This is a genomic window from Micromonospora sp. DT228 (assembly GCF_049841595.1).
GTDB lineage: Bacteria > Actinomycetota > Actinomycetes > Mycobacteriales > Micromonosporaceae > Micromonospora.
On the sequence record NZ_JBNCKO010000024.1, the window covers coordinates 1 to 92,785 of the forward strand.

At 70.7% G+C, this 92,785-nt stretch carries 88 protein-coding genes, 2 tRNA genes and 4 pseudogenes; 32 read left to right on the forward strand and 62 right to left on the reverse strand.

Going from position 1 to position 92,785, the window contains the following annotated elements; translation table 11 throughout:
- Positions 1-164 precede the first annotated feature (164 nt).
- Together ACLQ29_RS31865 and ACLQ29_RS31870 are read right to left on the reverse strand one after the other, a co-directional pair.
- Positions 165-1,448 (reverse strand): FAD-binding protein, encoded by a 1,284-nt coding sequence (locus ACLQ29_RS31865; RefSeq protein WP_425775083.1) that lies wholly within the window; start codon positions 1,446-1,448, stop codon positions 165-167.
- Complete coding sequence (locus ACLQ29_RS31870) at positions 1,445-2,137, reverse strand: hypothetical protein (RefSeq protein WP_425775084.1); 693 nt, start codon at positions 2,135-2,137, stop codon at positions 1,445-1,447. The genes ACLQ29_RS31865 and ACLQ29_RS31870 overlap by 4 nt, the downstream gene beginning before the upstream one ends.
- Before the next feature lie 179 nt (positions 2,138-2,316).
- On the opposite strand from ACLQ29_RS31870, the gene ACLQ29_RS31875 reads away from it, so the two are divergent.
- Entirely contained in the window at positions 2,317-2,754 is a 438-nt protein-coding gene (locus ACLQ29_RS31875; protein ID WP_425775085.1) for a hypothetical protein, read from the forward strand.
- A 31-nt stretch (positions 2,755-2,785) separates the two neighbouring features.
- On the opposite strand, the gene ACLQ29_RS31880 is transcribed toward ACLQ29_RS31875, so the two are convergent.
- The 5 genes from ACLQ29_RS31880 to ACLQ29_RS31900 all read right to left on the reverse strand — a co-directional run bounded on the left by ACLQ29_RS31880 (position 2,786) and on the right by ACLQ29_RS31900 (position 6,769).
- Positions 2,786-3,715, reverse strand: coding sequence for an LLM class F420-dependent oxidoreductase (locus ACLQ29_RS31880; RefSeq protein ID WP_425775086.1), 930 nt, complete (start codon positions 3,713-3,715; stop codon positions 2,786-2,788).
- 69 nt (positions 3,716-3,784) lie between these two features.
- Positions 3,785-4,822, reverse strand: a complete 1,038-nt coding sequence (locus tag ACLQ29_RS31885) for a hypothetical protein (protein ID WP_425775087.1) — start codon at positions 4,820-4,822, stop codon at positions 3,785-3,787.
- The gene (locus ACLQ29_RS31890) at positions 4,822-5,091 is read right to left on the reverse strand and encodes a hypothetical protein (protein WP_425775088.1); all 270 of its coding nucleotides are present in this window, start codon (positions 5,089-5,091) and stop codon (positions 4,822-4,824) included. Before ACLQ29_RS31890 ends, ACLQ29_RS31885 begins: the two co-directional genes overlap by 1 nt.
- Positions 5,092-5,378: 287 nt before the next feature.
- Positions 5,379-6,173, reverse strand: a complete 795-nt coding sequence (locus ACLQ29_RS31895) for a class I SAM-dependent methyltransferase (protein ID WP_425775089.1) — start codon at positions 6,171-6,173, stop codon at positions 5,379-5,381.
- Positions 6,174-6,214: 41 nt separating this feature from the next.
- The gene (locus tag ACLQ29_RS31900) at positions 6,215-6,769 is read right to left on the reverse strand and encodes a Uma2 family endonuclease (protein ID WP_425775090.1); all 555 of its coding nucleotides are present in this window, start codon (positions 6,767-6,769) and stop codon (positions 6,215-6,217) included.
- A 14-nt stretch (positions 6,770-6,783) separates the two neighbouring features.
- Between ACLQ29_RS31900 and ACLQ29_RS31905 the strand changes: the two genes are divergently transcribed.
- From ACLQ29_RS31905 to ACLQ29_RS31925, 5 genes are all read left to right on the forward strand, one after another.
- On the forward strand, positions 6,784-7,125 hold the full coding sequence (locus ACLQ29_RS31905) for a GNAT family N-acetyltransferase (RefSeq protein WP_425775091.1): 342 nt from the start codon (positions 6,784-6,786) through the stop codon (positions 7,123-7,125).
- Positions 7,126-7,128: 3 nt separating this feature from the next.
- On the forward strand, positions 7,129-7,608 hold the full coding sequence (locus tag ACLQ29_RS31910; protein WP_425775092.1) for a hypothetical protein: 480 nt from the start codon (positions 7,129-7,131) through the stop codon (positions 7,606-7,608).
- A 74-nt stretch (positions 7,609-7,682) separates the two neighbouring features.
- Positions 7,683-8,918: an MFS transporter gene (locus ACLQ29_RS31915; protein ID WP_425775093.1), complete on the forward strand. Its 1,236-nt coding sequence runs from the start codon at positions 7,683-7,685 to the stop codon at positions 8,916-8,918.
- A 10-nt stretch (positions 8,919-8,928) separates the two neighbouring features.
- A complete protein-coding gene (locus ACLQ29_RS31920; protein WP_425775094.1) occupies positions 8,929-9,873 on the forward strand; it encodes an RNA polymerase sigma-70 factor in 945 nt (314 codons plus the stop codon).
- Between the two features lie 82 nt (positions 9,874-9,955).
- Positions 9,956-11,143 carry an NAD(P)/FAD-dependent oxidoreductase gene (locus tag ACLQ29_RS31925; protein WP_425775095.1) on the forward strand — a complete coding sequence of 396 codons (1,188 nt, stop codon included), beginning with the start codon at positions 9,956-9,958 and terminating at the stop codon, positions 11,141-11,143.
- Here the strand turns inward: ACLQ29_RS31925 and ACLQ29_RS31930 are convergent.
- From ACLQ29_RS31930 to ACLQ29_RS31940, 3 genes are read right to left on the reverse strand one after another with little or no spacing between them, the layout of a single operon-like run.
- On the reverse strand, positions 11,026-11,457 hold the full coding sequence (locus ACLQ29_RS31930) for a hypothetical protein (RefSeq protein WP_425775096.1): 432 nt from the start codon (positions 11,455-11,457) through the stop codon (positions 11,026-11,028). The genes ACLQ29_RS31925 and ACLQ29_RS31930 overlap by 118 nt on opposite strands.
- 9 nt (positions 11,458-11,466) lie before the next feature.
- The gene (locus tag ACLQ29_RS31935; RefSeq protein ID WP_425775097.1) at positions 11,467-11,997 is read right to left on the reverse strand and encodes a DUF6036 family nucleotidyltransferase; all 531 of its coding nucleotides are present in this window, start codon (positions 11,995-11,997) and stop codon (positions 11,467-11,469) included.
- Entirely contained in the window at positions 11,994-12,293 is a 300-nt protein-coding gene (locus tag ACLQ29_RS31940) for a hypothetical protein (RefSeq protein WP_425775098.1), read from the reverse strand. The genes ACLQ29_RS31935 and ACLQ29_RS31940 overlap by 4 nt, the downstream gene beginning before the upstream one ends.
- A 398-nt stretch (positions 12,294-12,691) precedes the next feature.
- On the opposite strand from ACLQ29_RS31940, the pseudogene ACLQ29_RS31945 reads away from it, so the two are divergent.
- Positions 12,692-12,874 (forward strand): annotated as a pseudogene (locus ACLQ29_RS31945) (RNA polymerase subunit sigma); the annotation flags it as partial.
- Positions 12,861-14,777, forward strand: coding sequence for an EAL domain-containing protein (locus tag ACLQ29_RS31950; protein ID WP_425775099.1), 1,917 nt, complete (start codon positions 12,861-12,863; stop codon positions 14,775-14,777). The pseudogene ACLQ29_RS31945 and the gene ACLQ29_RS31950, both read left to right, overlap by 14 nt.
- A 117-nt stretch (positions 14,778-14,894) precedes the next feature.
- Here the strand turns inward: ACLQ29_RS31950 and ACLQ29_RS31955 are convergent.
- The 3 genes and pseudogenes from ACLQ29_RS31955 to ACLQ29_RS31965 form a co-directional block, all read right to left on the reverse strand.
- Positions 14,895-15,086, reverse strand: a pseudogene (locus ACLQ29_RS31955) (Imm21 family immunity protein); the annotation flags it as partial.
- Between the two features lie 106 nt (positions 15,087-15,192).
- Positions 15,193-15,786, reverse strand: coding sequence for a GNAT family N-acetyltransferase (locus ACLQ29_RS31960; protein ID WP_425775165.1), 594 nt, complete (start codon positions 15,784-15,786; stop codon positions 15,193-15,195).
- 12 nt (positions 15,787-15,798) lie between these two features.
- Complete coding sequence (locus ACLQ29_RS31965; RefSeq protein WP_425775100.1) at positions 15,799-16,386, reverse strand: DJ-1/PfpI family protein; 588 nt, start codon at positions 16,384-16,386, stop codon at positions 15,799-15,801.
- 53 nt (positions 16,387-16,439) lie between these two features.
- On the opposite strand from ACLQ29_RS31965, the gene ACLQ29_RS31970 reads away from it, so the two are divergent.
- Complete coding sequence (locus ACLQ29_RS31970; RefSeq protein WP_425775101.1) at positions 16,440-17,384, forward strand: GlxA family transcriptional regulator; 945 nt, start codon at positions 16,440-16,442, stop codon at positions 17,382-17,384.
- A gap of 36 nt (positions 17,385-17,420) precedes the next feature.
- On the opposite strand, the gene ACLQ29_RS31975 is transcribed toward ACLQ29_RS31970, so the two are convergent.
- Positions 17,421-17,912, reverse strand: a complete 492-nt coding sequence (locus ACLQ29_RS31975) for a YcxB family protein (protein WP_425775102.1) — start codon at positions 17,910-17,912, stop codon at positions 17,421-17,423.
- A gap of 33 nt (positions 17,913-17,945) precedes the next feature.
- On the opposite strand from ACLQ29_RS31975, the gene ACLQ29_RS31980 reads away from it, so the two are divergent.
- Positions 17,946-18,407: a GNAT family N-acetyltransferase gene (locus tag ACLQ29_RS31980; protein ID WP_425775103.1), complete on the forward strand. Its 462-nt coding sequence runs from the start codon at positions 17,946-17,948 to the stop codon at positions 18,405-18,407.
- Between the two features lie 8 nt (positions 18,408-18,415).
- Here the strand turns inward: ACLQ29_RS31980 and ACLQ29_RS31985 are convergent, their stop codons facing one another.
- The 3 genes from ACLQ29_RS31985 to ACLQ29_RS31995 all read right to left on the reverse strand — a co-directional run bounded on the left by ACLQ29_RS31985 (position 18,416) and on the right by ACLQ29_RS31995 (position 21,142).
- A complete protein-coding gene (locus ACLQ29_RS31985) occupies positions 18,416-19,342 on the reverse strand; it encodes a helix-turn-helix transcriptional regulator (protein ID WP_425775104.1) in 927 nt (308 codons plus the stop codon).
- Positions 19,343-19,928: 586 nt separating this feature from the next.
- Positions 19,929-20,327: a lasso peptide biosynthesis protein gene (locus ACLQ29_RS31990; RefSeq protein ID WP_425775105.1), complete on the reverse strand. Its 399-nt coding sequence runs from the start codon at positions 20,325-20,327 to the stop codon at positions 19,929-19,931.
- Complete coding sequence (locus tag ACLQ29_RS31995; RefSeq protein ID WP_425775106.1) at positions 20,324-21,142, reverse strand: hypothetical protein; 819 nt, start codon at positions 21,140-21,142, stop codon at positions 20,324-20,326. The genes ACLQ29_RS31990 and ACLQ29_RS31995 overlap by 4 nt, the downstream gene beginning before the upstream one ends.
- Positions 21,143-21,463: 321 nt before the next feature.
- Between ACLQ29_RS31995 and ACLQ29_RS32000 the strand changes: the two genes are divergently transcribed.
- Complete coding sequence (locus tag ACLQ29_RS32000; protein ID WP_425775107.1) at positions 21,464-22,450, forward strand: AraC family transcriptional regulator; 987 nt, start codon at positions 21,464-21,466, stop codon at positions 22,448-22,450.
- An 80-nt stretch (positions 22,451-22,530) separates the two neighbouring features.
- Here the strand turns inward: ACLQ29_RS32000 and ACLQ29_RS32005 are convergent, their stop codons facing one another.
- Together ACLQ29_RS32005 and ACLQ29_RS32010 are read right to left on the reverse strand one after the other, a co-directional pair.
- On the reverse strand, positions 22,531-25,311 hold the full coding sequence (locus ACLQ29_RS32005) for a BTAD domain-containing putative transcriptional regulator (protein ID WP_425775108.1): 2,781 nt from the start codon (positions 25,309-25,311) through the stop codon (positions 22,531-22,533).
- Positions 25,312-25,390: 79 nt separating this feature from the next.
- Positions 25,391-26,185, reverse strand: a complete 795-nt coding sequence (locus ACLQ29_RS32010) for a hypothetical protein (protein WP_425775109.1) — start codon at positions 26,183-26,185, stop codon at positions 25,391-25,393.
- Between the two features lie 214 nt (positions 26,186-26,399).
- Between ACLQ29_RS32010 and ACLQ29_RS32015 the strand changes: the two genes are divergently transcribed.
- Positions 26,400-29,471, forward strand: coding sequence for a BTAD domain-containing putative transcriptional regulator (locus ACLQ29_RS32015; protein ID WP_425775110.1), 3,072 nt, complete (start codon positions 26,400-26,402; stop codon positions 29,469-29,471).
- Between the two features lie 41 nt (positions 29,472-29,512).
- Here ACLQ29_RS32015 and ACLQ29_RS32020 read toward each other — a convergent pair whose 3' ends face one another.
- On the reverse strand, positions 29,513-30,076 hold the full coding sequence (locus tag ACLQ29_RS32020; protein ID WP_425775111.1) for a hypothetical protein: 564 nt from the start codon (positions 30,074-30,076) through the stop codon (positions 29,513-29,515).
- Between the two features lie 196 nt (positions 30,077-30,272).
- On the opposite strand from ACLQ29_RS32020, the gene ACLQ29_RS32025 reads away from it, so the two are divergent.
- Positions 30,273-30,977 (forward strand): TMEM175 family protein, encoded by a 705-nt coding sequence (locus tag ACLQ29_RS32025; protein ID WP_425775112.1) that lies wholly within the window; start codon positions 30,273-30,275, stop codon positions 30,975-30,977.
- Here ACLQ29_RS32025 and ACLQ29_RS32030 read toward each other — a convergent pair.
- The gene (locus ACLQ29_RS32030) at positions 30,940-31,644 is read right to left on the reverse strand and encodes a uridylate kinase (protein ID WP_425775113.1); all 705 of its coding nucleotides are present in this window, start codon (positions 31,642-31,644) and stop codon (positions 30,940-30,942) included. The genes ACLQ29_RS32025 and ACLQ29_RS32030 overlap by 38 nt on opposite strands.
- Positions 31,645-31,792: 148 nt before the next feature.
- A complete protein-coding gene (locus ACLQ29_RS32035; protein WP_425775114.1) occupies positions 31,793-32,974 on the reverse strand; it encodes a DUF418 domain-containing protein in 1,182 nt (393 codons plus the stop codon).
- 125 nt (positions 32,975-33,099) lie between these two features.
- Between ACLQ29_RS32035 and ACLQ29_RS32040 the strand changes: the two genes are divergently transcribed.
- Together ACLQ29_RS32040 and ACLQ29_RS32045 are read left to right on the forward strand one after the other, a co-directional pair.
- Complete coding sequence (locus ACLQ29_RS32040) at positions 33,100-33,858, forward strand: TetR/AcrR family transcriptional regulator (protein WP_425775115.1); 759 nt, start codon at positions 33,100-33,102, stop codon at positions 33,856-33,858.
- 92 nt (positions 33,859-33,950) lie between these two features.
- Positions 33,951-34,406: a hypothetical protein gene (locus ACLQ29_RS32045; RefSeq protein ID WP_425775116.1), complete on the forward strand. Its 456-nt coding sequence runs from the start codon at positions 33,951-33,953 to the stop codon at positions 34,404-34,406.
- 124 nt (positions 34,407-34,530) lie between these two features.
- Here ACLQ29_RS32045 and ACLQ29_RS32050 read toward each other — a convergent pair.
- Positions 34,531-34,845 (reverse strand): annotated as a pseudogene (locus ACLQ29_RS32050) (hypothetical protein); the annotation flags it as partial.
- Between ACLQ29_RS32050 and ACLQ29_RS32055 the strand changes: the two are divergent.
- The 3 genes from ACLQ29_RS32055 to ACLQ29_RS32065 all read left to right on the forward strand — a co-directional run bounded on the left by ACLQ29_RS32055 (position 34,806) and on the right by ACLQ29_RS32065 (position 36,343).
- Positions 34,806-35,057 (forward strand): zinc-binding dehydrogenase, encoded by a 252-nt coding sequence (locus ACLQ29_RS32055; protein ID WP_425775117.1) that lies wholly within the window; start codon positions 34,806-34,808, stop codon positions 35,055-35,057. The pseudogene ACLQ29_RS32050 and the gene ACLQ29_RS32055 sit on opposite strands and share 40 nt — an antisense overlap.
- A gap of 155 nt (positions 35,058-35,212) precedes the next feature.
- Entirely contained in the window at positions 35,213-35,383 is a 171-nt protein-coding gene (locus ACLQ29_RS32060; RefSeq protein WP_425775118.1) for a hypothetical protein, read from the forward strand.
- A 3-nt stretch (positions 35,384-35,386) separates the two neighbouring features.
- Positions 35,387-36,343, forward strand: a complete 957-nt coding sequence (locus ACLQ29_RS32065; protein ID WP_425775119.1) for an acyltransferase family protein — start codon at positions 35,387-35,389, stop codon at positions 36,341-36,343.
- Between the two features lie 61 nt (positions 36,344-36,404).
- Here ACLQ29_RS32065 and ACLQ29_RS32070 read toward each other — a convergent pair whose 3' ends face one another.
- The 5 genes from ACLQ29_RS32070 to ACLQ29_RS32090 all read right to left on the reverse strand — a co-directional run bounded on the left by ACLQ29_RS32070 (position 36,405) and on the right by ACLQ29_RS32090 (position 38,662).
- Complete coding sequence (locus ACLQ29_RS32070; RefSeq protein ID WP_425775120.1) at positions 36,405-37,043, reverse strand: LysE family translocator; 639 nt, start codon at positions 37,041-37,043, stop codon at positions 36,405-36,407.
- 34 nt (positions 37,044-37,077) lie between these two features.
- Positions 37,078-37,584: a GNAT family N-acetyltransferase gene (locus ACLQ29_RS32075; RefSeq protein WP_425775121.1), complete on the reverse strand. Its 507-nt coding sequence runs from the start codon at positions 37,582-37,584 to the stop codon at positions 37,078-37,080.
- An 83-nt stretch (positions 37,585-37,667) separates the two neighbouring features.
- Positions 37,668-37,856 carry a DUF397 domain-containing protein gene (locus tag ACLQ29_RS32080; RefSeq protein WP_425775122.1) on the reverse strand — a complete coding sequence of 63 codons (189 nt, stop codon included), beginning with the start codon at positions 37,854-37,856 and terminating at the stop codon, positions 37,668-37,670.
- The gene (locus ACLQ29_RS32085) at positions 37,846-38,049 is read right to left on the reverse strand and encodes a Scr1 family TA system antitoxin-like transcriptional regulator (protein ID WP_425775123.1); all 204 of its coding nucleotides are present in this window, start codon (positions 38,047-38,049) and stop codon (positions 37,846-37,848) included. The genes ACLQ29_RS32080 and ACLQ29_RS32085 overlap by 11 nt, the downstream gene beginning before the upstream one ends.
- 67 nt (positions 38,050-38,116) lie before the next feature.
- Positions 38,117-38,662, reverse strand: a complete 546-nt coding sequence (locus tag ACLQ29_RS32090) for an excalibur calcium-binding domain-containing protein (RefSeq protein WP_425775124.1) — start codon at positions 38,660-38,662, stop codon at positions 38,117-38,119.
- Between the two features lie 169 nt (positions 38,663-38,831).
- Here ACLQ29_RS32090 and ACLQ29_RS32095 point away from each other — a divergent pair, with 169 nt between their 5' ends.
- Positions 38,832-39,149 (forward strand): hypothetical protein, encoded by a 318-nt coding sequence (locus ACLQ29_RS32095; RefSeq protein ID WP_425775125.1) that lies wholly within the window; start codon positions 38,832-38,834, stop codon positions 39,147-39,149.
- 463 nt (positions 39,150-39,612) lie between these two features.
- Here the strand turns inward: ACLQ29_RS32095 and ACLQ29_RS32100 are convergent, their stop codons facing one another.
- Positions 39,613-39,981 (reverse strand): winged helix-turn-helix transcriptional regulator, encoded by a 369-nt coding sequence (locus ACLQ29_RS32100; protein ID WP_425775166.1) that lies wholly within the window; start codon positions 39,979-39,981, stop codon positions 39,613-39,615.
- 39 nt (positions 39,982-40,020) lie between these two features.
- Here ACLQ29_RS32100 and ACLQ29_RS32105 point away from each other — a divergent pair, with 39 nt between their 5' ends.
- The 4 genes from ACLQ29_RS32105 to ACLQ29_RS32120 all read left to right on the forward strand — a co-directional run bounded on the left by ACLQ29_RS32105 (position 40,021) and on the right by ACLQ29_RS32120 (position 42,263).
- A complete protein-coding gene (locus ACLQ29_RS32105) occupies positions 40,021-40,443 on the forward strand; it encodes a YybH family protein (RefSeq protein WP_425775126.1) in 423 nt (140 codons plus the stop codon).
- A gap of 35 nt (positions 40,444-40,478) precedes the next feature.
- The gene (locus ACLQ29_RS32110) at positions 40,479-40,751 is read left to right on the forward strand and encodes a hypothetical protein (RefSeq protein WP_425775127.1); all 273 of its coding nucleotides are present in this window, start codon (positions 40,479-40,481) and stop codon (positions 40,749-40,751) included.
- Between the two features lie 113 nt (positions 40,752-40,864).
- Positions 40,865-41,269 (forward strand): PH domain-containing protein, encoded by a 405-nt coding sequence (locus ACLQ29_RS32115; RefSeq protein WP_425775128.1) that lies wholly within the window; start codon positions 40,865-40,867, stop codon positions 41,267-41,269.
- Between the two features lie 256 nt (positions 41,270-41,525).
- Positions 41,526-42,263 (forward strand): hypothetical protein, encoded by a 738-nt coding sequence (locus ACLQ29_RS32120; protein WP_425775129.1) that lies wholly within the window; start codon positions 41,526-41,528, stop codon positions 42,261-42,263.
- A gap of 871 nt (positions 42,264-43,134) precedes the next feature.
- On the opposite strand, the gene ACLQ29_RS32125 is transcribed toward ACLQ29_RS32120, so the two are convergent.
- Entirely contained in the window at positions 43,135-43,308 is a 174-nt protein-coding gene (locus ACLQ29_RS32125) for a hypothetical protein (protein WP_425775130.1), read from the reverse strand.
- Between the two features lie 1,040 nt (positions 43,309-44,348).
- Here ACLQ29_RS32125 and ACLQ29_RS32130 point away from each other — a divergent pair.
- From ACLQ29_RS32130 to ACLQ29_RS32145, 4 genes and pseudogenes are all read left to right on the forward strand, one after another.
- Complete coding sequence (locus ACLQ29_RS32130; RefSeq protein WP_425775131.1) at positions 44,349-45,254, forward strand: hypothetical protein; 906 nt, start codon at positions 44,349-44,351, stop codon at positions 45,252-45,254.
- Between the two features lie 180 nt (positions 45,255-45,434).
- Positions 45,435-45,731: pseudogene (locus ACLQ29_RS32135) on the forward strand (transposase); the annotation flags it as partial.
- Between the two features lie 112 nt (positions 45,732-45,843).
- On the forward strand, positions 45,844-46,176 hold the full coding sequence (locus ACLQ29_RS32140; RefSeq protein ID WP_425775132.1) for a PadR family transcriptional regulator: 333 nt from the start codon (positions 45,844-45,846) through the stop codon (positions 46,174-46,176).
- Entirely contained in the window at positions 46,173-47,099 is a 927-nt protein-coding gene (locus ACLQ29_RS32145) for a hypothetical protein (RefSeq protein ID WP_425775133.1), read from the forward strand. Before ACLQ29_RS32140 ends, ACLQ29_RS32145 begins: the two co-directional genes overlap by 4 nt.
- A gap of 270 nt (positions 47,100-47,369) precedes the next feature.
- Here the strand turns inward: ACLQ29_RS32145 and ACLQ29_RS32150 are convergent.
- The 4 genes from ACLQ29_RS32150 to ACLQ29_RS32165 all read right to left on the reverse strand — a co-directional run bounded on the left by ACLQ29_RS32150 (position 47,370) and on the right by ACLQ29_RS32165 (position 51,265).
- Positions 47,370-47,446, reverse strand: a tRNA-Ile gene (locus ACLQ29_RS32150).
- Between the two features lie 122 nt (positions 47,447-47,568).
- Positions 47,569-48,807 carry an FAD-dependent oxidoreductase gene (locus ACLQ29_RS32155; protein WP_425775134.1) on the reverse strand — a complete coding sequence of 413 codons (1,239 nt, stop codon included), beginning with the start codon at positions 48,805-48,807 and terminating at the stop codon, positions 47,569-47,571.
- Positions 48,797-50,914, reverse strand: a complete 2,118-nt coding sequence (locus ACLQ29_RS32160; RefSeq protein ID WP_425775135.1) for an MMPL family transporter — start codon at positions 50,912-50,914, stop codon at positions 48,797-48,799. Before ACLQ29_RS32160 ends, ACLQ29_RS32155 begins: the two co-directional genes overlap by 11 nt.
- Before the next feature lie 278 nt (positions 50,915-51,192).
- Positions 51,193-51,265 (reverse strand) — tRNA-Asn (locus ACLQ29_RS32165).
- Between the two features lie 294 nt (positions 51,266-51,559).
- Between ACLQ29_RS32165 and ACLQ29_RS32170 the strand changes: the two genes are divergently transcribed.
- The gene (locus ACLQ29_RS32170) at positions 51,560-51,967 is read left to right on the forward strand and encodes a hypothetical protein (RefSeq protein ID WP_425775136.1); all 408 of its coding nucleotides are present in this window, start codon (positions 51,560-51,562) and stop codon (positions 51,965-51,967) included.
- Positions 51,968-52,031: 64 nt separating this feature from the next.
- Here ACLQ29_RS32170 and ACLQ29_RS32175 read toward each other — a convergent pair whose 3' ends face one another.
- The 22 genes from ACLQ29_RS32175 to ACLQ29_RS32280 all read right to left on the reverse strand — a co-directional run bounded on the left by ACLQ29_RS32175 (position 52,032) and on the right by ACLQ29_RS32280 (position 78,576).
- Positions 52,032-53,039 (reverse strand): sugar phosphate isomerase/epimerase family protein, encoded by a 1,008-nt coding sequence (locus ACLQ29_RS32175; RefSeq protein WP_425760877.1) that lies wholly within the window; start codon positions 53,037-53,039, stop codon positions 52,032-52,034.
- A gap of 211 nt (positions 53,040-53,250) precedes the next feature.
- Entirely contained in the window at positions 53,251-53,739 is a 489-nt protein-coding gene (locus ACLQ29_RS32180) for a sensor histidine kinase (RefSeq protein ID WP_425775137.1), read from the reverse strand.
- A 326-nt stretch (positions 53,740-54,065) separates the two neighbouring features.
- Positions 54,066-56,168, reverse strand: a complete 2,103-nt coding sequence (locus tag ACLQ29_RS32185) for a ThuA domain-containing protein (RefSeq protein WP_425775138.1) — start codon at positions 56,166-56,168, stop codon at positions 54,066-54,068.
- Positions 56,169-56,243: 75 nt separating this feature from the next.
- Positions 56,244-59,096 (reverse strand): PQQ-dependent sugar dehydrogenase, encoded by a 2,853-nt coding sequence (locus ACLQ29_RS32190; RefSeq protein WP_425775139.1) that lies wholly within the window; start codon positions 59,094-59,096, stop codon positions 56,244-56,246.
- A 216-nt stretch (positions 59,097-59,312) separates the two neighbouring features.
- Positions 59,313-60,380 carry a polyprenyl synthetase family protein gene (locus ACLQ29_RS32195; RefSeq protein ID WP_425775140.1) on the reverse strand — a complete coding sequence of 356 codons (1,068 nt, stop codon included), beginning with the start codon at positions 60,378-60,380 and terminating at the stop codon, positions 59,313-59,315.
- A complete protein-coding gene (locus ACLQ29_RS32200) occupies positions 60,377-61,792 on the reverse strand; it encodes an alkaline phosphatase family protein (protein ID WP_425775141.1) in 1,416 nt (471 codons plus the stop codon). Before ACLQ29_RS32200 ends, ACLQ29_RS32195 begins: the two co-directional genes overlap by 4 nt.
- Positions 61,789-62,988: a metabolite traffic protein EboE gene (gene eboE, locus ACLQ29_RS32205; RefSeq protein WP_425775142.1), complete on the reverse strand. Its 1,200-nt coding sequence runs from the start codon at positions 62,986-62,988 to the stop codon at positions 61,789-61,791. The genes ACLQ29_RS32200 and eboE overlap by 4 nt, the downstream gene beginning before the upstream one ends.
- Positions 62,988-63,845: a TatD family hydrolase gene (locus ACLQ29_RS32210; RefSeq protein WP_425775143.1), complete on the reverse strand. Its 858-nt coding sequence runs from the start codon at positions 63,843-63,845 to the stop codon at positions 62,988-62,990. Before ACLQ29_RS32210 ends, eboE begins: the two co-directional genes overlap by 1 nt.
- Before the next feature lies 1 nt (position 63,846).
- On the reverse strand, positions 63,847-64,455 hold the full coding sequence (locus ACLQ29_RS32215) for an EboA domain-containing protein (RefSeq protein WP_425775144.1): 609 nt from the start codon (positions 64,453-64,455) through the stop codon (positions 63,847-63,849).
- Positions 64,456-64,511: 56 nt separating this feature from the next.
- Positions 64,512-65,486: a sugar phosphate isomerase/epimerase family protein gene (locus ACLQ29_RS32220; RefSeq protein WP_425775145.1), complete on the reverse strand. Its 975-nt coding sequence runs from the start codon at positions 65,484-65,486 to the stop codon at positions 64,512-64,514.
- The gene (locus tag ACLQ29_RS32225; RefSeq protein ID WP_425775146.1) at positions 65,483-66,433 is read right to left on the reverse strand and encodes an SCO3242 family prenyltransferase; all 951 of its coding nucleotides are present in this window, start codon (positions 66,431-66,433) and stop codon (positions 65,483-65,485) included. The genes ACLQ29_RS32220 and ACLQ29_RS32225 overlap by 4 nt, the downstream gene beginning before the upstream one ends.
- The gene (locus ACLQ29_RS32230; protein WP_425775147.1) at positions 66,417-67,583 is read right to left on the reverse strand and encodes an inositol-3-phosphate synthase; all 1,167 of its coding nucleotides are present in this window, start codon (positions 67,581-67,583) and stop codon (positions 66,417-66,419) included. The genes ACLQ29_RS32225 and ACLQ29_RS32230 overlap by 17 nt, the downstream gene beginning before the upstream one ends.
- A gap of 480 nt (positions 67,584-68,063) precedes the next feature.
- On the reverse strand, positions 68,064-69,239 hold the full coding sequence (locus tag ACLQ29_RS32235; protein ID WP_425775167.1) for a Gfo/Idh/MocA family protein: 1,176 nt from the start codon (positions 69,237-69,239) through the stop codon (positions 68,064-68,066).
- 53 nt (positions 69,240-69,292) lie between these two features.
- Positions 69,293-70,345, reverse strand: a complete 1,053-nt coding sequence (locus ACLQ29_RS32240; protein WP_425775148.1) for a substrate-binding domain-containing protein — start codon at positions 70,343-70,345, stop codon at positions 69,293-69,295.
- 98 nt (positions 70,346-70,443) lie between these two features.
- The gene (locus tag ACLQ29_RS32245; RefSeq protein ID WP_425775149.1) at positions 70,444-71,571 is read right to left on the reverse strand and encodes an ABC transporter permease; all 1,128 of its coding nucleotides are present in this window, start codon (positions 71,569-71,571) and stop codon (positions 70,444-70,446) included.
- Complete coding sequence (locus tag ACLQ29_RS32250; RefSeq protein ID WP_425775168.1) at positions 71,568-73,076, reverse strand: sugar ABC transporter ATP-binding protein; 1,509 nt, start codon at positions 73,074-73,076, stop codon at positions 71,568-71,570. Before ACLQ29_RS32250 ends, ACLQ29_RS32245 begins: the two co-directional genes overlap by 4 nt.
- A gap of 133 nt (positions 73,077-73,209) precedes the next feature.
- Positions 73,210-74,388, reverse strand: coding sequence for an ROK family protein (locus tag ACLQ29_RS32255; RefSeq protein ID WP_425775150.1), 1,179 nt, complete (start codon positions 74,386-74,388; stop codon positions 73,210-73,212).
- Positions 74,389-74,660: 272 nt separating this feature from the next.
- The gene (locus ACLQ29_RS32260) at positions 74,661-75,680 is read right to left on the reverse strand and encodes a YihY/virulence factor BrkB family protein (protein WP_425775151.1); all 1,020 of its coding nucleotides are present in this window, start codon (positions 75,678-75,680) and stop codon (positions 74,661-74,663) included.
- Between the two features lie 63 nt (positions 75,681-75,743).
- Complete coding sequence (locus ACLQ29_RS32265) at positions 75,744-76,553, reverse strand: ABC transporter permease (RefSeq protein ID WP_425775152.1); 810 nt, start codon at positions 76,551-76,553, stop codon at positions 75,744-75,746.
- Positions 76,554-76,561: 8 nt separating this feature from the next.
- On the reverse strand, positions 76,562-77,359 hold the full coding sequence (locus tag ACLQ29_RS32270) for an ABC transporter permease (protein ID WP_425775169.1): 798 nt from the start codon (positions 77,357-77,359) through the stop codon (positions 76,562-76,564).
- Positions 77,360-77,590: 231 nt separating this feature from the next.
- On the reverse strand, positions 77,591-77,782 hold the full coding sequence (locus ACLQ29_RS32275; RefSeq protein WP_425775153.1) for a DUF397 domain-containing protein: 192 nt from the start codon (positions 77,780-77,782) through the stop codon (positions 77,591-77,593).
- On the reverse strand, positions 77,773-78,576 hold the full coding sequence (locus ACLQ29_RS32280; RefSeq protein ID WP_425775154.1) for a helix-turn-helix domain-containing protein: 804 nt from the start codon (positions 78,574-78,576) through the stop codon (positions 77,773-77,775). Before ACLQ29_RS32280 ends, ACLQ29_RS32275 begins: the two co-directional genes overlap by 10 nt.
- A gap of 285 nt (positions 78,577-78,861) precedes the next feature.
- On the opposite strand from ACLQ29_RS32280, the gene ACLQ29_RS32285 reads away from it, so the two are divergent.
- Positions 78,862-79,098: a flavin reductase gene (locus ACLQ29_RS32285; RefSeq protein ID WP_425775155.1), complete on the forward strand. Its 237-nt coding sequence runs from the start codon at positions 78,862-78,864 to the stop codon at positions 79,096-79,098.
- A gap of 82 nt (positions 79,099-79,180) precedes the next feature.
- Here ACLQ29_RS32285 and ACLQ29_RS32290 read toward each other — a convergent pair whose 3' ends face one another.
- Positions 79,181-79,720, reverse strand: a complete 540-nt coding sequence (locus ACLQ29_RS32290; RefSeq protein ID WP_425775156.1) for a hypothetical protein — start codon at positions 79,718-79,720, stop codon at positions 79,181-79,183.
- Positions 79,721-79,861: 141 nt separating this feature from the next.
- Positions 79,862-80,794, reverse strand: a complete 933-nt coding sequence (locus ACLQ29_RS32295; protein WP_425775157.1) for an ABC transporter ATP-binding protein — start codon at positions 80,792-80,794, stop codon at positions 79,862-79,864.
- A gap of 255 nt (positions 80,795-81,049) precedes the next feature.
- Between ACLQ29_RS32295 and ACLQ29_RS32300 the strand changes: the two genes are divergently transcribed.
- Both ACLQ29_RS32300 and ACLQ29_RS32305 read left to right on the forward strand, forming a co-directional pair.
- Positions 81,050-83,443 carry a TRAP transporter fused permease subunit gene (locus ACLQ29_RS32300; protein WP_425775158.1) on the forward strand — a complete coding sequence of 798 codons (2,394 nt, stop codon included), beginning with the start codon at positions 81,050-81,052 and terminating at the stop codon, positions 83,441-83,443.
- Entirely contained in the window at positions 83,440-84,459 is a 1,020-nt protein-coding gene (locus ACLQ29_RS32305; RefSeq protein WP_425775159.1) for a TAXI family TRAP transporter solute-binding subunit, read from the forward strand. Before ACLQ29_RS32300 ends, ACLQ29_RS32305 begins: the two co-directional genes overlap by 4 nt.
- Positions 84,460-84,468: 9 nt before the next feature.
- On the opposite strand, the gene ACLQ29_RS32310 is transcribed toward ACLQ29_RS32305, so the two are convergent.
- The 4 genes from ACLQ29_RS32310 to ACLQ29_RS32325 form a co-directional block, all read right to left on the reverse strand.
- The gene (locus tag ACLQ29_RS32310) at positions 84,469-85,005 is read right to left on the reverse strand and encodes a hypothetical protein (RefSeq protein WP_425775160.1); all 537 of its coding nucleotides are present in this window, start codon (positions 85,003-85,005) and stop codon (positions 84,469-84,471) included.
- Positions 85,006-86,886 carry a DNA primase gene (gene dnaG, locus ACLQ29_RS32315; RefSeq protein WP_425775161.1) on the reverse strand — a complete coding sequence of 627 codons (1,881 nt, stop codon included), beginning with the start codon at positions 86,884-86,886 and terminating at the stop codon, positions 85,006-85,008.
- Between the two features lie 123 nt (positions 86,887-87,009).
- Positions 87,010-87,588, reverse strand: coding sequence for a hypothetical protein (locus ACLQ29_RS32320; RefSeq protein WP_425775162.1), 579 nt, complete (start codon positions 87,586-87,588; stop codon positions 87,010-87,012).
- A 119-nt stretch (positions 87,589-87,707) separates the two neighbouring features.
- Positions 87,708-90,872, reverse strand: coding sequence for an AfsR/SARP family transcriptional regulator (locus ACLQ29_RS32325; RefSeq protein ID WP_425775163.1), 3,165 nt, complete (start codon positions 90,870-90,872; stop codon positions 87,708-87,710).
- Positions 90,873-91,229: 357 nt separating this feature from the next.
- On the opposite strand from ACLQ29_RS32325, the gene ACLQ29_RS32330 reads away from it, so the two are divergent.
- The coding region (locus tag ACLQ29_RS32330) for a hypothetical protein (protein ID WP_425775164.1) at positions 91,230-92,785 on the forward strand (1,556 nt) is incomplete at its 3' end.

The following is a 92,785-nucleotide window of genomic DNA, read 5'->3' on the forward strand; positions in this document are numbered from 1 at the left end:
ACGTCACCGCACCTGGACTCGCCACCAGCACCTCCACCACAACCAAGATCAGTTGCACTGAAGCCTAGAAACCACCCCGAGGTAGGCGACGATAACCTCATGATCAACGCAGGCCAGCGGGGGCCGGGGGCGGCCCGTGGGGGCAGCGCGGGGGGGGATCGGGGTTAGCGGGGGAAGTGGTGGTCCAGTAGGGCGGTGCGGAATTTGCCGGTGGGGTCCAGGTGGGGCAGCAGGGCGGCGAAGTCGCCGTGGCGCGGGTAGCGGTCGGCCAGCTCGGCCGGGTCGGTGACGAAGACCTTGCCCCAGTGCGGGCGCGGCGCGAACGGCGCCAGGCGTGCCTCCACGGCCGCCACCACCGGCAGCACGGCCGCGGTGTCGTCGATCCAGGTGAAGTGCACGACGAAGCTGTCCCGCCGGTAGTTCGGGCTGAGCCACAGCTCGTCCGCGGCCACCGTTCGCAGTTCGCACACCAGCAGCACCGGAGCGATCAGGTGCGCCACCTCGTCCAGCGCGGCGAGCACGTCGGCTGCCGCCGTCCGCGGCACGTGGTATTCGGACTGCAACTCGTCGCCGCTGCTCGGGGTGAAGCCGAGCTTGAAGTGCGGCAGCCGCTCGTGCCACGGACCCGGTTCGCCGAGCTGCGGGGTGCAGTTCTCCGGCGGCATCCCGAGCACCGGGTGCCGTGGCTGGTCGGCGGCGGTGGCGCCGAGCCAGTGCGCCGGCGGCGGCGGCTGGTCGGCCGCCTGCTTGCGCCACACCTCGCGCAGCCGGGGCGTACGCCAGTCGGTGAAGACACTCACGCTGTACGCCGAGCCGAGCGCCTCGTCCAACGCCTCCCGGTCGAGGTCGAGCGACACGTACTGGCGCAGCTCGAAGGCCGGCACCAAATCCAGGGTGACCCGGGTGACCAGGCCGAGTGCGCCGAGACCGACCACCATGCCGGCGAACGTGTCGGCGTCGGTCTCGCGGTCGACCCGCAGCAGGTCGCCGGCCGCGGTGACCAACTCCAGACCGGCGACCGCGGTGGCGAGGTTGCCGTGCGCCTGACCGGACCCGTGGGTGGCGGTGGCCACCGCGCCGGCCACCGAGATGTGGGGCAGCGAGGCGAGGTTGGCCAGCGCGTACCCCTGGGTGTGCAGGTGTCGGGCGAGGTCGCCGTAGCGCATCGCCCCGCTTACCGTGACCTGCCCGCGCTCGCGGTCCACCTCGACCACCGGGGGCAGCCCGGCGAGGGTGACCAGGTCACCGTCGGTGTCGCCGAGGCGGTTGAAGGAGTGCCCGCTGCCCACCGCCCGGATCCGGGTGCTGCCGGCGACCAGTCGGCGCAGGTCGTCGGTGGAGGTCGGTCGGTGGAACGCCCGAGCGGCGTACCGCACGTTGCCGGCCCAGTTGCGGCGCGGGACGTCGGCCGCGGTCATCGGAGTGGCGTGCGGTCCGTGCGCGATCATGTAGCGGTCTCCCGATCGGTGGACGGGTGGTCGGCCAACGCGGCGACGAGGGCGTCCAGAACCGTATCCGTCTGAAACGTGTTGTAGCCACGTTGGGCGATCGGCAGACCCGCAGCGCTGGCACGTTCGATCTCACCCCGGGCCGCCTGCCGGGTCGACGCGTCCCCGGACAGCAGGGCGTCCTGGCCGCGGCGGATCAACCTGTCGACCCGGTCCATCTGGTAGCCACGCAGACCTACCGGCAGGTCCGGGTCGGCGAAGGCGGCTCGGCGAAGCGCCAGCAGGTCGACGAAACGGTCACCGGCGTATGTCGTGAGCGCGGCGGACACCTGATCGGGCTGTTCGCGGACCTGGTCGAGGACGAGCAACTCGATGGCGGGGCGGCCGTCGAGCGGGTGGCGGGCGGTCACCGGCTCCAGCGGCACCCCCGGCACGGGCACCAACAGCAGTCGCGGCGGTCGCCGGTAGCCGTCGCGGCGGGGCGGCTCGTCGAGGACCAACGCGTCGACGTCGGCCCACCGGATGTCGCGACGCAGGCCGGGCCGTCGGATGGTGAGCCCTTCGGCGCCGATCCCGAACCGGAACGGTCGCAGCGCGCTGACCAGCGCCACCACGCCGAGCGCGACGGCGCCCCCCGCGATGATCATCCGTAGCGGTGCGCCGTGGCTGGGATAGACCAACAGGAGCATTCCACCGAGTACGCACACCAGAGCGAGCGCACGGGCCCCCCGATTCCGGCGCAATTCCACGCTCGGACCCCCGTTCATGACCGTCGCGTCGGTTCCAGCATCTTCCGCCAAACCGCCCACCGGGGACACCGGTCGATCGGGCACGGTTGTTCTCGTCATCGCCGGGGAACCCTACGCCCATGAGCAGCTACCGTGATCCGGCCCCGCGGGGCGACGTGTTCCCCTCCGAGGAGGAACTGGACCCGACCGGCAGCGGCGTCGAGCAGGCAATCGCGCCGTCGGCAAGCGGGTTGCCCAGCCATCCGGCACCCACTCCCGGTCCCCGACCCACCCCGGCGCCCGCGCCGGCCCCGACGCCGGTGCCGGCACCCGGCCCGGCGCCACGCGCGCCCGGCGCCGGGCCACAGTCGATCGTGACCCGGCACCTGGACGGCTCGGTGGAGGTGGTCACCGACCTCGACGGCGACGGCGTCGCCGACGTCGTCCAGATCGACGTCGACGGCGACGGGATACCCGACATCACCTATGTGGACAGTGATCGGGACGGGCGGCTGGACACCGTGCTGGGAGACCCGCACGCGTCCGGGACGGGCGTGGGCGCCCACCGCCGCGCCTGATCACGGGCAGCACCCACGGCGGCCCGTTGGCTCAGAGCTTCGCCATGACCTCGTTGGCGACGAGTTCGAGGTGCGCCAGGTCGCCGAGGTCCAGCACCTGGAGGTAGAGCCGCTCGCTGCCGATCTCCGCGTACCGGCCGATGGTGTCCACGACCTCGCTGGGCGTCCCGGCCAGGCCGTTGGCCCGCAGCTCGTCCGGATCGCGGCCGATCGCGGCGGCCCGACGCGCCACCTCGGCGTCGTCGCGCCCGCAGCAGAGCACCAGAGCGTTGGACCAGACCAGCTCGGCCGGGTCCCGGTCGATCTGCGCGCACGCGGCGCGGACCCGGTCGAACTGCGCCGCCGTGTCGGGCACCGAGGCGAACGGCAGGTTGAACTCGTCGGCGTAGCGGGCGGCCAGGGCGGGGGTGCGCTTCGGGCCCATCCCGCCGAGCAGGATCGGTGGGCGCGGCTGCTGCACGGGCTTCGGCAGCGCGGGTGAGTCCCGGACCGGGTAGTAGCGACCGGCGTACTCGTACCGCTCCCCCGGCGGCGTGGCCCACAGCCCGGTGATCACCGCGAGCTGCTCCTCCAACCTGTCGAACCGCTCGCCCAGTGGCGGGAACGGAATGCCGTACGCGCTGTGCTCCTCGGCGTACCAGCCGGTGCCGATGCCCAACTCCACGCGACCGCCGCTCATCTGGTCGACCTGCGCCACGGTGATCGCCAGCGGGCCGGGCAGCCGGAAGGTGGCCGCGGTCATCAACGTGCCAAGCCGGATCCGACTGGTGTCTCGGGCCAGGCCGGCAAGCGTGGTCCACGCGTCGGTGGGGCCGGGCACACCGGTCACGTCACCCATCTTGAGGTAGTGGTCGGACCGGAAGAACGCGCCGTAGCCGGCGTCCTCCGCGCAGCGGGCGACAGCGAGCAACTGGTCGTAGGTGGCGCCCTGCTGAGGTTCGGTGAAGATCCGCAGTTCCATGATCCGAGCATAGGGTTTCCCGGTGGGACCCGGTCGGTGGTCGCACCGACCGGGCCACCGGTCGTGGACTCAGGCGTACGGCGGGGTGGAGTAGGCCGATCGCAGCGCGGCCAGCCCGGTCTCCTTCGGCACCAGCGTTCCCCAACCGGAGTTGAAGTAGTTCGTCTGGGCGAACAGCGGTCCGCGCTCGGCGTTGAGCTGGGCGATGGCCGCCGGCACGGTGGCGATCCAGGCGGCCTGGTTGGGTATCTCGGCCACCCGCACCCCCCACTCGGCGACGAGCACCGGACGGGACAGCGCCACCGGGCCGAGGTCGGCCACCGCCCAGTCCTTGGTGCGGCGGAACCGGGCCAGCGCGGTGTGGCTGGCGTTGGTGCCGTAGACGTTCCACTGCAGGAAATCCAGCCGGGTCATCAGCGACTCCGGGTGGATGCGCTGGAAGCAGGCCCGGTCGAAACCGCCGATCCCGACCGAGAAGGTCGTGCCACCGGGCAGTGTCCGCGTCTTGAACCAGGTGAGCATGTAGTTGAGCGCCTGCAGCGCGCGGGCATCGGACTGCGCCCAGGTGTACCCGACACCGCCTTCGGTGGTGCCGAACTCGTGGTCGGTGTCCAGTTCGGACGCGAGTTGGATGTTCACGCCGAAGCCGAGCGTCCGGTACTGCGACAGAGCGCGGGCGAACAACCCGTCGCACTGACCGCTGACCACCTGGCTGTACCCGTACGCCTTCGGCCAGGTGGTGCCGGGGCGCTGCTGGATCGTCATCGACGGCGCGGGCACGGTGTAGGTGGTGCCGTCCACGGTGAAGGTCTGCGGGCCGTCCGGGGCGCCGTAGTGCTTCAGCTCCAGGACCATGTTCATCTGGATCCCCGCCCGGCCCAGGGTGATCAGCCAGGGCCGGTTGTAGCCGGGGAAGATGTAGCCGTCGGCGAAGCTGCGGTACTGGGTCAGCGAGCGGAAGTTGCCACCGGCCATGTCGGCGGTGGGGTCGGCGCCTCCGGAGAGGTAGTAGCCGCCGAGTATCGGCTGGCCACCGACTGTGTAGTCGACGCTCACCGTCGCGGTGTTACCGGCGGCGTCGCGCACCTGGACGGTGACGCGGGGCATCACGCCACCGCCCGGTAGACGGCCACCGAGCCGTTGTCGGAGACCCGGGTCCAGGTACGCCCGGAGTTGTCGGTGACGGTCAGGGTGAGCGGGTCGATGACCGCGGTGACCTTGACGGGCGCGCTGCTGTTGCCCTGCGCGTCGGTGACCACGATGGTGACGGTCAACGGCTTGGTGTCGGCGTCGGAGTAGGTGACGGTCAGCAGCATCTGGGCGCCGGGCGGGAAGGTCGACGCGTTCAGGCTTGCGGTTACGGTGGGAGCGGCCATGGAGGTGCCTCTCTGAAAATAGATCGCCGGGTCCGGGCGCACAGGGCGACGCCGGACCGACGGGACGCACACGGGTGCGAGAGGGAAGGCGGAACACCGGCCAAGCGACGCGGCCACGCGGCGGCGTCGGCGGTGATGACGTCCTTGTCCCGGTGAGGACGAACCCGCTGTGGGCGCCCCCAGCGGAGTCGGCACCTGCCCCAACAGTGCTCCGTCGAAGGCCCTACCGTCTTGTCCGGTGCACGACAGAGACCCCCACTGACCTGCGGAAACGTGAGTCGCGGTTGCTATTGCGCCGTGACACCCCGCACGGCCCAGGCTCGCGCGCCGAGGTGGATCGAACCGTCCGGCTCGACCGGAAGACGGGCCAGCAGCGCCTGCCGCAGCGCCTCCCGGGCCGGTTCGGTAAACGTCCTGACGTACCCCGGCGCCGTGCCCTGTCCACCGAGGAACGGCATCCAGTAGTCGGCGAAGTCGGCGAAGACCGTCGGCACGTCGACCGGCCGGACCGACACCTCGCCCAGCCCGGCGTCCTCCCAGAGCGCCCGCAACGCCTCGGGCCGCCACACGCTGCCACGGCTCTGCTCGTCGAGCGTCGCCGCGGCCGGATCGAGCTGCGCGGCGGCGGCCCAGAAGTGCCGCATCATCGCCATGCCGTCGGCGTAGTCCCAGATGTAGGCGGCCACCGTCCCCGCCGGCCGGACCACCCGGGCGAACTCCGCCACCGCCCGCGCCGGCTCCGGCACGAAGTTGAGCGTCAACCCGCTCACCACCACGTCCGCGGTGCGGTCACCCACCGGCAGCGCGCGGGCGTCGCCCACGTGGAAGGTGGCCCGCGCGTCGGCGATCCGGGTCCGCGCGGTCGCGACGAAACCCGCCGAGGGGTCGACGCCGGTGACCCGGGCGGGTGCGGTGTCGGCGAGGATCGTCGAGGTCAGCACGCCGGTGCCGCTGCCGACATCCAGCCACTGCCGCCCGGCCGCCACGTCCAGCCCGCGCAGGAACTCCGCCGCGACGAGGCGACTCCACCGACCGACGTACGCCTCGTACGCGTCACCGTCCGCCCACACCGGGTGCGTCATCCCGGAACGATACGACGAGCGCTGCCGGTGGGCGGCGAGTTTCAGTCGAGGTGGTCGGTGGGCGCCGTCTGCAGCAGCCACGCCAACGGCATCCGGGCCCGCTCCTCGTAGCTGCCGTCCCCGCCCAGCCGATGCAGGGTGACCGTCTGCGCGCCGTCCCGGTCCACCACCCAGTACCGCGGGATCCCCGCCGACGCGTACTCGCGGACCTTCGTCACCGAGTCCATCGCCTCCGACCCCGGCGAGACGATCTCCACGACGAGTACGACGTCGTCGACCGCGGCCCAGACGCTGCGGATCGGCGGCTTGCGCCACACACTGAGGTCAGGAATGCGACCGCCGTCGCCATCCGGGCCGGAGATGCGCAGACCGGCTGCCTGAAGCACCTGTTCGGCGGGCCAACCAGCCATGATCAGCCAGGCGAAGAGGCGACTGGCGATCATGGCGTGGTCCGAGTCGGGGGGCGGCATGACCGACAGGACCCCCTCGGGGCTGGTCTCGTAACGGTGGCCGTTCGGGTCGGCGGCGTTCATCGCCGCCACGTCGTCGAGCGTCACGATGGCGGGCATGTGCATGCCGACGGCCTCAGCGCTCATGAGCCTCATCCTAATTGACCGCCCTGCTCGGTTCCGCGACGTCGGCGTACACCTGGGTTGTCGAGGTGGGCGGCGCGTTCGCCGGCTGCGTGGCGCTGCGCCCGGCGGACGACGCCCGCTGGTTGGAGCACTTCTACCTGTCCCCGCAGGTGCAGGGCAGCGGCATCGGCACGGCCGTGCTGCGCGAGCTGCTGCGCCGGTGCGACCGCGACGGCACCCTGGTCCGGCTGAACGTGTTGCGGGGCAGTCCGGCCCGGCGGCTGTACGAGCGGCACGGATTCACGCTCGTGGCCGAGGAACCGGTGGACGTGTTCATGGTGCGCGCACCGCTGCCGCCGCTGTCAACGTATCGTTGACAGATGACGTCGGAGCTGGCGCAGTTGGCGGACGTCCAGGTCGCCCGTGCCCGCCTGGACGAGCGGGAGCTGGACCTGATCGACCGCGCGCGGCACGACGGCGCGACGTGGGCGCAGGTGGCGCGGGCGTTGGGTCTCGGCAGCCGGCAGGCCGCCGAGCAGCGCCGGCAGCGCCTGGTGGCGGCGCGCAGGTCCCGGCAGCAGCACCGCGACCTGCGCTACCCGGCACAGATCGCCGCGCTGCGGGCCGCCGTGGCCGATCTCGAGCGATGGATCGTCGCGGACCGACGGTGGAACGCACGCTTCCGTCGAGCGGCGCTCGTGCGCAGCACCGTGGACGCCGCCCTGGACGCCACTGCGGGGTCGCTGTACGCGCTGGCCCAGCCCCTCGTCGCCGACCTCGCCGAAGCGGGCGACCGGCTGCCGGCGCCCGCCCGAGCCGCCGCGGCGAAGATCGACGCCGCGTTGTCAATGCCACGTTGACGCAGGCCGCCACCATTGCGCGGACACGCCTCAAGGCAGAAAGATGAGTCGTCCCGGCTCAACCTGGAGGGCTCATGCGGCGCAACGCTGGACTGTTCGTGGCGATCTCCCTGCTGTCCGGCTTCGGCAGCAGCGCCATGTCCCTGGTGGCCGGCATCTGGACCCTGGACCTGACCGGCTCCACCGGCCTCGCCGCCCTCACCGGGCTGTGCGTGTACGCCCCGGTGCTCGCCGGCCCGTGGCTCGGCGGCCTGCTCGACACCGCACCCCGACGACCGCTCGTCATCGCGGTCAACCTCGTGTTGGCTGCCGCCCTGCTGGCCCTCTTCGCGGTGCGCGGGCCCGGCCAGACGTGGCTCATCTTCGCCGTCTCATCGGTCTACGGCGTCAGCTACGTGCTCATCGACGCGGGTGAGACGGCGCTGCTGCCGTCCGCGCTGCCCCCCACCCAGCTCGGCGACGTCAACGGGTGGCGCTCAAGCGCACAGGAGGGCATGAAGCTCGTCGCTCCCCTGGCCGGGGCGGGCCTCTACGCCTGGCACGGTGGCCACGCGGTCGTCGTCCTCAGCGCGGCCATGCCGGTCCTGGTCGCCATCCTGTACGCGACGGTGCGCCTCAACCGGACGCCACAGGTCCAGCCGACGCAGCGGCGCCCTGACCTGCGTACCGGCTTGTCGGTCCTGTTCGGACAGCGGGCGACGGGTGTGCCGGTCGTGCTCGCCGCCGTGTCGATCGCCATGGCCGGCTTCACGACCGCGGCGATCTACACGATCGTGACCACCGAACTCCGCCTCCCGACGACGTTCCTGGGCGTGCTGACCGGCGCCCAGGGCGCCGGTTCCATCATCGGCGGCCTGCTCGTCGGCAGGCTCCTGGCCGGCCGGGGTCCGGGTGCTGTCGGCGTCGCCGGGACCGTGCTGTTCGCTGTCGGTTGCCTGGCGCGTGGCCTGCCCTGGTGGCCGGTCACGGTCGCCGGGGCGGTGGTCGCCGGTGTCGGCCTGCCCTGGACCCTGGTCGCGGCGGTGACGGCCGTGCAGACGCACACACCGTCGGCGCTGCTGGGCCGGGTCTCCGCGACGGCGAACACCGCGATGTTCGGCCCACTCGTGCTGGCCATCCCCCTCGGCTCGGCGGCCGTGCACCTCGGCGGCCGTCCACCGCTCGTCGCCGCCGTCGTGATCTGCCTGACGGCGGTGGCGGCCACGCGCTACCGCCCGCTGACGACGTCTCGCCGGGCACCCGAGCGTGGTCACCCACACTGGTCGCGGTTTCCCGCCGGCGAGGTCGACCGGCCCCGCGGGCGTGGTTAACTATCGAGCCATGCCGCTCAGTCCGGACGAGGTCGAGCTCTTCGAACGCGCCAGGGCTCGCCTGGAGGCGATCGCCTATCGGCTGCTGGGCTCGGCGAGTGACGCCGAGGACGCGGTCCAGGACACGTTCCTGCGCTGGCAGGCCGCCGACCGGCAGCGGGTCGAGACGCCCGAGGCCTGGCTGACGAAGGCCCTCACGAACGTGTGTCTCAACCAACTCACTTCGGCGCGGGCCCGGCGCGAGACCTACGTGGGCACCTGGCTGCCCGAACCGGTGCTGGCCGGGGATCGGATGCTCGGCCCGCTCGACAGCGCCGAGCAGCGCGATTCGGTCTCGATGGCGGTGCTCACCCTGTTGGAGCGGCTGTCGGCCAAGGAGCGCGTGGCGTACGTGCTCCGCGAAGCCTTCGGCTACGCGCACGCGGAGATCGCCGACATCCTCGGCGTCAGCGAGTCGAACTGTCAGCAGATCTACCGACGGGCCAAGCAACACGTCGCCGGTGACCGCGCCCGCGCGGAGGTCGACAGCGCCACCGCGCGCAGGATCGTCGAGGAGTTCCTCGCCGCGGCCGCCAACGGCGAGACGCAGCGGCTGGTCACCCTCCTCACCGACGACGCGACGAGCATCGGCGACGGCGGCGGCAAGATCCCGGCGCGGACCACACCCGTCGTCGGCGCGCCTGCGGTGGCCAGGTTCCTGCGGGGCCTGTTCGCGCCCAGCACCGCCAAGCGGGACATCGTGGGCGGCAGCCCCGCCCTCTACGCCGAGGTCGTCAACGGCGCTCCGGCGCTTGTGGTCGTGCTCGACGAACAGGTCGTCGGGGTCATGTCGCTGAAGGTGACGTCCGACCGCGTCGCGGCCCTGCACATCCAGGTCAACCCCGACAAGCTCGTACGCGCCACCCGCCACTGGTCCACCTCCGCGCACGGGGAGCCACTGCTGCGCGTCTGGTGACCCAGCTCTCAGCCGACTCCTGTCAGGAATCGGGTCGCTGTCCGGTTCAGGAAGCGACCCTCACCGAGACAGGAGTGCCACCATGAAGCACCGGATCGTCGTCCTCGGGGCCGGATACGCCGGAGCCATCGCCGCCGGGCGTCTCGCGAAGCGGCTGCACCCCGACGACACGCAGATCACCATCGTCAACGCCGAGGACGACTTCGTCGAGCGGGTCCGCATGCACCAACTCGCCACCGGGCAGCACCTCAAGCGTCGACCGCTGGCCGACGTCTACGCGGGCACCGGAGTCGAGGTCCGGGTGGCCCGGGTCACCGCCGTCGACACCGACCGCAGGACCGTCGCACTCGCCGCCGAGGACGGCGCCGACGAGATCGCGTACGACACGCTCGTCTACGCCCTCGGCAGCACCAGCGCGGACCACGGCGTCCCCGGCGTCGCGGAGCACGCGTACGACATCGCCGGCAGGCCGTCGGCCCTGCGGTTGCGCGACCGCCTGGCCCACCTCACGGCCGGCGCGACGGTGCTCGTCGTCGGCGGCGGTCTCACCGGCCTCGAAGCGGTCACCGAGATCGCGGAGGTCCGCCCCGACCTTGACGTCGCGCTCGCCGCCCGGGGCGCCCTCGGCGACTGGCTCACCGAGAGGGCACGGCAGCACCTGCGCGGAGTCTGCGACCGGCTCGGCATCACCGTCCACGAGCACACCGACATCGCCCGGGTCGACGCCACCGGCGTGGTCACCGACGACGGCCGGGTGATCCCGGCCGACGTGACCGTCTGGACGGGCGGCTTCGCCGTGCACCCCGTCGCCGCCGCCACGACGTTGACGGTCGCGGACACCGGGCAGATCGTCGTCGACGCCACGATGCGTTCGGTGTCCCACCCCGACGTGTACGCCGTCGGCGACGCCGCGCTCGCCGAAGGACCGGGCGGGAAACCGCTGCGGATGTCCTGCGCGTCGGGGACCCCGATGGCCTGGCAGGCCGCCGACGCCATCGCCACCCGGCTGACCGGTCGGACGAAGATCCCGAAGGCCCCGCTGCGCTACTTCAACCAGTGCATCAGCCTCGGCCGCCGCGACGGCATCATCCAGTACGTGACCGCCGACGACCGGGCCCGGCCCGCCCTGCTCAGGGGCGCGTTGGCGGCCCGCTACAAGGAGGTCGTCTGCGCGGGCGCGGCGTGGAGCGTCTCCCGCCCGATCCTGTACCCGGTACGCCGCCACCGCATCGTCGCGACCCGATCGGAGGCCCTCGCGACGACGTCGTGACCGGGTGACTGTCCGGAGAACGTGCGCCGGGCCCAGGTGCGGAAATCGGTGGTGGGCAGGCCGAGCGCCCGGGCGATGTCCGGGCGGGCGGGGCTTCCGTTCTCGTTGATCCGCTCGACCGTGTTGACCATGGCCGGGAGCAGGCCGCGCTCGACCGCCTGTTGCGGGGTGAGCACGGGCGCGGCGATCTCCCGGCCGGTGACCTCGCTGAGGATCGCCGCGACCTCGGTCATGGTGAGCAGGTCGCCGGCGAGTTCGACGTCCAGGCCGTCGAACTCTCCCGGGTTCGCCGCCCGAACAGAGCAGGTACTCAACTGAGGTGGCTACCGGCCTTCGAAAACGTCATCGAGAACGAGTCTTGCCCGGCCTGGGACCTCCTCCTCGGGAAAGATCTCCGCGCACAGCTCGAGAACCTCCTCGGCGCTGGTCAACCTGAGATGATCGACCAAAAAGCGAATGTCCTCGGCGTCCCGACGACGGGCAGCAAGGACCTTCATAGCCAGTAGGTGCTCGGCCGACGCCGCCGCGACCCGCAGGCCCGGATGATCGAATACGCGAGGAGCTTTCGCGTCGCCGCCGGGGGCGACATAGGCACTCGCCTGTTCGTTGAGCCACCATTTCGGCAGGCCAAGTTCGTCGGCGACGGCTCGGGCCTCGTCGAGCACGACGCCGTGCGGCTGAAAGACGGCATCGATGTCACGAGTCGCGCGTCGCGCGTCGTATGCCAGAGCCATCGCTGCCCCACCAAAGATGTACAGATCCGCTACCACGCCCCGCTTCGCCAGCCGATCCCCGAGCCGTCGAAAGGCATCCTCGATGGTGGCACGGTCCAACAGTGGATCATCAAGGCTCATGCGACGTTCAACTCCTGCGCGGACACGTACACGCCACGACGGCGGAATGCCGCCGGCGCGTGAACCACCGCGTCAACACGGGCAGCACGGCTGTTGAAAGGAAACCAGAATCGTCGCAGTGACCTCGTCTCGACCCACGGCGGCGCACCGCGCCCGTCCTTGGCCGCCACATGCTCGGTCAGTGCTGCGAGGAATACATCCCAGTGCTCATCGCCGGTAGGCGGTGGTTCCTCCTCCAGGAGACCAGCGCGCATCTCGGGCGGTTCCCATCGGTACTCCTCCAGGAACTCCGCCACCAACCGCCACCGACGAGTCTCGTCGGCCCCGACGAGCAGGGCACCTAAGCGCTCCACCGTCAGTGGCTCATACCTCGCAGGACGCTCTCTCACACCGCTGACGCTAGTGCATCGGAAGGCCGATCCACGGCCAGCCAAGGGCTATGAAAACCGGGAATCCGTGAGCTGGCTCGGGCATGGCAGGAGAGCCGCCGCCTGCGGTGGCGGTGGCGTCCGGGCGGACGACGGCGCGGACGATCAGTTGGTCTGCCCAGTCGGCAGATGCCGGCCGATGTAGCCAACGTAGATGCTCCCGCTCTGCGCCGTGTCGTCGTAGTAGTGCACTCGAGGGCTGATCATCGCAAACTGGGCGATCTTGAAGTGCGGCAGCCGTACTCGGCGTCGAGAACCGTCGAGTCGAGGTGTTCGAGCTGGAGCGCGCAGGCTTCACCAATCACGACATCGCCCGCGTCCTCGGGTTGGCCGAGAGCAGCATCCGCTCGTACAAGCTCGCCGCGAAACGGCGGCTACGTGAGCTGGCCCAGGAAGCTGGTTACGACAGCCGCAGGCGCCCGGGAGGAGGCAGTCGTGGATCTCGATGACATTCTGAAGCTCGCGGCGACGAGACCACCCAGCCCGTTGGAACTCGCCCGCGCGCGTCGCGTCGCACGGGCGGTCCAGAGCCAGTACGACCTCTCCATCGCCGAGGGTTACGAAATCATCTCCGACACCGACGTCGTCGACCCGCTGACCACAGAGGTCGACGAGGCGACCAGGATCGCGCGCTCCGCGCAGTTGGCGAAGCTCGGGACGATCACCTGGTCGTGCGGCACCGGTAGGGGCGAGGCGTCCGCGCGGCTCGTCTGGTCCGACGAGATGTCGATGATGTGGGGACATCCGCCGGGAACGCTACGTCCCACTCCATGGATACTTGCCGACCTCGTGCACCCTGCGGACGTGGACTTCGTCCGCGACGTCGTCGAAAGGGCGTGGGAGCTGCGTAGCCCGGAAGAGGTCACGTTCCGAGTGTTACAGCCCGGAGGCAGTGTCCGTCACCTGCACTGCCACATCGAAATTCTCACCGCCGACGGCGAACCGACGGGGATCATCGCCACCGCGGAGGACGCCACGGCATTCGAGTTGGCCCGGCAGGAACGCAGTCGACTGTCCACCCGCAGCCGGATGCTCTGTGCGGACTTGGCGGCGGTCGACAGCACGACCCGCCTGCCGACCCGCAGTTACCTCATCGACGAGATCGACCAGGCGCGCCGTACCACCGGCGGAGCCCTTGTCGTCGTGGCGACCGAGCCCACCACCCGGCTTTCCGACGCGATCACCGACGAGAATCATGACCATCTGACCGGAGAGGTGGCAGGGCTCCTGCGCACGATGGTTGGCGACGAGGTGGTCTGCGGGCTGGTCGGCCCCGGTCTCTGGGCCGTGCTCGTGACACCGGCAGAGGAGGAGCACGCCTCTGATCCGGGGATCCTGGCTGCCAAGATCGTCGACACCTTCCGACGGCACCTGTTCAGCGTTCAGCAACGGACGGTGCGCCTGAGCACGTCCGCGGGACTGGTTCATTTCGCCAGTGACGCCGCTGCTACCGGGTTCGACCTGCTCCTCGACGGCGAGCACGCCGCCCGCGACGCGCGACGCAACGGCCAGCCCGTCTCGGTTCTCGACCAGCCTGTCACGGACGCGGATCGCGTGGACCGCTGCCGAGCCCGGGTACGGCAGGCCGTGTCGGCAAACAGGTTCGCCCTCTACGCTCAGCCCATCGTCGACCTCGGCCTCAACGAGGTCACTCGCCACGAGATCCTGCTGCGGGTTCGCAGCGACGCCGGTGAGCCCATGGCGCCGTGGGCCTTCCTCGAGATGGCCGAGCGCGTCGGCGAGATCCTCACAGTGGACAAGTGGGTCATCGACCACGCCCTCGAACTGATCGGCCGGGGGGCCCAGACCTCCCACTATCAAGTCAACATCTCTGGCAAGTCCCTCGCCGACCCCGGACTGCTCACGTACGTCACCGAGGCGATCCGTCGGCACAAGGTCAACCCCGAGTGTCTGACCTTCGAAATCACCGAGACCACCCTCATCGAGAATCGGAACGGCGCCCTGGCTTTCGCTACCGGCATCAGGCAGATTGGCTGTCAACTCGCACTGGACGACTTCGGTACGGGATACGGCGCCCTCGTTCACCTGAAGTTCCTGCCGGTCGACTTGGTCAAGATCGATGGGGTGTTCATAGTCGATCTTTGCCGTTCGCCGGCGGACCAGGCCGTCGTGTCGACGCTGGTAAACCTCTGCCACACGCTTGGCATCCGGGTCGCCGCCGAATACGTCCAAGACGAATCGACGCTGACTCTTCTGAAGAGCTGCGGAGTCGACTTCGCCCAGGGTTACCAGACCGGAAGGCCAGAGCCGATAGCGATGAACGCGGAGCAACAGGTGCGAACAATCGAACTCGAACTCCGACTCCCGCCGCACCAGACAGCCATCGGCTGAAGTCCTGGAACCGGCCAGGTGATTCGAGCCGCGGCCTCTACGCCGGCGGTGCCTGCTCAACCAACTGCACGAGCACCAGCGCCGTCCCCCGCTCGGGATCGACGTAGGCGGTACGGATCAGGTAGGTGCTGGCGGGCACGTCGACCGTGAGGTGTGGTCCGTGCGCCAGCTCTCACCGGCGTACGCGGCGTCGAACAACCGCGCCGGCCCGCTGGTCGTCCATGTACCGGCGTCCTTCCAGGCGGCGGTCTCGGCCGCGTGGGAAACGAGACGGAGGACGTCCGCCTCCGAACGGGCGTAGATCCACCGTACGAACCGGCGAGGTCGCTCACGTCCATGCCTCGATCGTCACCGTTTGCTCCGTAATCGTCGGCTGGCGGTCGACGACGAACATCTTTGCCGCCGACCGTGGATCCTAGGGACCGGCGTCGCCGCACCCGGTCGGTACCCAGAAGCGCAGCTTGCTGCCGCGTCGGTCCTCCAGCACGCCGCCGTTGCGCTGAATCACTCTGCGCGATGCCACGTTCTGGATGTCGCACGTCACCAGGGCGGACGTGATGCCCAGGCGGCGAGCGACCGGCAGCGCCAGACGCAACATCGCGGTGGCGTACCCACGGCGACGCGCTGACGGACGAACGTCGTAGCCGATGTGCCCACCCACCTCGCGAAGTTGCGGGGTCAACCGGTGCCGAACGGCGATGCGCCCGAGGTACTGGTCGTCCTCGACCCACCACAGGTTCGTGGCCGGCACGTGGCCCTCCGGTCGCGGCGCGTCCTCGCGGGTCTGGTCGCGCAGCCAACGTACGTAGGTGGCGAAGCCGTCAGCCGATGACCAGGACGCTCCGAAGGTACGAATCTCCCGGCCGATCTCGGTCGGGTCGGCGGGGCCTCCACGACCCTCCTCGCGCAGCTCAGCCATCGCGGCCAGGAAGGACTGCTGGACGCCTTCGAGCGGACTCCGCAGCTCGGCCACACCCGCATCGGTACCCGACGATCCGCTGCCGTACATCCCCATCCGCTTCTACCTCCCGTGCGCGAGCCAGGCGGGCGCGGGTCGCGCGTACTCGATGGTGGCCGCGACGCGGTCGGCGGTGGCCGCGTCGCGCTCTCGTTCCGTGATCCACAGGGCCAGATCCAGCCCGGCCGTGAGCGCACCCGCGGTGATGCGATCCCCGTCGTCGACGACCCGCTCGTCGACGACGTCGACGCCGTAGGAGCGCAACTCCTCGTACGCGTTGCGGTTGGTGGTCGCCTGCCGCTGGCCCAGCAGGCCGGCGGCCGCCAACAACAGACCGCCGGTGCAGACCGACGCCATCCACCGGGTCGAGGGGGCCAGCGCGGCCAGCCGGGCGGGGAGTACGCCGTGCTGCGCCTGCGCCCAGGCACCCGCAGCGGCCCGGTTCAGCCACCCTCCGCCCGGCACGATCACACCGTCGGGCCGACCGAGCACCGCGGGCACCTGGAGGTGGACCCCCCGCATGCTCACCACCGGGCCCGGCCGCTCGACCGCGACCAGCTCGACCTCGAAGCCGGCGATCGCCAGCACCTCGAAGGGACCGAACACGTCCAACTCGTCGAAGCCGTCGAAAACCACGATCTCTATCCGCATGCGACGAGGATCCCGCCCTGCCGTCGTGGACGGCGAGTGGCATCCTCGCCACTGTGCACAAGCAATCGGCCACGCACCGGGTCGCCGTGCTGGCCCTGCCACCCGTCGTCGCCTTCGACCTGACCATCGCGACACACGTCTTCGGCCACGAAGGCCAGGGCCGGTACGCGACCACCGTCTGCTCGCCGGACGGCGGCGCGGTCCCCACCACCACCGCCGGGCTGGGCCTGACCGTCGATGCCACGATCGACGCCCTCACCGACGCCGACACCGTGATCGTGCCCGGTTTCCGGCGAGGACCCGCGCCGGCTCAGGCGCTCGACGCCCTGCGGGACGCGTACCGGCGTGGCGCCCGCATCGCCTCGATCTGCACCGGCGCGTTCGCACTGGCCCAGTCCGGCCTGCTCGACGGTCGGCGGGCGACCACCCACTGGATGCACGCCGAGGCGCTGGCCCGCGAGCATCCCGAGGTCACGGTCGACGCCAATGCGCTGTACGTCGACGAGGGACAGGTGCTGACCAGCGCCGGCCTCGCCGCGGGCCTCGACCTGTGCCTCTATCTGGTCGGCCGGGACCACGGCCAGCACGTGGCCATCGAGCGCGCCCGTCTCATGGTCACACCGTTGCACCGGGCGGGCGGTCAAGCGCAGTTCGTCCCCGCCCACACGAGCGGGGACGACGTGGAGATGGCCGCCGTCACCGGCTGGGCGACCGCCAACCTGCACCTGCCGATCACCGTCGCGGACCTTGCCCGGCAGGGCCTTCAGTCCACCCGTACGTTGCACCGCAACTTTCGACACCGGTTCGGGCTGAGCCCGCAGGCATGGCTGACCGAGCAACGACTACGCGCGGCCTGCGGGCTGCTCGAAAGCGACGACATCACGATCGACGAGGTCGCCAGACGGACCGGGCTGGGCACCGCGACCAACCTGCGCGCCCATTTCCGGCGAGCCTTCGCCACCACTCCCACCGCCTACCGCCGCGCCTTCACTCCCTGACCCACCCGCGGGCTCCCTGGTGGCTCGGCCGGGCAGCTACTGGAGCAGGCCGCGGGTGCCCAGGTAGGCGCGCAGCGTCTCGTCGTCCTCGGCGGACATCAGGCGACGTGGGATGACCGTTGCCGGCATCCGACCGACGAACACGATCCAGAACTCGGGAGTGTCCTTCACCTCGTCGACTCCGTCCCAGGCGATGCCGCTGGACTGCGAGCCACTGCGCATCATGATGTTGTCGTCGGTGATGTCGTAGGCGCCCTCGACCGCGTAGCCGCTGGAGCGGCGCCGGGCGCGCCACCGCACCCACGGCGAATACAGCATCGACAGCAGGCCGGCCACGACCATCGCCACCCAGAGCGGCGAGAACTGGTCGGCCCGGTCGGACCCGCGCGAGACGGCGAGACCTATCGCCCCCACCGCCACCAGCACCGCGCCGATCAAGCCGTACCTGCGCAGGCGAACACGGCTGAGCGCGGCGGCCACCCGGCCCGGGTAGTCGGGATCGGCGGGGACGTCGAAGTGGATGCGCACGCCAGAACGATAGTACCCGACTAGCCTGTCCGGATGCGTGACCTTCGCTTCGAGGCGGTACGGCCCGACGGCGACGACGCCGTCTGCACGGACTGGCAGTACGTCCACAACCTGATCATCCCGACCAGCCCACTCTCGGGCGACGAGATCCGCGCACGTGCCGACCGCAACCGCCTGAACGTCACCTATCACGGCGACACCCTCGTGGGCTGCTCGACGGTCCGGCCGCCGATGGACGACCAGGCGACGGCGACGGTCATCGTCCGCGTGCTGCCGGAGCACCGCCGACGGGGTTTCGGTGGGCAGCTGTACGACGAGGCACTCACTGCGGCCTACGAGATCGGCGCCCGAGTCATCGAGACCGTCGTCCTGGCCTCCAACGAGGAGGGCCTACGGTTCGCCGAGCGGCATGGTTATGTAGAGATCGACAGGTACGTGCTCGACGGTGACACGATTCCGTTCGTCGATCTCCGGTTGGTCGAGCCCGCAGGATGATCTCATCGTCACTGGCCCGGCCTCGTCGGCACCGATGCTCCCGTCGCGCGGAGGGTGTCGTAGGGGTGGCAGCCGTACGCCTCGCGGTACGCCTGGGCGAAGCGCCCGGGATGGGTCCAGCCCCACCGCCGGGCCGTCTCCGCCACGGTCTGCCCCGGCTTGGCGTGTTGCAGGTCCCAGTGCGCCTGGCGTAATCGGACGGCACGCAGGAACGCCATCGGGGTCTGCCCGTGGTAACGCTGGAACGCCACCTGTAACGCGCGTTGGCTGACCTCGCAGGCTTCGGCTATCCGGCCCACGGTCAACGGCGCCGCGGCGTGGGCCTCGATGAACTCGGCGGCCCGGCGCACGATCGCGCGGCCGACACCTGCCTGTCCGGGCAGGTAGTTGATGGTCATCGTGGTGTTCGGGAACACCGCGACGGCGGTGGTCGCCACCATGTCCACCAGGCCGGCGCGGGCCAGCGGACTGGCGCCCACCGCGTTGACGGCGAGTTGTCGCCGGGCGAACGCCGTCACCGACTGCCAGAGCAGGGCCATCGCCGGGGACAGGGGCGCCATCGCGGTGAACCGGAAGTTCGCGATGGGCAGGCCGGTGCGGACCGAGGCGGCCGCCGCGACCCGTTGCATCGGCAGCCGGACGAAGACGGCCGTCAGATCGTCGATGAGGTGGACCGCACCCACCTCCGGGTACCGACCTGTCGTGCCGGGGCCGAGGCGCAACTCCTCGGCGTCGGTACGGGCGGCGTACCGGCCGTGCGCCACCGTCACCGCCGTGAAGTCGCGATAGGGCAACGACTCGGAACGGTTGCGCATCGTGTATCGAGTCTCACCGAATTCCAGGTCGTCGACGCAGAGCGTCGCCCTCCGGTAGTGGAATCGAGCGGGTGGACCGGAGATCCGCACGCGGTGTTCTCCGTACTTCAGTGCGATCACGTGGTGCGCTTCTTCTGGGTCGTCAGTCTCGACGATTTCTCGGGTTACAGGCTCGGGCCCGTCAGGATTCCCCGTCCACGGCATGGGCCGTCACCTCCGTCGGCCGTCGATCCGGCCCGATCTGTTTGAACGCGCCACTCGATGGTTCGCAACGGCTTCTCGGGGACTTCCGGACCACGGCCGCGACATCCACCGGGACTGCGACATGCCGAGTCGACGAGTCGATCCGGTTCCCGTATCTGGCTGGCCATTTCACGAATGACAGGTCGCGTGATGGTTCGCTGTCACGCAACAATCGAGTCCGATGCTGCGCATCCCGGGGCTGGACCGAGGCGGTCTGCGGAATGAGCAGCGTGATTGTGTCAATATGGTTACGCGTTTCTCGGGACAAAATTGTCGGGTTGCCGACTTTCACTCGGCAACGTCGATTCCTGTTCACACAGCCCTACCCTCTGCTGTCCGAGCCACTCACCCTGGATCGGCCCGATCGGCCGGCCGATCGGGGTCTGCGACGAAGCGACCCCGGTCGGCCGGTCTCCCTCGTTGGTCCGGCCTCTCGTTGCCGCCGGGCTGGCGTGGGCGACGGTCAGCGCAGCCAGGCCGCCGGCACCGGATGCCGCAGGATCTCGGCCAACCCGTCCCGGTGCGGGTCGGGGTCGCCGTCGAGCCAGGCGTGGGCGTGGAAACCGGCGGCCGGCGCGCTGACCCCGATCACCACGGTCCGTGGCACCCCCCGCTCGGCGAACCAGCGCTGCCGCACCAGCGCGCTCTCCAGACAGTTGCCACCGCTGCGGCACAACGCCTGCCGGACCAGCGTGTCGGTGCCGCCGGACGGGGGCGCGGTGAGGCGTACCGCGCTCAGCCCTCCTCGGGCGAGCTGGCGACGTACTCGCCGACAGCCCAGCATCGTCCACGCCGCCACTGCGAGACCACGTGGTCCGTGGCGGCGGAGCAGCCGGGCCAGCGCGCCGGGGCCGACCGTCACGGCAACGATCCGGTGAGCGCGGCGTCGAGGAGTCGGTGGGTGGCATCGAGGGCCGCCCAGTCGCGGGGGCGGGTCAGGTCCAGGCCCGGCCGGGCGGCGAGCGCGAGCAGCGCGCCCGGGTCGGAGGGCAGCTCGGGCAGGGAGCGACGGGCGACGAGGCGGGCCAGCAACTCGGCCGGACCGACCGGGGTCACCGCGGGCCGGTCACCCCAGTGCAGGAAGATCCAACCGCCGATCGGCAGGCGGGGCGTGACGGCGGGCAGGGTGAGTCGGAGCCGGCTGCCGTCGCGGACGACCCGGGTGGGCAACCCGAACCCGGGGACCGGCTCTCGCAGGTCGACACAGCGTGGGCCGGCGAGCACGTCGCCGCCGGCACAGACCACGATGTCGTCGGCCAGCACCGGCACGTCCCGGGCGGCGAGAGCCGCGAGCAGCGTGCTCTTGCCGGCGGTACGGCCACCGAGCACCACCCAGGCCCGTCCGGCGTGGACGAACGCCCCGGCGTGGAAGGTCTCCCGCTCGGCCCACCGGTTGACCACCACGGCCACCGGGGCGAGGTACGGGTGGGCGAGCAGGTCCGCGGCGAGCGGCGGCCCGTAGAAGGTGGCGCTGCCGCTGGCCCGGTCCACATCGAGGGTACGGCCGTCGGCGAGGATCCGGACCATCCGGTCGGCGTTCAACGGCGCGGGCGGCGGCGGGACGGCGTGCCGCTGTCGTACGGTCACCGGTCGGCTCCCCACGGGTGGGCAGGTGCCGGCGTCCAGGTCGACGACCTCGTCGAGTCCCTCGATGCGCAGCCCGTAGGCGGTTCTCATGGGTGGATCTCCTGGTGTCGCTTGAGCGCGTGGCCGACACCGGGTGCGGCTGCCCGCCCGGCGCCCTCTCTCGGAACTACCACGTCCGGCCCGCAGCGGCCCCCTTTTGTGGCCCCGGTCGGCGTTATCTGGCCCGCCTCGTGCGGATTGTGGACAGCGCGATTCCGGCCATCGGCGTGGCGGGTGCGGCCCTACCCATGTCGACGGAGGCTCGGCATCGTTGAGAACAGTGGAGTGTCTTCACATTTCAAGATCTCCGCCCACCGTGCGTCGCCAAGCAGACGCGTCTGACGGTCCTCGCTTGGCAACGAGGAGCCGGGCATGCACCATGACGTCGAGGCTGCGCATCCGCCCATCTGGCGCAGGTACGAGACCCGCGAGGTCTCGGGGGCGCACGACGTGATCAGCCAGGCGTGCGTGGGCATCGAGCTCCGGCCGCACAACGTCGCCGGGCAGTTCACCTACCAGCAGGAGTCGGCCGAGGCGGGGCCGGTCCTGGTGAGTCGGGTGCGGTGCGGCGCGGACATCGAGGCCCGTTTTCTCCAGCCACTGACCGACCTGATGTTCCTCTCGGTGCTGCACGGGCAGGTCGAGACAACCGATGGCCGGGACACGACGCGGACCGGTCCCGGCGAGGTGCTCCTGAACCCGACCGGCCGCCCGTTCACGAATATCTGCCGGGATTTCGATATCTACTGCGTCAACCTGGACCCGCTCGTCGTGACCGAGGCCGCCACCGAGCGGACCGGCATCGATCCGGTCGACTTCCGCTTCGAGGCGATCACGCCGATCTCCAGGGAGATGGGCCAGTTCTGGCACAGCACCACGGTTCATCTCTACGACCTCTTCAACGGGCCGTCGGAGCCGCTCCGCAGCCCGCTCGTGATCGGTGCCGCCATCGACCTGGTCGCCTCGGCCGCGCTCGCCGTCTTTCCGAACACCGCGATGACGATGTCGCACCGGGTCGAGGCCGTACCGTTGCCCGCCGGCCCGGTCCGCCGTGCCGTGTCGTTCATCGAGACGCACTCCGACGAAGCGATCACCGCCGCGCAGATCGCCGAGGCCGCCCGCGTCACACCCCGCGCCCTCCAGGCGGCGTTTCGCCGCCAACTGGGCACCACTCCGATGGCGTACCTGCGGCGCACCCGCCTGAACCGGGCCCACCAGGACCTGCTCGGGGCCGATCCGACCCAGGGGGCCACCGTGGCCGAGATCGCGCACCGCTGGGGCTACCCGCACACGGGCCGGTTCGCCGCCGACTACCGAGCGGCGCACGGCCAGTCGCCAAGTGACACCCTGCACACCTGATCCACCGGGACGATCACCGTCCGGACCTGGCGCGCCCGGCCCGGACGGCGGCTACCCGGCGGCCCGGCAACCGCGCCACGTCAGTGGAGTCGACTGGCGTCGAGCTGTGCCAGGTCGGCGCGGATCGAGTCGGCGTCGGCATCGCCCAGCTCGTCGAGGATGGTCAGGCCCCGCCTCCAGGCGGCACGTGTGGCGTCGAGGTCGGCGAGGGCCCGGTGGCTGCCGCCCAGGTTGACGTACGTGCTGGCCTCGGCGTACCTGTCGTTGACCTGTGTGAAGAGGTCGAGTGCGTGCCCGTAGCAGGCGATCGCGCGCCTGTCGTCTCCGAGCTGGTGGTGGGCATGGCCGAGGCTGTCCCATGTGTCGGCCTGTCCCTGGACGTCGCCCACCTCCTGCAACGTCCGCAGCGCCTCCCCGCACGACCGGAGGGCACCGTGGTGGTTGCCGAGCAGCCCTTCCTGCCAACCGACGGCGTTGAGGGTGTAGCCCTGCCCGGCCTGGTTGCCGGCCCGCCGGAACAGGGTCAACGCGCGCCGGGAATGGTGCAGCGCCTCGCGGTGCTGGCCGCGCCGCTCGGCCAACTGACCGAGGTTGAGGCAGGTGTGTGCCCGCCCGGCGTCGTCGCCGACCTCGGTGAAGAGGTCGAACGCGCGCCGCAGGTGGTCGTCGGCCTCGTCGTAGCGGCGCAGCCGGGAGCAGGCGAGACCGAGGCTGCGGTGTGCCTGGCCCTGCCCGGTCTGATCGCCGATCCGGGACGCGGCGGCGAGAGCGATGCGTTGCGTGCCGAGCCAGTCCTGCCAGTGCCCCTGCCGGTGCAGGAAGCCGGCCAGGGTCCAGGCGAGCCGCCAGGCGTGTCCCTCGAAACCGAGGCGGGCCGCGAGCGGCACCGCGGCGAGCAGGACGGGAAGTTCGGCGGTGAACCACGCCGTGGCGGCCGACCTGCTGCGCGGACTCTCCGGTGTCACGCCCAACCCCGCCGGCGCGAGGCTGATCTCGCTGAAGTGCGGGTGCAGGACGAGGTCGGCGGCGTGTGCGGTGTGCAGGCAGTGGTCGAGCAGCCGGTGCACGGCGGCACGCCGGTCGGCCGGCGGCTCGGTCTCGTCGGCGAGGTCCGCGGCGTACGCGCGCAGCAGGTCGTGGAACGCGTAGCGCCCGTACGTGTGCTCGGTGAGGAGGTTCGCCCGGATCAACTCGGTGAGTGCGGGACCGCTCGACCGGAGGGTGCCGCCGGCCAGGCTGGCCACGGCCGGGGCGGCAACGTCCGGCCCGGGATGCAGGCTCAGCAGCCGGAACAGCCGGAGCGCGGCGGGGCTGAGCGTCCGGCACGACCAGGAGAGGACCGCCCGCACGTCGGTGGCCTCGTCGCCGCCGTGGAAGGCGTCCAGATCGTCCAGTTCGTCGGCGATCACCCCGAGCGAGAAGTGCCTGTTGGTGGCGGCTCTGGCCGCGACGACGGCCAGGGCGATGGGCAGCCGCGCGCACCTGTCGGCGATGTGGTCGGCCGCCACGGGTTCGGCGGCGACCTGGCGCTCCCCCAGCCGGCGGACCAGCATGTCCCGGGCTTCGCCGGGGCTCAGCAGGTCGAGGAGCAGCGGTTGGGCGCTTTCGGTGACGACAAGCGGGTTGAGCTGGTCGCGACTGGTGACGATCGTGCGGCAGTCGGGTGAGCCGGGCAGCAGCGGCCGGACCTGTTCGGCGTCGCGCGCGTTGTCCAGCACGATCAGCAGACGCCGGCCGGCCACCGTCGTGCGGTACAGGCTCACCATCTGGTCCGGATCGCTCGGCATCCGCGCCGCCGGCACGCCGAGCGCCTCCAGGAACCCGTGCAGGGCTCGCGTCGGTTCGGTGGGTGTGGCCCCCGGGTCGAAGCCGCGCAGGTTGACGTAGAGCTGCCCGTCGGGGAAACGTTCGGCCGCCCGGTGCGCCCAGTGCACGGCAAGCGCCGTCTTGCCAACACCTGCGGTCCCGGACACCACCACGGCCCCGCCCCGGTCGACGAGCGCGTCCAGGGCGGCCAGCTCCGCCGCGCGCCCGACGAACGTCGGTACGCCGGGAGGCAGTTGCGCCGCCACCGACGGCGGCGCCGGCGCGGTCGGGGCGGGTGCGGCGATCGCGCTGTCCTGGCGCAGGATGGCGCACTCCAGATCCCGTAGCCGTGGGCTCGGGTCGATGCCGAGGTGCTCCCGGAGGGTGTCGCGCAGCCGCCGGTACGTGGCGACCGCCTCGACCGCTCGGCCGTCGCGGTACAGGGCGAGCATCAGTTGCGCGTGCAGGTGCTCGTCGAAGGGGTGCTGCCGGACGAGCCGTTCCAACCCGGGGACGAGCCGAGCGTGCTCGCCGACGGACAGCCGGGCCTCGGCGAGCGCCCGTTCGGCCTCCAACCGGAGGCGGGCCAGGTGTTCGGCCTGCTCCTTGAGCCAGGCGGACCCGGCCACGTCGGCGAGCGGCGGGCCGCGCCACAGCGCCACGGCGGCCGTCAGGTGGTCGACCCGCTCGTTGCGGTCCGACGACCGCCGGGCCAGTTCGAGGAGGCGCTCGGCGGCCTGGACGTCCGTGGACTCCGGCCCGGTGTCGAGCACGTAACCGGGCGGGCGCGCCACTATCGATCCGGGCTCGCCGAGCACTCCGCGCAGGTAGGAGACGTGACGTTGCAGCGTGTTCGCCACGGTGGCCGGTAGCTGCTCCCCCCAGACCACGTCGATGAGCCGGTCGACGCTGACCACCCGGCCCGCGTGCAGCGCCAACGTCGCGAGTATCGCCTTGCGGCGCCGACCGTTCACCGGCTGCGGACTGTCGGCGACGACCACCTCCACCGGCCCGAGCAGTCTGATCCGCACGCCCGTGCCAGCCGTCGAGATCACCAGGTCAGGCTAGTTCCGCGGCCCGGCGACCTCGCTCTGTTCGTCGCGCACTGGACACGATCGACGACAGAGCCCGCCGTCAGCCATAGTACTTGCCGTTGCGGGTGTCCCCCGAATTGCCGTCGTAGTGCACCTTGCGGTAGCGGTGCACCGAACCCTTCTTGACCGCCTGCCAGTGGGCGTACGCCACCGCGTAGTCGTGGTGCTTGTAGTAGGACCCGGCCGACTTGTAGTAGATCCGGTGCCGGGCGTCGCCGCCGCAGTTGGCGAGGTAGCTGTAGGAGTACATCTTCATTCCGCCGAAGTCCGACGAGTAGTACGTCTTCGCCGGGTGCCACACCGAGGCCGGATTCGGATACCCGGGCAGCTCGGCCCAGTTGTACGGGTCCCAGTACAGGTCCCAACAGGTCCGCACCGCCGTGGTGGACATCGCGCTCGACGTGGGCACGGCGAGATCGTCGGCGACGACCGGGGACGCCACGATGCTCCGGTACGCCAACTCCGGTGGGGTCGGCGTGCCGGCCGGCGGCTCCGACAGCAGCGCCCGCGGCACCGGCACGGACCGGGGCGTGATGGTCAGGTACGCCTGCAGCATGCTCTGTTTGTCGTCGTACGCCAGGGGTGCGTTGCGGCCCATCTCCCCGTCCTGCCGCAGACCCCAGTCGCCGGACAGCTCGTCGCGGGAGAACACCACCCGCACACCGTTGCGGTAGCCCAGCCGCGCCAACTCGACGTCGCGGTCCACCTGCTCGTCGTCGTACGCCACCGGTCCTGACCCGGCGGCGGCGCTGGCCGGCGCGGCATTCCACGCGGTAAGCGTCGGTAGGACGACAAGCACTGCGAGCAGTGCGCGTCCCGACAGCACTCGTGCCATCACAACTCCTCATCCGATCGATCGTGAGACGCGGACCGGGCTGATCGCCCTCCGCGTGCCTTGCCGGGACATCCTTCGAGGCGAGGCTCAGAGCGCCGTCAAGGTGGCGTCAAATACGCCGGGATTCGGTGTCGTAACGGCGACGCTCGCGTACGCACGGGCACCCGCGCAGCGCCCAATGAGACTCAGACCAGCGTCGACCGGAAGGCAACTGATGAACGCCACGACGGATCGAGGATGGAGCCGGCGCTGCACCGTCGTGGTCGCCGCGGCCGGGTACGGCAAGACCGTCGCCGTGCGCGGCTGGCTGGGCGACCGCCCGGTGCGGTGGTGCGACGGACCGGACGTCGCGGCGCTGGCGACGGCCGGGCCGGACTGGCTCGCCACCCTCGGTGCGGCGACCGACACGCGCGTCGACGAACCGAGCTGGCTCGTCCTCGACGGCGTTCCGCGCCTGTCCCGCCGCCGGCTACAGACCCTGCTGGACACGCTGGAACGCCTTCCCCCGCAGCTCCGGGTCGTCCTGGTGACGCGCCACCCGCCAACCCTGTCGCCGCGACAGTCGGCCCTGCTCACCGAGTACGGTCCGGCTGATCTACGGCTCTCCCCCGAGCAGGTGGCGTCCGTGCTCGCCGCCGACCACGGCCGGAGCGACCCGGCGCTCGCGACCCGGGTCCACGCCGAGACCGAGGGCTGGCCGGCGCTTGTCACACTGGCCGCGCCAACGGCCACCGCCACGGACTGGGACAACCCGGCCGCGCCCGGGACACCACTGGAGTCCTATCTGGTGCGGGAGGTGTTCGCGGAGCTGCCACCCGAAGTCCACCGACTGCTGCGCGACGCGGCGCGCCTCGACCCCATCCACCCCGAGCTGACCCGTTTTCTCGGCCACCGGCACGGGGGCCATCGGCTGGACCAACTGGCCCGTTGCGGCATCCTCGTCCCGGTGCCGGGGAGCGGGTCCGCGTACCGGATGGTGCCTGTCGTCGCCAGTGTCGCCCGCCGCCGCTTCCCGTTGGGCCCGGCGGCGGCGCGACGCCTGCACGCGCGAGCGGCAGCCTGGTACGCGGAGCACGGACACCTCGTCCCGGCCCTGGAGTCGTACGGGAAATCGGGTGTCCGGGACGCGACGGCGCCGATCCTCGCCGGCCACGGCGCGGAGCTGCTCGCCTCGGGCGGCGCCGAGGCCGTCGTGGACGCCTTCCAGGCCCTCCCCGGGCACGCCCGGTCCGACGGCCTGCGGCTGCTGTACGGGGAGGCGCTCCAGATGCGCGGCGACTTCGACGCGGCGCTCGCCGTCTACGCCGCGCTCGACGATCAGCGGGGGGCCCTCGCCGCCGGACTCGCCTGGCAGTACGGCCTCGTGCACTACCTGCGCGGCGAACCGCAGTCCGCCCTCGAGGTCTTCCGACGCGGTGTGCTCGACCCGCACCCGTCCACCGACAACGCCCGGCTGCTCGCCTGGACCGCTTCGGCCCAGTGGACGACCGGGGACACCGAGGCGTGCCGGCGCAACGCCGAACGGGCCCTCGCGGCAGCGGCAGCGGTCGGCAGCGAAGCGGCCCTCGCCGCCGCGCACACCGCGCTCGCTCTCGACGCCAAGCTGCGCGGTGATCGACCGGCGGCCGACGAACATCACGAGAAGGCGTTGCGGGCCGCCGAGGCGGCCCACGACACCATCCAGGTGACCCGCATCCGCGCCAACCGGGCATCCGCCCTGGTCGGCGAGGGCCGATACCTCGAAGCGCTCGCCGAGGTGCGACCGGCGGTGGAGTTGGCCCAGGCCAACGGGCACGCCGCCATGCTCGCGCTGGCACTCTGCAACGAGGGCGGTGCCCGCTTCCACCTCGGTCAGCTCGCCGAGGCAGCCGCCTGTTACGAGCGGGCCGTACCGCTGCTGCAACGCATGGGGTCCCGCAAGGTGGCGTACCCCTTGGTGGGTATCGGCGACGTCCACGCGCTGCGCGGCCGGACCAACCTGGCCCGCGCGGCGTACGAGGAGGCGCTGCGCGCCAGCGAACCCGTCAACGACAGTCAGATCCAGGTGCCGGCGCTCGCCGGACTGGCCCGCGTGCTGGCCGCCGAGGACGGCGCCACGGCGTTCGCCCTGGCCCAACGTGCGGTTGAACTGGAACGCGGCCCGGACTCGGCGACCGCCCGGCTCGCGCTCGGCTGGGTGGCCCTGGAGACCGGCGACCACGAGCGGGCCGCCGAGGTGGCGCTGCTGGCGTCCACCGCCGCCCGGCTGCACCGTGACCGGGCGGCCCTCGCCGAGGCGTTGGAGCTTCGCGGGGCCGCCGCCGTCGACTCCGACGACACCCGCCACGCCTGGCGGGAGGCGGCGGCGACCCTGCGCGACATCGGGTCGGCCGTGGCCGCGGACCGACTCGCGGTGCTGCTCAGCCGACTACCCGGGGCGGACCCGCAGGAACGGGTCGATGCCCGGCTGGCCGCCGAACGGTTGACGAGCGCCGGCGTGCCGATGCCGTCGCTCAGTCGGCAGCGCCCCCGCTGCGTCGCCCAGGTCACCGTCCGCACCCTCGGACGCTTCGAGGTGTTCGTGGACGGCGCGCAGGTGCAGGCCACCGCGTGGCAGTCCCGTAAGGCACGGGATCTGCTGCGCATCCTCGCCGCCCGGCGCGGTCGCGCGGTGCCCCGGGAGCAGCTCGGCGAGATGCTCTGGCCCGCCCAGGACCCGGACCGGGTCAGCCACCGGCTGTCCGTGGCCCTGTCCACCCTCCGCGGTGTGCTCGACCCGGAGCGCCGTACGTCGACCGACCACTTCGTCATCGCCGTACACCCCAGTCTGGCGCTCGACGTCGGTCACGTGGAGCTGGATGTCGAGGAGTTCCTCACCGAATCGGCTCACGGCCTACGCCTGGCCGAGCACGGTGCCACCGACGACGCGCGCGCCACGCTCCTCCTCGCCGAACAGCGCTATCGGGGTGACTTCCTGGAGGACGAGCCGTACGACGACTGGTCCCGACCGACCCGGGAGGAGGCACGCCGGGTCTACCTGCGCGTGGTACGCAAGCTGGCCGCGCTGGCGCACGCCCTCGGCGACACCGACGAGACCGTCCGGCACCTCGGCCGCGCGCTGGAGCTGGAACCCTACGACGAGGGCGTGCACGGCGAGTTCGTCCGGACGCTGACGGCGGCGGGCCGACACGGCGAGGCCGCCCAGGCGTACCGACGGTACGTGGAGGCGATGTCGGCCATCGGCGTACCGGCCCAGGCCCGCGGGGACCTCGCCCGACGGGTGGCGGAGGTCAGCGCGGCGGCGTGAGAGGCGCCTGGCGGGCGGTGGGCCCACCAGGCGGCGCTCCGCTACCTGCCGTTGAGTTTGATGGTCACACCCTGGTCGGCGCATGCCGTCTGGAGACCCGTGGTCGCGGCCTCCACCGAGGCGAGGAACGCCATCGCACCCATCTCCTGCCCCTTCGGCAGTTGCTCGATCTGCCAGGCGATGTCGACAAGCGCGGTGCCGTGTCGGCGGATGTCCTCGTGCCGGGAGTCCTCGAACAGCTCCCGCGTCTTGCGATACTGAGCCTCGGTGAACGTGCTGCCGCCGGAGCCCTTGACGCTGCCGTCCGGGTCCTTGCCCTCGGCCATCGCCCTGCACGCGGCAACCCCGGAGTCCTCCTTGAGGAACGCCTCGTACACGGTGAATCCGGTGGCCACGAGCATCAGCAGGGCGACGAAGGCGACGCCGGCGATCAGCAGTGGCCTACGGCTTGAGGCCCCCGCCGGCGGCGAGGACGGGTGTCCGGGTTGATCCGGCGCGGGATCCTGCGGCCCGACCGGGTGAGGCTGGTACTGCTGCGGCGGGTGTGCCGGGCCGCCCGGCTGGTAGGGCGACTGCGGCTGCTGGGCCTGGTAAGGGTCGGTCAAGGTGTGCTCCCCGCGTGTTCTCTGACGCCGGAATCCAGACAACCACGCGCCCGGCACACGTGTGCACCCCGGGGCCGGACGATTTTCGCGGCGGTTTGGTTCCTGTTACGGCGGGAACCCGCGGCACCGGAGAGGTCGGGCAACGGGTCCTGCTGTCCGGAAACGTCCCAGCGACACAACGGTAGGCGGGAGGCTCATGCGCTGGTTCCGCGCGGCCCGCGGCGCCTCGACGAAGGACGCGACCAGGTCCCGCCACCCGATCGGCGCGGAGCGAGATCCGAAGCGGGTAGTGACCTTCAGCGACGCGGTCATCGCCATCGCCGTCACCCTGCTCGTCCTGGAGATCAAGCCGCCGGAGGACACCGAGCACCTGCTCGGCGGCCTCGTCGAACTGTGGCCCTCCTACGTGGCCTACGCCATCACCTTCCTGCTGATCGGGCAGATGTGGGTGAACCACCACGTGATGTTCGACCACATCGGTTCCGCCGACCGCATGCTGCTCCTGCTCAACACCGTGCTGCTGATGGTGATCGCGTTCCTGCCGTTCGCCTCGTCCCTGCTGGCCCACGCGTTCGAGTCCGGCCACGGCAAGCGAACGGCGTTGATCTTCTACGGGGCCACCTACGAGGTGGCGGCCATCCTCTTCAACGTGATCTGGGAGTACGCCAGATCTGGCCGTCGCCTGCTGACCTCGACCACTGACAACGACACCGCCCGGGCGATCAGCAGGCGGTTTCGCCCCGCGCCCGTCTGGATCGCCGCCGGGACCGCGCTGGGCGCGCTTCATCCGGTCGTGGGCCTCGTCGTGGTCACCGCGTTCATCCCCTTCTACTGGCTGCCCATCAGGGGCGAGGTGGACAGCATCAGGCGCACCCGCGAGCAGAGTCACGGTGACGCGTAGCCATGGGCTCCCAGACCGGTGCGTCGGGCTCGTCGTTGTAGACGACGATGTCCGCGTGCCGGGTCGGGCGATCCCTGGCGGCGTAGAGCTGCTGGGAGGGGAGGTAACGCTCGCGCCAGCGTCGTTCGACGTCCGCCCGTGTGGACGCCCGGCGCTCCCGGATCACGGCACGATCCACTGTCTTCTCCGGCGCCGTCGACACGAAGATGCGCAGCTCCCACCTGTCGATCAGTTCCGGGCGCAGCAGGAAGACGCCGTCGAAGACGAGCACCGCGTCGGCTGCGGCAGTCGTGAGCGCCGGAGACAGCACGGCATCCGTGGCGCGGTCGTAGATCCTGTTTTGGAAGCGTCGATGTCCGCCCGGCCCGAGCGGATCGAGCAGGACCCGGTTCAGCGCGTGGTAGTCGTGGGTGTCGTAGTAGCAACCTTCGGCCGAGTATTCGCCGCGCGGATAGCGCTGTGCCCGGGGGTGGAGGAAATCGTCGATCGTGGCGCGGATGACGCTCCGGCCCTGGTCGCGAAGCACGACGGCCAGTTCGTCGGCGAGGGTGGTCTTACCGGCGGCGGGTGCTCCGTCGACGGCGACCCGCGTCGGGTGGGCGGCCGCGACGGATCCGACCGTCTCGGCCAGGCGCTCGAGCAACTCGACGCGGGTGCCGTGAACCATGTGAACGTCCCTGCTGGGTCAGGTCGACGTACTCGACAGGTGTTTCCGGGGTCGGGCTGGCCTGCGCGCGCGACCGCGCCGGCGTCCGGACATTGTCGTACGCCGCCGACAGCCGCGCCAGGTCACGGCTCGACGCACGATTCCTTGATCACGTCCGCGCCCGATAGGTCAGGCGGCGCAGGACGATCTCGGCGGGACCGGGTCGCCTGCGCCTGTCGAGCTGACCGGCCATCAACACGGTGGCGAGCCAGACGGTCACCGCGATGACCAGGCCGGTCACCGTGGGGCTGCCGAAACGGTCGCCGAGGGCGAGCGTGAAGGGTGCCAGGAGGACGAGCCAGGCCACGGACTGGAACAGATATCCCGACAGGGAGCGCTGACCCAGGGCGGAGAGTGCGCCGACGACACGGCCGGACCGCGTGGCCCGGATGGCGAGCAGGCCGAAGACGGCCACGTAACCGGGTCCGGCGAACATGCCGCTGGCGCCGTGGAGCAGCAACGTCAGGCCGGCAGCCGACTCGTCGACGTGCAGCCATCCGGCGCCGACCAGGGCGGCCGGGAGTCCTCCGGCGATGGCGACCCCGAGGCCGAGGACGGCGGTCCAGGTGAGCAGGGTCCGGTGGCGGGCCGGTTCTTCGAGGATGCGGTGGCGAGCGGCCCACATGCCCAGCCAGGCGATCATGATGAAGGGCAGGACGGTGAGTGTGTGCGTCGGCCATTCGACGAGGCGGTCCAGCGTCGCCGTGGCGTACCCGGGCGCGGCGAGGGAGTCGACGTGTGTCGACGGCAGCGGCGCCGAGCCGCCCGAACCGCCGAGGATGGTGCCGACCACGATCGCGCCGATGACCAGCACCTCGACTGTCGCCAACGCCCAGAGGACCAGCGCGACCCGGTGGAACCTGTCGCCGCGGCGCAGGAGCAGCAGGGTCATCACGATGCCGACGATCCCGTACGCGCCGAGGAAGTCGCCGTAGTACAGGAGTGCGGCGTGCACGAACCCGATCACGACGAGCCAGAGGTTACGGCGTAACAGCACGGAACGGACCTGCTTCGCAGTGGCGCCGGAGGCGTCCTGGCGGCGGGCGAGCTGGACGAGTCCGTAGCCGAACATCACGGCGAAGACCGGATATCCGCGGGCATGTGCGAGGTCCAGGAGCAGGAGATTGAGGCCCCGGTCGACGCCTTCGGGCGTGGCGTCGAGGCCGGGCTCGCCGGCGAAGACGACCCCGGCGACGTTTGCCAGCGCGATGATCAGCAGCATCGCTCCTCGGGCCAGGTCCGGCGCGAGGGCGCGTTCGGCGCCCAGCACCGGCCCCCTCGATGTCCGCACAGCGGTATCCGTGCCCATGTTCGTCTCCCCCGCTCGGTATTAAGTTTCAATCATAAAGTATCACAGGCAAACTAATGGGGTCTGGCATGATGGGGTGGTAACTGTCCGGGCGAACGTGGGAGCCCATGACCAGCGAGGACTTCATCCCGGCGCCGCTGCGCCGGCTGTGGGGGATGCCAGAGTCGTCGCGTCTCGGGCGGCCCGCGACCCTCGACGTCAACGCGGTCGTCGCCGCGGCGGTGCAGATCGCCGACCGCGACGGGCTGGGCGGCGTGACGCTCCCGAAAGTCGCCGAGAGCCTCGGGTTCACGAGCATGTCGCTCTACCGGCATGTCGGATCCAAGGACGAACTGCTCACCCTCATGGCCAACGCCGCGCTGGGTCAGCCACCGAAAATCGACACCGGCGACTGGCGGAAAGGGCTACACGGTTGGGCCTTCGCGCAGCGCGCGGTGTACCAGCGTCGGCCCTGGTTGACGCGCGTGCCCACCTCCGGGCCACCCGCCGGGCCGAACCAGATCGCCTGGATGGAGACCGCCCTGGCGATCATGTCCCGCACCCACCTGGACTGGGCACACAAGATCGGCGCACTGTCGCTGATCAGCGGCTACGTGGTCCAGTCGGTGCGCCAATACAGCGAACTCACCGACGGCAGGGCCGAAGGCCAGGGGCAGGCCGACACCGAACGCGAATACGGCCGGGCGCTGGCGCGGCTCGTCGATCCCGCCCGCTTCCCCGAGACAGCCCGCCTCTTCTCCTCGACCCTGTTCGAGGCGCCACCGTCTGACACTCCGGACGCGACGATCGCCGATGCGGACTTCACCCTCGGGCTGGAGTTGATCCTCGACGGCATCGCCGTCCGGGTCGAAGGCGCCGACTCCTGACACCGACGCCCGAAGCGGTGTCACTCCCTGCCCGTAGCCTGCCGGCGAGCCGACCGACGGCGGTAAGGCTGAGTCGTACGACGGAGGGTGTGATGTCCGCAATCGCGTCACTGACCGTGGTCGGAAGGGACAGCGTCCCCGAGCTGGCCCGCCTGGCCCGCATATCGTCCTCGTCGCTCCGCTCGTACCTGGCCGAGCACGGGCGCGAGGCGCGGCAGGAGTACGGCTGGTCCGGCTACTGCATGCTGTACCTGCTGACCTATCTGGACGAGCGCGGCATCGACCTGCAAGCGTCGGAGTTCGATGCCGAGTCGGATGCCATCACCAGCGCGCACGGCTACACCGTGCTCATCACGTCAGGCCATCAGCAACTCCTGGATCAGCTCGACCCCGCCGCGCACCGCACGGAGGAGCTGGCAGCCTACTTCGCCGAGATGGGGATGGACTTCGAGGAGAGCGCCGTGGCCGGTCGGGACGGGCTGAGGCTGTTGCGCGACAGCATCTCCGAACTCCGCGACGACCAGGTCCTGCTGCTGCACCTCGGCTGAGGCGTACGTCCAGCTTGTCGCTGCCGAGCTGGTCCGCCGGGACGCTCACCGGTGGGGTGAGAAGGTGCGGGTCCACTCCCCTCGTGATCATGTCAAAGCCGGCGTTGGCGGAGACGAGGTCGCCGTGCCGGTCGACGATCACGGCCGGGTACGGCAGGTGCCCGTGCAGGACGCGTTCGAGGGCCGTTCGGACCGGCGCGAGTTGGGGTCGTCCAGGTCGTGTTGTGGGTACGCGGGCGCGAATCCGGCGGCGAGGAGCAGTTCGTTGCGTTCGCGGATCGGCTATCGCGCGGTTCCCGACTGGCCCGCCGCGGTCCGCGACCTCACCGGCGGGCGAGGGGTCGACCGGGTCGTCGACACCGCCGGAACGTTGGAGCAGTCGCTGAAGTCGCCGGACACGTGGCGTTCGTCGGGTCCCTCGCGGGTGACTGGCCACCACTGGATTCTCGTCTGCTGTTCGGTGTCGCCGCGACGGTCCGGGCGTTGGCAGTCGGGAGTCACGCCCAGTTCGTCAAGCTGAACGAGGTCATCACCGCGCACCAGCTTCGGCCCGTCAGCGACCGTGCGTTCCCGTTCGCGCAAGCCGCCGAGGCGTTCTGGCACTACGAGTCGGCCCGCCCGTTCGGAAAGGTCGTCATCGAGGTCCGATGATCGGCGTGCGTGACAAGATCATCCCTTGTTTCGGCTGGTCGGAGACGATTTCGGCGGTGCGCTCACCTGTTGGCCGAGCACCGGGTGTCCGAGGCGACGGCAGAGCGGGCCATTCGCACGGTCCAGGCAAACGCACAGGTCGTTAAGGTGCGTGGGTGACAATCACCGACAACGGGATCCGGACGGCCCCCGACCCAGCACCGACGCGGCCCGCCGCCCCCGCCCGCCCCGAGGCGGACCGACTGCACATGCTCGACGTCCTGCGGTTCGCCGCAGCCCTGTCGGTCGTCGCGTTCCACGTCGTGCCGATGGTCGGGTTCGTGTAAGGGGTGAACGTCGACAGCTATCTCGGCCACGTCGTCGCGCAGGCCAGCCGCTACGGGTGGATGGGTGTGCCGGCGTTCTTCGTGATCTCCGGGTTCGTCATCTGCATGAGCTCCTGGGGCCGGCGGCTCAGCCAGTTCGCGACGTCCCGGGCTGTCCGCCTGCTACCCGCCTACGTGGTGGCGGTGCTGATCACCGCGGCGATCCTCATCGTGTCCCCGACCCCCGGGTTCGACAGTCCCTCGTTCACGCAGGTACTGACCAACCTGACCATGCTGCAGGGGCTCGCCGGCGTACCGAACCTGGACACCGTCTACTGGACGCTGCTGGTCGAGGCGAAGTTCTACCTGCTCTTCGCCGCGCTGGTCTGGGCGGGCCTCACCTACCGCCGGGTGGTGGCGTTCTGTGGACTGTGGCTGGTGGGCGCCCTGCTCGCCCAGGTGTCCGAGGCCCGACTGCTCGTCGAACTGTTGGAGCCGAAGTGGGCACCGCTGTTCGTGTGCGGCATCGTGCTCTACCTGATCCACCGATTCGGCCCGAACGCCCTGCTGTGGTGCATGCTGGCGGTCAGCGCGATCCTGTCGACCCGCTCGATCGAGCTGGCGACGGAAGAGCACGCCAAGACGGACCCGATCAACACGCCCGTCGCCCTGGCCCTCTTCGCCGTGTCCCTGGCCCTGATGATCGGCGTCGCGCTCGGGTGGACCCGGAGAGTGCGCTGGCCCGGGACCGCCACGCTGGGCGCGCTGACGTACCCGTTGTACCTGCTCCACTTCCACGTCGTGTTCCTGGCACTGCGGCTCGGCGTCGGTCACCTTCCGGGCTGGCTGCTGCTGGCCGCGTCACTGGTCGGGGTGCTGTTGCTGTCGTACCTGGTGCACCGGCTCGTCGAACGGCCCGGCTCCCAGGCGTTCCGGCGCGGCCTGAAGCACGCCTTCGAGCAGATCGCGACCCGCCGCTGAGCCCAGGCAGGAAGATGCGCCCCCACCGGTTGGTGGGGGCGCATCTGCGTCTGGTTGATTCTCACGTCCGCGTTGTGGTCTTCAACGCGAAGGCGGCGAGCGCGCAGTAGACCACGCCGGCAGCCCGGTCGAGTGAACGTAATCGCAGCCTCGGTGTGAGCGTTCGCAGGAATCCGCCGGCCAACGCCCAGCACAGGTCAGGAATGCTGGCGAGCGCAATAAACAGCAAGCCAAAGATCAGCAACTGTACGGGGACGGGACCCGCATCGGCAGAGACGAACTGGGGCAGGAAGGCCAGAAAGAAGACGGCGGTCTTCGGATTGAGAGCACCGACGAGCAGGCCGCTGCGGAATGCGCTGACAGGTCTCAGGTCTCCGCGGGCACCGCCACCCGCCTGGGCAAGAGTCCCCTCCTTGCGGGAGCGGAACGCCTTCCAGGCGAGCCACAGCAGCCACGCCGCGCCGGCCAGCTTGACGACTGTGAACAACTGAGCGCTCGCCGCTATGACGGCGGAGACGCCGACGACAGCACCGAAGACATGTACGAGATAACCGATCTCGACTCCGAGCAAGCTGAACAGGCCGATGGCACGGCCCTTCTGCACCGAGTTGGTCAGAATGAACGCGACAGACGGGCCGGGGAAGCAGACGATCGGGATGGTGGTGGCGAGGAAGAGTAGTAGCAGGTTTCGGCTGATCACACCTTCTCCTTGCTCACACAGCCTTCGGTGCTCGTTACTCGTCTTCGACCTCGGTGCGATAGACGGTCAAGCCACGTCGCTGATAGTTGCGCAGCGCGTTCGGGTGGTCCAACGAGGATGTGTGCAACCAGACCCTGCGGACAGCCGGAGACTCCACGGCCTCGCTGTCCCATGCCTGCCGAATGGCCAGGGTCAGCGCATGGCCACCGAGGCCCCTTCCGACATATTCGGGTAGCAACCCAAAGGTGGTGATCTCCACATCGCCGCCCGGGTGGGGTTCCAGATCAGCAATCCCCACGGTGTCGTCCTTCAGGCTGATGAGCCAGTACTGGCGCAGCGGATGACGCCGCTCCAACTCCTGCCACTCGTCGTCGGTGCGAGACGCGCTCCGCCACCCGTAGGGTGCCCCGATCTGAGCACTGACGGCACGTACGAGCGGCAGGCCACCGTCGACGCGCCGCAGGCGAAGGTCCGGCACCACCTTCCCCGGTCGCAGATCCTCGACGTTGTGCATCTCCAGGTGAGTGACAACCTTTGCCATCCCGGCAGGCTACCCATCGATCCGAGGAGGCCCAACACAGCGCTGTACGCGGACTCTTCGAGGACACGCCACCGTCTGGCGGGTCAGGGGCGGCGGGCGTTCCCCTTGATCGTGTCGACGAACGCGTCCCAGGCTGCGGGCGCGAAGGTCAGCATCCCGGCGTCTGGCACCGTGGAGTCGCGGACATCGACCTGGACGCGCCGGTCGCGCACCTCCACGCACTGGCCGTTGTTGCCGGAGCGGCTCGACGTGCGCCAGGCATCACGTTCCATGCTTGCTCAGCTCCTTGATGAAGGTGATCGACTCGGCGGGCGACATCGCCAGCGTCTTCAGATAGTCGTACGCCGCCGACAGCCGCGCCAGGTCACGGCTCGACTCAAGGAACAGCTCGCCGGCCAGGGTCTCGATGTAGCCCAACGGTGGCTCGTCGCGCTCGAAGCTGAGATAGGCGAATCCGCCAGCCACCGCTGACCGGCACCGAACAGATCGAAGCCCCGCACCTTGCATTGAGGTCAGGGCTTCGCAGTATCGCCTACTCGCAGCCGATGCCGTCGCCGTCCCGGTCCAGCTTCCGCGAGTAGCCCGGGTCGCCTTTGCGGATCGGAGCCGCTCCCGCAGCCCGCGCCGCCGAGCAGTTGGCGTAGTACACGTTGCCGTCTGGTGCGGGTCCGGTGTCCCCGTTCCCGTCGTCTGGTTCGCACGCCACGCCGTTCTCGTCGCGGTCCAGTTCGGCGCGGAACCCTGGCTCACCCGGGTGGAGGGGGTCAACCCCGGCAGCCCGGACCGCCGCACAGTCCTCGTAGTACGGGGTTTCGGACGGGCCGCTGGTGCGCGGCGGCTTGCGGGCCGGCGGTGCCGTCGTGCGGGGAGCGACCACCACGGCGCTGGCCTTCGGTACCGGGACAGCCACTGGGCTTCCTGTGTGGATGGTGGTGATGCGGCGGACTTCCGCCGACGCGGATACCTGCGTTTGGGTGGCGGTCGGTTTGTCGTCGCCGATGTTCGCGCCACAGATGACCATGCCCGCGACCGCGGCGGCGGTGAGGGCCAGCGTCTGCACGGGTCGTAAAGGCTTCACCTTCGAGAGTGTGCCGAGGACGGGCCGCGGCGGTGATCCGCCGATCGGCTATCGCGGGAGAGGACTGCGGTCCAGTGAACGGTGACACCTCCTGCTGCTCGCCCAGATGAGTCCAGGGCAAGGCCGACGAAATATGTTTCCGACTATGAATGAGCCTGCGGAGGTGAGGATGCCCGTACGCCTCCGCTCGTGGCTTGGGGTCACGGTCGCCACCGTCACAGCCGCGACCGCCACGGTGGGTTTCTGGTGGTTGGCCGTGCCGCGCTTTGACGTCTGCGCTGCTGTCCTGCCCGCACCTGCCGGCTGCCAGATCGCCGATCGGGTGGCCACCGCAACACGGTGGACCACTGTCGTCGCGGTGCTGTACGCGGCGACCGTCGTCGCCCTCGCCCGCCCGCGTGGTCGCTGGTGGCCGATGGCGGTGGGGATCACGGTGCTGATCGTCGCGGCACTGTGGGGCTACCGGGCGGTGCGGTACCACACCTGACCGGCGGGCGGGGTACTGCCGGGCGACCTGGTTGCCAACCAGGTCGCCCGGGTAGAGGGAGATCCATGGACCCCCGGACCCTGTTCCACATGCTGTTGGGCATCGGCGGTCTGGTCCTTGCCGGCTACGGCGTTCGTCTCCTACTGACAGGCAGGATGTCGCCCTTTACCCGGAGACGATGGAGACGGTCGGTCGATGCGGGAAGCTGGTTCCTCTGCGCTGGGCTCTCGTTCCTGTCACTCGCAGTGGGGTACCTCGGCCGGCTGATCGGCGCGTTCGGACCCGCAACAACGTGGACGCTCGCGGGCTTCGCGTTCGCGTTCCTCGCGTTCGGCCTCGTCCGGCATCGGCCCCGTGACAGCGGACGTGGCGGAGATGCGTAGGGATGGAACCCTCATGGCGAGGATCACCGTGGTCGCGCCCTGGACGCCAGCGGCCTTCTACGCCGTATCAAGATCGCCCGTCACGCCCGCTCGCGCAAGAGGGCGTCCCCGGTCCGGTAGAGCTCGACGAGCAGCCGGCGCAGCTCCGTGCCGGCGCGGGTGAGGCGGTAGCAGGTATTCGGCGGGAAGGTGCGAGAGCGGTCGCGCTCGACCAGGCCCTGCGCGGCCAGCGACGCGAGCCGCTCGCTGAGCACCTTGGCGCTCAGGTCGGGAAGCGCCGCCTGAAGTTGGCCGAACGATCGGGGGCCGTGCATCAACTCCCGCAGCACCAGGGTGGCCCACCTGCCGCTCACCGCGGCCAGGGCGACCTCGACGGGGCAGCCGGGCTCCGGCCGGCGGGCCGCGCCGCGCTGGTCCGGCACCAGGTCACGATCCCAGCCGCCACTCACCATTTGGTTACCTCCGCGAGCAGCACCTTGACTGTCAGCATGTCTCACGATCTCAACACCCACTCCACGAGTGTCCCGCTCAGCGGCAGCGCGGCCCAGCACCCGTCGGTGTTCGCCCGTGCCTTCAACTCAGGGAACGTCGCGGCGGTCGAGCAGGTCTACGAACCCGAGGGCCTACTCGTCACCGTCCCCGGCCAGCCCGTCACCGGCACCGCCCGGATTGCCGCCAACCAGCGCTTGCTCGACCTCGGGCTCCCCATCGAGGTGCGACCCCGCCACGTCTACGTGGCCGACGACATCGCCCTGCTCATCGTGGACTGGACCATCGACGGCACCGACCGCGACGGCCGACCCGTACACATCGAAGGCACCGCCACCGACGTCGCCCGCCGCGGTCCCGACGGCCGCTGGCGGTACATCATCGATAACCCGTTCGGCACTGCCGAGCCGGGTCAGCGGTAGAACATCTACGTCCTGGCCCTGGATTGGGGGATGCGGTGAGCTGGGTTACCAACGTGATGCTGTCGGTGGATCCGGAGGATCGCCTCAACGCCGAGGCGTTCAGCGGGTGGCTCGACAAGGAGTGCCCCCGTCGCGAGCCAGGCATGGGGTCGTCCTGGCACCACCCCAGTGCGGTGCAGCTCCTCGTGATGGACCAGGAGGAGTCCTTCTTCCGCGTCTGGATGATCCGCGACGGCGCTCTGCGGCAGTACGCCCCTTCGTCGCCGGACGAGGAGGACGACGAGTTCTGGCCCACCGCCGGGTCGTAGCCGCAGCTTGGAAGCGCGTGCTCAGTCGGCCGTCAGGCCCGCCGATCCACCTGATCCGGCACGCCCCGGTCACCTACCCTGAGGCTGCTCGATGGCCCGTATGATCCCGGCTCATGCACCAGGTCTGGAAGGTTTCACCGCTCGGGCGGTTCGGGGTACTGGCTCTCATTCCCCTACTTGGCGCGTTCACATGGCTGGCCTGGGGCAACGTGCTGGTGACTCTCCTCGCGAGCCTCAGTGTGCTGGTCAGCTGGTTTCGGCTCGCCTTCCGCCCGGCAGTGACACTGACGGACGAAAAAGTGATCGTGCGGAATCCGAACGGCTCGCAACAGGTCAGCCTCAACGATGTGGCAACTGTCGAGCCCGGGTACGGCGGTCTGACCATCACGACCACGAGGGGTGAACGCGTCGTCGCGTGGGCGGTGCAGAAGTCCAACCTCGCGACGTGGACGGGCAGGCAAACTCGTGCTGACGAGGTAGCAGCCTCGATCACTGCGGCCAGCCGGAGTCGCGCCTGAGCCGGTGAAACGGACCTCTTCGAGGACGACCTTGAACAGGGAAATGCACTGCGCCGCACGAGAGCCTGCCGTCGCCGTACGTCGTGAAGATCTGGAACGGACGCGCGACGTCGGCCTTGCCCGGCGTTGCTAACGTCGGGGCCACGTCCGGGGGGCGAACGGGGAGGACGGCGCGATGGCCAGCAGCGGGAGTGCAGCGGCCTTGGCGAATCGGCGTGCTCGCGGGCCGATGGTCGTGATCGGCAGCGTCGTCGCGTTGACCGCCGTCATCGCGCTGGGGTACCGGCTGGGTATCGACCCGCAGGTCGAGCAGCGAGAGGGCGTCATCCTCGTGACGCTGGCTCCGGGAGCCTTTCTGGTGCTGTCCTGGCTCGTCCGCCTTGTGCAGTGGTGGGGTGCCGCTCGTGCTCCCGCGAGGCGCGTCATGGTGACCGCGCATCTGGCGCAGTCGCCGCAGCCGGGAAGTGCGGGGCGGGTCACCGCTGCGGCGCACGCCGTGAGCGCCGCCGGCGGGATCGACGCCAGTCCCAAGGGATACTCCGTGTGGCTGACGGTGAAGGGCCGGGACGGCGGTGTCCTGCACCAACGCGTCGTCTGGGAACCGTGGTTGCGCGAGCTGACCAGGCCGCGTCAGGCCACGGTCCGGCACGGGTCCGGCGTCAGCGTGGTCGACGTGGTCGGGTACGGGCGGCTCTGGCCGGCGAGTCTCACGCTGCGCCGTCGTCCCCACGGAGTCAGACTCATTCCGTTCCGCAAGGCCCAGAGGTTGCCGAAGAAGAACAGCCTCTCGTACGGCCGTCTGGCCCTCCTTTTTCTCATGTTCGTCACGCCCGGCCTGGCCGGCGCCATCACCCGAGGCGCGTGGGGGCTGCTCGGGTGGTGGGTGGCGTACGTCGTCGCCTCGATGGTCGCCACCGGAGCCTGGTTCGGCATCATCCCGCCCGGCGTGCTTCCGGAAGCAGTCCGTCGGGGCCGCGCCCCGACGACCTCGTGACCACGGACGCGATCGAGCGGACAGGCGGCGACCTCGGCCAGCTCCGTGAAGCGCTGCTCGGCAGCATCGCATCCGGCGGGTCGTGCTGCTGCGGACTGAGGGTGTCGGCCCGGACCTCGATACGGTTCGCCCGGATCGTCGTCAACATGGCTGAACAGGGAAATTGCTTCGCACCACAAGCGGCACCACGCGCTCTATGCCGATCCGTCGATCCCGTGAGAACCTGAAGCCCTTGCGTGATCGCATAACTACCTACGGCTATCTCCGCTGGAGGTGCGCGTGGCTCAAATGTCGCTCTTCGGTCCCAGTGAGGCCGGCCCTGACCCGAAGCCGGCCGACGACCGCACCGTGCGGCTAGGGCGTGTGTCAAAGTCCTCGGTCGAGCCGAGGCGGAGTCCAGGCGGCGGTCCGGCAAGGCGGAGATTGGTCCGGATACCGGTGTTGTATCCGGACCAATCTCCAACGCGGCCGGTCGTCGTCTGGGCCCGCCGCAGGCCGGCCAGGGGCTTTGACACACGCCCTAGAACTCCTGATCGCTGTGAAGGCTGCACCGAACCCCTCCGAGAAGTACGGAGAAACCGTCTGCGTAGCAGGGCTGCGGACGGACGTACTGCAGCCGACGCGGGTTCGCCTCTACCCGATCAACTTTCGGCATCTGGACAGCCGGGCCGGACGACGAAGCTGACATCGCGTACGGCGGTGAACACGCCCTTGCCGCGCCCGTACCGGCGGGAAACGCCCTCCACCAAGATCTGGTTGTCGCCTGTTGGTGCCATGTCCCTTCCCAGCGCAGCGGGTCGATGGCGGCGGGACGCCGGCCCCCGGCGGGCGGAGGACCAGCGTCCGGAGGAGCAGCGCCCGGTGACGACGATCAGCCGGCGGCCCGCTCCTCGGCCGTCACCTGAGCCCGCAGCTCCAGAAGGGCGCGCAACGCCCGGCTGTACATCTCGATGCTCTTCTCGCTGTGCGTGTCGATCGCGGTCCTGAGTTCCTTGAAGGTCTTGGCCACGACCTCGTCCAGGGTGATCTTGTCGATGCCGTTCATCCTGGGCTCCTTCGCCTCGTGATTGATTGGACCGGCCGCTGTCCGGCCAGCCGCTGCCGCCCCCGCCCTACGGTGTGACAGTCTCCGTCCGCCACCGTCAGATCTTCTCCCGCGCCGGCGGTGATCGCCCGGATCGCGGTCCCATCTCGAGCAAGGTACGAATGCCGTGCTGCCGGCGCAGCGTGAGGACGGTGACCGGGTCCGCGCTCAATCGGCCCGGACCGCCGCTTCTGGCCCTGCCCTATCCTGCGTCGCGCGCTGCCGTAGCCACGTCAGTACGGCTGACACCAGGTAGCCCACACCGACGACGGCCCACAGCGCGGCAAATACCCAGTGGGGCGGTGTGGGGTCTCCGACGGCCACGAGCATCCACCCGACGGCCAGGGAGAGCCAGACGCCGGCCCTGATGAAGCTCTGCTTCGGCGTCTTCGATGTCTGCCACCACGGGTTCTTGGCTGGCCTCATATAGGAGATATTCGCACTCATCACGGGACCACGCCGGCCTCGGGACTAGAACCAGGGGAATTTCGTGGTGGGGTGGGCGGGACTCGAACCCGCGACCGCGGGATTACGAGATCAAACTGCCCGTCCCGCCGACCGGAACAGACGGCGGCCTGGCAGCGGAAACACCTCTCGACACCGCACACCACTCCCCCGCCGTCCGTCGACCTCTTGCGGACCAGATGCGGACCGCTTGCCTCGGGCTCGTGCTGCGTGGCGGGGGGCGGGTCGCGGTGTCCCATATTCAGTCCCGGGATCACTCCGGGGGCCTACCAGTGCCCGCCCCCCGTGGCCGCGCTGTTCGACATGGGGTTGCTCTGACCGGCCAACTGCGGCGCACCGTAGCAGGCGGGTACGAGATCGCGCCCCGGTCCCTCACCGCCGTCGACATGGTCACGGTGACCGGGTGACCCGAGTCTGTTGCTGTCAACGGTTACTGCCAGCTATCGCGCCCGGTCCCGGCAACTGCAGCGGTTGATAGCGCCGGGGTAGGCGTCTACTCGCCCATCGAGCCGCTGCACCAAGAGGTGGTCGTCTTCGTGCCAGATCGTTTCGCCAGGATGCACGAGGACCGGTCGGTCCAGTCTGAAGTGGTGCCAACGATCGATCAGCGTGAGGCGGTCGGCCTGTTCCCGCAACCCTGTCCCCTCCTCTTGGCTGTGCTCTTGCTCAGCAGCATCGGCCAGCCGATAGGCGAGATGCAACAGGTGGTCTGGAGGGTCGTGACAGAACTCCTGGGCATATCGCGGCGACCTGAGAATTGTGAGATCAACATGAGCAACCCGGCGAGCTGCGCGGAAGGGCTTCTAGCAGCCGAAACGGCTCTCGACATCTCGCACCGCCCCCTGCCCTTCGCCATCCTCTTGGGGACTGGATGCGGACCGCACCCTCCTGAGCGTCTGTGGCCGATTGCGCGGCTACGGGACTGGCGACGTGGGCCTACGATCCTGCGCATGAAGATGCGGTGGGTGCCCCTGCTTGCCTGCCTTGTTATGCCGCTCCTGGCAGCCTGCGACGCCGACCCCGCCGACCCCGCCGGCCCAGTAACGGCCACGTCGGTGACCTACAGTTGCTGCGAGGCCCGGGACGTCGACAGGCCGTACCAGCCTGGCCAGACCTTGACTGTGCACTGGGCTGTCGAGTCCCCGGACGAGCCGGGAGGAACCCCACCGCAGGTCGAGTTGACCGCACGCCTGACCGGTCCGTTCGCCGCCGTAGGTGACCTCAAGGCCGCGACAGAAGGCACCCCAACCGTTCCGGGGCTGGTCACTTTCGCGGCCGCACCGGTTCGACCATCCGGCACGCCCGACGAACGACCCATCAGCACCATCGTGATCGCTGCCGACGCCAAGCCGGGTTACTACAACCTGGTCACCGCCGTGGTCGGCGGCGACAACACGGCGAGCGGCGGGGGAAGCGTCGTTCGGGTAGTGCCCAGGCCCTGAGCGTCAGGCTCGCGTCTCCCGTTATGCGTCAGGTGACCTGACCGGCCTGAGGATTAGAAAAGGGTTGCGTCCAGGGAAGTGGTGTACGACTTGCCCGTGATGGGCGTGTTGCGTAGATGAGAGACGGCCATCGCGTCGATCCTTCAAGACGACCAAGTCAGAGAAGGAAGAGAGAACGCGATGGCCGCATCTGAGAGTGTGAGCCCTGTTGACCTGCTGCGCGAGCAGATCGAGGGCGCGTCGCCGGACGTGTTGCAGGCGATGATCAAGACGTTCGCGCAGGCGGTGATGTCCGCCGAAGCCGACGCGATCTGCGGCATCGGCTGTGGGCAGCGCAGCGACGAGCGGGTCAACTCCCGCAACGGATACCGGATGCGGGAGTGGGACACCCGTGCCGGAACGATCGACCTGCCGGTGCCGAAACCGCGCACTGGTTCGTACTTTCCGGACTGGCTGCTGACGCACCGCCGGCGAGCCTAGGCGTTGAGGTGGGCGCCGTCGGTGACGAGATCTCTTGCGCCAGTAGCCAGGCCTACCCATACACAGATGATCTGTTTATAGTGTCGGCATGACTAGAACGGTAGGTCCGATGAGGGAGCCCACCTTCTTCATCTTGGCCGCGCTGCAGGACGAGCCACTACATGGCTACGCGATCGTCAAGCGGGCGGAGGAGCTGTCAGCAGGGCGGGTGCGACTGATGGCGGGCACTCTCTACGCCGCCCTGGACCGGCTCACCAATGAGGAGATGGTGCGGGTGGCGGAAGAGTCCGTTGTCAACGGTCGTGCCCGCCGCACGTATGAGCTGACCGACCGGGGCGTGTCCGCGCTGCGTGAGGAAGCAGAGCGGATGGCGGCGGCGGCCCAAGTGGTGCGTGGTCGTTCGGTGCGGTCGGTTGCGACGGCTCGGACGGTGCTGGCGTGAACAACCTTGAGCGTCGTTACCGCTGGTTGCTGAAGGCGTACCCCCGCCCTTACCGGGAGTACCGCACCGACGAAATCCTGGAGATCGTGCTAGCCGGAGTAGACGAGCAGCAGCCGCGGCCAAGCCTCCGAGAATCGTGGGCGCTCGTGGTCGGGGGCCTCCGCGCCCGCACCGGCGTGGATCGGCTCGACGCTCAGGCGTTGCGCCACTCCGCGCTGCGGCTGTCCGCACTGGCCCTGCTGATTTATGGCATAACGCGTTGGGCCGGATTTCCGATATCCGCTCTGGTTTCCTACATTCAGTTCGGAACCTGGCCCAACGACGGAGGATCGCCCATCATAGCCCCGTGGCTACTGGTCGGACCCATGCCTGCGGCCATCGCGCTCTTTGCTGCGGCAGGGGGCGCTTACAGGCCGGCCTTCGTCATGTCAGTATTGACGGTAGTCGTTCAATGCTGGCCGATTATCTTACGGACGCCGGATTGGTCGGCGGAGAGCTTCTCGTACATGTGGAACTCGCAGTATTGGCCCGCGCTGCTGACCTCGCTAGCGTTACTGCCGCTGCTCCGAGCACCTCGAACGCCTGTGAAGAGGCCATGGGTCTGGCCGCTTCTCGGCGTGCTAGCAGTCGTGACCTTGACGGCAAACCCGCTCAACGGCTGGTTGGATGCTCCAACAATGTCTCTGTACGCGTTCGCCGTGTTGGCTGTCATCGCCGCGCCGATCGACGCACGGATGCCGATCGTCGCCTTCGCGCTTCTCCTAGTTCCGGCCCTGGCCCGCATTGTCTACAACGCGCTCTTTTTCGAGTCGGCCGCACGAAATTTCCACATCTCGGCTACCACTATTCTTATCCTCGTCGTCCTCATGGCAGCCACTCTCACCGCCGCCACGATCGCGAGCCGCCGCCAAGCCCGCCTGTAGACACGGAAGCCGCCCCGCCATTTCGGACCGCGAGCAGTCTTCCAGGTCTGGCAATCTCGAAGCGTGGCCGGCCGGGCCGGCGCGGCCCGCGTGCGGGCCGCCTTGATGTGTACGCGGACCTGTTCGAGGAAGACCTGGACCAGGTGGCGGACCGCCTCGACCGGGCGGCGGGTCGTGCTGCTGCGAACTCAGTGCGGACTGAGGGTGTCGGTCCGGACCTCGATGCGGTTCGCCTGGGTCGTCGGCAGCATGACTGAACAGGGAAACGGTTGGTGGGGCGGGCGGGACTCGAACCCGCGACCGAGGGATTATGAGTCCCCTGCTCTAACCGGCTGAGCTACCGCCCCGAAACACCGCGCCGGATCTTATCCCGCTCGGCGATCAGCAGCCAGCACCGCGCCGGCCGGTGCCCACGTCTGCGCCAGCACGATGGGCTACAGGAATATAACAGCGTGCTCGGGTACGCCTGTCAGCCGGCGCGCAGCTCGTCCAACACCGCGCCGGCCGCGCGCCACCCGCTGGCGAGAGCGCCCTGGATCGATGGGCTGTCCCGGTGGTCACCGGCCACGAACAGGCCCTCCCCCAACGACACGGGCTTGCGCAGTCGTCCCTGCGGTGGCGGTGCGGCGGGCAGCGCCTGCGGCACCGCCACGGTGGTGAGGTGGGTCCAGTCGGCGGTGGATCGGCCGTACAGCCGGGTCAGCTCGGCCCGAATGGTCGACTCGGGTGGCGCGCTCGGGCCGACCACCGAGGTGGCCACCAGGTGCCGCCCGGCGGGCGCGTAGGTCGAAGCGGCGTTGCTGAGCACCACCGTGTTCGCCACGATCTCCCGCCGGTCGCCGTCGACGAGCAGGATCGGTTCGGGAAGCGGCGGTTCCGCTGCGCTGTGGTAGTAGGTGGTGTAGCTGTGCATGCGTACCGTCGCCAGGGCCGGCAGCAGCGCGGGCGCGGCGGGCGGGTCGACGGCGACCACGACGGCCCGGCAGTGGATGTCGCCGGCCTGGGTGCGGACCCGGCCGGGCGCGACAGCCGCGACCGGGGTGTCCAGGTCGAGCAGGTCGGCGGGGAGCGGCGCGGCGATGGCCCGGGGCAGCGCGGCCATGCCCTCGGCGGGCAGGCCGATCCGGCCGCGGGCGAAGGAGCGCAACACCATCGCGAGTACGTGGCTGGAGGTGGCCAGCTCCCGGTCGATGAACACACCGGACAGGAACGGCCGCAGCAGCTCCTCGATGATCGCGTCGGAGAGGCCCGCCCGGCGCAGCGCCGTCTCGGCGCTGGTCTCCGGCGCGGTGAGCAGTCGGGACACCGGCAGGGTGGCGCAGCCGGTCGCGAGCGCGGCGAAGCGTAGCCGGTCGAGCAGGGAGCCAACTCCGGCGAGCGCGGTGCCGGGGGCGCCGGTCGGATCCCGCAGCGGGTTGACAAGCCGCAACAGGTCGTCGCCCTTGCGCACCAGCAGGCCGGAGGTGAAGTACCCGAGGTGCAGCCGGTCGATGTCGAGCAGTGTGCCGAGCTGCGGGTAGGCGGTGTTGAGCACCTGGAAGCCGCGGTCGACGAGGTAGCCGTCGACGACGTCGGTGGCGACCCGGCCGCCGAGTCGGCCGCCGGCCTCCAGCAGCCGCCAGGGCACGCCGGCGCGGTGCAACCGGCGGGCGGCGGCGAGGCCGGCCAGGCCACCGCCGACGATGACCACGTCCGTCTCAGCCAGCATCGCGCGCCTCCCGCTCACCGTTCGCCCGGGACAATCGGCCCGGCCACCAGATCTTCGGCCCGATGTCGTACGCGAGCGCGGGCACCAGCAGCGACCGGACGATGATCGTGTCGATCAGTACCCCGATCGCGACCGCTGTACCCAACTCGACGAGCACCACGAGGGGCAGCACGGCGAGGGCGGAGAAGGTCGCGGCGAGCACGATGCCGGCGGAGGTGATCACGCCGCCGGTGACGGCGAGGCCGGCCAGCACGCCGGCGCGGGTGCCGCGCTTGAGCGACTCCTCCCGCACCCGGCTCATCAGGAAGATGTTGTAGTCGATGCCGAGGGCGACCAGGAAGACGAAGGCGAACAGCGGGAACGACGAGTCCACCCCGGGAAAGTCGAACACGTGCCGGAACAGCAGCGCGCAGAGGCCGAGGGTGGCCGCGAAGCTGAGCAGCACGGTGCCGATCAGCAGCAACGGGGCGAGCAGCGCCCGCAGCAGCAGGGCCAGGATGACCGCGATGACCACGAGCACCACCGGGATGATGACGTTCTGGTCGCGCTTCGCGGCGTCGGAGGTGTCCACGTTGATCGCCGTGAAGCCGCCGACCACCGCGTCCGCGCCGGGCACCCGGTGTACGGCCACCCGCAGCTCCCGGATGGTCCGCTCGGCGCCGTCGCTGTCCGGCGGGTCGGCCAGGGTGGCCTCCAGTTGCACCCGCCCGTCGACGACCTTGGGGGTGGCGTTCTCCTCCGGTGGGCCGGTCTGTGGGCCGGCGGTGAGGGGGCGGACGTCGGCGACGCCGGGCACGTCCTTCGCCACCTGGGCGACCTGCCGGGCGGTCTGTTCGGTGGTGAAGATGGTGGCCGGGCTGCCCGTGCCGGCCGGGAAGTGCCGGGAGATCACCTCCTGGCCGTCCACCGAGTCGGTGCGCTGGGTGAACAGGTCGGACTGCCCGAGCGTGGTGGCGCCGAGCTGGGTGAGACCCAGCGTGAGGACGGCCAGCACGACGGCGGTGCTCAGCCAGATCGGTCGGGCGTGCCGGGCCACGAAACCGGCGATACGGCTCCAGATGCCGTGCTCGGCGCGCGGGTCGGCCTGGTCCTCCCGGGGCCGTCGGGGCCAGAACGCCCACCGGCCGCCGAGCACCAGCAGCGCGGGCAGGAAGGTGAGCATCACCAGCAGGGTGGCGGCGATGCCGATGGCGGCGACCGGGCCGAGCGCCCGGTTGGAGTTGAGGCTCGACAGCAGCAGGCAGAGCAGGCTGACGATGACCGTGCCGCCGGAGGCGATGATGGCGGGGGCGGCGCCCTTCCACGCGGTCCGCATGGCGTCCCACGGTCGGGCGTGGCGGTGCAGCTCCTCCCGGTAGCGGGCGATCATCAGCAGCGCGTAGTCGGTGCCCGCGCCGAAGACCAGCACCGTGAGGATGCCCTGCGCCTGCCCGTTGAGCTTCACCACGTCGGCGTCGGCGAGCAGGTAGACGAAGACCGAGGCCAGGGCGTACGACATGCCGGCGGCGAGCAGTGGAAAGACCCAGAGCACCGGGCTGCGGTAGACCACCAACAGGATGATCAGCACCACCACCAGGGTGACCAGCAGTAGTGGCCCGTCGATGGCGGAGAAGACCTTGATCAGGTCGGCGAGCAGGCCGGCGGGTCCGGAGACGTCCACGGTGAGCCCGTCGGAGTCACCGCCGGTGATGTCGCGGAGCTGGTCGACGACCGAGCCGATCTCCTCCCCCTCGGCGTCATCCACCGGCACGACGACCTGGAGGGCCTGGCCGTCCTCGCTCGGAATGGGCGGGGGCAGCGGGGTGAGCACGCCGGGCACCTGGGCGAACCGGGCGGCGTCGGCGCTGACCCGCTGCCGGTCGGCCTCGGTGATCCCGGCCGGCCGTTCGTAGACGACGAGCGCCGGGATGGTCTGCCGGTCGACGAAGTCGCCGGTGAGGTCCTGGGCGCGGGTCGCCTCGGCGTCGGTGGGCAGGAAGGCGGCGTTGTCGTTGGTGGCGACCTCACTGAGCCGCCCGGCGTACGGCCCGGCCACGCCGCCGATCACCAGCCAGGCCAGCACGACCGCCACCGCGATCAGCGTGGCCCTGCCGCCTCGTCCGAACATTCCGCACTCACCCCATGGATCGACGCGGTGGAGTTTGCGTCAACGTCGACCATCCTGCCGGCCAAGCAGGTCGAAAGGACCGAAACCGGAATCCCAACGGCGTCGATCATGGAGTTGTGGTGGTGGACGAAAAGTGCAATACCGACTCAACCCGGCACCACAACTCCATGATCGACGGGAGGCTGGGGGCGCGGGCCGGGGGCGGGGTGGGGGCGGGGGTGGGGTGGGGGTACGGGAACGCCCGTCGGCCGGGGGCCGACGGGCGTTGGGCGGAGAGGCTCCCCCGATTGGACTCGAACCAATAACCTGCCGGTTAACAGCCGGCTGCTCTGCCAATTGAGCTACAGGGGATCGTGCATCGCGCGCCTCCGGATCACGCCGGCACCGTGCGACGGGAAAAGAATACAGGACATCCCCCGGTGGCGGTCCAGTGGGTTCCGCCGCACCTTCCGATGATCAAGGTGTGCAGGTCAGGCCTCGCGACGTATCGACAATTGGGGTAAATCGCCATCCCGGCACAAGCATGCTTGAGCGGAGAGCAGGATGGGTAGTTAGCTGCGGACAGAGGACGCAGGCGCGAACAGGTCGCCTTCCGACGGGGCAACTCGCCGGGGCGACGGCGCGTCAGGTACGGAAGGAGCCGCCATGCGCGGAAAGATCATGTTTCTTGGCGGGCTGGCTGCGGGATTCGTCCTGGGCGCCCGTGCCGGCCGGGAAAAGTACGAAGAGCTCATGGTCCGGGGCCGCAAGGTGCTCGACCACCCGACCGTCCAGGAGGCGGCCGGGGTCGCGCAGGCCCAGGCCAACAAGCTCTACAGCGAGGGTAAGGACAAGCTCGGCCAGTCCAAGCTGGGCGAGAAGCTGGGCACCGGTAACGGCAGCACCGGCAAGCAGGAGCTGACCGCCGCCGACGACGCGTTCGCCGGCACGCCCGCCACCGTGGGCGCCAAGGCGGGCACCAGCACGGTCGGCACGACCTCCGGGTCGCCGTCGTCCACCAACACCCCCCGCACCAAGCCGTCCGGCTCGGGCACGAACGCCAGCACGCTCTGACCAATCGCACGTCGACGGGCCGGTCGCCGCAGGGCGACCGGCCCGTGGTCTGTCCGAGGTGCGGTCAGTCCTTGCTGCTGAACGCCGCGTCGAACGCCGCGCTCGGTGCGTCGAAGGCGAGCCGACGGACGAACTGCAACGCCTCCGGGGCGCCGACCAGCCGGTCCATCCCGGCGTCTTCCCACTCGACCGAGATCGGGCCCTCGTAGCCGATCGCGTTCAACGCGCGGAAGCAGTCCTCCCAGGGCACGTCGCCGTGGCCGGTGGAGACGAAGTCCCACCCGCGGCGCAGGTCGGCCCAGGGCAGGTGCGAGGCGAGCCGGCCACGCCGACCGTCGCCGGTACGCACCTTGGCGTCCTTGCAGTCCACGTGGTAGATCCGGTCGGCGAAGTCGAAGATGAAGTTCACCGGGTCCAGCTCCTGCCAGACGAAGTGCGACGGGTCCCAGTTCAGCCCGAACGCGGGCCGGTTGCCGATGGCCTCCAGCGTCCGCTTCGTCGTCCAGTAGTCGTACGCGATCTCGCTGGGGTGGACCTCGTGCGCGAACCGCACCCCCACCTCGTCGAACACGTCGAGGATCGGGTTCCACCGGTCGGCGAAGTCCTGGTAGCCGCGCTCGATCATCGACGGCGGCACCGGCGGGAACATCGCCAGGGTGTGCCAGATCGACGAACCGGTGAAGCCGACGACAGTCTTCACTCCGAGCTTCGCCGCCGCCCGCGCGGTGTCCTTGATCTCCTCGGCGGCCCGCTGGCGGACCCCCTCGGGCTCCCCGTCGCCCCAGATCCGGGCGGGCAGGATGTCCTGGTGCCGCTCGTCGATCGGGTGGTCGCAGACGGCCTGACCGACCAGGTGGTTGGAGATCGTGAAGACCTCAAGGTTGTGCTTCGCGAGGGTCTCCCGCTTGCGCTCGACGTACGAGTCGTCGGCGAGCGCCTTGTCGACCTCGAAGTGGTCGCCCCAGCAGGCGATCTCCAGACCGTCGTAGCCCCACTCGGAGGCGAGTCGGCAGACCTCCTCGAAAGGTAGGTCGGCCCACTGGCCGGTGAAGAGCGTGATGGGTCGCGCCATTGTTCTTCTCCCCTGTTGTCATGGGGGATTCCAGGTGCGGACCGGGGCGAGGGTGACCGGACGTACGCGGCACCGAGCGGTCACCGGTGGGTGCGGAACACACCTGGGCCCGGCGGGTTGCGCCTCCCACCGAGTCACCGGCCACCTGCACGGTCGCCGCCCCCACCCTATTTCCGCGACACCCCATTGCGAAAGCCCTGCGGCCCGATCATCATTCGGCCAACTCCTCGGGCGCCGGCAGGGCGGCCCGCACGCTGAAGCCGCCACCGGCGCGGGGGCCGGCGGACAACGTGCCGCCGAGGCGTTCGGTGCGCCTGCGTACCCCGAGCAGACCCCGCCCGGCACCCTGGGTGCCACCACCGGCGCCCTCGTCGCGGACCTCGATGGTGATGCCCGTGGCGTCGTAGCGCAGACGGACCGCGACCGGTGCGCCCGGGGCGTGCCGGCACGCGTTCGTCAACGATTCCTCGATGATCCGGTACGCCACCGCGTCGACCGGTCCCGGGAGCGGCCGGGGTTGACCGGCCAGGCTCCATCGCACCGGCTGACCTGCGGCGAAGCCCTCCACCAGCGCGTCGAGCCGGTTCAGGCTGCCCGTTGGCTCGAACGGGTCGTCCGGCTCCTCGGGACGCCGGAGCGCGCCCGCCAGCCGGTGCCCCTGCTCCAGCACCATCCCGCGCCACTGCGCGAACCGCCCCATGCTGGTCAAGGTACGGCAGCCGACTGTGCGCCGGTCCCCCGCGTCACCGAACCGCGCGCCTGACCCGCCCGACCCGCCCTCGCCCCGTGCTCCAACCCGCCCTCGCCCCCACCCTCGCCCCGCCCTCGCCCCCACCCCGCCGATCTTGCACTTTGTGTCGTCCAAAAGTCGGGATTGTGGCATAAGTTCCGACAGAAAGTGCAAGATCGGCGCAGTGGGGTGGGGTGGGGTGGGGCGCGGTGGGGTGGGGTGGGGTGGGGTGGGCAGGGCTAGGACGGGGAGGGCAGGGCCGACGCCGTGGCGTCGGCCCTGCCGGCCTTAGTTGGTCAGGGCAGGGTCCACTTCTGGTTGGCCGCGCCGAGGCAGGTCCAGAGGTGCACGGCGGTGCTGTCCGCCGAGTTGTTGCCGGAGACGTCGAGGCACTTGCCCGACGACGGGTTGCGCAGGGTGCTGTCGGACTGGGCCGCCCAGTTCTGCGCGGCGCTGCCGTTGCAGTTCCAGAGCTGGATCTTGGTGCCGTTGGCGGAGGCGCCACCGTTGACGTCCAGGCACTTGCCCAGCGCCTTGATCGTCGAGCCGGACACGGTCCAGGTCTGCGCCGCGCCTCCGTTGCAGGTGTAGAGCTGGATCTGGGTGCCGTCGGCGGTACCGCCGCCGCGCACGTCCAGGCACTTGCCCGCCAGACCCTTGATCGGGCCGACCCCGGGAGTGCCGCCGCCCTTGACCAGTGTGAAGTCGTCCAGGTCGAAGAGCCCCGTGCCACTACCGGTGAAGGTGAGATAGAGGTTCTGGGTGCCGGACGGGACGTTGGAGAGCGTGGTGGTGACGTTGGCGTACGTGCTCCAACTGCCGGTGTTCGGCACCGCCACCGAGCCGAGCACCGGGCCGGTTGCCGAGCCGGTGCGCACCTGGATGGTGCCGCCCGCCCCGCCGGAGACGACCCGGGCCGTGAACGAGGTGACGCCGGTCAGGTTGACCCCGTTGTACGCGGCCCAGTCACCCGGCTCGATGTAGCCCAGGGTCTGCCCGCCGTTGGCGCCCTCCTTGGCGAACGCGGAGACGCCGTTGGCCGAGCTGAACGCCTCGGCCTGGATCGTGCCGGTGGGCGTCGGGGTGGTGCCCAGTTCCTTGATCCGGATGTTGCGGAAGAAGGTGTCGTCACCGGTGCCGTGGTTCTGGATGCCGATGTGGCCGGCGAGCGAGCGGACCGGGTCGGTGTTGGTGAAGTCGTTGATCTTCACCCCGTTGAGGAGGACCTGTAGCCGTTCCCCCTCGACCAGCAGTTCGTAGGTGTTCCACTCGCCCGGCGCGTTGAGCGCCGCGTCCCGAGCGGCGATGTCGGCCGCCTTGTAGGTGTAGATCGCGCCGGTGGTGCGGTCGACCGCGTCGGTGGCGTCGATCTGGACCTCGTAGCCGTTGTTGATCGCCGACTGCGGGTCACTCGACGGCGGGAAGCCGATGAAGATGCCGGAGTTGTCGTCCCCGGCCAGCTTCCAGTCCAGCTTCAGCGAGTAGTTGGTGAACTGCTTGGCGTTGTACCAGAACAGCCCCATGCCGCCCACCGACGTCAGGGTGGCGTCGGAGTTGGTGAAGCTGCCCGGGCCGGCCTGCGACCAGCCGGTCGTCGAGCCGTTGTAGAGCGGGGTGTAGCCGGTCTCCGGACGGCAGTCGGCCTTGCTCCGACCGGCGGCGTACCGGATGCCACCGAGCAGGTGGGTCCGGAACGCCGGCTCCGCGTACGACGCCTGGGTGTGCCCGGCCCCGGTGTAGAAGGACCGGCCGCCGCTGTAGCTCTTGCACCAGCTCAGCGGGTGGTCGGCGCCCATGCCACCACCGGAGTACGACGACTCGTCGAGCGTCGCCAGCACGTGGGCTGTCGAGCGGGCGTTGGTGCGGTAGTTGTACCACTCGTCGGTGCGGGTCCAGGTCTGCGGCAGGTGACCCGTCGCGGCGTGCCCCCGGTCCTCCACCTTGACGTTTGCCTGCTGGATCGCCGGGTGCGAGGCGAACCACGCGCCCACCAGGTTGCCGTAGAACGGCCAGTCGTACTCGGTGTCCGAGGCCGCGTGCACGCCCACGTACCCGCGACCCGAGCCGATGTACGACTCGAAGGCGGTCTGCTGGCTGGCGTCGAGCACGTCTCCTGTGGTGTTGAGGAAGACGACAGCCTCGTACTGGGCGAGGTTGGCGGTGCTGAACACGGCGGCGTCCTCGGTGGCGGTGACCGTGAAGTTGTTCGCCGCGCCCAGGTCACGGATGGTCTGGATGCCGACCGGGATCGCGTCGTGCCGGAAACCGGCGGTCTTGGAGAAGACCAGCACGTCGTACGGGGCGTCGGCGGCGCTGGCCGGGCTGGCCGGGGTGGTACAGGCGATGACGGCGAGGGCGGCCAGGCCCGCACCGAGGACGGGGCGCAGGAGTCTGCGCATATCGCTCTCCTAACTGTGGTTAGGAAGGGCCCCCTGCCCAACCGTAGGCGATGTCAGGGGGCCCCACCACTCAGCTCAGGGCAGGATCCACTTTTGGTTGGCGGCTGCGGTGCAGGTCCACAGGTGAACCGGAGTGCTGTCGGCGGAGCTGCTGTTGGAGACGTCGAGGCACTTGCTGGACGCGGCGTTGCGGAGGGTGCCGTCGGCCTGCGCGGCCCAGTTCTGCGCCGCGGTCCCGTTGCAGGTGTAGAGCTGGATCTTGGTGCCGTCGGCGGTGCCGGCGCCGGCGACGTCCAGGCACTTGCCCAACGACTTGATCGTGGAGTTCGGGGTGACAGCCCAGGTCTGCGCCGCGCTGCCGTTGCAGGTGTAGATCTGGATCTGCGTGCCGTCGGCGGTGGCGGCGCTGCGCACGTCCAGGCACTTGCCACCCAGACCCTTGATCGGGCCACTCCCGCCGGCGGCGGTGCCGGTGACGAACGTGAACGCGTCCAGGTCGTAGAGCGCCCCGGTGCCCGACCCGGCGAAGGTCAGGTACAGGGTGGTCGTGCCGGTCGGCGGGCTGGTGATCGTGCCGGTCACCGTCGCGAACGTCTCCCAGCCGCCGGTCACCGGGACCGTGGCCGAGCCGAGCACCGTGCCGGTGGCCGAGCCGGCCCGGACCTGGAGGGTGCCACCGGCGCCCGCCGAGGAGACCCGGGCGTTGAACGAGGTCACGTTGCCCAACCGGTACGGCTGGAACGCGATCCAGTCGCCGTTGTTGATGTCGCCGACGGTCTTGCCGCCCTCGGCCGTGGCCTTGCTGAACACGTTGATCCCGGACGAGGTGCCGAAGAACTCGGCCTGCCGGTGCCGCGGCGGCAGCGTGTGCTGGGTGTGCGTGGTCAGGCCACCGGCGTCGGTGTACTCGGCGTCGAAGATCGCGAAGATGTTCGCCGCGTCGTCGTGCTCACCGTCGACCGGGATGGTGATCGAGCCGGAGCACCCGGTCTTCGAGGTGATCTGGTGTCCGTGCTGGTCGTGCCCGAGCACGTAGGTCATCTTGACCTTCGTGCAGTCGATCGTGCCGTCCTCCGGGTCGGTCACCGTGATGCTGTACGGCACCGTGTCGCCGAAGCCGAACAACTGGCCGTTGCCGGGGTTGTTGATGGTGACCGTGGGCGCGGTGTTGCCGACGCTGATCCGTACGCTGCTGCTGCCGGTGGCGCCCTGCGCGTCCCGCACCGTCAGCGTGGCGGTGTAGGTGCCGTTCGTCGAGTACGTCTTCGTCGGGTTGGCGGCGGTCGAGGTGGTCCCGTCACCGAAGGCCCACGAGTACGTCAGCGCGCCGCCCTCGGGGTCGGCCGAGCCCGCCGAGGAGAAGGTCACCGCGAGCGGCGCCGCACCGGAGGTCCGGTTGGCGCTGGCCACGGCCGTCGGTGCCCGGTTGCCGCTGCCGACGTAGTCGAAGCGGTAGAGCGCCGAGTTGGCGTCGCCGTTGAAGTAGCCGGTGCCGTAGTCGAGCACGTAGTACGCGCCGTCCGGGCCGAACGCCGAGTCCATCACCTGCTTGCCGGCCCACGGGAAAGTGTCGATGGCGCCTCGGGAGCCGTCGGAGTTGACGTGGATCGGCTTGATCCAGCCCCGGCCGAACTCGGTGGCGAAGAACTGCCCGTCGAAGGACTGCGGGAACTTCGTGGTGGAGGTCGACGAGGCGTTGTACCGGTAGACCGGGCCGCCCATCGGCGACTCGGAGCCGCCGCCGAACTCGGTCGGGGTGCCGGCGTCGCCGGCGTACCGGATCCACGCCGGCTGGGCCGGCGGGAGGGTGGTGAGGCCGGTGTTGCGGAACGAGTTGTTCGTCGGCCCGCTGGCGCAGTTGTACTTCGCCCCGCTGGCGTTGCTGGCGAAGTCCCACTCGTTGTACGTCTCGGTGGAGGTGTTGGTGCCGGTGCAGTACGGCCAGCCGTAGTTGCCCGGCGCGGCGACCCGGTTGAACTCCACCTGGCCGGACGGTCCACGGGTGGAGCTTGTGGTGCCGGCGTCCGGCCCGTAGTCACCGACGTAGACGACCCCGGTGGCCTTGTCCACGCTGATCCGGAACGGGTTGCGGAACCCCATCGCGTAGATCTCCGGCCGGGTCCTGGCCGTGCCGGGCGCGAACAGGTTGCCCGAGGGGATGGAGTACGTGCCGTTGGCGTTCACCTTGATCCGCAGGATCTTGCCGCGCAGGTCGTTGGTGTTGCCGGCGCTGCGCTGGGCGTCGTACGCCGGGTTGCGGTTGCTCCGCTCGTCAAGTGGCGAGTAGCCGGCGGACTCGAACGGGTTCGTGTCGTCGCCGGTGGACAGGTAGAGGTTGCCGGCGGCGTCGAAGTCGATGTCCCCGCCGACGTGGCAGCACACGCCACGGCTCGCCGGGACGTCGAGCACGTCGACCTTGCTCGACTGGTTGAGCGTGAAGTCGGAGTTCAGGGTGAACCGGGAGAGGCGGTTCACTCCGTCCCAGGCCGTGAAGTCGGTGCCGGTGGCCGGCGCGTCGCCGCCAGGGGTGGAGAGCGGCGGGGCGTAGTAGAGGTAGATGTAACGGTTCGAGGCGAAGCCCGGGTCGACGCCGACGCCCTGCAACCCCTCCTCGTCGTGCTGGTAGACCGACAGGGTGCCGATTGCGGAGGTGGTGCCGTTCGCGTCGGTGCGGCGCAGGGTGCCGTTGCGGGCGGTGTGCAGGACGGAGCGGTCCGGCAGGACGGCCAGCGACATGGGCTCGCCCATGTCGGTGACGCCGCGGGCGAGTTCGACCTGCTGGAAGTCGGTGGCGACGATCGTGTGCGCCTGTGCGGGGGCCGAGCCGGCGGCGAGTGCGACAGTGCCGGCGGTGACCGCCAGCAGCAGCGCCGATCCGGCGGAGGACCATCGTCGGGAACGATGGTGTGGAGCGTCCTTCATGGACATGTGTGCTGCCCCTTCCTGACGAGTGACTGCCAGGCGGGCGCGCGCCGTCGCGCCGGATGCCGTAGCGGTGATGGTGGTCGATGTGTTACCGCGCCGCCGGTTCACCTCGATGAAACATTGTGGTGTTGGTCACGACACTAAGTTGTGGGTGTCGATGTGTCCATACCTTCCGGTGATTCCACGCCAACTTTCGTCGATCTGTTCGAAAGTGGCCGATCACGCGTGGCGGTCGATCGCCTGTCCGGCCAGCGCAACGAGCGCCGCGCGCGCCTCGTCCGCCACCATGGCGCTCTGCAGGGCACCGAGCGCTGCCTCGGTCCGGACCCGGATCATCTGCTCGATCCGTTCCAGGGCACCGGTTTCCTCGATGATCGCGCGCAGCTCCGCCGCGCCGTCAGCATCCAACTCGGGGTTGCCGAACAGTTCCCGGAGGCGGGCCATCTGCGACCGGTCGGCGGCACTGCGGGCCAACGCCATCATCACCGTCGGCTTGCCCTCACGCAGGTCGTCCAGGATCGACTTGCCGGTGATCGCCGGGTCTCCGAAGACGCCCAGCACGTCGTCGCGGAGTTGGAACGCGTCGCCCAACGGGTCACCGAACTCGCCCAGCGCGGCGATCAACTCCGGCCCCGCGCCGGCCAGGGCCGCCCCGATCTGCAACGGCCGGGTCACCGTGTACCGGGCGGCCTTCATCCGGATCACGGTGAGCGCGCTGGCCACCGAGCCGTCACCCACACCCGAGACCAGGTCCAGGTACTCCCCCGCGATCACCTCGGTCCGCATCAGCGCGAACACGCCGTACCCGCGGTGCACCTGTTCGGTGCTCAGCCCACACTCGTGGAACATCTGGTCCGACCAGGCCGCGCAGAGGTCACCGCAGAGCAGGGCGGTGTTGCGCCCGTACGCCTCCGGGTCGCCGCGCCACGCCGAGCGGGCGTGCAGGTCGGCGAAGAGCCGGTGCACCGACGGCTCGCCCCGGCGGCGGTCGCTGCCGTCCAGGATGTCGTCGTGGATCAGCGCGAACGCGTGGAACAGCTCAAGCGCCGCCGCGGCCACCACGATCGGGGTGCTGTCGGCGGCCCCCGCGCCGCGCCAGCCCCAGTAGCAGAACAGCGGACGTATCCGCTTCCCACCGGCCAGCACGAACCGTTGCAGGGCGGTGAACACCCCGCGTGGCGCGCCGTCCGGCCAGTCCGGGCCCTGCCGTTCGAGGAACCCGGCCAGCTCCGCGTCGAACCGTGCCCGCAGCCCGCTGGCGTCGGCGGGCGCCACGGTTACCGTCACGACCCCTCCCCGGGCCCGGTCGAACGGTCGCCACCCAGCCCGGCCAGCTCCAGCAGCAGCGCCTTGACCTCGGTCGCCGCGATCTTGTCCCGGGCCGCCGCCGGGTCGGAGCAGAGCAGCACCGGAGCGTCCGCCGGGTCGTCCGGCAGCCGCCCGTGCGAGCCCTTCACCGCCCGCGCGCCGGCGTCCAGGCCGACAGCGCTCATCAGGTACCGCATGCCGATCTTCTTGCGGGCCAGGGCCACCCCGGCGCGGGCCTTCGCGGCACCGGGGTTGGCCGGGTCGAAGAACAGCTCGGCGGGGTCGTACCCGGGCTTCCGGTGAATTTCCACGAGTCGGGCGAAGTCCGGCGCCCGGTCGTCGTCCAGCCAGTAGTAGTAGGTGAACCAGGAGTCCGGCTCGGCCACCAACACCAGCTCACCGGCGCGCGGATGGTCCAACCCGTGTGCGGCCTTGCCCTCGGCGTCGAGCACCTCGGCCACCCCGGGCAGGCCGGCGCAGAGTTTCGCCACCGCCGGCACGTCGGCCGGGTCCTTGACGTAGACGTGCGCGATCTGGTGGTCGGCGACCGCGAACGCCTTCGACGTCCACGGGTCGAGGTATTCCATGCCGGCCTGCGTGTGCACGTGCAGCAGCCCCTCGGCGCGCAGCAGCCGGTTGACGTCCACCGGCCGGGACACGTCGGTGATGCCGTACTCCGACAGCACCACCACCGTGGCGTCCCGGGCGCGGGCGGCGTCCAGCAGGGGCCCGAGCACCGCGTCCAGCTCGGCCGCGGCGGTGGCGGCCTGGGCCGACGACGGGCCGAACCGTTGCAGGTCGTAGTCCAGGTGTGGGACGTAGACCAGGGTGAGATCGGGTGACACGTCGGCCAGGATCTGCTCGGCCGCCTGGCAGATCCACCGCGACGACGGCAGTCCGGCCGTCGGCCCCCAGTAGGTGAACAGCGGGAAGGTGCCCAGCCGGCCGGTGAGCGCGTCGTGCAGCTCCGGCGGGTCGGTGTAGCAGTCCGGCTCCTTGCGCCCGTCGGCGTAGTAGACCGGGCGGGGCGTCACCGTCCAGTTGACGTCCGCGCCCATGGCGTACCACCAGCAGACGTTGGCGACGGTGTAGCCCGGCTCGGCCTTGCGGGCCGCCTGCCAGAGCTTCTCCCCGCCGACGAGCGCGTTGTGCTGCCGCCACAGCAACACCTCGCCCAGCTCCCGGAAATACCACCCGTTGCCGACGATCCCGTGCCCGCTGGGCGGCTCGCCGGTGAGGAATGTGGACTGCACCGAGCAGGTCACCGCGGGCAGCACGGTGCCCAACTCGGCCCGGAAGCCGCCGTCGGCGACCCCCCGCAGCCGGGGCATGTGCGCCAGTAGTCGTGGCGTCAACCCCACCACGTCGAGGACCACAAGTCGCCGGCTCATCGCGTCACCCCCATGCTCACGGTTCGGTCTGTGGTCAGGCCGAGGCCGACCAGTTCGTCTCGGGCGAAGGCCAGCTCGGCGGCGATGCCGGCGGCCAGCTCCGCGTCGGTGCCGGGCCGTCGGGCGGCCGGCAGCACCCCCCAGGTGTACGTCTCGACGTCGAGGTGGTCGCAGCCGGCGGTCGGGCCCTCGAAGAGCGCTCTCAGGGCCGCGCGGAGCACCGGCAGGGTGGAGCTGAGCGGCTCCTCGGGTGGGGCGTGCAGGGGCACGTGGTAGTGCACCCGCCACGGGCCGGGCAGCGCCCGGTCCAGTGCCTCGTCCAGGTCGTCGGCCGCGTACGCCGGGTCGGCCGGGTCGGGCCGGCCCGCGCAGCCGGCGCCCCGGGTCTGGTGCAGGAAGCGCGGCTCCACCCAGCGGCGCAACGCGTCGACGCCGCCGACCGGGTCGGCCGCCTCGACGGCGGCGGAGACCTGCACCTTCACCACGGGCAGCCCGGCCGCCCGCAGTCGTTGCAGTGCCTCCGCCGGGTCCTCCCAGGCGCAGGCCAGGTGGGCCAGGTCGACGCAGACGCCCAGCCGCTCGGTGTCCATCCCGGACAGCAGCGCGGCGGCCTGACCGGTGCTCTCCACGACGCAGCCGGGCTCCGGTTCGAACGCCACCCGCACCTCGCGGCCGGTGTCGCGCTGCACGGCGGCCAGGCCGGCGGCCAACTGGTCCAGCCGGCCCCGGGCCGCGTCGGCCGAAGCGGTGTCCCAGGGGTGACGCCAGGCCAGTGGCAGCGTGGAGATCGAGCCCCGGGCGGCGTCGTCGGGCAGCAGGTCGGCGAGCACCCGGGCCAGATTCAGGGTGTACGTGAGGCGCTGCTCGGTGGTCCAGTCCGGGTGGTAGACGTCCTGCTTGACCACCGGCGCCTGGAAGGCCGCGTACGGGAAGCCGTTGAGGGTGACCACCTCCAGCCCCCGCGCGGTCAGCTCGGTGCGCAGTCGGCGACGCAGCGTCGGGTCGGCGGCCAGCTCGGCGGCGACCGGAGCGGCCAGCCACAGGCCGAGGCCGAGCAGGTCACTGCCGAGCGCCTCGCGCACTGGCACGGCGTAGGTGTCCAGTTGACCGAGGATGCCGGCGAGGTCCTCGGCGGGGTGCACGTTCGTGCAGTAGCCGAGATGGACGGTCTCGCCGCCGGCGTGTCGCAGCCGCATCAGCTGCCGCCGCGCAGGATCGAGTTGCCCGTCTGCGGGTCCACCTTGGCGGCGACGTCCAGGTCGCTGAGGTCGAGCCGGCCGGACTGCCCGTAGAACTCCACCGGGTTGCGCCACAGCACCGCGTCGACGTCGTCGTCACTGAACCCGGCCAGCAGCATCGCCTCGCCGGTGGCCCGGGTCAGCAGCGGGTCGGAGCGCCCCCAGTCGGCGGCGGAGTTGACGAGCATCCGTTCCGTGCCGTACTCGCGCAGCAACTCGACCATCCGCTGCGGGGTCATCTTGGTGTCCGGGTAGATGGAGAAACCCAGCCAGCAGCCGCTGTCGCGGACCAGCTTGACGGTCACCTCGTTGAGGTGGTCGACCACCACCCGACCCGCCTCGATGCCGGACTCGGCGACCACGGCGAGGGTGCGCTCGCACCCGCGCGCCTTGTCCCGGTGCGGGGTGTGCACGAGCGCCGGCAGGTCGTACGCCACGGCGAGGGCGAGCTGCGCGGCGAACGCCTCGTCCTCCTCCGGCGTCATCGAGTCGTACCCGATCTCGCCGACCGCCACCACCGCGTCCTTGTCCAGGTAGCGGGGCAGCAGGTCGAGGACCGGGCGGCAGCGCGGGTCGTTGGCCTCCTTGGGGTTCAGCGCGATCGTCGCGAAGTGCCGCACCCCGAACTGCCCGGCCCGGAACGGCTCCCAGCCGATCAGCGAGTCGAAGTAGTCGGTGAACGAGGCGGCGCTCGTGCGCGGCTGACCCAGCCAGAACGCCGGCTCCACCACGGCGCGTACGCCGGCGGCGGCCATCCGTTCGTAGTCGTCGGTGGTGCGTGAGGTCATATGGATGTGCGGGTCGAAGATACGCATGTCACGCCTCCCGGGGCAGTGCGGCGGTGAGCCGGTCGAGCAGGTCGGTGGCGTCGGCGGGCAACTCCCGGCCGGCGGCGTGCCGCTCGGCGGCCAGCGCCGCCAGCATCGCGGCAAGTTCCCCGTCGGCACGGGTCTCCAGGTCGGCGACCACCGCCAACGGCACACCGCTGAACACGCACTTGAGCACCGCCTGCCGCCAGGCGGCCGGATCGAGGTGCCGGGCGTACGGGCCGAGGGCCGCGCCGACCAGCCGGGTGTCGTTGGTGCGGATCGCGTCGTGCAGCAGCGGCACCCCGGCGGCGCCGATCGGCAGCAGCGGCAGGGCCCGCAGCACGGCTCGGCGCTCGGCCGCGTCACCGTGCTGGTAGAGGCTCTCGGCGTACGCCGCGTGGTCGCCGGGCAGGCTGGTGAGCAGCAGTACCCGGGCCGCGTCGTCGGCGGTCCAGCCGGGTGCGTCGGGCAGCGCGGCCCGACCGCAACGCCGGCCGGCGGCGGGGAAGAGCCGGGTGATCGCGGTGGGCTCGGCCGCGACCCGGCGCAGCGCCGTGTCCAGCCAATCGGGATCGGGTACGCCTCCCAGCGCGGCCCGCAGTGAATCCGGTGTCATCCCGTCTCCTCCCTCGTGCTGCTCCAGGCGCCCCACCATCACCGTTTGCTCTGCACCTACATATGCGCCGGAGCCTCGTCAGCTGGTGTCGCCTCGGTGGGTGTCGCCTCGGCGGGTGCAGAGCAAAGGGGGCTGGCAGGGTGGTCACCGGTGGCCGTCGCGGCGGCCGCGCGCAGGAAATCGATGGACCGGGCGGCCACGTCCGGTGCGGCGTGCGAGTCCCGGGGCAGCTCCACGGCGACCAGGCCGCGGTAACCGGCCTCGGCCAGGGCCGCCAGCACCGGCGGAAAGTCGATCTCGCCGGTGCCGAACTCCAGGTGCTCGTGCACACCCCGGCGCATGTCGTCGATCTGCACGTTGACCAGGTGCCCGGCCACCTCGGCGACGCACTGCGGCACCGGCCACGGCTCCAGGCAGCGGCAGTGGCCGATGTCGAGGGTGATGCCGAACCGGGCCGGGTCGCCGAGGGCCGCGCGCAGCCGACGCCAGTCGGCGATGTCCTGCACCAACATCCCCGGTTCGGGCTCGAAGCCGAGGGTGACGCCCGCGCTGTCGGCCGCGTCGACAACGGTGGCGCAGCCGGCGACCAGCCGGTCCCAGGCGCACTGCGGCGACACCGTCTCGGGTCGGACACCGGCCCAGAACGAGACCGCCTCCGCGCCCAGGTCGGCGCCGATCCGGACGGCCCGGCGCAGGAACTCGATCCGTCGCGTCGGGTCGTCGTGCAGCAACGTCGGGGCGTGCTTGTGCCACGGGTCGAGCAGGTAGCGGGCCCCGGTCTCGATCACCACCGCCAGACCCAGCTCCTCCAAGCGCCGGCCGAGGACGGCCACCCGGCGAGCGAGTCCGGGCGCGAACGGGTCCAGGTGGTCGTGGTCGAGGGTGAGCGCGACCCCGTCGTAACCGAGGTCGGCGAGGACGGCGAGCGCGTCGTCGAGTCGGTGGTTGGCGAAGCCGTTCGTGCCGTACCCGAGGCGCAGCGTCGTGGCGTCGACCGCCGGCGGCGCGGATCGGGGCTGGGGGACCGTCATGTCGGGGAGACTTTCCGGGCCAGGCGTCGACCCAGCGGCGCGGCAGCCGCGACCGCCACGCCGAGCAGGCCGGCGCCACCGCGCGCGGTGAGCGCCCCCTGGAGGGCGGGCAGGCCGGTGATCCCGGCGCCGACGGCGGCGCGGACCCGCCCGGCCGACGGGTCCCGGATCACCTCGGCCTGGGCCGCGCCGTAGCGGGCGGCGTACCACCCGGCCAGCACGGCGGGCAGCACGGCCGCGACCCGGGCCGATCGGGTGCGACCCGCGCCCGCGCCGAGGGCGTCGGCCGGGCCCTGGGCGGTGGCCTCGTTCCGGTCGGCGGCTCGGGCGGCCACGCGTCGGGCGTGCGGGATGGCGGCGCTGGCGGCGACGAGCGCGGTGCCCGCGAGGGTGCGCATCGGCAGCGCGGCGTCGGCGCCACTGACCTCCCGGCGGGACAGCGCGGTGACCGTCCAGGTGTGCGCGGCGACGGTGACCGCCGCCGGCAACGCCCTGGTCACCCGGCCGCCGGACGCGCCGAGCAGCACATCCAGCCCCCGGCAGGCGGCCATCACGGCGGGACCCGCGGCGGTGTTCTTGGCCAGCAGGTCGTACCCCCAGATGGTGGCGGCCAGCGGCACGGCGAGCGCGGCGGCGCGGCGACCGCCCGCGACGGCGGCCAGGCCGACACCGGCGGCCGTGAGGCCCGCCGCGAGACCGACCGCGGCGGCCGGGGTGATCCGCCCGCTGGGAATCGGCCGCTCGGGCCGCTCCACGGCGTCCAGACCCCGGTCGGCCCAGTCGTTGGCGGCCATGCCGGCCCAGTAGAGCAGCACCGACGCGCCGGCCAGGGCGGGGGTACGCGGACCCAACGCGCCGGCCGCCGCCGCTCCGGCGACCACGTCGCCGGGCACCGAGAGCGCGGCCGGTGCCCGGACCAGCTCGGCGAGGTCAGCCAGCGTGGTCATCGGAACCGTCCCCGCCACCGTGCAGGAGCCGGGTGAAGTCGGTCAGCCGGGCCCACTGCTCGCCCAGGGAGTGGCTGGGCGAACCCAGCGGGTCCTTGAAGAAGAAGCCCAGCTCGGTCAGCGGCCCCACGTGCCCGGCGGCGTGCGCGGCGGCGGTGAGGCGGGCCAGGTCGAGCACCAGCGGCGCGGCCAACGCGGAGTCGCAGCCGTGCCAGGTGAACTCCATCCGCATGCCGGTGCCGAGGAAGCCGGCGAAGGTGATCAGATCCCAGGCGGTCTTGAAGTCGCCAAGCTCCTCGACGTACTCGATGCGGGTGCCGCCCTGCGGGACGTAGCCCAGCGTCTCGCCGAGCACCCGCTGCTTGCTCTGCACCTTCGCGGCGTTGGCGGCCGGGTCGGCGAGGGTGGCGCCGTCGCCACCGCCGAGCAGGTTGAACCCGGACCAGGAGCGCACGTCCAGGTTGCGCATCGCGAACATCGGCGCGAGCACCGACTTGACCAGGGTCTCCCCGGTCTTGCCGTCGTGCCCGGCGTACGGCAGGCCGGCCTCGTCGGCGAGCGTGGCGAGCGCGGGCAGCCGCAGCCCGGTGGACGGGGTGAAGTCGACGTACGGGCAGCCGGCCAGCACTGCCGCGTACGCGTAGAGGGAGCTGACCGGCAGCACCTCGTCCGGGCCGCTGAGCGCGGCGCGCAGCGCGTCGGGGTCGGCGTGCCCGGGGTGCGGTGGCGGGGTGGGTTCGGTGGCGGAGACGTTGACGACCACCACCCGGTCCAGCCCGTGCCGCTCGCGGAAGCTGGTCAGGTCGCGGACCACGGCCTCGGCCCGGTCGGCCTGGGTGTCGCCAACCGGTGCGGGGCGCAGCTCCTGATCGACCACGCCCAGCTCGTCGCGGAGCGCGGCGACCAGCCGCCAGGGGATGACTCCGGCGTCGGCCAGCGCCTCGGCGCGCTTGCACAGCGGGGTGGTGGCCAGGTCATGTCCGCCGAAGACCAGATCGGCGAAGGCCGGCAGGGCCGGGCCGCGCAGCTCGGGAAGCTCGGTGACGCAGCCGGTGGGCCCGGCCAGGCCGGCCCGCAACGCGAGCCCCCCGACGATGCTGGTGGTCGCGACGGATCCGCGCGCTCCTACCAGCCAGACACCTGTTCGCATGGTGCTCCTTCCCCATCCACGAGGAATCGTCGGTACCGCTAAATATAGGAATATCAGAATAAGTTTCGGAAAGATATGGGCCGTGCCTGGATGGGCCCCGCCCGCCCGCCCCGCACCGGGATGACACCGGTTTCCGACGTCGGCGTCGGCGGCGACGACGCCGGACCGGCTCCCGGTACGGGTGCGGGCAGACGGGGCTGGTAGGCAGGGTCGGGTCGGCGTCTCGACCCTGCCTCCCCCGAATCCGGTCTCCACCGATGGGTGGCGGTCCTCCGGTGCGGCCGGGGAATCCCGGTCCGGTCGCACCGGACGACCGTCCTGCTCGTGCGCCACCGGGCCGTAAGGCCCGGCCGCACGCTCTCCGCTGCCGACCTCGTCCCGACCGCGGGGCGCAATCCGCGGTCGGTCCCTCGCCGGTCGGCTTCGGAAAGCCGGTCGGGCGATGGCGGTGCGAACACCGCCATCGCGGATGGTCAAAGGTCAGGCGGCGGCTGTGACCAGCGCCGGTTCCACCTCGGTCCAGGAGGAGCCGAGCTCCGCCGAGCGGGTCACCGCGTCCAGCACCAGCTGGACCTGCAACGCGTCGGCGAAGGAGGGAGTCGGGTCGACGCCGGTGGCGACCGCCTCGATGAAGTCGCGCATCTCGTGCGTGAACGAGTGCTCGTAGCCGATGATGTGGCCCGGCGGCCACCACGCCGACATGTACGGGTGGTCGCCCTCGGTCACCAGGATGCGGCTGAAACCCTGTTCCACGCTGGGCCGGGTGGCGTCGTAGAACTCCAGCTCGTTGAGCCGCTCCAGATCGAAGATCACGCTGCCCAGCGAGCCGTTGATCTCGACGCGCAGCGAGTTCTTGCGACCGGTGGCGAAACGGCTCGCCTCGTACGTGGCCAGGGCGCCACCGTCGAGCCGGGCCACGAAGACCGCGGCGTCGTCGACGGTGACCGGCCCGGTGGGCGCGGAACCGCCGTCGGCCGTGGCCGCCAGCCCGCTCGACTCGGCCGGCAACGGCCGCTCCTTGACGAAGGTCTCGGTGACCGCGCTGACCCCGCTGATCCGCTGACCGGTGACGAACTGGGTCAGATCGATGATGTGCGCACCGATGTCACCGAGCGCGCCGGAGCCCGCCCTGTCCTTCTGCAACCGCCAGACCAGCGGGAACTGCGGGTCCACGATCCAGTCCTGCAGGTACGTCGCACGGACGTGTCGAATCACCCCGAGCCGTCCGTCGGCGACCATCTGACGCATCATCGTGACCGCGGGGACCCGGCGGTAGTTGAACCCGCACATCGATCGCACCCCGGAGGCTCGGGCGAGGTCCGCCGCAGCGGTCATCGCCCGTGCCTCCGCCACCGTGTTGGCCAACGGCTTCTCGCACAGGACGTGCTTGCCGGCGGCCAGTGCGGCGAGGGCGATCTCGGCGTGACTGTCACCCGGGGTGCAGATGTCGACGACGTCGATGTCGTCCCGGTTGATCAGGTCTCGCCAGTCCGTGGTGGACGCGTCCCAGCCGAGACGATCGGCGGCTTCCGCCACCTTCGTTGTGTCTCGACCGCAGATCAACGCCATCCGGGCCCGCGCCGGCAGGTCGAAGACGCGGTTCACGGTGCGCCACGCCTGTGAGTGCGCGGCGCCCATGAACGCGTAGCCGACCATGCCGACCCGCAGTTCTTTGTCTGTCGTGGACAAGGTGGGTCTCCCCCCGTATGTCAGAACCCGAGCTTGTCGTAGCTGCTCGCGTTCTCCTTGGTGATCGTTTCCGAGGCCAGGGTTACTTCCTTGGGAACCTGCAGCTCCGTCAGGTCGCCCAGGCCCCGACCCTGCGCGACGAGCCGAGCGAGCGAGATGGCCGAGGACGCCATTGACGGGTTGTAGGTGACCGTCGCCTTGAGCACCGTGTTGTCGGCCTTGATCGCGTCGATCGCGAGCTTGGAGCCCGCGCCGCCGACCATGAAGAACTCCGACCGGTTGGCCTGCTTGATGGCCGCGAGCACACCGATGCCCTGGTCGTCGTCGTGGTTCCAGATCGCGTCGATCTTCGGCAGCGCCTGGAGCAGCTGGGACGCCTCGCGCTGGCCGCTGTCCGAGGTGAACTCGGCCGAACGGCGGTTCTTCACACTGAACCCGTAGGTCGCCAGGGCGGCCTTGAAGCCATTGCTGCGCTCGACGGTCAGCGGGATCTCCAGGCCGGCGATCTCACCGATGATCGGGTTGGTGACGCCCTTGTCCTTGAGCATCTTGCCGATGAAGTGCCCGGCCGACACGCCCATGCCGTAGTTGTCGCCCTTGATCACCAGCCGGGAGGCCAGCGCGTCGGGGAACGCCCGGTCGAGGTTCACGATCGGGATGCCCGCCTGCATCGCCTGGAGGGCAACGGCGTTGACCTCCTTGCCGTCGTGCGGCAGCACGACGATGATGTCCGGCTTCTGGGCGATCAGGGTGCCGAGCGTGGAGCGCTGGGCCTCCGAGTTCGACCCGCCGTCGACCTCCTTGAACTCCACATCGGAGTACGCGGCGGCCTGCGCCTTGGCGTTGGCGTGGATCGCGCCCATCCAACCGTGGTCGGCGGCCGGGGCGGAGAAGCCGATGACGACCTTCTTGCCCGGGGCGTTGTTGCCTTCGGCGTTGCCGGCGGCCTTGGTCTGGGTGCTGGCCGCCGGGGTTTCGTTGCTGGTGCAGGCGGTCAACAGGGTGGCGGCGCCAACTGCGGCTCCACCGAAGAGCAACCGGCGGCGCGACAGGTCGCGACTGTGCTGGGTCATGAACGACCTCCTGGGAGCGGGATTTGAGTGAGTAAGGGTGTGCGGGGCCCGGCCGGTGTCGAGTTTCTCGACCTGGCCAGGGACATCGGTGCGGTGCGTCAGGTTGCGGTGGTGACCCTGTTCCGCGCGAAGAGCCGAGTGACGGACTTGAACTGGAACTGCTGGATCAGGACGGCGGCGACGATGATGCCGCCCTTGACCATGTTCTGCGCCTCGATGGAGAGGCCGTTGATGGCGAAGAGGTTGGTGATCGTGGCGAAGATGATGACGCCGAGCAGCGAGCCGACGATCGTGCCCCGGCCACCGCTGAGCAACGTCCCGCCGATGATCGCCGCGGCGATCGCGTCCAACTCGTACAGGTTGGCCATCGCCGCCTGCGCCGAGGTGGCCTGCGAGGTGAGCATGATCGCCGCGATGCCGCAGCAGAGGCCGGAGAGCGCGTAGAGCAGCATGGTGTGCCGCCGGACGTTGATGCCCGCCAACCGGGCCGCTTCCGGGTTGCCGCCGACGGCGATCGTCCGCCGGCCGAAGGTCGTGCGGTTGAGCAGGACCCATCCGGCCAGCACGACCGCGCCCAGGATGTAGACGAGGATCGGGATACCGATGACCTTGCGCGCCGCGATGTCGTTGATGAAGGTGCTGCTCGACACCTGGGTCTGCTTGTTGGAGATCGACGCCGCGAGGCCACGCGCGGCCACCAGCATCGCGAGCGTCGCGATGAAGGGGACCAGCCGACCGTACGAGATGAGCACACCGTTGACGAGGCCGACGCAGACGCCGACCACGAGGGCGGTGAAGATCATGCCGGCGGCGCCGTAGCTCTGGGTGGCCACCGTGGTGCACCAGACCCCGGCCAGCGCGACGATCGCGCCCACCGACAGGTCGATGCCGCCACCGATGATCACGAAGGTCATCCCGACCGTGACCACGCCGACGACCGAGGCGAGTTGCAGGATGGCCAGGACGTTGTTCCAGACCCAGTTCGGGTCGCCGTACAGGTCCGGCTTGGTGATCGCGCCGACCAGGATCAGCGCGGCCAGCACCCCGATCAGGCCGAGGTTGCGCTTCGCGCCGTCACCGCCGTCGCCGCGCCACCAGGACAGTCGGCCGGTGGACCCTGCCTTGTTGCTGGCCACCGCCGTCTCCGCCGGGTCCACCGGCGGCGACTGAGCCGGAAGCTGCGGGCGCTCCGGTGTCGCGGTGGGAGTGGGAGTCGCGTCGCTCATGCCGGTGCGCCTTCCATCAAGGACCCCGCCATCACGAGGTCAAGCACAGTGTTTTCGTCAAGTTCGCCGGCCGCTGCTTCACGCACGACCCGCCCTTCCCGCATCACCAGCACGCGGTCGGCCAGACCCAGCACCTCGGGCACCTCGCTGGAGACCAGCAGCACCCCGACGCCCTGCGCGGCCAGACCCCGGATGACCTGGTAGAGCTCCGCCCGCGCGCCCACGTCCACGCCCCGGGTGGGCTCGTCGAGCAGCAACAGCTTGGTGCCGCCGAGCAACCACCGCCCGACCACCACCTTCTGCTGGTTGCCGCCGGACAGCGTGCGTACCGGCCGGTCGACGTCCCGGGGCCGCAGCTCCAGGCTCTCCGCGATCCGGTCCGCCTCGGCGCGCTCCTTGGCGGTGTTTGTGAAGCCGAGCCGCGCGTACCGGCCGAAGGTGGCCAGCGTGACGTTGCGGTAGATCGGCTCGCCGAGCAGCAGCGCCTGACTCTTGCGTTCCTCCGGGGCCATCCCCATGCCCGCCCGCACGGCGGCGCCGACGCCGGGACGCAGCGCCTTCCCGTTCATCCGGACCGACCCGGCCTCCGCGAGACGCGCGCCGTAGATGGTCTCCAGCAGCTCGGAGCGGCCGGAGCCGACCAGCCCCGCGATGCCGACGATCTCCCCGGCGCGCACGTTCAACGAGACGTCGGCGAACTCGCCGGCGCGGGTCAACCCCTCCACCTCGAGCAGATCGGCGCCCGCGGGGTCCTCGACCGGCCGGTCCGGGAAGACGTACTCGATGGTCCGGCCGGTCATCCGGCTGACCAGGTCGCGGGTCGGGGTCTCGCGCGCCGGCAGGTTCGCCGCGGTGGTCCGACCGTCCTTGAGTACGGTGACCCGGTCGCCGATCTCGCGGATCTCCTCCATGCGGTGGGAGATGTAGATGACGGCGATGCCCTGCGCGGTCAGCTCCCGGATGATCCGGAACAGGTTGCCGACCTCGTCGTGGGCCAGCACCGCGCTCGGCTCGTCCATGATGATCAGTCGGGCCTCGTGCGACAGCGCTCGGGCCATGCTGACGATCTGCTTGCCGGCGGCGGGCAGCGACCTGACCATCCGGCCGGGCGGGATCTCGCCGTGGCCGAGCCGGCTGAGGATCTGCCGGGTGTGCCGGGCCATCCGGCCGCGCCGGACGAAGCCGAAGCTGCGGTACTCGTGCCCGAGGAAGGCGTTCTCCGCCACCGACAGGTCCTCGACGAGGTCGAGCTCCTGGTAGATGGTGGCGATCCCGGCCTTCATCGCGGCCTGCGGGTTGGTGAACGTGGCCGGCTCGCCGCGCCACTCCACCTGCCCGGAATCCGGTTGGTGCACCCCGGAGAGCACCTTGATCAGGGTCGACTTGCCGGCGCCGTTCTGCCCGAGCAGGCAGTGCACCTCGCCGGCACGCACCTCGAGCTGCACACCGTCGAGCGCGCGTACGCCGGGGAACGTCTTGACGACATCGGTGAGGCGCAGGACCACCTCGCCCGCGACGGTGTCGGCGGGAGCCTCGACCAGCGGTGCCTCGGCGACGGCCTCGGCCGACGCGGTGGCGGGGTCATCCTCGGGCAGAGCCACAGTCTCCTCCTCGCTCACGACAGGGTTTCGATCAGGTTCATGCGGCTTCCCCGAAGGCGACATCGCCGGCGAGCACCGCCGCGCCGGTGACACCGGCACGTCCACCGAGTTCGGACAGCACGACCGGCAGGTTGCCGGTGGCCAGCGGCAGCGACCGGCGGTAGACCACGCTGCGGATCTCGGCCAGCAGGATGTGCCCGAGTTGGGCCAGCCCGCCGCCGATCACGATCATGGAAGGGTTGGTGAAGCTGACCAGGCTGGCGAGCACTCCGCCGACCCGCCGTCCGCCGTCCCGGATCAGTTGGATGCAGGTCACGTCGCCCTCGACGGCGCCCTCGGCGACGTCCAGCGCGGTCACCACCCCCCGCAGCGCCAGCCGCTCGGCAAGCGCCGGCGACGTTCCACTGCGGGCGGCGGCTGCGGCGTCCTTGGCCAGCGCGGCGCCGCTGAACAGCGCCTCCAGGCAGCCGACGTTGCCGCAGGAACACATCGGACCGTCCGAGTCGACCTGGATGTGGCCGATGTCGCCGGCGCAGCCGTCGGTGCCCCGGTAGACCTCGCCGGTGAGGTAGATGCCACACCCGATGCCGGTGCCGATCTTCACGAAGAGGAAGTCGTCCACCGAGTGCGCCACCCCACCGTGCCGCTCGCCGATCGCCATGATGTTGACGTCGTTGTCGACCACCGCCGGGCAGCCGTGCTCCCGGCTGAGCAACTCGCGCACCGGGTACCGGTCCCAGCCCGGCATGATCGGCGGCGAGACCGGAACTCCGTCGCGGAAGCTGACCGGGCCGGGGACGCCGATGCCCACCGCGTCCAGCCGCTCGTACGCGCCGTCGACCCGGGCCTTGTGCAGCAACTCGTTGACCCGTTGCAGGGTCACCTTCGGTCCGTTGCGGATGTCGGCCGGCTCGGCGTACTGGGCGACCGGTTCGAGGCGGCCGTTGACCACCTCGATGTCCATCGAACTCGCACCGAGGTCGACAGCGGCGAAGCGCAGCTTCGGGTTCAGCTCGACAAGGGTCGAGCGGCGCCCACCCCGGGAGGCGGCGAGCCCCGCCTCGGCGACGTAGCCCAGCGCCACCAGGCGATCCAGCTCGGCCAGCATGCGCGGGCGCGGCATCTGGAGGCGGTCGCCCAACTCGGCACGGGAGACGGCCCCCTCGTCGCGGAGCAACCGCAACAGTCGGACGTGCAGGGGGTCGTCGGTGCGCACCGGGGGGTCACCTCTTCATTGGCATCGTTCACATCGACGCAATGTCGAAGTGTTGTGTCCGACACAGTAGGAGCGCTCTGTACCGCGTGTCCAGAGCTTCAACCGTTCCGAGATGAACTTTTGTCCGAAAGAACAAAAGCTACTAGTCGATCAAGAAAAGGATCACGCGCCGCCCGCGTCCGCTCGCCCGCAGTTTCATCGACACACACGAAACCGCCCCGCCAGTCGATCTCCGATGGCGGGGCGGTAGGTGCAGGTCAGCGCGGGGGTCGTCAGCGGCGGCCGGCGGCGTTGCGCTTCTTGCGGAGCTTGCGGTCGTCGCGCAGCTCGACGTACGGCTCGTCGTCGACGGCATGACCGGCCGCGATGGCCCGACCCCGCTCCAACTCGGCGTCGAACTCGGCGCCCAGCAGGATCGCGATGTTGCTCAGCCAGAGCCAGACCAAGAAGATGATCACCCCGGCCAGCGCCCCGTACGTCTTGTTGTACGAGCCGAAGTTGCTCACGTAGAGGGCGAACACGCCGGAGATCACCAGCCAGATCACCACAGCCAGCACTCCACCCGGGCTGACCCAGCGGAACCCGCCGTGCCGGGCGTTCGGTGAGGCCCAGTAGAGGATCGCGAACATCAGGCTGACCAGGATCAGCAGCACCGGCCACTTGGCGACGTCCCACACCGTGACCGCCGCCGAGCCGAGGCCGACCACGTCCCCCACCGCTTCGGCGAGGCGGCCGGTGAAGACCACGATCACCGCACTGGCCAGCAACAGCACCCCGACCACAGCGGTCACGCCCAGCCGGATCGGCAGCGTCTTCCAGATCGGCCGGCCCTCCGGCACGTCGTAGATGCTGTTCGACGCGCGCATGAACGCGCCGATGTAGCCGGACGCGGACCAGAACGCGGCCACCACACCGATGATCGCCGCGACGCTGGCCAGGCCGCCGTTCTTGTCCGCCGTGGTGATCGCCTCGGTGATGATCTGCCGGATGCTGTCGTTCGGCACCGCCTGGTCGACGGTCTCCTTGACCCCCTCGGTGGCGCTCGTGCCGAGCAGACCGAGGATCGAGATCAGCACCAGCACGCCGGGGAAGATGGACAGCACCCCGTAGTAGGTGAGCGCCGCCGCCCAGTCGGTCAGGCTGTCATCCTGGAACTCGGTGACGGTGCGCCGCAGCGCCGCCTTCCACCCGCTGCCGGGCAGGTCGGTGGGGCTGTCCGCGCCCGCGTCGGGCCCGACCGGCGCGCTGGCGTCGGCGCCCGCCCGGTGGGCCGCAGACTCGTCCGAGGTCATCGCCCCTCCTCGTCGTCGGTGGTGTCACCGCAGACATGCCCCGTCGACGGGCGCCGGTAACCCCTACGGGTAGAGCAACCTGCCCATCCGACGCGAGGCCACCAGCAGGCCGACCGCCAGCATCGCCAGCAGGTAGAGCACATCGAGCAACCAGACCCAGCCGCCGCTGCCCAACGCGAGCAAGCGAATCAGGTGCACCGACCGGTACAGCGGGGTGATCTCGATCAGCCAGTGCAGCAGGGTCGGGTACGCCTGCGCCGGCACGAACGTGCCGGAGAAGAGGAACAGGGTGAACTGCGCTGACCCCAGCAGGTCGAAGTCCTGCCAACTGCGCATGAAGGTGGAGACCGCCATGCCGATCCCCCCGAACGCGAACCCGACGAGCATCGCGGCCGGGAGGACTGTCAACGCACGGGTGACAGTCGTCAGGTCCAGTGCGACCATCACCACGAGGAAGGCGGCCGAGTAGGAGCTGCCCCGCAGCATCGCCCAACCCAGCTCACCGAGAGCGATCTCGAACGGCCGTACCGGAGTGGCGATCACCCCGTCGTACAGCTTCATGTATTTCATCTTGCCGAAGACGTTGAATGTGGTCTCGGAGATCGCCCCGGTCATCGCCGAGGAGGCGAGCATCGCCGGGGCCACGAACGCGGCGTACGACACCAGCCGCCCGTCGGGCAGCGGCAGGTCACCGATCAGCGCGCCGACGCCCACGCCGATGGAGAGCAGATAGAGCAGCGGCTCCACGAAACCGGAGAGCAGCAGCAGCCAGTAGACCGGCTTCAGCGCCGCGACGTTGCGCCCCACCACCGACGCGGACCGCCGGGAGGCGGAGGAGACGTCCACCAGCCGGGGCAGGACCAGCGTGATCACGGGATCTCCTAGACGACGAGTTTGCGACGGAACGCGCGCAGCGCCAGCGGCCAACCGACACCTGCCCACGCGGCCAGGTAGAGCAGGTGCCCGGCGATCGACCACTGGGGGGCGACCCCGAGCGTGGCCGCGCGGCAGAGGTCGACGGCGTGCCACAGCGGCGTCGCATACGCCAGCCACCGCAGCGCGTCGGGCAGCGACTCCACCGGGAAGAACACCCCGGCGAAGAGCGTCATCGGGATGATCGCGAACCGGAACAGCATCGCGAGAAAATTGTCGGTGGACACCCACGCGGCGTACGCGAAGACCGGCGCGGCGACGGCCAACCCCAGCAACGCCACCACCGGCAGGGTGGCCACCGCCCACGGTGAGCGCAACGCCCCGAACAGCCCGGTGACCAGCAGGAACGCCGCGATTGTGGTGAGCACCCGGAACAGCACGAAGGCCAGGTGCCCCAGCACGATGTCGCCCACCCGCAGCGGCGAGGCGCTCTGCGCGAAGTAGGTCTTGACCCACTGGAAGTTGCTGAACACCGGCCAGGTCGAGTCCGCGACCGTCACCTGCAACGCGGTCGAGGCGATCAGCCCGGGGACCAGCCAGTCGAGGTAGCGCACCCCACCGACGCCCTGGTCGATGTAGCCACCGACGCCCACCCCGAAGCCGACAACTGTCAGCACCGGCAGCAGGAACGAGGAGAACACGCCGGCCCGCCAGGTGCGGCGCAGACCGACCAGGTAGTGCTCGAACACCGCCCACGCCGGCACCCACGGCAACCGCGCCCGCTCCGCCACCCGCACCACGACCACCCCCGTCCCGACCTTCCTACCCCCGGGGTACGACAGGTCGCCGGCCACCCTACGACGCCGCCCTTGACGTGTCGCCCGGGTTTCAACCCGCGGATTCGCCCCCGCCCAGCGCGACCCCCGACCCGACGCGGGCCCCTGATCGACTCGGCTTCCAGGAAGCCGCGGTATCAACGCCCCCGCGATGCCCCGACTCCCCGGAAACCGAGTCGATCTAGACGGCGTGGTCGCTATCTACCGGCCGACGGCGTCGGAACCGACGAACGCGCGCCACGCGTCGGGCGTGAAGGCCAGCACTGGGCCGGTCGGGTCCTTCGAGTCACGGACGGCCACCAACCCAGGCAGGTTGTCGGCAACCTCCACGCAGTTACCGCCATCTGGGCCGCTACGGATGCTCTTGCGCCACCGGGCACCGGTCATAACCATGTCTCCGCCACTTCCGCCATGAGATCGAGGGACTGCCCGTGCGATAGTGCCTCACCCCGGATCGACTCCCATACCTCGACCACCTGACGGACGTAGTCGACGCGGTCGATGACCTGCCCGTGACGCTGTCCCGCGAGGTAGACGAGGTCCTCCCCCTGCCGCGACGTAGCAATCACAAACGGTCCACCGAGCCCAACGTAGGCACCGGCAGTGGACGGCACGACCTGGATACGGACCCTGGGGAGCGCGGAGCCAAGTTTCACCAGGTGCTGAATCTGCTCGCGCATCACTGCCGACCCGCCGACGGAGCGCCGGAGCACGTGCTCGTCGATCACGGCAGTGAGCAGCGGAGGTCGGTCGCGGGTGAGCAGTCCCTGACGGTCCAGACGGGTTGCCACCTGCTGCTCGATCTCGTCCGGCGCGAACAGCCCGCCGCCGGTCAGTAGTGCGCGGGCGTACCCCTCGGTCTGCAACAGACCTGGCACACACAGCGGCTCGAACCAGCGCAGCGCCGTGGCCTCCTGCTCGATGCCGGCCCAGTCGCGGAACCACGGCACCACGGCATCCCGGCTGATCCGCTGCTGGATGCGTTCGAAGCGGCCGTCCGCCCCGAACACGACGTCACACCGACGGGCGAAGTCCAGACTCGGCCGGCGCTCGGACGTCTCCACCTTGGCGACCAACGCCCCGGAATAGCTGAGCCCTTCGGCCAGCGCCGTCTGCGACATCCCCGTCGCGGCCCGAGCCAGCCGCAGCTCCTCCGCGAAGTGCCCCAGCATGGACGAACTCTCCACGGACAGCCTCCGTACATCTTCGTACCGTGCCGGGCCGATCCCCGTACGCCCTGGTCGTCGGCGTGCGGAATCCCCCACCGTAGTCGGGTCCTCACCAGACTGTCACGTAGCGGGACCGCTCACGGGATCGGACGGTGGGCGGAACCAGGCCGGGAGCGTCCCGTGACCCCCGATCCCGGGGCGCTCCCCTCCCACCCGACGGAGGTTCCCCGTGCGACTCAGATGCCGGCGACGCGCCCGCCCGAACGGCAGCCACTGGTTGACTCGGGACCGGGACAGCCGCTGATGCCCCGCTACCGCCAGCACGTGGCAGCACGCCCCTCCTGGCGCTGTCGGGTCTGCGGTGCGGCGTGGCCGTGCTCCCCGGCCCGGCTGGCGCTGCTCGGCGAATACCGCGAGGACCGTGTCGGCCTGCTCGTCTACCTTGCCGCGCTGCTGTGCGAGGCAACCGGAGACCTGCCCGGCCAGGCCGGTCGCGAACGGCTGACAGACCGCTTCCTCACCTGGGCCAGAGCCCGTTGAGCGGTGATCGTTGGCAGCTCAGCAGCTCGACACGCGGGAACGATTGCTGCTGGGCTGCCAACGATCGGTCGGCCTCCGCCGGTCAGGCCGGTCGGTACGCGCGGATCAGCGCCTGCACGGCGTAGGCGAGCAGCAGCACGCCCGCGCCGACCCCGACCACCAGGCCGGCGGAGACCGCCGAGGCGAGGCCGGTGACGAGGCCCGCCGCCGCCACCAGGCACAGCGCGACGCCGAGCGGCCGCAGCAGCGGGTCGCGCAGTAGCGGGGCGAGCGGGAAGAAGTGCAGACCGACCACCAGGCAGACAAGCACCGGGACGTACTCCGACCAACCGGCGGCGACCAACACGGCGGCGCCCAGGCCGGCGGCAGCGAACTCGGCGACGACGATGAGCACGTACGGACGGTCGGCCGCCCGGTCCCGAGGGACGCCGGCCCCCCGGAGTCGGGCCGACAGCACACCGCCCAGCGCGGCGGCGAGCAGTGCGACGATGCTGCCCACCACCAGCAGGGCGCGCAGGGGTTGCTCCGCCGCCGGCACGCTGAACCAGATCATCGCGAAGATGCCCAGGTAGAGGGCGGTCAGCCCGGCCTGACGTCGGTTGGCGGCCACCAGATCGGACATGAAACTCCTTCGGGGTACGACAGGCCGCCGGTCACCTTACGACGACCCCGTCGACTTGTCGCCCGCATGATCGACTCGGCTTTCAGGAAGTCGGGGTGTCAGCGCCACTCCGACACCCCGACTTCGCGGGAGCCGAGTCGATCAGTCGACCAGGGTGCGGCCGGTCAGGTGCAGGAAGACGTCCTCCAGGCCGCTGCGTCGCACCAGCACGTTGGCCGGGTCGAGCCCGAGCGCGGCGACCTCGGCGACCGCCGCGTCGCCGTCGGGCACGTAGAGCAGGACCCGGTCGGGCAGCACCTCGACCCGCTCCCCCAGGCCGTCGAGCTTGCGGGCGAACGGCTCCTGCGAATCGGCGGCAAAGCGCAGCTCGACCACCTCCCGGGTGGAGTGCTGCTCGATCAACGCTCGGGGGGAGCCCTCGGCGACGATCCGCCCGCCGTCCATCACCACCAGCCGGTCGCAGAGCTGCTCGGCCTCGTCCATGTAGTGCGTGGTGAGCACAAGCGTGACGCCCCGCTGCTTGAGCCGGAACAGCCGCTCCCACACCAGGTGCCGGGCCTGCGGGTCGAGCCCGGTGGTCGGCTCGTCGAGCAGCACGATCTCCGGATCGTTGACAAGCGCGCGGGCGATGGTCAGCCGACGCTTCATCCCACCGGACAGCGGCTCGACCTTGCTGTCGGCCCGCTCGGTGAGCTGGACGAAGTCGAGCAGCTCGTCGGCCCGCTCCCGGGCTGCCCGGCGGGTGATGCCGAAGTAGCGCGCGTAGACCGTCAGGTTTTCCCGGACGGTCAGCTCCGGGTCGAGATTGTCCAACTGGGGGCACACGCCCAGCCGGGCTCGGATCGCGGGCCCGTCGGCGACCGGGTCCATGCCGAGGATGCGCAGCTCACCGCCGCTGGGTGGGGACGTGCAGCCGACCATCCGCATGGTGGAGGACTTGCCCGCGCCGTTGGGCCCGAGGAAACCGAACGCCTCACCCGAACGCACCTCGACGTCGATGCCGCCCACGGCGGTGAAGTCGCCGAACCGCTTCACCAGCCCGCGTGCCTGAATCAGTGGCCGCCCCGAAGTCACCGCCCGACCCTAGCCGCCGGGTCCGACAGCCCTCCACGCAAATACGCGCCGTGGTGCCGGGACATGCGACGCGAGACGGGCAGGCGACGACGTCCGCGACCCGCCGGGTCACCCCGACCACGGCGACGAAACGCCGGTCGGTGCCCCACCCGTCGGCCAATCGACGTGTATCGTCCTTTCGTGTCGCCCATCAGCGCGCCCGATGGTTCGTCGTCACCTGCCCGACCAGCCAACTCTCCCGCCGGTGGGTCCGCAGTGAGCCCCGACGGCGGGCCACCCCGACCACGACCGGAAGCCGGCCCGACGAAGCCCGGCGAACCCGACGGCACCCCCCCGCCCAACCCCACCACCCTCGCGACCGAGCCCACCCAGACCCGGCCCGACGCAAGCGAGCCCGACCCGAGCGAGCCCAACCCGAGCGAGCCCAACCCGAGCGAGCCCGACCCGAGCGAGCCCAACCCGAGCGAGCCCAACCCGAGCGAGCCCAACCCGAGCGAGCCCAACCCGAGCGAGCCCAACCCGAGCGGGCCCAACCCGAGCGGGCCCGACCCGAGCGGGCCCAGCGTGGCCGAGCGGGCGACGCGGGACCTGGCCGCCCAGTTCGAGGACGAGAAACCGGGTCGGGTGCTCTCCGGGCCGGCGGGCCTGCTCCTCACCGCTGCGGCGCTGGCGGTCGGCGCTCTCGCCCTGTGGCAGGTGTTCCGCCCCCTGTCGCAGGGCAGCAAGTACTACCTGATCATCTTCCTGGCCGGCGTACTCCCGCTGCTCTTCCTCGCCTACCCGGCCGACCTGCGGCTGCCGGCCCGCCTGCGCGCCCGGCGACCACCCGCCTCGACACGGCCCACGGTGACCGACTGGGTCCTGGTCGCGCTGGCGGTGACGGCCTGTCTCTACCCCGTCCTGCCGATCCGGATCGGCAGCGGTGGCGGCGGCTACAACGCGTTCCTCGACCGGCAGGGCCTGCTGGCGACGACGGATCTGGTGCTGGGCACCGTCCTGCTGCTCCTGCTCCTCGAAGCGTGTCGACGGACCACCGGGTGGATCCTGCCCGCGGTCTGCCTGCTGTTCCTCGGCTACGGCTACTACGGCGGGTTGCTGCCGCAGTCCTGGCCGGTCGCGCACGCCGGGCTCGACTTCAGTCAGCTGGTAGACGCGTTCTACAACTCCGACAGCGGCTTCTACGGCACCCCACTCGACGTGGCCGCCTCGTACATCGTGCTGTTCACCATCTACGGCGCGGTGCTGGAGCTGTCCGGGGCCGGGCGGTTCTTCGTCGAGCTGTCGGCCGCGGCGTTCCGGCGCTCGCGTACCGCAGCCGGCCGGACGGCGGTGGCCTCGGGTTTCCTGCTCGGCACCGTCTCCGGATCCGGCGCGGCGACGACGGTGAGCATCGGCGCGGTCACCTGGCCGCTGCTGCGCCGCGCCGGCTACCCGCCGGAGCGGGCCGGCGGCATGTTGGCCGCGGCCGGGGTGGGCGCCATCCTCTCCCCGCCCACCCTGGGTGCGGCGGCGTTCATCATCGCCGAGTACCTGGGCGTCTCGTACCTCCAGGTGCTGGGCTGGGCGACGGTGCCGACGGTGCTCTACTACCTCGGCATCCTGCTCGCCGTGGAGATCGATGCCCGCCGCTCCGGTGTACGCCCCGTGGTGATCGACGTCGGCTCGCCCTGGCGTCTGCTGGCCCGGTTCGGCTACCACTTCGCCTCGCTGATCGCCATCATCGTCTTCCTCGCGGTCGGCGTGTCCGCGACGAGGGCTGTCGTCTTCGCCATCGTGCTCGCCGTCGCGTTGTCGTTCCTGGCCCCCAGAAACGGCCGCGCCCCCAGGAACGAGCACCGCGCGCACCGGCTCACCCCGGGCCGGCTGGTGACCGCGCTCGTCACCGGCGTACGCGGCGTCCTCGCCGTCACCGCGGTGTGCGCCGCCGCCGGCATCATCACGGCGACCACCACGAAGACCGGCCTCGGGCCGCAGGCGGCGGCGCTGCTGATCGGCGGGGCGCAGGCGGCCACCTCGGACCCGACGCTGGTGCTGGTGCTCACCGCGCTGTTCGCCGCCGTCGCGCTCACCCTGCTGGGCCTGGCCGTGCCGGTCACCGCGTCGTTCGTGATCGGTTGGGTGATCGTCGGTCCGGCCCTGCTCGACCTGGGTGTCACCGCGCCGGCGGCGGCGATGTTCGTCTTCTACTTCGCGGTGCTGTCCGAGGTGTCCCCACCGACAGCGCTCGCCGCGGTGGCCGCCGCCGCCGTCACCGGCGGCCGGCTGGTGCCGACCATGTGGCAGACCCTGCGGTACGCGCTGCCGGCGTATCTGACCCCGATCGCTTTCGTCATCACGCCGGCCGGGCTCGGTCTGCTCGGCATCGGTGGCGTCCAACGGATCGCCTTCGCCGCGGCGGTCACCGCCCTCAGCGTGGCGGTGCTCGCCGTCGCCGCCGGTGGCTGGCTGCCCGGCGTGGGTCCGGCCGGCGCCCCGGAACGGGTGCTGGGTGCCCTCGCCGGCGTCACACTGCTCTGGCTCGAACCCGTGCCGGTCACGGTCGGCGCGGCGCTGGCCGCCGTCGCGGCGGCGGGTGTGTTCGTCCGACGCGGCTCCGCCGGCCGGCCATCGCCCGGATCACCAGCCAATCCTGTGGAGGAACAACTGTGAGACGAATCGACGTACGGCTCGCGGCGGGCCTGAGCGTGCTCGCCCTCGTCACGGTCGGAACCGCGGGTTGCGGAGGTCAGCAGGGCGGCGCGGCCAAGGACGACACGGCCAGCGAGGTCACCTGCGAGGTGACCAAGGAGACGCGCGTCGGCATCGCGACCGGCAATGCGACAGGCGTCTACTACGTGGTCGGCAACGCCCTGGCCGGGCAGTTGTCCGGGGCGACCGGCGGCAAGCTCTCCGGCACCGCCGCCGAGACCGGCGCCTCCGTGCAGAACGTCGAGCAGTTGGTCGGCGGTCAGTACGACGTGGCGTTCTCGCTGTTCGACACGGCGGTCAACGCGGTCGAGGGCAAGGGCAGCTTCACCTCGCCGCAGCCGGTGGAGGCGCTGACCCGCATCTACGACAACTACACCCAGGTGGTGGTGCGCAACGGCTCCGGGATCACCTCCGTGGCCGACATGCGGGGCAAGCGGATCTCCACCGGCTCACCGAAGTCCGGCACGGAGGTGATCGCCAACCGGCTGTTGGAGGCCGCCGGCCTCGACCCGGCCAAGGACATCAGGGCGCAGCGACTGGACCTGACCAAGACGGTCGAGGGGATCAAGGACGGCAGCGTCGACGGCTTCTTCTGGTCCGGTGGTCTGCCCACCGGTGGCCTCACCGACCTGTTCACCACAGCCGGCAGCTCGGTGAAGTTCGTCGACATCTCGCCGTTGCTGCCGAAGATGACCGCGTTGAGCCCCGCCTACCAGGCCGGGACGATCGGCCGGGACGCGTACCGGACGGCGACCGACACCCCGACCATCGTCGTACCCAACGTGTTGTTGGTCCGCAAGGACCTGGACGCCAACGTCGCCTGCGCGATCACCCGGACGGTCTTCGACAAGCGGGACACGCTGGCCCAGGCGAACCCGGCGGCCCGGGGCATCTCGCTGGAGACCGCCCGCAAGACCGAGCCGGTGCCGCTGCACCGCGGCGCCGAGAAGGCGCTGAAAGACCTCGGCGCGAACTGACCCGCCCGGTCAGTTGTCAGCCGGCGCGGTGGCGGCACGGGCCACGCCGACCAGGCGGTCGGTCTCGGCCAGCAGCGCCTCGTCGTCCGCCGGGGTGCCGGGATCCAGGCGGACCGTCCAGGTCAGACCGTCGGCTCCGGCCACGCGGCGGGCCGCGACCCGCGCCGCGCCGCCGGGCACCTGCTGGTGCTCGGTGTACGCCACCGAACGGGTCACCCGTGCCCGCACCTGGTGCGGCAGCTCCTGCGGATCGAGGAGGAGGTATGTCTCGGCCGGGCCGTCGGCGACAAGCGTGTAGCCGTCGCGTTCGGCGACTGTCTCGGCAGGTGTGACGGTCAGCTGCCGGCCGGACCAGACCGCCTTGAGGATGGCGTGCCAGCCGAGCCGGTGCCCTCGACCGGGCAGCCACAGCCCGAGATTGGTGGCGACCACCACCCCGTCGCCCTCGCCGTTGCCGGCCGCCGCCCAGGCCAACACCCGTTCGTCGGCGACCAGCGGTGGCCGGTCGGCAGGTGGCAGCTTCGGCTTACGGCTGAACAGTCCCATCTAGAGGCCTCCCGCGGCCTGTTCGCGCAGCGCCCGGGCGTGCTGCTCCAGGGACAGCAGCTCACCGAAGGCGGCGAAGTACTCGTCCTTGTTGTTTACCGGGTTGATCCGCTGGATGCGCGACTTGAGGTCCCGGACGCGGGCGGTCACCGACCCGAACTGCACCCGCGCCATGGTGATCGACACGTAGCGCGGGTCCGGTTCGCCGTCGATGCGCAGCGGCTCCACCGCCAGCTCGCCGACAAGCGCCGCCGCGGCCAGATCGTCGCAGGCGTCGCGGACCGACTCGATCCAGACCGCGCCGCCGGTCGCCGACGCGGCGCCACCGGCCGCCGCGATGGCGGTACGCACCGCGACGTGCACCGGGTGGCGGTATTCGGGCGACTCGACCGCGTCGAACATCGGCCCGGCCAGGACCGGCTGCTGGAGGGCGAGCTTCAGCGCCTCCCGCTCGACCATCGACTGCGGGCTGTCCAGAGCCGGCTCGGGGCGAGCCGAGGCGGGCCGGGCGGCGGGGCCGGCGTCGCGGGTGCCGGGCGGCGGGGTGTTGGCGGCGGCGAGCACCGCCCGCTGCACCGGCTCGATCTCCATCCCGAGGTCCATGGCGAGTTTGCGGACGTACTCCGGGCGTTTTTCCCGGTCCTTGAGTCGCGCGACGAGCGGCGCGGCGTGGCGCATGGCCTCGACCCGGCCGTCGACGGTGTCCAGGTCGAAGCGGCTGATCACGTGCCGCAGCGCGAAGTCGACGAGCGGCTCACGGCGGGCGACCAGATCCCGGACCGCCAGGTCACCCTTGGCCAGCCGCAGGTCGCACGGGTCCATGTTGTCCGGACTGACCGCGATGAACGTGCGCCCGACGAACCGCTGGTCGTCCTCGAAGGCGCGCAGCGCGGCCTTCTGGCCGGCGGCGTCACCGTCGAAGGTGAAGATGATCTCGCCGGCCACCTCGTCGCTGTCGAACAGGAGCCGCCGCAGGACGGAGATGTGGTCCGCGGCGAACGCGGTGCCGCAGGTCGCCACCGCCGTCGTCACCCCGGCGAGGTGGCAGGCCATCACGTCGGTGTAACCCTCGACGATGACCGCCCGGCCCTGCTTGGCGATCTCGCGCTTGGCCTGGTCGATGCCGTAGAGCACGTGCGACTTCTTGTAGATCGGCGTCTCGGGGGTGTTGAGGTATTTCGGGCCGTCGTCGTCGTCGAAGAGCTTGCGCGCGCCGAAGCCGATCACGTCGCCGGCGAGGTCGCGGATCGGCCAGAGCAGCCGACGGCGGAACCTGTCGATGAGCGTGCCGGAGCGGGACTCCCGGGACAACCCGGCGGTGACCAGCTCCTGGTGGGTGAAACCCTGCTGGCGCAGGTGCTTGGTGAGCAGGTCCCAGCCCTCCGGCGCGAAGCCACAGCCGTAGCGCTCGGCGGCGGCCCGGTCGAAGCCCCGTTGGGCCAGGAACTCGCGGGCCGGCCGGGCCCCGGCCGTGCTGAGCTGCGCCCGGTAGAACTCGACGGCGGCGGCGTGCGCGGCGACCAGACGCTGACGTTGACCCTGCTGCGGGCGGGGGCGCGGGGTGCCCTTGTCGTCCTCGATGTAGCGCAGTTGGATGCCGGCGCGGCCGGCCAGCCGTTCGACGGACTCCACGAAGCTGAGGTGGTCGGCGTCCATCAGGAACTTGATGGCGTCGCCGCCGGCCCCGCAGCCGAAGCAGTACCAGACGTTGCGGGCCGGGGACACGTTGAACGACGGGCTCTTCTCGTCGTGGAACGGGCACAGGCCCTTCAGGTTGCCGCCACCCGCCGACTTGAGGGTGACCGTCTCGGAGATCACATCCCCGATCGAGGTGCGTTCCCGGACCAGTGCGATGTCCTCGTCCCGGATCCGCCCAGCCATGCGCCACCCCCTCGGCGTACATCCTGCCCTGCCGGACCGACGACACGCCGGCCGGGGGATGCCGGTGTGGCGGCCACCGCTGCCGGCTGGGCTGTTCCGGCCCGCGTGCCGGGCCCCGCGCGGTCAGCCCAGGCCGGCGCAGGCAGTCTGGACAGCGGCCTGGAGACCCGTGTCACCGCAGTCGGTGGCTGCCGAGGCACGCGCGACGACCCGCCAGCCCTTGGCGTCCTGGTGCAGGAACATCTGGCCGTCGGGGATCTCCGCTGGCTGCGGGGCGACGGCCATCAACCGGGCGTAGCCGTTGCGGCAGGAGAACACCGCCACGTCCTGCACGGTTTGGCCGCTCACTGCCGCTCTGGTGGCCGCGAGCAGGACCTCCGGGCGGCAGGACGGGGTGTCGGTGACGTGTTGTTCGTCGTCGAGACGGATCGGCCCGGTTTTGGTCGGGGCCGGGTCGACCGCCCGACCGGCGCCCGTACCGGGCCGAGCCGAGGCGGAAGCCGGTGGCGCGGGGACGCCGGAGGTCGTGACGGTCGTCTGCGGCCCGGGAGCGGCCGGCTCCGGTGAGACGACCGGCGCCGACGAGGACGGGACGGGAGCACTCGCCGCGCCGCCGGTGCGCGCGTCGTGCGCGCATCCGGCCGCCGGCAGGGCCAGCGCCACCGCCGCCACCAGGCACGCGCCGCTGCGTCGGATCGTCATGATCATTTCTCCCTCTCGTCGGACTGCCCTCCGGGGCGGTGCCCGGTGCTGGTCCGACGCTAGAGAGGCGGCCTGCGGTTGGTCTTGACGAAACCTGGAAGCCCAGGTCGCCAGCCTATTCACACCGGCTGCGCTCCGGTCACGATCCGGCCCGTCAGTGCTGTCGCGGCGCACCCGCACCGCCACCGCTCGTGCCAGCCTGGCACTTCGCGGGCCTCCCGGGTACCGAGCCGTTCGAAGGTCGCCGCAGCGGTCTCCCACACCCGGTGCGCCGACGCGACGTCGCCCAACGCGGCGTGCGCCGCGCCAAGGTCGCGCAGCGTACGTGCCGCACCGAGATCATGGTGCAGCTCGATCCAACCGTCGTGGGCCAGCCGGAGGGCCTCCAGGGCCACCTCCGGCCTCCCCGCCGCCAGGTGCAGCTCACCGACGGTCCGCTGGACCAGCGCGGTGCCGAACCGGTCGTTCAGCCGGCGGCACGTCGCCAGGCTGCGCTCCAACGGCGCCAGTGCCCGACCCACGTCCCCCTGCCGGAACCACACCTTCGCCAGCGCCTGCTCGGTGTAGCAGGCGAGCAGCTCGTCACCGCTCGCCACGATCATCTCGTGGGCCCGGACGCACCAGCGCCGCGCGTCGTCAAGCGCGCCCCGGGCCCGGTGCACGAGGCCGATGCCCCGAGCGGCGATGGCTTCCCCCCGGACGTGACCGAGTGCCCGGTAGGCGTCCATGGCCCGGACGAAGAAGCGCATCGCCTCATCGTCGTCGCCGAGCTCCCGCAGGCAGTGTCCGATCCCGTAGGTGGCGTGCGCGGCGGCGTTGTCGCCGCCGATCCGGTTCAGCGCGTCGGCCGCCGCGGTCAGCAGCGGGACGGCCTCCCGGTGCCGGCCGACCTCGCGCAGCACAGCGCCGAGCCCGCTGCGCGCCGCGGCCGACCCGTGCTCGTGACCGGCCGCTTCGAACAGCTCGATGGCGCTCCGGAAATTCTGTTCGGCCTCGACGAACCGGTCCTCCTTGTAGCGCAGCAGCGCGATGCCGCAGGCGATCACCGCCTCGCCGACGGCGTTCCCGGCGGCCCGTGCCGCCGCGGACGCCGCCGCGTGGGTGCGCCCCCAGCCGACAAAGTCGTTCCGGACCGCGAAGGACGCGTAGACCAACGCGTCCGCGAGCGCGCACGCCGCCACGTCCATGCCCAGCTCCGCGGCCCGCTCCACCGCGACGATAAGTGTCGACGCCTCGACCTCCAGCCAGCCGGGTAACTGATGGTCCGCCGGGAGCTGAACCGCCGGCACGTCCACCGGCTGCAGCGTCTGTCGGTAGAGCGGCGGAACGGCGAACGGCTGCCGCTGGTTGAGCCGTTCCCCCAGCTCGGTGGCCGTGGCCAGGACCCGGGCCACCGCGGCGCGCAGCGCACCGTCGGCGTCCTCCTCGACGGCGCGTTCCCAGGCGAACAGTCGGACCAGGTCGTGAATGTGGTAGCGGAGCAGCCGGTGCGTCGGGTCGGGCAGGGCCGTCACCAATCGGGCGTCGGCAAGTTGCTCCAACAGCTCTTCGGCCTCGTCCACCGAACCGCCGATGAGCGCTGCCACCAGCCACTCCGCGAAGCTCGGCACCCCGAGGAAGCCGAGCAGCCGGAACGCCCGTCGGGCCGCCGGGTCGAGCGCCTGGTAGCCGACCCCGACGCTGACCCGCACGGCCAGGCCGTCCGCGGCCATCTCGTCGAGCCGCCCACGTTCGTCCCGCATCCGCTCGGCCAGGCGGGTGATCCGACGGTGCGGTCGCGCCGCGATCCGCGCGCCGACGATCCGCAGGGCCAGCGGCAGCCCCGCGCACATCTCGACGAGCGCGTCGGTAGCCCGCGGTTCCGCCGCCACCCGCTCCGGCCCGATGATGCGATTCAACAGGTGGACCGAGTCGGCCTGATCCAGCAGCGGCACCTCGATGTGTTCGGCACCGGGAACTGTGGTCAGCCAGGCCCGACTGGACACGATCAGGGCGCTGCCCGGGCCGCCGGGCACCAGGGGCCGGACCTCCTCGGCGCTGACCGCCGAGTCGAGCACGATGAGGAAGTGCCGCCCGCTCAGCATGGCCCGGTACTGCCCGAGCTTGTCCGCCAGCGTGGGGAGCTGGTGGATGTTCGTGGCGCCGAGGGCCCGCAACACCCGGTCGACCGCCTCCCCCGGGTCACGGCCGCGGCCACCGAGGGTGACGAAGATCTGACCATCCGGGTACGCGTGCCGCAGCAGATACGCCAGTCGGATGCTGAGTGCCGTCTTCCCGACCCCACCCGGACCGGAGAGGATCAGCACGGGTGCGGCGGTGCCCTCGGCGCCCCGGCCGTCGGGTCGCAACACGTTCAGCGCACGGGAGATCTCCGATTCGCAGCCGACATGGTCGGGCAGGTCGGCCGGGAGCTGGCACCCGGGCCCCCCGCTGCTGCGCCGGGGTGGCTCCGGTTCGGTCTCGACAGGCGTCGACACGACGGCCGACGGCTGTTCCGGGAGCGGCGTCGGGGCCGTGGTCGTGAGCGCCGCCGGTGGCCGCAGGGTGCCGCGCAGGATCTCCCGGTGCAGGTCCTGGAGGTCCGTGCCCGGGTCGATGCCCAGGTCGTCGGCGAGGCGGACACGGGTCCGCGCGTACAGGTCGAGCGCCTCGGCTCGACGTCCGTTGAAGTAGAGGGCCCGCATCAGGCTCAGCACCAGCGGCTCGATGAGCGGGCTTCGCTCAGTGGCCACTGTGAGCCGCTCGGTGACCGGGCCGGGCCGGCCATGGCTGATCTCGCTGTCGGCCCAGTCGAGCAGGACCCGGATGAGCTGCTGACGCAGCCCCTCCCGGACCCGGGACGCCCAGTCGCCGGGCAGACCGTCGAGGGGCTCACCGCGCCACAGGTCGATCGCTTCCCGGAGCAGGGTCGGCCGGTCCGGATGCTCCGCCGGCAGGCCCTGGGCCTGCTCGGCGAGGCGGCGCAGCCGGTAGAGGTCCACCCGGTCCGGATCGGCGGCGAGGAGATAGCCGGTCTGGCTACGACCCACGGTGATCGGCACCGCCTCGGCGGACCGAGCGGTGGCCAGGATTCGCCGGATGCGGGTCAGGTAGGTGTACAGGACGCCGCGTGCGTCGGCCGGCGGCGTCTCGTCCCAGACGCGATCGACGAGCGCCTCGATCGGCACGCTGCGACCCGCGTCGACGGCCAGCGCGGCGAACACCAACCGCTGCTTCGGCGGACCCAGCTCCACCGGTCGCCCGTCGACCACAACCTGCAGGTCACCCAATATCCGTAGTTCCACGGCTTCGCCCCCGCGCCCGTAGTGCCTACACGGCCCACGATCGGGGCCGCCCACGCTGTCAAGGATCCGTTCAGGTTCGCTACCGAGTCCGGCTGCGAGGGTTTCCCCAGCCAGTCATCGCGAACAGCACGCGACACCGCTCAACGGGGTGCCACGGCTCATGTGTCCTCATCCGAAGGGACGGTTGCCGACCCACAACCGCATAGCAGGACCACCAGGGACCGACCACTTCGGACGGAACCCACGGTGACGCCTGTGTCGCGGATCTTAACCGGCCGCAGCAGATCCAGCCAAGGGTCTCGATGCTTCCGGTCCGGTCGCCACCGCCCGGCACTCATCCACCTCGAAGGGAAATTTGTGCAGTCACGATTCCGTCGTACTCGCCGGGCGAGCAGCCTCATCGCCGCGCTGGCCATGATCGCCACTGGACTGGTCGGCCTGTCGCCGGCCCCCGCCCAGGCCTCCGAAATCGAGGGCCCCATCAGTCGCAACGAGATTCTGCTCCGGGCTCAGGACTGGGTGGACCGCGGAATCACGTACACCCAGGACCAGAGCGTCGCGGCGCCCGACGACGAGGGTTCCCACAAGTACCGCCGGGACTGCTCCGGACTGGTCTCCATGGTCTGGCACCTGAACAAGAAGTCGGACGGTTGGGACTACAACACCGAGGATTTCCTCCGCGACGGCAACTCGATGTGGTTCACGCTAGGTGGTGTAGACGACTTCCAGCCGGGCGACGCGATGGTGCGCGAGGGCCACATGGAACTCTTCGCGTTCTGGGTGGACGGGAACGACCACAAAAAGGGCGCCTACGTCTATTCGTTCAACGACAAAGACGAGACGGTCCAGAACCCGTACGCGAAGAACAACTTTGGCCACCTGGGCTTCAACAACTGGGACGACTTAAACAGTTTCAGGCCGATCCGGCGCACCGGTGTGATCGCCTCCCCGCCGACTCCCGCCAAGCCACAGGCCACGAAGCTGTCAGTGGCGCTGAACGCGGACGGCCGGATGCAGGCGTTCCAGACCCGCGGTTCCGGCGCGGTGCACAGCACCTGGCAGTCCGCCCCCAACAGCGTCTTCGGCGACTGGGTCAACCTCGGCGGCAGCGCCCTGAAGTCGCCGACGGCGGTGACGAAGGCGGACGGCCGGATCGAGTTGTTCGCGATCGGTGGTGACGGGAAGCTCTACCACAAGTGGCAGAGCACGGTGAACGGTCCGTTCTCCGACTGGACCAGCCGCGGCGGCAGCGGGCTCAGCAGTGACCTGAACGTCGCCACAAACGCCGACGGACGCCTCCAGGTCTTCGTCATCGGCGGCAACGGCAGCCTCTACAGCATCTGGCAGACCACCACCAGCGGCCCCTGGTCGGCCTGGGCGAACCTCGGCGGCACGGACCTGCGCTCGCTCAGCGCGGTGAAGAAGAAGGACGGCCGGATCGAACTGTTCGCCATCGGCGGGGACGGGAAGCTCTACCACAAGTGGCAGAACACGGCCAACGGCCCGTTCGCCGACTGGGCCAGCCTCGGCGGCAACGACCTGACCACCGAGCTCGCCATCTCCGCCAACGCCGACGGACGCCTCCAGGTCTTCGTCATCGGCGGCAACGGCGCGCTCTACAGCATCTGGCAGACCACCACCAGCGGCCCCTGGTCGGCCTGGGCCAACCTCGACGGCACCGACCTGAGCGCCGTCCGGGCCGTCACCAAGCCCGACGGCCGGATGGAACTGTTCGCCATCGGCGGCGACTCGAAGCTCTACCACAAGTGGCAGAGCACCCCGAACGGGCCGTTCTCCGGCTGGGCCAGCCTCGGCGGCAATGGCCTGACCGCCGACCTCGCCATCTCCGCCAACGCCGACGGACGCCTCCAGGTCTTCGTCATCGGCGGCAACGGCGCGCTCTACAGCATCTG

What these genes read in the sequence shown, in the direction of transcription:
- ACLQ29_RS31980 (WP_425775103.1), top strand. Translation starts at nt 17,946, where the DNA reads ATGCGTGACCTTCGCTTCGAGGCGGTACGGCCCGACGGCGACGACGCC.
- ACLQ29_RS32140 (WP_425775132.1), top strand. Translation starts at nt 45,844, where the DNA reads ATGAGGGAGCCCACCTTCTTCATCTTGGCCGCGCTGCAGGACGAGCCA.
- ACLQ29_RS31925 (WP_425775095.1), top strand. Translation starts at nt 9,956, where the DNA reads ATGAAGCACCGGATCGTCGTCCTCGGGGCCGGATACGCCGGAGCCATC.
- ACLQ29_RS32225 (WP_425775146.1), bottom strand. Translation starts at nt 66,433, where the DNA reads ATGACCACGCTGGCTGACCTCGCCGAGCTGGTCCGGGCACCGGCCGCG.
- ACLQ29_RS32045 (WP_425775116.1), top strand. Translation starts at nt 33,951, where the DNA reads ATGTCCGCAATCGCGTCACTGACCGTGGTCGGAAGGGACAGCGTCCCC.
- ACLQ29_RS32185 (WP_425775138.1), bottom strand. Translation starts at nt 56,168, where the DNA reads ATGCGCAGACTCCTGCGCCCCGTCCTCGGTGCGGGCCTGGCCGCCCTC.
- ACLQ29_RS32170 (WP_425775136.1), top strand. Translation starts at nt 51,560, where the DNA reads ATGCGCGGAAAGATCATGTTTCTTGGCGGGCTGGCTGCGGGATTCGTC.
- ACLQ29_RS32260 (WP_425775151.1), bottom strand. Translation starts at nt 75,680, where the DNA reads ATGACCTCGGACGAGTCTGCGGCCCACCGGGCGGGCGCCGACGCCAGC.
- ACLQ29_RS31960 (WP_425775165.1), bottom strand. Translation starts at nt 15,786, where the DNA reads ATGTACGGCAGCGGATCGTCGGGTACCGATGCGGGTGTGGCCGAGCTG.
- ACLQ29_RS31895 (WP_425775089.1), bottom strand. Translation starts at nt 6,173, where the DNA reads ATGACGCACCCGGTGTGGGCGGACGGTGACGCGTACGAGGCGTACGTC.
- ACLQ29_RS32095 (WP_425775125.1), top strand. Translation starts at nt 38,832, where the DNA reads ATGCCCGTACGCCTCCGCTCGTGGCTTGGGGTCACGGTCGCCACCGTC.
- dnaG (WP_425775161.1), bottom strand. Translation starts at nt 86,886, where the DNA reads ATGGCTGGGCGGATCCGGGACGAGGACATCGCACTGGTCCGGGAACGC.
- ACLQ29_RS32015 (WP_425775110.1), top strand. Translation starts at nt 26,400, where the DNA reads ATGAACGCCACGACGGATCGAGGATGGAGCCGGCGCTGCACCGTCGTG.
- ACLQ29_RS31995 (WP_425775106.1), bottom strand. Translation starts at nt 21,142, where the DNA reads ATGAGAACCGCCTACGGGCTGCGCATCGAGGGACTCGACGAGGTCGTC.
- ACLQ29_RS32245 (WP_425775149.1), bottom strand. Translation starts at nt 71,571, where the DNA reads ATGAGCGACGCGACTCCCACTCCCACCGCGACACCGGAGCGCCCGCAG.
- ACLQ29_RS31870 (WP_425775084.1), bottom strand. Translation starts at nt 2,137, where the DNA reads ATGCTCCTGTTGGTCTATCCCAGCCACGGCGCACCGCTACGGATGATC.
- ACLQ29_RS32025 (WP_425775112.1), top strand. Translation starts at nt 30,273, where the DNA reads ATGCGCTGGTTCCGCGCGGCCCGCGGCGCCTCGACGAAGGACGCGACC.
- ACLQ29_RS32290 (WP_425775156.1), bottom strand. Translation starts at nt 79,720, where the DNA reads ATGTCCGATCTGGTGGCCGCCAACCGACGTCAGGCCGGGCTGACCGCC.
- eboE (WP_425775142.1), bottom strand. Translation starts at nt 62,988, where the DNA reads ATGCGGCTGCGACACGCCGGCGGCGAGACCGTCCATCTCGGCTACTGC.
- ACLQ29_RS31890 (WP_425775088.1), bottom strand. Translation starts at nt 5,091, where the DNA reads ATGGCCGCTCCCACCGTAACCGCAAGCCTGAACGCGTCGACCTTCCCG.
- ACLQ29_RS32215 (WP_425775144.1), bottom strand. Translation starts at nt 64,455, where the DNA reads ATGACACCGGATTCACTGCGGGCCGCGCTGGGAGGCGTACCCGATCCC.
- ACLQ29_RS32075 (WP_425775121.1), bottom strand. Translation starts at nt 37,584, where the DNA reads ATGGCAAAGGTTGTCACTCACCTGGAGATGCACAACGTCGAGGATCTG.
- ACLQ29_RS31900 (WP_425775090.1), bottom strand. Translation starts at nt 6,769, where the DNA reads ATGAGCGCTGAGGCCGTCGGCATGCACATGCCCGCCATCGTGACGCTC.
- ACLQ29_RS32160 (WP_425775135.1), bottom strand. Translation starts at nt 50,914, where the DNA reads ATGTTCGGACGAGGCGGCAGGGCCACGCTGATCGCGGTGGCGGTCGTG.
- ACLQ29_RS32125 (WP_425775130.1), bottom strand. Translation starts at nt 43,308, where the DNA reads ATGAACGGCATCGACAAGATCACCCTGGACGAGGTCGTGGCCAAGACC.
- ACLQ29_RS32115 (WP_425775128.1), top strand. Translation starts at nt 40,865, where the DNA reads ATGCACCAGGTCTGGAAGGTTTCACCGCTCGGGCGGTTCGGGGTACTG.
- ACLQ29_RS32190 (WP_425775139.1), bottom strand. Translation starts at nt 59,096, where the DNA reads ATGTCCATGAAGGACGCTCCACACCATCGTTCCCGACGATGGTCCTCC.
- ACLQ29_RS32155 (WP_425775134.1), bottom strand. Translation starts at nt 48,807, where the DNA reads ATGCTGGCTGAGACGGACGTGGTCATCGTCGGCGGTGGCCTGGCCGGC.
- ACLQ29_RS31910 (WP_425775092.1), top strand. Translation starts at nt 7,129, where the DNA reads ATGACGTCGGAGCTGGCGCAGTTGGCGGACGTCCAGGTCGCCCGTGCC.
- ACLQ29_RS32310 (WP_425775160.1), bottom strand. Translation starts at nt 85,005, where the DNA reads ATGGGACTGTTCAGCCGTAAGCCGAAGCTGCCACCTGCCGACCGGCCA.
- ACLQ29_RS32275 (WP_425775153.1), bottom strand. Translation starts at nt 77,782, where the DNA reads ATGGTTATGACCGGTGCCCGGTGGCGCAAGAGCATCCGTAGCGGCCCA.
- ACLQ29_RS31865 (WP_425775083.1), bottom strand. Translation starts at nt 1,448, where the DNA reads ATGATCGCGCACGGACCGCACGCCACTCCGATGACCGCGGCCGACGTC.
- ACLQ29_RS31935 (WP_425775097.1), bottom strand. Translation starts at nt 11,997, where the DNA reads ATGAGCCTTGATGATCCACTGTTGGACCGTGCCACCATCGAGGATGCC.
- ACLQ29_RS32030 (WP_425775113.1), bottom strand. Translation starts at nt 31,644, where the DNA reads ATGGTTCACGGCACCCGCGTCGAGTTGCTCGAGCGCCTGGCCGAGACG.
- ACLQ29_RS31965 (WP_425775100.1), bottom strand. Translation starts at nt 16,386, where the DNA reads ATGCGGATAGAGATCGTGGTTTTCGACGGCTTCGACGAGTTGGACGTG.
- ACLQ29_RS32010 (WP_425775109.1), bottom strand. Translation starts at nt 26,185, where the DNA reads ATGGCACGAGTGCTGTCGGGACGCGCACTGCTCGCAGTGCTTGTCGTC.
- ACLQ29_RS32230 (WP_425775147.1), bottom strand. Translation starts at nt 67,583, where the DNA reads ATGCGAACAGGTGTCTGGCTGGTAGGAGCGCGCGGATCCGTCGCGACC.
- ACLQ29_RS32000 (WP_425775107.1), top strand. Translation starts at nt 21,464, where the DNA reads ATGCACCATGACGTCGAGGCTGCGCATCCGCCCATCTGGCGCAGGTAC.
- ACLQ29_RS31920 (WP_425775094.1), top strand. Translation starts at nt 8,929, where the DNA reads ATGCCGCTCAGTCCGGACGAGGTCGAGCTCTTCGAACGCGCCAGGGCT.
- ACLQ29_RS31885 (WP_425775087.1), bottom strand. Translation starts at nt 4,822, where the DNA reads ATGCCCCGCGTCACCGTCCAGGTGCGCGACGCCGCCGGTAACACCGCG.
- ACLQ29_RS32320 (WP_425775162.1), bottom strand. Translation starts at nt 87,588, where the DNA reads ATGACGATCCGACGCAGCGGCGCGTGCCTGGTGGCGGCGGTGGCGCTG.
- ACLQ29_RS32175 (WP_425760877.1), bottom strand. Translation starts at nt 53,039, where the DNA reads ATGGCGCGACCCATCACGCTCTTCACCGGCCAGTGGGCCGACCTACCT.
- ACLQ29_RS31875 (WP_425775085.1), top strand. Translation starts at nt 2,317, where the DNA reads ATGAGCAGCTACCGTGATCCGGCCCCGCGGGGCGACGTGTTCCCCTCC.
- ACLQ29_RS32200 (WP_425775141.1), bottom strand. Translation starts at nt 61,792, where the DNA reads ATGAGCCGGCGACTTGTGGTCCTCGACGTGGTGGGGTTGACGCCACGA.
- ACLQ29_RS31915 (WP_425775093.1), top strand. Translation starts at nt 7,683, where the DNA reads ATGCGGCGCAACGCTGGACTGTTCGTGGCGATCTCCCTGCTGTCCGGC.
- ACLQ29_RS31880 (WP_425775086.1), bottom strand. Translation starts at nt 3,715, where the DNA reads ATGGAACTGCGGATCTTCACCGAACCTCAGCAGGGCGCCACCTACGAC.
- ACLQ29_RS32180 (WP_425775137.1), bottom strand. Translation starts at nt 53,739, where the DNA reads ATGGGGCGGTTCGCGCAGTGGCGCGGGATGGTGCTGGAGCAGGGGCAC.
- ACLQ29_RS32285 (WP_425775155.1), top strand. Translation starts at nt 78,862, where the DNA reads ATGCCCCGCTACCGCCAGCACGTGGCAGCACGCCCCTCCTGGCGCTGT.
- ACLQ29_RS32220 (WP_425775145.1), bottom strand. Translation starts at nt 65,486, where the DNA reads ATGACGGTCCCCCAGCCCCGATCCGCGCCGCCGGCGGTCGACGCCACG.
- ACLQ29_RS32235 (WP_425775167.1), bottom strand. Translation starts at nt 69,239, where the DNA reads ATGGTCGGCTACGCGTTCATGGGCGCCGCGCACTCACAGGCGTGGCGC.
- ACLQ29_RS32240 (WP_425775148.1), bottom strand. Translation starts at nt 70,345, where the DNA reads ATGACCCAGCACAGTCGCGACCTGTCGCGCCGCCGGTTGCTCTTCGGT.
- ACLQ29_RS32040 (WP_425775115.1), top strand. Translation starts at nt 33,100, where the DNA reads ATGACCAGCGAGGACTTCATCCCGGCGCCGCTGCGCCGGCTGTGGGGG.
- ACLQ29_RS32210 (WP_425775143.1), bottom strand. Translation starts at nt 63,845, where the DNA reads ATGCGTATCTTCGACCCGCACATCCATATGACCTCACGCACCACCGAC.
- ACLQ29_RS32105 (WP_425775126.1), top strand. Translation starts at nt 40,021, where the DNA reads ATGTCTCACGATCTCAACACCCACTCCACGAGTGTCCCGCTCAGCGGC.
- ACLQ29_RS32080 (WP_425775122.1), bottom strand. Translation starts at nt 37,856, where the DNA reads ATGGAACGTGATGCCTGGCGCACGTCGAGCCGCTCCGGCAACAACGGC.